Below are 92,669 nucleotides of genomic sequence, written 5' to 3'. Positions count from 1 at the left end.
CTGCCCTACCGGGCATCTCCCCCACGAGGGGGGAGATCGGCAGCTTTGGCCGCCGCGCTAAACTCTGTTCTCCTTTGCCAATTCCATCAGCAGCTCCATTGCCTCCTCGGCCCGCTCCGCCGGCACGAACAGGTGATCGTGGTAGAAGGCCGAGACCGGATTGACGCCCATGCCGGCGGTTGCCAGTCGCGTGGTGATGGCGGCGAGGAAGCCGACTGCTTCCAGCGATGAGTGGATGTTCAGCGTGATCATCCGGCAGCGGAACGAGGCGGCCAGCCCGGCGGCATGGGCCGCCGCCTCGGTCACGATCAGCGTCGTGCCCTCGCGCTCGCGGAATATCATGAGCGGTTCGAGGCCTTCCGGCTGGGGAATTCCAGGCGCCAGCGTGGCGAAGACATAGATGCCATCCAGCAATTCCGGCGTCATCGATGCCAGCAATGTCCTCAGATCGGTTTCGCCGGTCATTTGTTCCTCACCGGATGCATCCATAGCCGCGAGCGGTGAATGCCGATAGTCGCGATGTGAAGCTGGAGAGACAGCATCCCGGATGTCGCTTCTGCCTTCGCCAATAGCCAATTTCGCTGATCGGCAGGGATTTCGAGGTCGGCCTCGCCATCTGGAGCACAAAACCGAGGCATGACCGGCACGGCACCCTACCGCTTGTTCGAGCAGGCGGCGTCGCGATCTTTGTTCTCCTCGGGATCAAATTAGCCGTCTGAGAGTTAAGGACACGGCGGCGAGACGGCGATCCGCGTGTGAGAGGAACGAAAAGATGACGAAAATCTTGACCATTCTGGTGTTGGCGACGGCGCTCGGCGCATGTTCGCAGACGGAAAAAGGCGCTGCCGTGGGTGGCCTTGGCGGTGCCGCGGTCGGTGCCGCGGTTGCGGGCGATCCGGTGCAGGGCGCGGTTGTCGGCGGCGCGGTCGGTGCCGTGGCCGGCGCGCTGATCGGCCATGCCAGCGAAAGCGGCCAGTGCCGATACCGTGACCGCTATGGTCGGGTCTATGTCGACCGCTGCCCGAGCGGCTATTGATCGCCTCCGGGCTGAGATCAAAACGGCGGGCACAGGCCCGCCGTTTCGTTGATGCGATGAAGCAATATTTTACTCGGCGGTGGCGGCTTCCGCTTCGGCCGGAGCGGCGGCAGCGGCCGCGACGGCGGCAGCGGCGTCTTCCTGCGCCTTCTTCAGCAGGGCGGCGCGCTCCTGCGCCTTCTTGCCCGGCTCGGCCTTCTTCGGGTTGGAGCGGGCATCGCGCTTGGCGAGGCCGGCCTCGTCGAGGAAGCGCAGCACGCGGTCGGTCGGCTGGGCGCCATGCGACAGCCAATGCTTGACGCGGTCGGCGTCGACCTTGACGCGCTCGCCGTCCTTGGGCAGCAGCGGGTTCCACGAGCCGAGCGACTCGATGAACCGGCCGTCGCGTGGCGAACGGGCGTCGGCGACGACGACGTGGTAGTAAGGACGCTTCTTCGAGCCCGCACGGGCCAGTCTGATCTTCAGTGCCATTTCTTTTCTCCTAAAAGCTCTGATTTCGTTTGATTGGATTTCAACTGAGATTTCTCAGCCGGTTTTCGTCACGCCGTTGGCAGCGGATTTTTTGTCCCGCCGCTGCTCGAAGCGGCGATCTGTTCGTGGTGTCGGATCACTTCGCGGACGACGAAGTTGAGGAATTTCTCCGCGAAATCGGGGTCGAGATGTGCGTCATGCGCCAGCTGGCGAAGACGGGCGATCTGCTGCTGCTCGCGCGCCGGATCGGCCGGCGGCAAGCCATGCTCGGCCTTCAGCACGCCGACCGCCTTGGTACAGCGGAAGCGCTCGGCCAGCATGTGGATCAGGGCGGCATCGATGTTGTCGATCGAGGCGCGGTAGCCGGCCAGGATGGTGCGTGCGTCGGCCATGTCTTTTTCTTCGTTCATAGCGCCCTCACTTCTTCTTGCCGAGGCCGGGCAGCCCGCCGCCGCCGAGGCCCGGAAGCCCCGGAAGCTTCATGCCGCCGGGCAGGCCGGGCAGGCCACTACCGCCAGGAAGACCGCCGGGAAGGCCCTTCATGCCGCCAAGGCCCGCGGCCTGCGCCTGCTTCTGCAAGGCTTCAAGCTGCTTGGGGTCCATCTTGGAAAGGTCGGGCATGCCGCCCATCATCCCCCCGGGGCCGCCGGGCATCATGCCGCCAAGGCCCATCTTGGAAGCAAGGCCACCCATCATGCCGCGCATCAGGCCGCCGCCTTTGCCCTTGCCGCCCATCGCCTTCATCATGTCGGCCATGCCGCGATGCATCTTGAGGAGCTTGTTGATCTCGGCCGCATCGGTGCCGGAGCCGGCGGCAATGCGCTTCTTGCGCGAGTGCTTGAGCATATCGGGATTGGCGCGCTCGGCCTTGGTCATCGAGGAGATGATGGCGAGCTGGCGGCCGAACATCTTGTCGTCGAGGCCGGCGGCGGCCATCTGGTCCTTCATCTTGCCCATGCCCGGCATCATGCCCATGATGCCGCCCATGCCACCCATCTTCGACATCTGCTGAAGCTGCTGGGCGAGATCGTTCAGGTCGAACTTGCCCGACTGCATCTTTTTGGCCATCGCCGCCGCCTGCTCGGCGTCGATGTTCTCGGCGGCCTTCTCGACCAGGCTGACGATGTCGCCCATGCCGAGGATGCGGTCGGCGATGCGCTTGGGGTGGAATTCCTCCAGCCCGTCCATCTTTTCGCCGGTACCGATCAGCTTGATCGGCTTGCCGGTGACGGCGCGCATCGAAAGTGCGGCGCCGCCGCGGCCGTCGCCGTCCATGCGGGTCAGCACAAGGCCGGTGATGCCGACGCGTTCGTCGAAGCTTTTCGCCAGGTTGACGGCGTCCTGGCCGGTCAGCGAATCCGCGACCAGCAGGATCTCGTGCGGGCTCGACACCTTCTTGATGTCGGCCATCTCGACCATCAACGGCTCGTCTATATGGGTGCGGCCGGCGGTGTCGAGGATGACAACGTCATGGCCGCCGAGCTTGGCCGCCTGGACGGCGCGCTTGGCGATGTCGACGGGGTTCTGGCCGGCAATGACCGGCAGCGTCGCCACCTTGACCTGCTCGCCGAGCTGACGCAACTGCTCCTGCGCCGCGGGCCGCCGCGTGTCGAGCGAGGCCATCAGGACTTTCTTGTTCTGGCGCTCGGTCAGCCGCTTGGCGATCTTGGCCGAAGTGGTCGTCTTGCCGGAGCCCTGCAGGCCGACCATCATGACGACGACGGGCGCCGGCGCATTGAGGTCGATGGCCACGCCTTCGGCGCCCAGCATGTCGACCAGCTCGTCATGGACGATCTTGACGACCATCTGGCCGGGCTTGATCGACTTCAGCACGGCGGCGCCGACGGCCTTCTCGCGCACCTTGTCGGTGAAGGTGCGCACCACTTCGAGCGCCACGTCGGCCTCGAGCAGCGCACGGCGCACCTCGCGAAGTGCTGCCGAGACATCAGCCTCCGACAGCGCGCCGCGGCCGGTCAGGCCGTTCAGGATGGAGCCAAGACGCTCCTGCAGGGACTCAAACATTGGTCAACTCGCCGCGCGAGAGCGCCTTGGATTCATAGTAATCCCTGTCGGGCCGATGGCCCTCCACGCCTCTTGTGCGCTCCTGTAGCGATTCAAACATCGATCGTCCTTCAATCTCGGTTCGAGTTCGATCCGAGAGGTAATGCGTTCGCGCCAACTGTCCAAGCAAAAGCAAAGCCCAAAACCAAAAAGCACCCGGGGGCGCTCAGCGCTGCCGGATGTTGGCCTCCAGGATCTGTTTACAGCACTTGGCCTAAAGAGGCTTCGGCGTCCTGGTCGGCTTGCTCGGAGGGATACTCGTCGCGGAATTCGAGGGGTGTAGACAGGAAATCGGCCGAAGAGTCAAGACAAGGGCGAGTTGGCAAGGCGTGCGCGAGCCATCTGCCGGACGACCGCCCTGCGAAGTGGGTCAGCTTGCCGGCTCGGCTGTGATCTTCACCCCGAGCGCCTTCGTGACCCCCAGCAGCGTCGAAAGGCGCGGGTCACCGTCGGGCCTCAGTGCTTTGTAGAGAGCTTCACGAGTGACGCCTGCTTCCTTTGCAACGGCAGTCATGCCGCGCGCGCGGGCAACGATGCCGAGCGCGTTCGCTATATAGCTGGGGTTGCCGGACGCAAAGGCGTCGGCCAGCAGTTCGGCCTGACCTTCGGCGCTGCCAAGATGCTCGGCGGGATCAAAGGGAACGGTTTCGATTGCCATGATCATAACTCCTTGGCCATCTGGATGGCCATTTTTATGTCGCGACCTTGGCTGGACTTGTCGCCGCCGCAAAGCAGGATGATGACTTCGTTGCCCCGTCTGACGAAATAGAGCCGGTATCCCGGCCCAACATCCAGCCGAAGTTCGCCGATGCCATCGAAGTACTTCACGTCTCCCATGAGGCCGGACTGGATGCGGGCGACGCGGATCGCGATCTTCTCGACGGCCCGCTTGTCCCTCATGCCGGTGAGCCAATCACGAAAGTCGGTGGTTTGGCGGACCTCGATCACCCGTGAACTATAGTTCACATCTTTGATGCGTCAACCCGTATGTGAAAAAATAATTCACAGTCAAAACCGGTGGCACCCAGGCGGGCGTGCCTGGGTGGGTAAGTATCCGGATATCACTGCCAGCCGCTTCGGCGACGGCCGGCTGGCCTCAGCGCACCACGTACATGATGCGTCGCGTCTGCGGATCGACCAGCGTCGGCTGGCCGTTCACATAGACATAGCGGTAGTTATAGTCCGGGATTTCGCGCAGTTCGACGGTGTCGGGCAAGGTTGCCCCGGTCACTACCTCGCCATCCAGATAGACGGGGTCGAGACGGTGTGTACTGACATAGGTCCTGACTTCGGCCGGTGGCCGCGGGATGGCATCGACCGGCTCGCCGGCGACGATCGCTCCGGTATAATCGGTCGAGTAGTCGCCGATGTCTTCCGGCGGCGAGACGACGGCGACGCTGGAGCCGTGCGGGCGCTGCGTCAGCACCACCCGGCTGCCGCCGAAATCGGCCGTGACATAGTCGGAATAGACCCAGCCCTGGCCGCCGGCTTCGGCGATGGTGCACCATTTGCTGTTTTCGATGCAGCCATTGAGCGTTGCCGACTGGCCGGCGGCGAGCACGCCGATGACCGGATATTGCGGCCCGGGGCCGGCGCGAACGTTGAGATCGGTGACCGCCGAGACGGCGGTATCGGCAAGTGCTGAACCCGACATCACGGTCAACATCCCGGCGACCGCGGGAAACAATACGGATTTCATGATTTCTCTCCGTTTTCATGGTCCCTCGGCGGTGAAAACGGCGCAGCGGCGCATGCGTTCCGGCTAAAACGCCTGCATCAACTCACGATTTGTTCCCGGTTCTTTCGGCAAACCGGTCAGAAGGTCGTGAACGAAGGTGAGTTTCCGCGCCGTGACGTCCGAAATGACGAAGGGGTAGAGGTCAGGCAGGCCCATGCAGCGGTTGATCGAGTTGGAGGCTTCCGACAGCACCAGCCAGCGGGCAAGGATCTTGTCGAAGGGCTCGGGCGTGTTTGCGGGTTCCGAAGGTGCTGCCTGCAGTTCGCCGCCGGTGTCGCCTCGCGGCAGATCGTTGGCTTCCACTGTCTCGAGCCGGCCGAGCGGGAAGTTCAGCGCATGGACCATCTCCAGGGTGTCGGTGATGTGCAGATGGTGGGCCCAGGTTTCGGCCCAGTCCTCCCACGGATGCGAGGTGGCATAGGCCGAGATGTGGTTCTGCTGCCAGTCGGGAGGCGCGCCGTTGGCATAGTAGGTCTTCAGCGCCTGTTCGTAATCGGCGCGTTCATCGCCGAACAAAGCGCGGAAGGCGTCCAGCCTTTGCGGATCGTCGCGGATCAGGCGGTCCCAGTAATAATGGCCGAGCTCATGGCGGAAATGGCCGAGCAGCGTGCGATAATTCTCACCCATCTCGACGCGGCGCTTCTCGCGCTCGGCGGAATCGGCCTCCGCGACATTGAGCGTGATCAGGCCATTGTCGTGGCCGGTAAGGATCCGTTCGCCGCCGGGGCCGCCGCCGATCGGATCGGCGAGGAAGTCGAAGGCGAGGCCTATCTCGTCGGTGGGGGCCTGCTTGGGCGCGACCGGCAGGCCGAAGGCGAGCAGCGAATAGATGGCGCGCTTCTTGGCCGCCTCGACCCGGATCCAGCGGCGGCGATTGCCGTCGACCGAGAGATCGGGGATCAGCTGGTTCAGCACGCAGGCACGGCAAAAAGCCTGTCCGGGTTCGGTCATCCAGTTGCAGGCGCACTCGTCGGCGTTGGTGCACTGGAAGGCGCCGTCGGCGCCCGACAAGGCAAATCGGGCATGGGCGGGATCATAGAGCACGAGACTCCCGCAATTTAGGCACCGGGCGTTCTCGAAGTAGAGACGGTGGCCGCAATGCGGGCAGTCGAAAAGTTTCATGTCGGTCTCAATCGTCGGATCAGGGGAAGGACGTCGTTCAAACGCCGATCATCAGGCGTCGTTCCCGACCGTGACACCATTCAGCAACATGGTGGAAGGATCGGCGGGGTTTCGGCCGCGCCCGCCACAATAATCACTTGATCGTAGGCAAATTCCACGGCATTCGCCAGCATTGCAGTAGAGACGGTGACAAGAGCACGTCCGAGACAGCGACAAAGGGCGCGTCTGGGACAGTGACAAGAGCATGTTTCGCTGGCAAATTCGCGCGGGACGTGAATCAGGCAACCAGGAGAACAACATGGCATTTCTTGCCAAGGGTAGGATTTTAGCGGCCACCGTAGTGGCGGTACTTGCGCTGGCAACGGGCGCGCAGGCAGCATCCAGCTGCGGCAAGACCGGTGCCGGCTTCGAGGCCTGGAAACAGGATTTTGCCGCGGATGCCAAGGCCGAAGGTGTCGGCTCGAAGGGTCTGGCCGCCCTGGCCGGCGCCACCTACGCAACCAGGACGATCTCCGCCGACCGTGCAATCCACAAGGCTTTCAGCGGCTCGGTGGAAGCCTTCATGAAACGCCGTGGCGGGGCCGCGATCATTTCCAAGGGCCGTGCGCTGAAGAAGTCGAACGCCGCGCTGTTCAACCAGATCGAGCGGAACTACGGCGTGTCGCCGGGCGTGTTGCTCGCCATCTGGGGTATGGAAACCGGCTTCGGTGCCTCCATGGGCAACCAGAACACGGTCTCCGCCATTTTGACGCTGGCCTATGATTGCCGCCGCCCGGACTATTTCCACCCGCATGCCATTGCGGCCTTGAAGCTGGTCGATCGCGGAGCGCTGAGCGCCTCGTCGGTCGGCGCCATGCATGGCGAGGTCGGCCACACGCAGTTCCTGCCTGGAAATGTCCTGAAGTATGCGGTCGGCAGCGGGAACCTGCGTGACAAGGCCACGGCGCTGGCTTCCACCGCCAACTTCCTCAAAGGCCACGGCTGGCGTGCCGGCGCGGGCGCAAACGCGAATATGGGCGCGATTGCCGGCTGGAATTCCGCGAGCGTCTATCAACAGGCCATCGCCCAAATCGCCACGGCGATCGACGCCGACTGATAGAAATCTCTATTCGGCAAAAGCCCGGCCATGTGAACTGACCCCCGAAGGTTGTGTCCAACTTTCGGGGGTCAGTTCACATGTGCCGGGCTTTTTTGTTGATGGGAGCGGCAAACACGGCTTCAGCGTCTGGGGGCTACTTCACGTCGAGCGCATAGGAGCAGCCAGCCAGCGCCTTGCCGGGATGGGACTCGACGGTCGAGACGTTGAGCGTGATGCGCGTGGCAAGTCTCACGCCGCCGCTGTCCTCGGTGCTTTCGGCCACGACCTTCTCGCCCAGGAATTTGTCCGGGGTCGAGACCGCCGCCGGGACGTTGAGCTGGCGGGCGAGATCCGCTGCGGCGATGCCGTCAAGCACGGCCATCGGTCCGGTTGCGGTAAAGGCGATTGTCACCGTCTCGCGTCCGAAGACATGGACCGGAGCAGGCAATTGATACTGCCGCAGGAAGGGATTGCCCGATGCAACCTCTTTCCAGCCAAGCGTATCCGCCGCCCTACGCTCGCCGGCCAGCCACAGGGCAAAGCTGTTGTAGTTCGGCACGTCTGCCCGGCATTCGAGGAGTGCGGCGAGGTCGAGCGAGGCGGGATCATAGTCGCCGGCTTTGGCAACAGCCAAATTCGCCAGGATAGCCACCGCCGGCAGGAAACAGTTTCCAGGAATGGCCGAGCGCCTAGGCACATCACCCTCAATAATGCGCGTAGCCGCTCAACGGGCATTTTTGGGAGGCGGGAACCTGGAAGGTGCCGTCAATACCGCTGCAGTTACGGAATCTAGGGTTTTGCGGCGGCGGGGCAACCGTCCTTCGCTTGCCCTCGATGACCGTCGGGACTCCGGAATTCTGCGCGTAGCCGCTCGAAGGGCATTTTTGGGAGGCGGGAACCTGGAAGGCGCCGTCAATGCCGCTGCAGTTACGGAAGTTGGGTGACCGCGGCGCCTGGGCTTGCGCGGGCGCAGCCGCCTTTGCTTTGCCCTTGAGGACCATCCAGATTTCGGTCGGCTGGTCGAGCTGAAGCCTGTTTATGTCGGAATAGCTGATGCGGCCGCTGCGTATCCCATCGGCAATGCGCTGGCAAAACAGGGCGGGCATGCGCTCTTGCGAGACGCCCATGAACAAAGCCATGTCATGCTTGAACGTAAGGTCCCGTGTGCGAGCGGAGGCGACGCATTCGTTCATCTCCGCCTTCGGGTCACGCTTGGCGCCTGCCTGTGAGGACTGGCACACCGTCAAGACGACGATCAAGCCAAGCAGAAGAGAAATACTATTCTTCACTGTCAACCCCCCTAAACCCGCAAGTGAACTTAGATGATACCGCCAAAAGGTCAAACAGGAACCGAGTCCAGGCGGCTTGATTTTGTTTATATTAGAGGCGGCAAATAAAAACCCGACGTCTCCGTCGGGTTTCTTAGGCGTAGTTGGCAAAGCGCCAGGCCGTTGTCCGGATATCAGCCCTTGCGGTTGCGTGCGGCCAGCGTGCGCAGTCTGAGCGCATTGAGGCGGATGAAGCCGGCGGCGTCCTTCTGGTCGTAGGCGCCGCGGTCGTCCTCGAAGGTGACCAGCGCGTCGGAATAGAGCGTCTTCCTCGACTTGCGGCCGGTGACCATGACGTTGCCCTTGTAGAGCTTCAGCCGCACCGTGCCTTCGACGTCTTCCTGGCTCTTGTCGATCATCGCTTGCAGCATCAGGCGCTCGGGCGCGAACCAGAAGCCATTGTAGATGAGTTCGGCGTAGCGCGGCATGAACTCGTCCTTGAGGTGGGCAGCACCCCGGTCGAGCGTGATCGATTCGATGGCGCGGTGCGCGGCGATGAGAATGGCGCCGCCGGGCGTCTCATAGACGCCGCGCGATTTCATGCCGACGAAGCGGTTCTCGACCAGGTCGAGCCGGCCGATGCCGTTGTCGCGGCCGAGATCGTTGAGTGCCGCCAGCATGGTCGCCGGCGACAGCTTCTTGCCGTTGAGCGCGATCGGATCGCCCTTCAGGAACTCGATCTCGATCTCGGTGACCTTGTCGGGCGCATCCATCGGCGAAACGGTGCGCTGGTGGACGAATTCCGGCGGCTCCACCCAAGGGTCCTCCAGCACCTTGCCCTCGGAGGAGGAGTGCAAGAGGTTGGCGTCGACCGAGAACGGTGCCTCGCCCCTCTTGTCCTTGGCCACCGGGATCTGGTGCTGCTCGGCGAAATTGATCAGGTCGGTGCGCGACTTGAACGACCAGTCGCGCCACGGCGCGATGACCTTGATGTCGGGGTTCAGCGCGTAAGCCGAAAGCTCGAAGCGCACCTGGTCGTTGCCCTTGCCGGTGGCGCCATGCGCGATCGCATCGGCGCCGGTCTCCCTGGCGATCTCGACGAGATGCTTGGAGATCAGCGGACGCGCGATCGAGGTGCCGAGCAGGTAGGTGCCTTCATAGACGGTGTTGGCGCGGAACATCGGAAAGACGAAGTCGGACACGAATTCCTCGCGCACGTCGACGACGCGGATGTCCTTGATGCCCATCATCTCGGCTTTCTTGCGCGCCGGCTCCAGTTCGCCGCCCTGGCCGAGATCGGCGGTGAAGGTAACGACCTCCGCGCCGAGCTCGGTCTGCAGCCATTTCAGGATGATGGATGTGTCGAGGCCGCCGGAATAGGCGAGCACGACCTTCTTGACGTCTTTGGTCTTGGACATTTCTGCTCCGTCGATGGCGGACACTTGGGCGTCACGCATTGTCGGAGCGCCTTTTAGCAGGAACGGCAAAGCGAGCAAGCATGCGCGGCGCCAGACTGCTGATCCAGCGCGTGGCGGCTGACGTCTCTGAAACTCTTCGCGATGTGGAATGGATCGTCAGCCTGATCGATGCACGTGAGGAAGCTCCGAAGCGTCCGGCCACCTAAAAGAAAAGGCCCTTGCCGCTCGAGGGTGCCCGCCGGAGATGCACTAATTAGCCATCTGGCGCCGGCGCGACGCGTCTTGTATAGGCCCCAGGTTCTCCCGGAGCCTTCCATGTCCTTCATTCCAGACACCACCACGCTGATCCAGTTCGCCATCGCCACCGTGATCCTGGCGATCACGCCTGGGCCCGACATGACGCTGTTCGTCTCGCGCACGCTGAGCCAGGGGCGGGCCACCGGCTTTGCCTCGATGGCCGGCGCGCTGTGTGGCACGCTGGTCCACACCACGCTGGTGGTGGTCGGCATCTCGGCGCTGATCGTCGCCTCGCCGATGGCCTTCTTCGTGCTGAAGATCTTCGGCGCCGGCTATCTCGTCTTCCTGGCCTGGCAGGCGATCGCCAAGGGCTCGGCCTTCTCGCCGGAAAAGAAGACGGGCCCGCGGATCTCGCTGTTGCGCAGCTGGGCGGCGGGGCTCGGCGTCAACCTGCTCAATCCGAAGATCATCCTGTTCTTCATGACCTTCCTGCCGCAATTCGTCTCCGCGCACGACCCGAACGCGCCAGGAAAGCTGTTTTTCCTTGGGCTCATGTTCATCGTGCTGTCGGTCCCGGTGACGGCGCCGATGGTGCTGGCGGCGGAAAAGTTCTCGGCGGCGATGAAAGCCAGCCCGCGGGTCACGCGGGTGGTCGACTATCTCTTCGCCGGCGTGTTCTCCGCCTTCGCGCTCAAGATCCTGACGGCGCACGCGAAATAGGCTTTCCCGTTACCGCAAATTTACCGGCGCTGTTGCATTGTTGCAATTGTAGGCTCCGTTGCGCTCGCCTAAGAANTTCCCGTTACCGCAAATTTACCGGCGCTGTTGCATTGTTGCAATTGTAGGCTCCGTTGCGCTCGCCTAAGAACCGCTAGGGCACTTGGGGAAATCGATGAAAAGCATACTTTTGGCATCTGTCGCCTTGATTGGGCTGGTCTGCGAGGCCAGCGCGCAGGACGCGGCTTACAACTGGTCGGGGACTTATATCGGTGTCGAGGGCGGCTATGCCGGCTCTTCGGTCCGCTTCAGTGCCGACGCGGCCAGCTTCGACGACACTTACCACAAGGATGGTTATCTCGGCGGCATCTACGCCGGGCATGACTGGCAAAGCGGACAATTCGTCTATGGCGTAGTCGGTGATTTCGATTTCATCGGCATGCACGACACGGAATTCGGCCAGCTTGACCTTCTAGGCAAGGGCGAGACCTACACCTACGACGTCGACTGGGTTGCGACCGCGCGCGGCCGCGCCGGCTATGCGGTGACGGACGGTTTGCTGGCTTATGTGACCGGTGGCGTGGCGGCTGGGCATTTTCAGGCGACATCCTATTCAAACGTCTTCGTTCCGTTTCCTCCGTTTTCCTCGGCGTCGACCTCGGACTTCTCCGGCGTGAAGTTCGGTGGCGTGTTCGGTCTCGGCACCGAATATGCGCTGGCTGACAAGTGGTCGCTGAAGGCGGAATATCTCCACTACATATTCGACGAGATCGAGCCGGGGCCGGGCGGTACGGCCGGCGCGAGTTTCCGGCCGTCTCTCGACACGGTGAAATTCGGTATAGCGTATCGCTTCTAAGGGTAAGCTAGGCGGGAAGACCGGGTCCGGCGAAGAGTCGGGTCAATCCGGCCGCCTCGGCCATCTTTGTACGCTCTTCATACTCTTCGAGCGTCAGCGCATAGAGCATCTGGTCGATGCGTTTGCCGGTGCGGCCATCGATGCGGTGCGACCGCAAGGTGCCTTCGAGCCGCAAGCCGGATCGTTCGCAGACGGCGATGGCCGCTTGATTTCGCGCCAGTGGCTGGAATGTAACCTTCTCCAGCTTGCGCTCGCGAAAGAAATGCCGGAGCAATACGACGGACGCCTCGAATGCCATGTTGCGGCCGCGGTTGTCCGGATCGCCGATGATCAGATGGAGCGAGCCGAGGCGGTGCCTCAGGTCGACCTCCATCACGGCCAGGCCTAGCGGCACGTCATCGGGCCGTCGCAGGATCGCCATCAGGTTTCGCTTCAGATTGTCGAAGCTCGCGACATAGGCGCGGAAAGCGTCGAGACCCATGGCTTTCTCCGGCGCGTTCAGCCCTTCCATGACAGCCGGATCGGTCAGCCATTCCGCGATCTCAGGCGTGACCTCGGACGGCACGAGCGTTCGGATGCGAGCCTTGTCGCTCCACCTGTCGACAAAGACCGGCTTCAGTCGCTGTGCCGCAAGAGGTGTAACAAGCGGTGGGAGTGGCGACCTTGCGCCCTGCTGCGGCATTTTTGGCATGGCCTAGTCATGCGAAAGCAAGCGGTCGGGGTCAAGAGCGCCGATCGAGATCAGGCGCCTGAAAGCTTCGCGTGGCCGTTTGCCACCAGCTTCCAGCCCAGCGCCCGGCGGCGAGCCAGTAGAAGATGCCGCCGACCATGCCGCTGCCGATCACCGCCATGATGGCGCTGGTGCCGGTCACCGCGAAGGTGGTGTCACCGATGTGGTCGACAATGCCGAGGAACACGGCCGCGACAACGGCGCCCGCCAGCGCATAGAACAGCCAGTCGCGCCGGCCGAGGATTTCGGCAACCAGGACGACGACCGCCGCCGGCATGAAAGCGAAATAGGCGACGAACAGGGCGACGAAGGGAATCGAGAAATACAGCGAAGCCGTCGCCGCCGGATGCGCCTGTTCCGGCGTGTAGCCGAGCGATGCCAGGAACAGGACGTTGAGAAAAGCGCTCGCCGCCAGCGAGGCGACGGCATAGCCGAACAGGATGACGGCAAGGCGCACGATGTAGGTGACCAAGCGGCCCATCACGGATCTCGCTGCTTGAGCTGACCGGACCCACGCCCAGCCAGAAGCCAGTAGACCCAACCGGCAGCGGTGCCGGCGGTGGCCAGGAAACCGAGGAAGCCAGGATTGAAAACAAATCCTCCCGCCGAGCCCGGGACCAAAACACCAAAGGCGATGGACGTGATCGCACCCGTGGCCGCGAAGTAGAACCATCCCTGAAGCGATCGCCATTCGGCGAGAACGATGGCAGGACCGACGACCAGCAGCGCGCAGACCGCCACGGTCAACACGGCGAGCGGAAAGGACCCCAGCCAGTCGAAGGTGAAAACCAGGGACCAGTTGCCGTATTCGATCCCTTCCAGAAGCGTAATCAGCAGGACTGGCACCAGGATGGAGGTCAGCACGGCGGCGACATAACCGACCGCTATGATGGCGAAACGCTTGAGCCCGGCGACGAGACGGTTCACGCCTCGCCGTGCCCCGCGATCATCATGGCTTCCAGCGCCAGCCGGTCGACCTTGCGCATGCGCTCCGATTCCGACTTTAGCTGGCCGCAAGCGGCAAGGATGTCGCGGCCGCGCGGCGTGCGGATCGGCGAGGCATAGCCGGCATTGTTTATGTAGTCGGCGAATTTCTCGATCGTCTCCCAGTCCGAGCACTGGTAATTGGTGCCCGGCCATGGATTGAACGGGATCAGGTTGATCTTGGCAGGAATGCCCTTGAGCAGCTTGATCAGGCCCTTGGCGTCCTCGATGGAATCGTTGACGTCCTTCAGCATCACATATTCGAAGGTGATGCGCCTGGCGTTCGACAGGCCGGGATAGGCGCGGCAGGCGGCGATCAGTTCCTTCAGCGGATACTTCTTGTTGATCGGCACCAGGAGGTCGCGCAGATCGTCATTGGTGGCGTGCAGCGAGATCGCCAGCATGACGCCGATCTCCTCGCCGGTGCGGAAGATCTCGGGCACGACGCCGGAGGTCGACAGTGTGATGCGTCTTTTCGACAAGGAAAGCCCGTCGCCGTCGGAGGCGATCAGCAGCGCCTTCTTGACCGCGTCGAAATTGTAGAGCGGCTCGCCCATGCCCATCATGACGATGTTGGACACTTTGCGGCCCTCGGCCGGCACGATGGCGCCGTCGGGCGTATCGCGGTCGGGAAAATCGCCGAGCCGGTCGCGGGCGGTGAGCAATTGCGCCAGGATTTCCTCGGCAGTCAGGTTGCGGACAAGCTTCTGCGTACCGGTGTGGCAAAACGAGCAGGTCAGCGTGCACCCAACCTGCGAGGAGATGCAAAGCGTGCCACGGCCTTCCTCGGGGATGTAGACGGTCTCGATCTCGACCGGCCGGCCGGCGCCGCGCGGCGGGAAGCGGAACAGCCATTTGCGGGTGCCGTCGGCGGAAATCTGCTCCTCGACGATTTCGGGCCGCGCCACGGTGAAATGCTTGTCCAGTTCGGCGCGCAGGTCCTTGGAGATGTTGAACATGCCGGCGAAGTCGGAAACGCCGCGCACATACATCCAGTGCCAGAGCTGCTGGGCGCGCATTTTTGCCTGGCGTTCCGGCACGATGCCCGAAGCGACCAGCGCCTCGCCGAGCTCGGCCCGGGTGAGGCCGATCAGCGACGGTTTTTCGGCCGACGGGGCGCGGGCGCGCAACGCGTCACGGGCGCCTTCAGCGGTGAGGTCGAATGAAAGGGTCATGGTTTCACAGATATAAGCGGTTTGCGGCCAATGTTCAGACATCGGCCTGATATGAAGCGCGGCGCATAGCACAGGTTGAGGGCGGAGTCATGCCGGATGGCACACAACACCTTGGTGCCGGCGGCGTCTCGATCGTGAAGGTTCTGGTCGACGGACGAACCCATGGGGCTGAACCGAGCATTCACGGACCACCCGGTTTGACGCACGACAACGCCCGCTACGCCGGCTTTGCGGCCGCTTCCGGTGCGCTGGGACCGATCACATTGTCGTGTTGGCGTAACAATTCCCGTGCTGGCTTCGAAGTCTGAAAGGGGCAACCATGCCCTCGACAAATGGGAGTATGCACAATGAACTCGATCAAGATCGCCGTCCTTGCAGGGCTCGTCGGCCTTTTCGCCTCGCAGGCACTTGCCGAAGACGCGATGGGCAAAATGACCATGATGAAAGGCGGGGAGGTGACGGCGATCATGCCGGACGGGCACATGGGCACCATGATGCCGGATGCGAAGATGGGTGCCGAGATGATGAAGATGGCAAAGCCGATCAAGCATTGCATGATGATGATGACCGACGCCAAGGGCAAAGCCTACATGATCGATACGTCGACCAAGAAGGCCCAGGCCGAGTGTGAAAAAATGGCCATGTGAGGTCTGAATCCGTCGCGACTTCTCCCGTCGGCGCAGGCGCCGGCGGGAGCCCTGCTGGTGAGACGGCGACCTGATCCGGCGGGCTTGATCGGCGTCATGTGTGTGCTAGGGCTGAGCCTCCATCCGAGGACAGACATGGCCGGCCAATCGCGAAAATATCCCCTGTTGCGGCGCTCGCGCGCCATGTGGGGCTCGCGGCGCGTCTGGCAGCCGCGGCTGGTGTTCTGGGCCGGCGCCGTCGGCATCGGCGTGATCAGCGTCCTGTTCGCGGTGCTGGCCGACAGGGCGCAGGAATTATTCCATCTGATAACGGGCCGCGAGGACGGCTGGCGTTTCTATCTGCCGCTCATCCTCACGCCGCTGGGCTTCGTGCTGTGCGCCTGGCTGGCCCACAGCTTCTTCCCCGGTTCGCAAGGCAGCGGCATTCCGCAGGCGATCGCCGCCCGGCACCTGCGCGACGACGACGACCGCAGCCACATCCTCTCGCTCAAGCTGGTGGCGGGCAAGATCGCGCTCACCATCGTCGGCCTGTTCTGCGGCGCTTCGATCGGCCGCGAGGGGCCAACTGTGCAGGTCGGCGCCTCGCTGATGCTGCAGGCGGCACGCTGGGGCGGCATGGCGCAGGCGCGCGGCCTGATCCTGGCCGGCTCGGCGGCCGGCATCGCCGCCGCCTTCAACACGCCGCTGGCCGGCATCGTTTTCGCCATCGAGGAAATGGGGCGCACCTATGAGGCGCGCACCAATGGGCTGGTGCTGACGGCGGTGATCCTGGCCGGCATCGCCTCGCTCGGCCTGCTCGGCAACTACACCTATTTCGGCGTCTCGAAGGAGACGATCGCGTTTGCCGCCGACTGGCCGCTGGTGATCGCCTGCGGCGTCATCGGCGGNCTGCGGCGTCATCGGCGGCGGCTTCGGCGCGCTGTTCTCGCTGCTGGCGCTGAAGATAACGCGGCGGATCCGGCGCTGGCACACCGGGCAGCCCCTGCAGCGCGCCTTGCTGGTGGCCGCCGTCTGCGGGCTTGCCGTGGCGGCGATCGGCATCGCCTCGGGCGGGCTGACCTTCGGCACCGGCTATGTGCAGGCGCGCGGCGCCGTCGAGGGCACGCCGCTGCCCTGGTTCTTCTTCGCCGAAAAATTCCTGGCCGGGCTGCTGTCGATGGTCTCGGGCANCTCGGGCATTCCCGGAGGCATCTTCGCACCATCGCTGGCGGTCGGCGCCGGCATCGGCAGTTCGCTCGGCCTCGTCCTCGGCGCCAGCACCGGTGCGGCGGCGCTGCTCGGCATGGCCGGTTATTTCGCTGGCGTCGTGCAGGCGCCGATGACGGCTTTCGTGATCATCCTGGAGATGACCGGCAATCACGATAATGTCATCGCGCTGATGCTGGCCTCCATGCTGGGCTACGGCACGGCGCGCATGATCTCGCACGAGCCGCTCTATCACGCGCTGTCGCGCGTGTTCATCGCCGAGGCGATCCGGCGGCGGCGGGCGGAAGCCGCGCCGGCCCCGCAGGACTGAGCCGCGGGGTCCGAAAAAAACAAAAAAGGCCGGGCTTTGCGGCCCGGCCTTCGGTTCAAATATGGTTCGTGCCTATTTGCACTTGGCGATCGACGACAGCGCCGCCGAGATGCCCTTCAACGAGAAGACATAGGAGGTCGGGTTGCCGCGGCCGGACTTCGCCGAAACCTTCATGTCGGTGCCGGTCTTCATGGCGGCGATCAGGACTGGCTCCTCGGCAGCGTTCTCGACCCAGGCCGACTTGCCGCGCGTGAACATCGAGAAGGACTTCTTGTCGATGGTGACGGTGGCCTTGGAGCCTTCCTGGAAATTGTAGCCGGCGATGAACTGCGGCTCGTAGGAGACCTGTTGGCCAGGGCGCTGGCTGACGAAGAAGAACATGTCGCCATGATCGAGCGTCGGCGGCTGCTTGTCGGTCGGCACGGTCAGCACATAGCAGACCTTGCCGCCCGACGCCTGGTAGCTGTAGGTGCCCCAGGCATTGTGCTGGCCGATCTTGGTCGCCTGCTGCGCCAGCGCCGGCGCTGCAAAGGCCACCAAGGCCAGACCCGAGACTAGTGCAATCAATCCGCGCATCGTTTTTCCCGTATTCCAAATGGTGCGGAGGCGGGCCGCATGGCGTCCTGCCGTCGCTTCATTTTGATTTAATCTGGGTTACCAAACGGTGAACTTCTCTGAGAAAAGGACACTCACCCTAGGAAACCGCCGCCATTTTCGCGCCGCCGCCTTGTCAGCGGCTGGCGCGACGTCCCTTCGGCGACTTGGAGGCCACGAAAGCGGCAAGAGTTTGACTTTTTTGCCGGGCCTCCGAACGCCTGTATCCAGAGGCCTGGCGGACATCGGGACGCTCAGCCCTTGTCGGCGATGGCATCCCTGGCGGCCTGTCGATGCGCCGGCGTGATGTGGGCGCTGACGGCGGTGATCGCGGCGGTCAGCACGGCAATGTCGTCGGTGAAGCCGAGCCCGAAGATGAAGTCGGGGATCAGGTCGACCGGCAGCACGAAATAGCCGAGCGCCGCCACCAATATGCCCTTGGCGCGCAGCGGCGTGTTCTTGTCCATGGCGCAGTAATAGGCGGCGACGACGTCTTCCATGAACGGAATCTGCCGCGCTGCCTTCTTGGCCGTGCGCCAGAATTTCTCGCGCACTTCGCCCTCGCCCGCGAGCTTGTCGCCAAAGCCGAAGAAATCAAAACCGGATTCTTGCGCCATCAATCACTCCTCGCGGGCCTCATACGCATCCCAGCGCATGCTTCGCGAGCGAAAATGTGGTGAAAGCCGAACCCCGCTGCAAGATGCCGGTGCCGATTTGGCGATCCGCGCCCGGTTGCGGGCATGAAAAGGTAATGTTCAGCCGCCGGCAAAGCGGTTCATCTTCTTCGCCAACTCGATGTCGAGTGCCGTCAGGCCGCCGGCATCATGGGTGTTGAGCGTGACCTCGACCGTCTTGTAGACGTTCGACCATTCGGGGTGGTGGTCCATCTTTTCCGCGGCAAGCGCGACGCGGGTCATGAAGGCGAAGGCCTCGGAGAAATTCTTGAAGGTGAAGGTGCGGCTGATAGATCCTGCATCTGCGGCCAGCGCCCAACTATCGAGCCCGGTCAGCGCTGCTTCGGCGGCTTGCCTGTCCAGTTTCTCTCTCGCCATGTTCTTTTCCCATGCTATCTCGATTGAAGTCGTCACCATAATGCATGTCGCGGTTTTGGGATAACGACATGCGCAACGAAATTCCGGATCGATGAGCGCGAAGCCGATAAAATCCATTCTGTTCGTTTGCCTCGGCAATATCTGCCGTTCGCCACTGGCCGAGGGCGTGTTTCGCGCGGTCTGGGCGGAGCGCGGGCTTGGCCGGGACATCCTGCTCGATTCGGCCGCCACAAGCGGCTGGGAGGTCGGCTCCGCTCCCGATCCGCGCTCGATGGCGATTGCCGTGCATCACGGCATCGACATTTCCGCGCAGCGGGCACGCCGGATCACGTCGCAGGATTTTCACCGCTTCGACCTGATCCTGGGCATGGACCGGTCAAATGTTCGCGACCTGAAGGCGCTGGCGCCGGCGGTGATGCGCGAGCGCATACACCTGTTCCTGGACTTCGCGCAGGGAAAACCGCGCGACGTGCCGGATCCCTATTACGACGGTCAGCAGGCTTTCGCCGAGGTCTACCGCATGATCCGCGAGGCGTCGGAGGCGCTGGCGACCCGGCTGGCAGGGCGGGCGTCGGTGCTCGACAGCGGCCAGGCTTCCTCGACGATATAGGGTCCTCCGCCGACCGAATCGCGCGACGACATCAAGACGAAGCGGCCGATGCGGAACGGCAGGGTCGAGAAATTGCCGCGCGCCGACAGATATTGAGCAACGTCCAGCGGGCTCGAATTGCGCAGCCTTGCAAGGGTGACATGCGGCATGAATTTGCGCGGATCGGCGGGGATGCCGAGCCGCTGGCAGATGCGATCGATTTCCCCCTGAAGTGCCGCCAGATCGGGCGAAGCCGACACGCCGGCCCACACCGCATGCGGCTTTTTCTGGCCGAAAGCACCGACGCCGGTCAGGGTCAGCGAGAAGGACGGGCGGTGGACGCGGTCGAGCGCGTTGGCGATCTCGTCGGCGACATGGCCCTCGACATCGCCGATGAAACGCAGCGTCAGATGATAGTTTTCGACATCGATCCAGCGCGCCCCTGGCAGGCCACCCCTCAAAAGGGACAGCGAAAGGGCGGCATCACGCGGAATTTCGAGGGCGGTGAAAAGACGCGGCATGAAAAGCCTCCCTTCCTCGAATCGAAACTGTCACCCGTAGCGAATCATCGATAATCAAATGGAGCAAGTGGTTTGTTGGTCGCAGGTCCTTAACTAAGCTTCCGCAGCGGAAGTTGTTCCGGTTCGGTCCTTACGAAGCTTTCGGGGCAGCCGCGATGGCCTTCTCGACCGTCGGCAGGATGCGCTCGACCATCCGGTCGATGCCTTTGACGCTCGGATGCAAGCCATCCTCGAGCTGCATGCCGGGCTCTCCGGCGACGCCGTCGAGGAAGAATGGATAAAGGGTCGATGTCGTATTTCTTCGCAAGGCCCGGGAAAATGGCGTCGAAGGCGTTCTGATAGTCGGCGCCGAGATTGGGCGCGGCGCGCATGCCGGCCAGCAGCACCGCGATCTTGCGCTCCTTCAACTTGGCCAGCATCTCGTCGAGGTTCTTCCTGGTGATGTCGGGCGCGACGCCGCGCAGCATGTCGTTGGCGCCAAGTTCGAGGATGACCAGCCGCGTGCCGTCGGGCACCGACCAGTCGAGCCGCGCCAGGCCGCCGCTGGTGGTGTCGCCCGAAACGCCGGCATTGGCGACAGCCACATCATGGCCCTTGGCACGAAGGGCTGCCTGCAATTTGTCGGTAAACCCCTCGTCGGGTCCGAGGCCGAAACCCGCCATCAGGCTGTCACCGAAGCCGACGATCTTGAAAGGCTCGGCGCGCGCCGACGAAATGGCGCCGAAAATGGCGAGGAAAACGATCAGGCCTGCGGCAATGCGGCGTTTGAAAGACATGCGGCAGGCCCCATATGAGCAAACGAATTCTTTCGGCGACGGCTTCCGGCAAGCAGAGCCCTTCCTCCCATATAGGACGCTTTCATTTTGACAGAAGCCGTCATCGAGTTGAAAGACGTATCCCTGAGGCTCGGTGAAGGCGCTTCCTCCGTCCATGTGCTGAAGGGCATCAGCCTCGAAGTGGCGCGCGGCGAAGCGACCGGCATCGTCGGCCCGTCGGGCTCCGGCAAGTCGACCTTGCTGATGGTGCTGGCAGGCCTGGAGCGGATCGATTCGGGCACGGTACGGATCGCCGGCGAACTGCTCAACGGCAAAAGCGAGGACCAGATTGCTTCGTTTCGTGGCCGGAACATCGGCATCGTGTTTCAGTCTTTTCACCTCATTCCCAACATGACGGCGCTCGAAAATGTCGCCGTGCCGCTCGAGCTGGCGGGCCACGCCGATCCGTTTTCGGTGGCGGAGCGGGAACTGGCGGCGGTTGGCCTCAGCGACCGCGTCACCCATTATCCCGGCGAACTTTCGGGCGGCGAACAGCAGCGCGTGGCGATTGCCCGGGCCCTGGCGCCGTCGCCGCGCATCCTCATCGCCGACGAGCCGACCGGCAATCTCGACCAGGCGACGGGGCGGCAGGTCGCCGATCTCCTGTTCGCCAAGGCGGCCGAGCGCGGCATGACGCTGGTGCTGGTCACCCATGATCCGTCTCTTGCGGCGCGCTGCTCGCGCCAGGTCTCGATGCGCTCCGGCCTGATCGAGGACGCCCCCTTGCTCAAAGTGACGGCCTAGCCATGGCGGAAAAGGGGGCTGGCTGGTCGCGGACCTTTTCACTCGCCGTCCGCTTCTCGCTGCGCGAAATGCGCGGCGGCCTTTCCGGCTTCCTGATTTTCCTCGCCTGCATCGCGCTTGGCGTCGCGGCAATCGGCGGCGTCAATTCGGTGGCGCGCTCGATCAGTGCCGGCGTCGCCAGCCAAGGCCAGACGCTGCTTGGCGGCGACCTTCGCTTCCAGATCAACCAGCGTGACGCCAGCCCGGCCGAACGCGGCTTCCTCGACGGGCTGGGTGCGGTCTCGCGCACCGCCAGCATGCGTTCGATGGCGCGCCTGGCCGACGGGTCCGACCAGGCGCTGGTCGAGGCCAAGGCGGTCGACGACGCCTACCCTCTCTACGGCGCGCTGGAAACCGAGCCGGTGCTGACGGAACAGGAATTGTTCGGCAGGCAATTCGGCGTTTTCGGTGCGGCCGCGCCCGATCTCTTGTTCGAGCGGCTGCATGTCAAGCTCGGCGACCGGCTGAAGCTCGGCACCGCCACATTCGAACTGCGCGCCAGGCTGGTCACCGAGCCGGATGCCGTGTCCGACGGTTTCGGCTTCGCGCCGCGGCTGATGATCTCGACCGAGGCGCTTGCCGCCACCGGGCTGGTGCAGCCGGGCAGCCTGGTCGAGAACGCCTACAAGATCCGACTGCCGGCTGACGCCGACGAAGCGCGGCTGAAAGCCATCCAGGACCAGGCGGCAAAGGATTTTCCCGAGGCCGGCTGGTCGATCCGCACGCGCGGCAATGCCGCGCCGGCGCTGTCGGCCAACATCGAACGGTTCTCGCAGTTTCTGACGCTGGTCGGGCTGACGGCGCTGGTGGTCGGCGGCGTCGGCGTCGCCAATGCGGTGCGCGCCTATCTCGACGGCAAGCGTGGCGTCATCGCCACCTTCAAGAGCCTTGGCGCTTCCGGCGGCTTCGTCTTTACCGTCTACCTCGTGCAGATCCTGATCATCGCGGCCCTTGGCATCGTGCTCGGCCTTGTCATCGGGGCGCTGATGCCGTTCGCGGCAAGCGCTGCCCTGCAGTCCGTCATTCCGGTGCCGGCGCAAGGCGGTTATTATCCCGGCGCGCTCGGCATGGCCGCGCTGTTCGGGCTGCTGGTGACGCTGGCTTTCGCGCTGCTGCCGCTCGGCCGCGCCCGCGACGTGCCGGCGACCGCGCTGTTCCGGGAGATGGGGATGGAAGGCCGTGGCCGGCCGCGCCTCGTCTACGTCGCTTCGGCGCTTGGCATCGCGCTGTTCCTGGCGGCGTTGGCGATCCTGTTCTCGGGCGACCAGCGCATCGCCTCGATCTTTGTCGGGGCCACGATCTTCGCCTTCCTGGTGCTGCGCCTCGTCGGCTCGCTGGTGCAGTGGGCGGCGAGGAAGAGCCCGCGTGTGCGCTCCGTGGCGCTCCGGCTTGCCGTCGGCAACATCCACCGGCCCGGCGCCTTGACTCCCTCGGTGGTGCTTTCGCTGGGGCTCGGGCTGACGCTATTGGTGACGCTGGCGCTGATCGACGGCAATCTGCGGCGGCAGATATCCGGCAACCTGCCCGAGCGGGCGCCGAACTTCTTCTTCGTCGACATCCAGGGCAGCGATGTCGATGCGTTCTCCGCCCTGATCGGCAAGGAAGCGCCGCTGGGCACGCTGGCCAAGGTGCCGATGCTGCGTGGCCGAGTGATGGCGCTGAACGGCGTCGACGTCGACAAGGTCAAGGTGCCGGCCGAAGGCGCCTGGGTGCTGAAAGGCGATCGCGGCCTGACCTATGATGCGAAACAGCCTGAAAACGCGACGCTGACCGAGGGCAAATGGTGGCCGGACAATTATTCCGGCGAGCCGCTGGTCTCGTTTTCGGCGCAGGAGGGCAAGGAAATCGGGCTGAAGCTCGGCGACACCGTCACCGTCAATGTCCTCGGCCGCAACGTCACGGCCAGGATAGCCAGTTTCCGCCAGGTCGAATGGGAGACGATGGGCATCAATTTCGTCATGGTGTTCTCGCCCAACACATTCACTGGCGCCCCGCATGGGTGGATGGCGACGCTGACCGAAAAGAGCGCCACGACGGCCGACGATGCGCGCATCCTCAATGCCGTCACCCGCGCCTTCCCGGCGGTGACGACGGTGCGCGTCAAGGATGCGCTCGATGTCGTCAACCGGCTGGTCGGCCAGCTCGGCACGGCGATCAGGGCCGCAGCCGGGGTGGCGCTGATCGCCTCGGTGCTGGTGCTGGCCGGCGCGCTTGCCGCCGGCAACCGGGCGCGCATCCATGACGCGGTGGTGCTGAAGACGCTTGGCGCGACCAGGAGAACGCTGATAACGGCATTCTCGCTGGAGTACATGCTGATCGGATTGGCCACGGCACTCTTCGCGCTGGCGGCCGGCGGGATCGCGGCCTGGTACATCGTCGCCCGCATCATGACCCTGCCATCGCATTTCATGCCGGAAGTGGCGGTCGCAACCATCGTCTTCGCGCTGGTGATCACGGTCGGCATCGGTCTTGCCGGCACCTGGCGGGTGCTCGGCCACAAGGCGGCACCGGTGCTGCGCAACCTGTAAATTCAGGGCCGGAACGGCCATCCCAGGTTAAATCTTGGTAAGAATGCCGGCCAGAAAGCCCGGGAATCGGCATTTCGGCCTCTCACGAACCGTTACATCCGGTTACGGTCTTGTTCTTGACGCGAATAACCATCATATTTCGCCACAGGCATGCTGGAGCCCCGCCAGCGGCGCCTGGGTCCGGATGGACCTGACACCGGACGGGGCAGAAGCAATAGAGGATTCCAATGGCTGAACCCATTCGCAATTATCAGACGCGCGCCGTGCCCGGCGCCGGCGTCGATATCGATCAGGGCCTGCGCGCCTACATGGTCAAGGTCTACAATCTGATGGGGCTTGGCCTCCTCATCACCGGCCTTGCCGCTGTCGGCACGATCATGCTGGCCACCACCACCGATCCGGCCTCGGCTGTCGCAACGCTGCCGAGCGGTGAAATGCTGACCTCCTTCGGCTACGCAATCTTCGGCTCGCCGCTACGCTGGGTGGTGATTCTAGCCCCGCTGGCCGCGGTGATGTTCCTGTCGTTCCGCGTCCAGTCGATGAGCGTTTCGGCGGCGCAGACGACGTTCTGGGTCTATGCCGGCCTCGTCGGCCTATCGCTGTCGTCGATCTTCCTGGTCTACACCACGGCAAGCATCGCGCAGACCTTCTTTGCCACCGCCGCCGGCTTCGGCGCGCTGTCGCTCTATGGCTACACGACCAAGCGCGACCTGACGGCGATGGGCTCGTTCCTGATCATGGGCGTGTTCGGCCTGATCATCGCGATGGTGATCAACATCTTCCTGCAGTCGTCGGCGCTGTCCTTCGCCGTCTCGGCGATCGGCGTGCTGATTTTCGCCGGCCTCACCGCCTATGACACGCAGAAGATCAAGGAGATGTATTTCGAGGGTGATGCTTCCGATGTCGCCGGCCGCAAGGCCATCATGGGCGCGTTGAGGCTCTATCTCGACTTCATCAATCTGTTCATGTTCCTGCTGCAGTTCATGGGCGACCGCCGCTAAGGCACGCATCATGGTCTGACTGGACCATCGGGTTTGGAAGGGCGGCCCAACAGCCGCCCTTTTCTTTTGCGCCGGTCTTTGCTGTTATCGAAGGCAAATGAAAGGCTTGCATAAAGAATGAGCAATATTGCGATCCGGCCGGCGACCTCGGCCGACCTCGACACCATCACAGAAATCTATGCCGATGCGGTGAAGAACGGCACGGCGAGCTACGAACTGGAGCCGCCCAGTCGCACCGAAATGGGCAAGCGATTCGACACGCTGACGGCCGGCGGCTTCCCCTATCTGGTGGCGGAGAAGGATGGCGCCGTGCTCGGCTATGCCTATGCCGGCGCCTTCCGCCCGCGCCCGGCCTATCGCTTCGTCGTCGAGGATTCGGTCTATGTCGCGCCTGACGCCAAGGGCCAGGGTGTCGGCCTCAGACTGATGCAAAGCCTGATCGCGGCGGTGGAGGCGGCGGGCTTCCGCCAGATCGTCGCGGTGATCGGCGACGGCCATCCCGACAGCGCCTCGGTCAAGCTGCATGAAAGGCTCGGCTTCCGCCATTCAGGCCGCCTCGAGGGCTCCGGCTACAAGCACGGCCGCTGGCTGGACACGGTGTTCATGCAACTGACGCTGAATGGCGGCGCATCGCTCCCGCCCGCCGCTGATTCGTTGCCGGAGCGGAGGTTTCGCGAGGGCAGGGGGAATTGAGGAATTGGAGAACTGAGGAATTGGGGAACTGGAGAACTGGAGAACTGGAGAACTGGAGAACAAAAGAAGGTGGCAGTTACATCAGTCGCCGAATCCGTTTCTCCTCAGTTCCTCAGTTCCTCAGTTCCCCCTCAGGCGTCAACAACCTTCAGCTTGCTGTCGAAGACGCCAAGCACGCGGCCGAGTTCCTGGCCGCGCTTGAGGATGCGGCCGCCGGCGGCGATGACGGCGAAGGCGCCCTGCTTGCGCGCCAGTTTCGGGTCCTTGACGATCTGGAAAAGCGGCACTTCGCTGGCGCGGCGGAAGACGGAAAACACTGCTCGGTCCGTGAGATGGTCGATGGCGTAGTCGCGCCATTCGTTGGCGGCGACCATCCGTCCGTACAGCCTCAGGATCTGGTCGAGCTCGCGCCGCTCGAAGCGCACCGGCTGGTCGAGGCGCTCGCGTCGGGCCTCGTGCAGCGGGATCAATATTGCGGATGCGTCCCCATCCCCCATCCCGCCGCTGTCATCAGTCATGCCTCGATCCTTCGAAAATGAATCTTTGCCAACCAAAGTTGGCCCCTTCGCCATCGAATTGCAAGAGCCGGCGAAGCAGCGCCAGCGACGCGCCGTTTCGGTCACGTCCAGTCACATTTGCGAACCGCATGTTGGAATTGGTGATGCTCTGCCACATTTCTGCCTTTTTTTATCCGCGCTCGTGCCCCAATCTCCGACGAATTTACCGGCGTTGCCTGAGACGGTTCGGTCCGGCACCGGCTCGTAAACCCCAAGCCCCCCGCCCACGGGTCTGCGTCGGATCGAACCAACCTCGGTTTTTCCTTGGAAAAACCGGGTGCGACGATCCCAAAACCTAAATGACCGACGTCAGAAGCAAGCTGACGTCGGTTTTTTCATGCCCGTATCGCCGCGACGGCGGATTTCCCTCACCGAGAGCCTGTTTGCGAACCCGCGTCATGATTGGCGCGACCGCTGCCTCGAATCCTGTCACGCTCACCTGAACCATTCGAGAGCATCCCCATGCAAGCCAAGCACAATGGCGACGTGTCGTTCTGGTATGCAGATATAGGCGGCGTGCCGGCTTATCGCCCTGCGCTGCCCGGCGACATCGAGGCCGATATCTGCATCGTCGGCGCCGGCTACACCGGATTGTGGACGGCCTATTACCTGAAGAAGGCTCAGCCTTCGCTGCGCATCGCCATCGTCGAGAAGGAGTTCGCCGGTTTCGGCGCCTCGGGCCGCAATGGCGGCTGGCTATCGGGCGGCTTCAGCTGGTCGCGCGAGAAATATGCGGCATCCTCGTCGCGGGGCGCTGTCATCGACATGCAGCGCGCCATGTTCGGCACCGTCGACGAAGTGATCTCGGTGACGCAAGCCGAGGGCATCGATGCCGATATCCGCCGCGTCGACAACATCACCGTGGCCACCAACACCGCGCAGCTGCAGCGCGCCAGGGCGGAATACGATGAACTCCTGCGCTGGGACATGCCACCGGAGAGGCTGGCCTTCCTCGACCCCGGGGAGGCGCGCGAGCGCATCGCCATCGACAAGGTGCTGGGCGGCTTCGTCGTCCGCAACGTCGCCCGCGTGCAGCCGGCCAAGCTGGTGCAAGGCCTGGCGGCGGCGGTCGTGCGATCAGGCGTTCCGATCTATGAGCAGACGCAGGTTCTGGCGATCGAAAAAGGCAAGGTGACCACCGATCGGGGCATCGTGCGCGCCGAAAAGATCGTGCGTGCCACCGAAGGGTTCACGGCCGGCATTCCCGGCCTCAAGCGCCTCTGGCTGCCGTTGAATAGCGCCATCGTGGTGACCGAGCCGCTGCCGCAGAAGCTGTGGGACACGATCGGCTGGAGCGGCTACGAGGTGCTGGGCGATGCCGCGCACACCTATTGCTATGCGCAGCGAACGCGGGAAGGCCGGATCGCCATGGGCGGCCGTGGCGTGCCCTACCGTTTCGGCTCGCGCACGGATGTGCGCGGCCAGACCCAGCGGGCGACCATCGACCAGCTGCACGAGATCCTGACCAGGCTGTTGCCGCAGACCAAGGGCGTGCGCCTCGACCACGCCTGGTGCGGTACGCTCGGCGTGCCGCGCGACTGGTGCACCACCTCGGGCTTCGATCGCGAGACCGGCATCGGCTGGGCCGGCGGCTATGTCGGGCTCGGCGTTTCCAGCTCGAACCTGTCGGGCCGCACCTTGCGCGACCTCGTGCTCGGCCACGACACCGAACTGACCCGGCTGCCCTGGGTCAACCGCACGGTCAAGAAATGGGAGCCGGAACCGCTGCGCTGGCTCGGCGTCCACTCCATGTACCAGCTCTATCGCATCGCCGACCGGCGCGAGGCAAACGGTCTCGGCCGAACGTCCCGCCTCGCGGCCTTCGCCGATCGGCTGACCGGGCATTGAAGTCTTTTCAAGGCTTGTGGATGAAGGCGGCGCCGAGAATGGGTCCGGGCATGCCGTCCTTGCCGGCCGATTGCAAGAGCACGGCGCAGCCGCCCTTCTTGACGATCTCGCTTATCGGCAATTCATAGCGCTGCGCCTTGCCGTGCCACATGCCGGCGGTCTGGATGCCGGTAACCGCGTTCCAATAGGTCATTTTGCGGCCGGAGTTCTCGCCCTGGGCGATCTTGATCGTCTGCGGCGGCTCGAAATAGACGATGACGACATGGGCATCGCTGGGGCCGGTGCCGGCATCGCCGGCATCGATGATCACNCACGGTCGCTGGTCCGGCTGACCTTGATGGCGACGCGCATGCCTTCGCCGGATCTTGCCATTCGGGCGAGCGCGCCATCGACCTCGGTGCGATTGGCGCCGTTGACATGGATGCGGCCATTGAGCACCGCCTGCGGCGTATAGACGGAGCGGCTGCCGAAGGCGCGCATGTAGTCGTACTGCCGCTCGGTGTTCTCCTTGCGGCTCAGCGTGTCCTTCCAGCCGAGATAGTCCCAATAGTCGACGTGATAGGCGAGCGCGACAATGTCGTCCTTGGTGGCGAGTTCGGCGAAGAAGGCATCGGCCGGGGGACAGGAACTGCAGCCCTGGCTGGTGAACAGCTCGACCACGCCGAGCGGCTTGTCGGCCTGGGGTTCCGCATGCATTTTCTCGGATTCGCTGGCATGGCCAGCACCGGCAACCGCCGAGAAGGCCAGCGCAAGGGCTGCCAGCCACAGGGATCTTCGCGAGGCCATGACCATTCCAATTCCCGCCGGTGATGCCGGCTTTGTTCTGATTTGCCGAAATATGTGGCAGAAGCCGAAGTCAACGGGAAGTCACGTTGCGGTGAAATTTTGCCATTGCAGCCGCAGGTAAGGTCGCAATAGGAGTGGGCACTGCATTTCACTACGCGGTTCGATTCGGGCTGGGATCATCACCATGTGGCAAACTCTCCTGACCCCTGTCGATCTCTATTGCGAGCGGACCGGTTCTGGACTTTGGGCCGAGCCGACGAATGCTTTGACCAACCTCGCCTTCATCGCGGCGGGATTATGGGGTGTGCTCGAAGTGCGGCGGCACAAAACCGGCACCTTCGCGCAAGTGCTGGCCTGGTGGGTGGTGGCGATCGGCATCGGCTCGACGATCTTCCATATCTTTGCCACACGGGGCACGATCTGGGCCGATATCCTGCCGATAGCAAGCTTTACCCTGGCCTACACGCTGTTCAACCTGCGCCGTTTCCTCGGTATGGAATGGGGCAAGGCGATCGCTGTCTTCGTCGTCTTCTACGCGGTTGCCGGGCTGATCACCTTCGCCGTACCGGACTGGCTGCGCCAGGCATCGAACGGCACGACGGGCTATCTGCCGCCGTTCCTGGCGCTCGCCTTCTTCGGCGTCTGGGTGACGGTGAGCGGCAACCGCGCCGGCTGGTACAATCTGGCCGGTTCGGCGATCTTCGTGGTGTCCGTCATCTGCCGCATGATCGACCCGATGGTCTGCGGCAGCTTTCCGCTCGGCACGCATTTCCTGTGGCACATCTTCAACGGGCTGATGCTGGGTGTGCTGCTGGCGGCGGCAGCGCGGTATGGGGCGCCGAAGCAAGGGCAGCAGGCAGTAGGCAGTAGGCAGTAGGCAGTAGGCAGTAGGCAGTAGGCAGTAGGCAGTAGGCAGTAGGTGTTCTATTCCCTACTGCCTAAGCCCTACTCCCTTGCCGCTACGCGGCCAGATCGCGCAGCACGTATTGCAGGATGCCGCCGTTCTTGAAGTAGTCGAGCTCGTCCAGCGTATCGATGCGGCAGATGATCGGCACGTTCTTCACCGTGCCGTCGCCGTAGGTGACCTTGGCGTTCATCGTCTGGCGCGGCTTGATGGTGCTCAGGCCGTCGATCTCGACCACCTCGTCGCCCTTGAGGTTGAGCGAGGCCCATGAGGTGCCTTCCTCGAAAACAAAGGGGATGACGCCCATGCCGACCAGGTTCGAGCGGTGGATGCGCTCGAAGGACTGGGCGATGACGGCGCGGACGCCAAGCAGGTTCGTTCCCTTGGCCGCCCAGTCGCGCGAGGAGCCGTTGCCGTATTCGACGCCGGCGAAGATGACCAGCGGCACGCCTTCCTTCTTGTATTCCATCGCTGCGTCGTAGATCGATTCCTCTTCCTTCGACGGGTAGTGGATGGTGTAGCCGCCCTCGCGGCCGTTCTCGCCCAGCATGTGGTTGCGGATGCGGATGTTGGCGAAGGTGCCGCGCATCATCACTTCATGATTGCCGCGCCGTGTGCCGTACTGGTTGAAGTCGGCGACGCCGACGCCGTGGTCGGTGAGGTATTTGCCGGCAGGCGACGCCGCCTTGATCGAGCCCGCCGGCGAGATGTGGTCTGTGGTGATCTTGTCGCCGAACAGGCCGAGCACGCGGGCGCCCTTGATGTCGCCGATCTTGCCGAAACCAGCGGTCATGCCGGCGAAATAGGGCGGGTTCTGCACATAAGTCGAGTTGTCGTCCCAGGCATAGGTCTGGCCTTCCGGCGCCTTGACGTTCTGCCAGTATTCGTCGCCCTTGAAGACGTCGGCATATTTGCGGGCGAACAGCTCGCGGGTGACGTTCTTCTCGATGAACTCCTGGATCTCGGTCGAGCTCGGCCAGATGTCCTTGAGGTAGACCGGATTGCCATTCTTGTCCTCGCCGAGCGGCTCGGTGGTCAGGTCCCTGGTGACAGTGCCGGCCAGCGCATGGGCGACGACCAGCGGCGGTGACGCCAGGTAGTTCGCCTGCACGTCGGGCGAGACGCGGCCTTCGAAATTGCGGTTGCCGGAGAGCACCGCGGCTGCAATCAAGCCCTTATCGTTGATGGTCTTGGAGATCGGCGCCGGCAGCGGGCCGGAATTGCCGATGCAGGTGGTGCAGCCGAAGCCGACAAGATTGAAGCCGATCTGGTCGAGCTCCTTCTGCAGGCCGGATTTCTCCAGATACTCGGCGACCACCTGGCTGCCGGGCGCCAGCGAGGTCTTCACCCACGGCTTCTGCTTGAGGCCGAGACGGTTGGCGTTGCGCGCCAAAAGACCGGCGCCGATCAGCACGCTCGGATTCGAGGTGTTGGTGCACGACGTGATGGCGGCGATGACGACGTCGCCATGGCCGAGATCATGGTCGGTGCCTTCGACGGCATAGCGCTTGGAGATTTCGGCGGCCTTCTTGTATTCGGTCTCCATCGCCTTGGCGAAGCCGGCTGGAATGCCTTCAAGCGCGACGCGGCCTTCGGGGCGCTTGGGGCCGGCCATCGACGGCACGACGCTGCTCAACTCGAGTTCGAGCAGGTCGGTGAAGACCGGGTCGGCCGAGCCGGCCTCGCGCCACATGCCTTGCGCTTTGGAATAGGCTTCCACCAGCGCGATGCGGCTTTCCTCGCGACCGGACATTGTCAGATAGCGGATGGTTTCCGAATCGACCGGGAAGAAGCCGCAGGTGGCGCCATATTCGGGCGCCATGTTGCCGATGGTGGCGCGGTCGGCCAGCGTCATGTTGGACAGGCCCGGGCCGAAGAACTCGACGAACTTGCCGACGACGCCCTTCTTGCGCAGCATCTGGGTGACGGTGAGCACCAGGTCGGTGGCGGTGACGCCTTCCTTGAGCTTGCCGGTGAGGCGGAAGCCGATGACTTCGGGCAGCAGCATGGAGACCGGCTGGCCAAGCATGGCCGCCTCGGCCTCGATGCCGCCGACGCCCCAGCCGAGCACGCCAAGGCCGTTGATCATGGTGGTGTGCGAATCGGTGCCGACGCAGGTGTCCGGGTAAGCGGTGGTTTCGCCGTCCTCGGTGTTGGTCCACACCACCTGGCCGAGATATTCGAGATTGACCTGGTGGCAGATGCCGGTGCCGGGCGGCACGACGCGGAAGTTGCGGAACGCCTGCTGGCCCCATTTCAGAAACTTGTAGCGCTCCTCGTTGCGCTCGTATTCGAGCTCGACATTCCTGGCGAAAGCCAGCGGCGTGCCGAATTCGTCGACGATGACGGAATGGTCGATGACGAGGTCGACGGGCACCAGCGGGTTGATCTTCTGCGGGTCGCCGCCGAGCGAGGCCATGGCGTCGCGCATGGCGGCCAGATCCACCACGGCGGGAACGCCGGTGAAATCCTGCATCAGCACCCGGGCCGGGCGGTAGGCAATCTCGACGCCGGCCGTGCCCTTGTCGGTCAGCCAGCCGGCGACCGCCTGGATACTGTCCTTGGTGACCGAACGGCCGTCCTCGTTGCGCAGCAGATTTTCGAGCAGCACCTTCATCGAATAGGGCAGCTGGGCGATGCCGGTGAGGCCGTTCTTCTCGGCCTCGACGAGGTCGAAATAGACATACTCGGCGCCGCCCGCGGTCAGGGTGCGGCGGCAGTTGAAGCTATCGAGGGATTTTGACACGTGCGATCCGTCCTTGTCTGTTCAGCCTGAAAGGGAACGGACGCCGATGGCATGCAATCACGCGCAAAGGTGCGGGTACGGCCATTTCCGCTGTCCGTTCCCAAGCAACCCGAGCCGTTCAAGGCGGCGCGTGCGCTGGTTCGGCGCAAATTCTGTTCCCGCGCCGACCGCTGGCACGGATGCACCGCATATAGAGAATTTTCTGGAATAGTTCTAGACAGTTGCGGAGCAAATTTGTGCGATGCGGCAGCGCTCGCGAAACATTGATTTCAGGGCAGGCGAGGGATGCGGCTGATCGCCGAAAATCTGGGCGGCGAACGCGGCGGCGAGACGGTGTTTTCCGGCGTCGGTTTTGCGCTCGACCAAGGCCAGGCGCTGGTCGTCACCGGGCCGAACGGATCGGGCAAATCGACCTTGCTCAGGATCGTCGCCGGGCTGTTGCCGGTGGCCGAAGGCCGGTTGCTGCTCGAAGGCGGCGGCGAGGCCTTTCCGTCCATTGCCTCGGCCTGTCATTACCTTGGCCACCAGAACGCGATGAAGCCGGCGCTGAGCGTGGCGGAAAACCTGCGCTTCTGGCGCGATTTCAACGGTGGCGGAGACGTCAGCGTCGACGAGGCGCTGGAGACCGTCGGGCTCGGCGGCATCGGCCATCTGCCGTTCGGCTATCTCTCGACAGGACAGAGGCGGCGCGCCGCGATCGCCAAGCTTCTGGTCAGCCAGCGGCCGCTGTGGCTGCTCGATGAGCCGACGGCGGGGCTGGACAAGGCTTCGGAGACGCGGTTTGCGGGGCTGATGACGAAGCATTGTGCTGGGGGCGGGTTGATTGTCGCGGCGACGCATCTGCCGTTGGGATTGGATGGGGCGAAGACATTGGTGATGGGGGAAACGGATTGATGATGGTGCGAGGCACCCCCCTCTGTCCTGCCGGCCATCTCCCCCGCAAGGGGGGAGATCGGAAGTTGTCTCGGCCTTCGCCAATCTTCAACGTTCAAAGGCTGGGGAGCCGCATGAACTGCCAATCTCCCCCCTTGCGGGGGAGATGGCCGGCAGGTCAGAGGGGGGTGCCTGGGCGCCGGCATCTCACATCATGCTAGCCCTCTTCGCCCGCGACATCCGCCTCAACATCCGCGCCGGCGGCGGCGCTTTGACCGGCGTCATCTTCTTCCTGGCCGTCATCGCCACAATTCCCTTCGGCGTTGGACCGGACTTGAAGCTGCTTTCCCGCATCGGCCCGGCGATATTGTGGATAGGCGCGCTGCTGTCCTGCCTGCTCGGGCTCGACCGGCTGTTCCAGGCCGATCGCGAGGATGGCTCGCTCGATCTCCTGGTGCTCGGCAACGACCGGCACATGCTGGCGCTGACGGTGCTGGTGAAATGCCTGGCGCATTGGGCTGGCAGCGTGCTGCCGCTGGTGGTCGCGGCTCCCTTGCTCGGCCTGTTCATGAACATGGAGCCGCTGGCGATAGGCGCCACGGCGCTGACGCTGCTGGTTGGCACGCCGGCGATCACCTTCATCGGTGCCGCCGGGGCGGCGGTTGCGGTGGCGCTGCCGCGCGGCGGGCTCTTGATCTCTGTGCTGGTGCTGCCGCTGACCATACCGGTGCTGATCTTCGGTGTTTCGGCGAGCTATGGCGCCACCGCCAATCCCGATCCGTTTTTGCAACCCTTCCTCATTCTTGCCGCGCTGACACTGTTTCTTGCTGTGCTGGGACCAGTGTCGGCGGCGCTGGCCTTGCGCCACGGTACGGATTGATGCGGCAGTACAAGCCTGCAGAAGACCATGGGCCTGAGGACTGCGGCGCGGCGTCCGATTGCGAAGCTGCCGATGCGCGGCTAAGGGAAAGCATGATCGAACGACGGTTGAATGGAGACGCTGGAATGGAGCGGACCGCATGAGTGCGCATGCGCTCTATGTCGCCGCGGCCTATGCCATCACCGCGTTGGTTCTGGCCGGGCTGATCGGCTGGATCCTGCTCGACCAGCGGGCGCGCAGGCGCGAGCTCGCCGAACTCGAAGCAGCCGGCGTGAAGCGCCGTTCCGACAAGGGGACGGCAAAGCCGTGAGTAGCGAAACCGAAACACCGTCACGCAGCCGGCGCCTGTTCGTGCTCTTGCCGCTGCTGGTCTTCCTCGGCCTGGCAGGACTGTTCCTGTCGCAGCTATTGTCGGGGCGCGATATTTCGGAAGTGCCGTCGGCGCTGATCGGCCTGCCGGCGCCGCAGACCAACCTGCCGGCGCTGGAAGGGTCAAACCTGCCGGGGCTCAATTCCAAAACCTTCGTCGGCAAGGTGACGCTGGTCAACGTCTTTGCGTCGTGGTGCGCGCCATGTCGCGAAGAGCACCCGGTGCTTCTGGCGCTGTCGCAGGACAAGCGGTTCGTGATGGCGGCGCTGAACTACAAGGACCGGCCGGAGAACGCCCGACGGTTCCTCGGCGATCTCGGCAATCCGTTCCAGGCCATCGGTGTCGACGAAGCCGGCCGTGCGGCGATCGACTGGGGTGTCTATGGCGTGCCGGAAACCTTCGTCATCGGCAAGGACGGCAAGATCGCCTACAAGCATGTCGGCCCGCTGACGGCGGAGACGGCTAGGGATTTGTTACTGCCACAGATCGACAAGGCATTGGCGGCGCATTGATATTCAGGTGATGCCGGCCTGCAAACGGCGGCTTCCTGCGCTTCCGGTGCTCACGTACGAAAAGTACGCTCCGCTCCGGTTCTCAGAATCCACCGTTTTCGTCTCGGCCTGACCTGAATCTCAACGCGCCGGGGTGGCGCAAGGTCAAGAACTCAGCCGTAGATCTGCTTGTGGATCTGGTAGAGCATTTCCGAGCGATCGGCGCGCATGTCGGCGAGGTCGCGGCTGGAAAAGCTGTCGATTTCGGCGACGAGGCGGTTGTAGTGCTTGCGCTTGGCGATGCTGGTGCGAGCGCGGGTCATGAGATCGTTGAAGATCATAGCAAGGGTCCTTCTGTGCCGCATTCTGGCGGCGGGTTCTTCCTCCCTTGGCAGTACGGAACATGACATAGTATTGGTGCGTTGCAAAAAGAAGATGTTGCAATGCACCATTGCGCGCAGTGCATAGCCGGTTAATCGGGTCCTAAAGCGCGTTCGGGTCGGCGGCGTATGCCGAGCCAAGTCGACCGGCTGCTTCCTCTCCGTTTTGTCATACAAATTGCAGGCGTCCCGTCTTGCCATATCGATCGCGGACTGGCTTGATCCGGCGTCACGTGATGCCGGGAGGAAATGCATGGCGGCCGCAGACTATTACGAAATTCTCGATCCGCGCTTCGCGCGCCTGTTCAACGGCAACGCGCAGGTGGAAAAGCTGTTCACCGGATGCCGCTGGGCGGAAGGACCGGCCTGGTTCGCCGCCGGCCGCTATGTCGTCTGGTCCGACATTCCGAACAACCGCATGCTGCGCTACGATGAGACGGACGGCAGCGTCAGCGTGTTCCGGCAGCCATCGGGCAATTCGAACGGCAACACCGTCGATCGGCAGGGCCGGCTGGTGACGTGCGAGCACTCCGGCCGCCGCGTCAGCCGTACCGAGCATGACGGCTCGATCACCCCGATTGCCGCCAAATGGAAGGGCAAGCGGCTGAACTCGCCCAACGACGCGGTAGTGAAGTCCGACGGTTCGATCTGGTTCACCGATCCGACCTACGGCATCGACACCGACTATGAGGGCGACAAGGCCGAGAGCGAGATCGGTGCCTGCCACGTCTACCGGGTCGATCCCGATACCGGCGAGATCGAGGCGGTGATCACAGATATGGTGAGACCCAACGGGCTCGCCTTTTCGCTGGACGAGAGCCTGCTCTATGTCGTCGACACCGGCCGCACGCATGGCGCCGAGAACCCGGCGCATATGCGGGTCTTCAATGTCGGCAAGCACGGCAAGAAGGTGTCGGGCGGCAAGGTCTTCGCCGACTGCACGGCCGGCCTGTTCGACGGTTTCCGGCTCGACGCGGACGGGCGCATCTGGACCAGCGCCGCCGACGGCATCCATTGCTACGATCCGGACGGCACGCTGATCGGTAAGGTCAAGGTGCCGGAGGTGACCGCCAATTGCGTGTTCGGCGGCAACAAGCTGAACTGCCTGTACATCGCCGGCACCACCTCGCTCTACATGGTGCGGCTGATGGTGAACGGAGCCAAGACCTATTGAGGCTGCCTCAGACTTTTCTCTGGCGGGCCTTGATGGCGTTTCTGCGCATAACAGCGGCGCCTGGAGCGCCGAGGCCGCCAGAATCGCCGGCATACGGTTCGCCAGAGCGAATTTCGAAACCGCCTGCAGGCGGCACCATGCACAATTCAAGGGGAGGACGTCATGCCATTCGTCAACATCCGCATCGTCAAGGAAGTGATCGCCGCCGATCCGGCAGGCAAGAAGGCTGACATCGCCAAAAAAGTCACGGCCGCCATCATGGACGCCACCGGGCTCGGCAATGACGATGTCTGGGTGGTCTTCGAAGAGGTCAACGCCCGCGACTGGTATGTCGGCAAGACCGATGTGGAGACGTTGAGAGGGAAGAAGTAGGCGCCTCTCTCTTCCTTCTCCCCCTGCGGGAGAAGGTGGCCTCGCGAAGCGAGGTCGGATGAGGGGTGTTCCAGCTTGGCGATACGTCAACAATCGCCAGGTTTGAACCAGAAAAACCAACGCCTCACTCCGCTGGAACACCCCTCATCCGTCTCGGCGCTGCGCGCCGATCCACCTTCTCCCACAAGGGGGAGAAGGCAAAGGCGCCGCCGCTCAGCGCGTGCGGATGAACTCGGCGAAAGCCGAAAGCGCGTCGCGCATCGCCAGCACATTCGCCGGCTCAGCCAAAATAGCCTCTACCTCCTGCGGCTTCTTCCCCAGCAGCGCAATCTCCAGCACCGCGTCCTCATAAAGCGCGAACGACATGGTGCGCATGATTTCGGCCAAAGCGGCACGGGCGAACAGCGAGCGCGGCGAGGCGTGCATCAGCATGGCCGGCTTGGCGACGGCCGCGTCGCGCGAGACCAGCCAGTCGAGCGCGTTCTTCAGCCCGCCCGGTACGCCATGGGCATATTCGGGACAGGAGACGATAATGCCGTCGGCACTGGTGACGGCGTCGATCAGCTCGGAGGCCGCGTGCGGTGTCCGCTCGCCTTCATCGTCGGGGTTGAAGATCGGCAAGCGGCCAAGCCCGTCATAGACGGTGACGCGGCATCCGGCCGGCGCGTTGCGCGCCAATGCTTCGACCAAGGCCGAATTGGTGGAGGTGGCCCGCAGGCTGCCGGAGACGGCGAGGATGTTCAGCACAGTCGGTGAGGCCAGTTCGGACGAATCGGGTCCGGAAAAGCCTACCACATGGTCTGCTTGTATTCGTCGTCCAGCCAGCGGTCGGTCGCCTCGGCCGAATCGGCCAGCGCCAGCTGGTCGCGCAGGATCTGGCCGAGTGTCGGCAGCGTCGCGCGGTCGTACCAGGTCTCCGGCTTCCACAGGTCGGAGCGCATGAAGGCCTTGGCGCAATGCATGTAGGTGGCCTTGACGGTGACGACGATGACGCTTTGCGGCTCCTTGCCGTCGACGGAAAGGCGCTCGCGCAAGCCCGCGTCGACGGTGATGCGGGCATCGCCATTGACGCGCAGCGTCTCATTCATGCCGGGGATGAGGAAAAGCAGCCCGACCGAGGGATTGCGCAGGATGTTTTCCAGCGTGTCCAGCCGGTTGTTGCCGGGCCGGTCTGGAATGGCGATGGTCCTGTCGTCGAGAACGACGGCGAAGCCCGGTTTGTCGCCCTTCGGCGTTACGTCGGAATTGCCTTCGCCATCGGAGGAGCCGATCAGCACGAACGGGCTCTTGCCGATGAAGGAACGGCAATGGCCGTCGAGCGCCTTCAATTCCTTGCGAATCGAACCATCGGTCGGCCGCGGCGTCTTATAGATCGTCCGCAGTTCCTCGCGCGTGGAGACGAATTCCATGACCCTCTCTCCCATTTGGTTCTTGAGGCAATTCACTAGGGAAGGCGTTACGCGCTTTTCCTGGAATTGTTCTACTTGCCGGCCTTTTCTTCCCCGCCGGCCTTCTGTTCTCCACTTGCCTTGTCGTCCAGCGAATGGCGCAGGATCAGCGGCATTTGGCTGAAGGTGAACAGAAGCGTGATCGGCATGATGCCCCAGACCTTGAAGGTAACCCAGGTATCGGTGGAAAAATTGCGCCAGACCACTTCGTTGACGATGGCCAGGAACAGGAAGAACAGGCCCCAGCGGAAAGTGAGCTTGCGCCAGCCTTCGGCGTCGAGCTTGAAGGCGGACTCGAAGACATAGCCGAGCAGCGACCGGCCGAAGAACAGGCCGCCGAGCAGCACGCCGCCGAACAGCGTGTTGACGATGGTCGGCTTCATCTTGATGAAGATATCGTCCTGCAGATAGAGCGTCAGCGCGCCGAAGATGAAGACGACGACGCCGGACACCAACGGCATGATCGGCAAGCTGCGAATAAGCAGCCATGACACGACCAGCGCGATGGCCGTGGCGGCCATGAAGAGGCCGGTGGCGACGAAGATCGGGCCGCCGAACTCGGCCAGCACCGGGAATTTCTCCACCAGCCATGGGCCGCGCGCATTGGCAAAGAAGAAGACCAGCAAGGGCCCAAGCTCCAGCACCAGCTTGAGCAGCGGATTGACGCCTTCCTTCTTCTCTTTCTGCGGGTCGGACGGGTCGCGTTCGAGAATGGGTGGGTTCATGATCTTCCTTCTTACGCACGATCCCGTTCAAAAATTTTCGGGATCATGCCGCTACGCAACTCCAGCGATCGCCCTGGCGAATTCGCTTGCCGAGAAAGGTTCGAGGTCGTCGACCTGTTCGCCGACGCCGATGAAATAGACCGGCAATTTGTGCTTCGCCGCGATCGCCACCAGAATACCGCCGCGCGCCGTGCCGTCCAGCTTGGTCATCACCAGGCCGTTGACGCCGGCGACATTGCGAAAGATCTCGACCTGGTTGAGCGCGTTCTGGCCGGTGGTGGCGTCGACGGTTTGCAGCACGGTGTGCGGCGCTTCCGGATCGAGCTTGCCGAGCACGCGGACGATCTTTTCCAGTTCCGCCATCAGCTCGGTCTTGTTCTGCAGGCGGCCCGCGGTGTCGATGATCAGCACGTCGGAGCCGGCTTCCTTCGCCCGCTCGAAAGCATCGTAGGCGAGGCCGGCGGCATCGGCGCCGAGCTTGGAGGCGATGACCGGCGAGTTCGTGCGCTCGCCCCAGATCTTGAGTTGTTCGATCGCGGCAGCGCGGAAAGTGTCGCCGGCGGCGAGCATCACCGACAGGCCGCCATCGGTCAGCTTGGCAGCGAGCTTGCCGATGGTCGTGGTCTTGCCAGTGCCGTTGACGCCGACCACCAGGATGACATGCGGCTTGTGCGAGAGGTCGAGCTCCAGCGGCCTGGCGACGTGGGTCAGCACCTTCTCCACCTCGGCCGCCATGATGGCGCGCACCTCGGTGTCGGAGACGTCCTTGCCGTAGCGGCTGGAGGCCAGCGCATCGGTGACGCGCAAGGCCGTCTCCATGCCGAGGTCGGCGCGGATCAGCACGTCTTCGAGATCCTGCAGCGTCTCCTCGTCCAGCTTGCGCTTGGTGAAGACGCCGGCGATGTTGCCGGTGAGCTCGCGCGAGGAGCGGGCAAGCCCGTCGCGCATGCGCTGGAACCAGGAGCGCCTCGACGCCGGCTCCGGCGCCTTCACCGGTTCGGCCTTCTGCTCGACCTTCTTGGTGACGGTCACTTTACCCGGGGCGGGTTTGGGCTCCGGTGGTGGCTGGACGGGCTGCGCCTCGACCGGTGCAGATATAGCGTCGGGCGGCGTGCGCTTTACCTCCCCCTCGATGGGGGAGGTCCCGAGCGCAGCTCGGGGGTGGGGGTGACTGGCTCCGGCGTCGGCGCTGTCACCCCCCCCCCCCCCCCCCCCCCGCCCCCCCCCCCCNACCTCCCCCTCGATGGGGGAGGTCCCGAGCGCAGCTCGGGGGTGGGGGTGACTGGCTCCGGCGTCGGCGCTGTCACCCCACCCCGCCGCTTCGCGTCGACCCTCCCCATCGAGGGGAGGGTGGGGCGTTGGCGCTTCTTGCGTTTCCCCGTCCCTATACGGGGAGAAGGTGCCGGCAGGCGGATGAGGGGCGGCGCTGGCCTTTGAAGTCGGCTGTGCGGAAGGCGCGGCCGGCGGCACCTCGACAGGTGCGGGCTGTTCGGCTGGAACCTCGACAGGCGGGACCGGCACCTCGACGGGCGCTGGCTCCGGCGGTCCCTCCGGGCGCGACGGAACAATTTCCGGCTCGGCCGGCGCGGGAGCAGGAACTTCTTGCGGCTGAGGCTCGGGAACGGGCTCCGGAGCCGCCGGGGGTACCGGAATTTCCTCTGGCGCCGGTGGCTCCGGGGTCTCTGGCGCGGGTGCCGGCTCCTCGTCCGGCTCGGGCTCGGGCAGCGGTTCCGGTTCGGATGGGACCGTCGGCTCGGGCGAGGGCGGGATGGTGGGCGCCGGCTCGGGTGCTGGTTCTTCGGGTGCCGGTTGAGGCGCAGGCTTTACCTCCCCCTCGATGGGGGAGGTCCCGAGCGCAGCTCGGGGGTGGGGGTGACTAGCGCCAGCGTCGGCGCTATCACCCCGCCCCGCCGCTTCGCGTCGACCCTCCCCGTCGAGGGGAGGGTGGGGCGTCGGCGCCAGTTCCGATTCCGGCGCAACTGCCGGCGCAGGCACGCTCTCTGCCTCGGGCAGCGGCTCGTCGCGCTTCAGGAACTCCGGTACGGCCTGTTCGGCCGCCGGCTTCAGCGCGTCCAGCGCATCCCATTTGATCGGCGGGAGGGGCGCGGTCTCGTCGATCCGTTCCTCGACAATTTCTTTCTTGCCGAACGAAAATATCTTCTTGAAAAAACCAGCCATGCTTTGCGTTTCTCAGGCGGCGCAAGCGGCAAGCGGGGCCGCGATCAGCCGGGTGCCATCGTGGCCAGTAATTGTCGCTTCGACGATCTCGCCCGGGCTGCCGGCGCCGAGTGCGGCAAGCGTGAAGCCTTCGGTGCGGCCAAGCCCGTCATGCTCGATCAAGATCGACTGGCGTGTGCCGGGAAGTGACGAGAGGTGACGGCGATAGGCGGCTTCGCCGGCCGCGCGCAGCCGGGCGGCGCGCTGCTTGACCACCTCGCGGCGCAGCTGCGGCATGCGTGCGGCGGGCGTGCCTTCGCGCGGGCTGAACGGAAAGACGTGGAGATGGGTCAGGCCGCATTCGGCGACGATATCTATCGAGTTCTCGAACATGTCGTCGGTCTCGGTGGGGAAGCCGGCGATGATGTCGGCGCCGAAGACGATTGCAGGGCGCAGCTTGCGCACATCCTCGCAGAAGCGGATCGACTGGTCGCGCAGATGGCGGCGCTTCATGCGCTTCAGGATCATGTCGTCGCCCGATTGCAGCGACAGATGCAGGTGCGGCATCAGCCTGGGCTCGGTGGCGATGGCGTCGAGCAGGTCGTCGTCGGCCTCGATGGAATCGATCGACGACAGCCGCAGGCGCTTCACGTCCGGCACCTGCCTGAGGATCGTCTTCACAAGCTTGCCGAGCTTGGGCGCACCCGGCAGGTCGGCGCCGAAAGACGTCATGTCGACGCCGGTCAGCACGATCTCGGCATAACCGTTGCCGGCGAGACGCTTGACCTGCTCGACCACGGCGCCCATCGGCACCGAGCGCGAATTGCCGCGGCCGTAAGGGATGATGCAGAAGGTGCAGCGATGGTCGCAGCCATTCTGCACCTGGACGAAGGCACGCGCCCGGCCCTCGATGGCGTCGACCATGTGGCCGGCGGTCTCGCGCACCGAAAAAATGTCGTTGACGCGGGCCTTCTCGGTGTCGTTGACGCCAAAATCCGGCAGCGCGCGATAGGCGTTTGCCTTCAGCTTCTCCTCATTGCCAAGCACGAGATCGACCTCGTCCATGGCGGCGAATTTTTCGGGCTCGGTTTGCGCAGCGCAGCCGGTGACGATGATGCGCGCCTGCGGGTTGTCGCGGCGCGCCTTGCGGATCGCCTGCCTGGCCTGGCGCACGGCCTCGCCGGTGACGGCGCAGGTGTTGAAGATCACGGCACCGCCGGCCAGCGCGCCGAGACCCGCGGTTTCGGCCTCGCGCCGCATCACTTCGGATTCATAGGTATTCAGCCGGCAGCCGAAGGTCACCACGTCGATGCCATTGGAACGGGGGCCATTGGAACGGGGGGCCTCGGAGAGGGAGCCCTCGAAGACAGGGCTCTTCGACAGGGCCGACATCAGGCCGCGCTTTCGGTGTCGCGGGCCCAGGCGCCAGTCGAGGGATCGAAGCTGCCGGAAAATTCCCATTCGGCGGCACCGGTCAGGATGACATGGTCGTCGTCGCGCCATTCGACATGCAGCGTGCCGCCGCCGGGGGTCAGCAGGCTGACGCTGCGCCCGGTCCGCCTGGTGCGGGCCGCTGCCACCACGGCGGCGCAGGAGGCGGAGCCGCAGGCCTTGGTCAGGCCGGCGCCGCGTTCCCAGGTGCGGATGATCATGCTTTCGGGCGAGGTGACCTGCGCGATGGTGATGTTGGCGCGTTCGGGGAAGATCGGGTGGTTCTCAAGCAGCGGGCCGAAACGGTCGAGCTCGTAGGACCAGACGTCGCGGTCGACCCAGAAGATGGCGTGCGGGTTGCCCATCGAGACGGCCGAGGGGGAATGCAGCACCGGTGCGTCGATCGGGCCGATCTGCAATTCGATCATGCGGGTGTCGCGGAATTCTTCGGCCAGCGGAATGTCCTGCCAGCCGAAACGCGGCATGCCCATGTCGACCGAGATCGAGCCGTCGGCATGTTCACTGGCGTTGAGGATGCCGGCGACGGTCTCGAAGGTGAAGCTCTTCTGGCCGGTCTCGGCGGCGAGTGCCTGGACGACGCAGCGCATGCCGTTGCCGCAAGCCTGTGCACCGGTGCCGTCGGAATTCAATATGTCGATGAAAAAGGCGGTGCCCGGCGTCCTCGCATCGTGGATCGCCATGATCTGGTCGAAGCCGGTCGCGACATCCGCGTTGAGTGCGATCGCCGCGGCCGCCGTCACCCGATCGGCGCGACCGCGCATGTCGGCGACGATGATCTCGTTGCCGATGCCGTTCATCTTGGCGAAAGGGGTCGTGCTTGCCATCGCTCCGAAAAGTTCCGTGTCCGTTTGGCGCTATATGGCGGAAACGGGCGGGAATTACCAGTGCGCAGCCGCTTTACGTCACGGCGAAGACCCCAAACAAGATCAGCAGGAAGATGATGAGCACGATACCGATAAGGATGCGCGCGCCAGTGGCTGCGGCCCCGGCCAACGCCGGCATGCCGAGCAGGCTGGCGGCGGCGGCGATGATCAGGAGAATGATGATCCATCTGAGCATGGAAATGCCTCTCGAGCCGACAGATTTTGTAACTGCATGAAAACGCTGCTGTCGTGCTTGGGTTCCGTCGCTCGCGAGGGAATGTAAGCGGCGAAACCTAGCCGGCGATCTCAATGTCGGTGCTGAACGGCCCCGTCTTGCTCGAATTCTCGTCGTGCATGAGGAAGTCGCAGCGGTATTTGCCGGGCGGCAAGCCATCGAGGGACAAGTCCAGCTTGAAGAACAGCTCGCGGTTGCGCGAGCGCGAGGCGACCTGGACGCGGCTGATCTTCTCCATTTTGCCGAGTTCCTCGCCGGATGCGGAGACCACGGTCAGGTCGACCGAAAGCGAGATCTGCTTGTTGCCGAGCCCGTCGGAGCCGTAACCGTAGCCGACCGGCTCCATGTAGAGCACGATCTTCTCGCCGGGTTTGTAGATGTGGTTCGCGCGCTCGGTGTAGATGCCGAAACCCGCCGCCGTGTCGACGTGCTTGACGTTGAGTACCGCGAGCGGCATCGCTTCCCACAGTGCGTCCTCGGCACCACGGAACTTTTCCAGCGCGCCGGCGGAATCACCGGACTGGAGCAGCTTTTCGGCTTCGGCGGCACGGTCGCTGATTTCACCGGCAAAGGCCGTCGAGGTGGAGATTGCGGCGGCGACGAGGGCTGCCAGGACTGTTTTCATGAGACGCGACTCCGTTCCTCGAAACATCACGACATCATGGTGGGCGAAAACCGCCGTGAGGTAAACGCCAATCCTGGCGGGTGCCAAGGATTGACTTCAGGGCACGACCCAGACTTCGCCGGGCCGCAAGGCGCGAAAGCGCTCCGGCGGCAGCTGCTCGGCCGCAAGCGCCTCGGCCAGCCTCCGGACCGGCTCGTCGATCGGCTCATCGGTGAGCTGAAAGGTGCCCCAGTGGCAGCCGGCGGCGAAAGTCGCATTGCACAGTTTCATGCCTTGCACCGCTTCCTCCGGGTTCTGGTGCTGGGGTGCCATGAACCAGCGCGGCTCGTAGGCGCCGATCGGCAGGATGGCGAAGCGGAAGCCGCCATGCTTGTCAGCCATCAGCTGGTAGTTGATGCCATCGTGGAAGCCGGTATCGCCGGCGAAGTAGGTCTTGCCGCCCGGTGTCTCGACAACGAAGCCGGCCCACAGCGCCATGCGTCGGTCGCGGGTGCCGCGTGCCGACCAGTGATGCGCCGGCTCGATATGGACGACAACGCCATTGCCGATGTCGACCCTGTCGCCCCAGTCATGCGCCGCCAGCCGCATGCCGGGAACCGCCTGGCCAATCAGCATGTCATTGCCGAGCGGAGTGATCAGCAGCGGGTCATGGCCGGCTCTCAACTGCCTGAGCGTGGCGAGATCGAGATGGTCGTAATGATTGTGGCTGACCAGCACGAGGTCGATGGGCGGCAAATCGGCAAAGGCGATGCCCGGCGGGTTGACGCGCTTCGGTCCGGCAAAGGAAAACGGCGATGCGCGTTGCGACCAGACCGGATCAGTGAGGATGTTCAGCCCAGCGGTCTGGACCAGCAGCGTGGCGTGGCCGATCATGGTCACCGCGAGGTCGGCACCTTCGACCTTCGCTGCCGGCCTTGCCTGCGGAAAAGGGCTCGGATCGGCCGCGGGCCACTTCGCGCGTTGGCCGTTGAACTGCCATTTGAGCGCGTCGGCGAAACGCCCGGGCGGCTGGCCGCCAGGATTGAAGAAGAGGGTTCCATCGAAATGGTCGCTGGGCGGGCCGCTGTAATAGCGGTTGGCGTTTTTCTTCCTCGCGGCCAACGTCTGCGCTCCAGCGGATTTCGGCCCCTAGACATAGGATCTGCGCCGATTCGTGCAAGCAGCCGTCACGAGAATGACAGGGATGGACGCTTCTCCATTTGTGATCGTCGAGGCCGAACGGCGACGCTGCGGTCCATGTCATAGCGACAAATTTGCAACAAATCTTGCTGCAAACCCTATTTTAACCATATCGGGTTGAAATTTCGCCACCTTCTCCATCTTGGTGGAGGTGAGATTGCGCGGACGGCATCCCCCCAGCCGGATCCGACGGAGGTTGTAATGAATTTTTCGAAAAGCGGTCTGGTGGCCGTATCGTTTGCAGCGCTTTTTGCGGGCGGCTGCTCGACCTCACGCTTCTCGTCGATGGACGACCAGCAGCCGGCGCCGCTGCAGCCGGCTCCGGCTGGCCAGGTGACCTCGAACCAGCTGCCGCCGCCGGCCGCGCCCGGCACCACCGACCCAGCGCAATTCCCGACAGCGCCGGCGAACACGCAGGTCGCGTCCTTGCCGCCGGATGGCACAGCGCCGGCAGGGGCCGCGGACCTCAGCGCGGCCAGCGTCGCCGGCGTATGGAACGTCAGCGTTGCCGGCCAGAGCTGCAAGGTGGCGACGCCGCAGACCAAGTTCGGCGCCGGCTTCCGCGCCGGGCCGCTGCATTGCCCGGCGCCGATCGACGGCATCAAGTCCTGGAATGTCGCCGGCAAGCAGTTGACGCTCTATGACGAGAATGGCGGTTCGCTGGCGCGGCTCTATTCCTCGGGCGGCTCCAAATTCGACGGTCAGACTTCCAGCGGCCAGGCGATTTCGCTTACAAGGTAGGCTATATATGCCGATATTCAGGTGATGCCGGCCTGCGAACGGCAGTTTTCTGCGCTTCCGGTGCTCACGTACTTTAAGTACGCTCCGCTCCGGTTCTCGAAAGCCACCATTCTCGGCTCGGCCTGACCTGAATCTCAACACACCTCGTCCCTGAGGATTCTTGCTCTGTACAAACGACGTGACCGATGCATCTGCGTGACGGCCTCCAGACCCATGCGACCGTCAGGCAGCGCTACGACCATCTGGTGGAGACCGGCGCGATCGAACGCGATCCGGCGCAGGAACGGATCGCCGCGGCACTCGACTGGCTGACATCGGAGATCTCGGCAAAACGGTTGGCGCACAAATCGAGTGCGCTGGGCTGGCTGTTCGCCCGCAAGCGCGAGACCAGGGACGTCGTCAAGGGCCTCTATATCCATGGCGGCGTCGGCCGCGGCAAGACCATGCTGATGGACATGTTCTTCGAGCTGCTGCCGGTCCGGCGCAAGCGCCGGGTCCATTTCAACGACTTCATGGCCGACGTGCAGGACCGGATCCAGAAGCACCGGCAGGCGCGCAAGAATGGCGAGGTCAGGGAAGACGACCCGATCCCGCCGGTGGCCAAGGCGCTGGCCGAGCAGGCCTGGGTGTTGTGCTTCGACGAGTTCTCGGTCACCGACATCGCCGACGCGATGATCCTGTCGCGGCTGTTCTCGGCATTGTTCGCCAGCGGCGTGGTGCTGGTCGCCACTTCGAACGTGGCGCCGGAGAACCTTTATAGCGACGGGCTGAACCGCCAGCTGTTCCTGCCGTTCATCGCCATACTGGAACGGCACGCCCAGGTGCTGTCGCTCGACAGTGACAAGGACTACCGGCTGGAAAAGCTCGCCCGCACGCCGGTCTATGTCACGCCGGCGGACGCTGCCGCCGACCATGTGCTCGACGAGGCCTGGCAAACGATGACGCGCGGCACGCCGACGGCCGCGACGTCGCTGACGCTGAAGGGCCGGCAAGTGATCGTGCCGGCCGCCGCCGGCGACGCGGCGCGTTTTTCCTTCGCCGATCTCTGCGAAAAGCCGCTTGGCGCTCGCGATTTCCTGGCCATTGCCGGGCGCTTCTCGACCGTCTTCATCGACCATGTGCCGGTGCTGGGCGAAGGCAAACGCAACGAGGCCAAGCGCTTCATCCTGCTGATCGACACGCTCTACGACCATCACACGCGGCTGGTGGTGAGCGCCGACGCTCCGCCGCAAGAGCTTTATGTGGCCAAGCGCGGCGTCGAGGTGTTCGAATTCGAACGCACGGCCTCACGCCTGATCGAGATGCAGAGCCGGGACTGGCTGGAGAATTGGGCGGAGCGGCGGAAGGCGAAAGCGGCGCCGGAGGCGTCGCAGGCGCAGGCCTAAGGTTCACAAGGTTGAGATCCTTCGCGCCCCCGCTGTCCCGCCAGCTTCCAAGACTCGAACACATCCTCGGCGACCCGCATCACAAGGGCGTCATCGCCGGCTTCAAGCCTTACGATCTCCATCTTCATTGTGTAGATACCTCCAAGTCGGCTTACAAACTTTGACGTTTACGTAAACCCCAAACCATCTAACCGATTGAAAATGCTCACACCAAAATAATCGTTTGAATTTACCACCCACCGGGGCTATTGGGTGCGGCGAAATCTCGCGGTTTCCCGCAGCATTCCGGCCTCTTCCTCGGCACCGTCATCAAAGTCGTCAAAGACTTGGGCGCAGTCACAGACAAAGGGAAAACATCCTCACATGGCACGCAACAAGATAGCGCTCATCGGCTCGGGCATGATCGGCGGCACGCTCGCCCACATGATCGGCCTCAAGGATCTCGGCGACGTGGTGCTGTTCGATATCGCCGAGGGCATCCCGCAGGGCAAGGGCCTCGATATCGCGCAATCATCGCCGGTCGATGGTTTCGATTCCCGGCTGACCGGCGTCAACGACTATGCCGGCATCGAGGGCGCCGACGTCTGCATCGTCACCGCCGGCGTGCCGCGCAAGCCGGGCATGAGCCGCGACGACCTGCTTGGCATCAACCTCAAGGTCATGGAACAGGTCGGCGCCGGCCTGAAGAAATACGCGCCGAAGGCTTTCGTTATCTGCATCACCAATCCGCTCGATGCCATGGTGTGGGCGCTGCAGAAGTTCTCCGGGCTGCCCAAGACCCATGTCGTCGGCATGGCCGGCGTGCTCGATAGTTCGCGCTTCCGCTACTTCCTGGCCGAGGAATTCAAGGTCTCGGTCGAGGACGTCACCGCCTTCGTGCTCGGCGGCCACGGCGATTCCATGGTGCCGATGATCCGTTATTCGACGGTATCGGGCATTCCGCTGCCCGATCTCATCAAGATGGGCTGGACCTCGAAGGAGAAGCTCGACCAGATCGTGCAACGCACCCGCGACGGCGGCGCCGAGATCGTCGGCCTGCTCAAGACCGGCTCGGCCTACTACGCCCCAGCCGCCTCGGCGATCTCGATGGCCGAAGCCTATCTCAAGGACAAGAAGCGCGTGCTGCCATGCGCGGCGCACCTTTCCGGCCAGTATGGCGTCAAGGGCACCTATGTCGGCGTTCCCGTGGTCATCGGCGCAGGCGGTGTCGAGCGCATCATCGAGATCGACCTCAACAAGGCCGAGCAGAAGATGTTCGACGCTTCGGTGGCGACGGTGCAGGGCCTGACCGAGGCCTGCGTCAAGATCGCGCCGCAACTCGCCTCTAAGTGAACCCCAGCTGCCGATCTGGAGACAATCCATATGAACATCCATGAATATCAGGGCAAGGCGCTGCTGAAGAGCTTTGGCGCGCCGGTGGCCGAAGGGGTGCCGGTGTTCAAGGCCGGTGAGGCGGAAGCCGCGGCACAAGCGCTTCCCGGCCCGCTCTATGTGGTGAAGAGCCAGATCCATGCCGGCGGACGCGGCAAGGGAAAGTTCAAGGAACTTGGCCCCGATGCCAAGGGCGGCGTGCGTCTGGCGAAGTCGGTGGCCGATGTCGTCGCCAACGCCAACGAGATGCTCGGCCACACGCTGGTCACCAAGCAGACCGGGCCTGCCGGCAAGCAGGTCAACCGCCTCTACATCGAGGACGGCGCCGACATCGACCGTGAACTCTATCTGTCTGTTCTGGTCGACCGTTCGGTCGGCCGCGTCGCCTTCGTCGTCTCGACCGAGGGCGGCATGGACATCGAGGCGGTCGCGCATGATACGCCGGAAAAGATCATCACCGTCGCCATCGATCCGGAAAAGGGTGTGACCGCAGCCGATCTGAAGGCGCTCAACACGGCGCTCAAGCTTGACGGCGACGCTGCCAACGATGGCAACACGCTGTTCCCGATCCTCTACAAGGCGTTCGTCGAGAAGGATATGAGCCTGCTCGAGGTCAACCCGCTGATCGTCATGAAGAACGGCCGGCTGCGCGTGCTCGACGCCAAGGTGTCGTTCGACAACAACGCGCTGTTCCGCCACCCCGACGTGATGGAACTGCGCGACACCACCGAAGAGGACGAGAAGGAAATCGAGGCGTCCAAATACGACCTCGCCTATGTCGCGCTCGACGGCAACATCGGCTGCATGGTCAACGGCGCCGGCCTTGCCATGGCAACGATGGACATCATCAAGCTCTACGGCGCCGAGCCCGCCAACTTCCTCGATGTCGGCGGCGGTGCGTCGAAGGAGAAGGTGACGGCGGCGTTCAAGATCATCACCAAGGATCCGGCGGTCAAAGGCATCCTGATCAACATCTTCGGCGGCATCATGAAGTGCGACATCATTGCCGAGGGCGTCATCGCCGCAGTCAAGGAAGTCGGCCTGAAGGTGCCGCTGGTGGTGCGTCTGGAAGGCACCAATGCCGAGCTCGGCAAGAAGATCATCAACGACAGCGGCTTGAACGTGGTGTCGGCGGACGATCTCGACGACGCGGCCAAGAAGATCGTGGCGGCGGTGAAGGGCTGAGCCGGTGCCTCCGCGCAAGATAAACCTGGTCGAGGCGGCGGATCAGAAGATCACCAGGGTCTTCGATCCGCATATCGCCGGCGACGTCAATGACAGCCAGGCGAAGGTCGCCAAGTTCGGTGAGGCCTTCGACTGGCATGCGCATGACAATGAGGACGAAGCCTTCCTGGTGCTGCGCGGCCGTATCGCCATCGATTTCCGCGATGGTCCGGTCGAGCTTGGCGAGGGCGATTTCATCGTCGTGCCGCGTGGCGTCGAGCACCGGCCGCGCTCGCTGACCGCCGAGCCAGTGGTGCTGATGTTCGAGCCGGCGACGACGCTCAACACCGGCAATGCCAAGAGCGATCTTACCGTCACCGAGCTGAAGCGGCTCTGAGCCATGAACGCGTCCCCCTTCTCCTCGCTCTCGGCCGATCACCAGCGCCTGCAGGCGCTGGTCGGCGCGTGGCGCGGCGAGGAAGAGGTGTCGGGCACGCAATGGACCGATGCCGGCACGGCAACTTCCGAAGTGCTGGCGGAGGCACAGTTCGGCGGCCTGTTCGTGGTGCAACGCTATCGCCAGCGCCGCGACGGCACGGTTTCGTTCGGCGCGCACAATGTGTTCGGCTTCGACCAGCAAAGCGGCGCGGTGACCATGCACCAGTTCGATTCGATGGGTTTCGTGCCGGCCTCGCCGGCCACGGGCACGTGGGACGGCAGCGAGCTGGTTCTGGAACGGTCGTCGCCGCGCGGCGCGGCGCGCGTGACATATATTTTTGACGATGCCGACACCTACCGCATGCGACTGCATTTCAAACCTGCCGGCAGCGATAGCTGGCAAGACATGGTGAGCGGCGTCTACCGGCGCGTCTCGCCTTCCTCGATCAACGGTTTTTAGAAAAGGGCTCATATGTCCATTCTCGTCGACAAGAACACCAAGGTGCTGGTGCAGGGCCTGACCGGCAAGACCGGCACGTTCCACACCGAACAGGCGCTGGCCTATCATGGCACCAAGATGGTGGGCGGCATCCATCCCAAGAAGGGCGGCGAGACCTGGACCGGGTCGAAGGGCGAGAACCTGCCGATCTTCGCCACCGTCGCCGAAGGCAAGGCAAAGACCGGCGCCAACGCGTCCGTCGTCTACGTGCCGCCGGCGGGTGCCGCCGAAGCCATCCTGGAAGCGATCGAGGCCGAGATCCCGCTGATCATCTGCATCACCGAAGGCATTCCAGTGATGGACATGATCAAGGTCAAGGCGCGGCTCGACCGCTCGGCCTCGCGGCTGATCGGGCCGAACTGCCCGGGCGTGCTCACCCCCAACGAATGCAAGATCGGCATCATGCCCGGCAACATCTTCCGCAAGGGCTCGGTCGGCGTTGTTTCGCGCTCGGGAACACTTACCTATGAGGCAGTGTTCCAGACCACCAATGTCGGCCTGGGCCAGACCACCGCCGTCGGCATTGGCGGCGACCCCGTCAAGGGCACCGAGTTCATCGACGTGCTCGAGATGTTCCTCGCCGACGACGAGACCAAGTCGATCATCATGATCGGCGAGATCGGCGGTTCGGCCGAGGAAGACGCCGCGCAGTTCCTCAAGGACGAAGCCAAGCGTGGCCGCAAGAAGCCGATGGCCGGCTTCATCGCCGGGCGCACGGCGCCGGCCGGCCGCACCATGGGCCACGCGGGCGCGGTCATCTCCGGCGGCAAGGGCGGCGCGGAAGACAAGATCGCGGCGATGGAATCGGCCGGCATCAAGGTATCGCCGTCGCCGGCACGGCTGGGCACGACGCTGGTCGAGGCGATCAAGGGTTAAGGCAGTAAGGGAGTAGGGCAGTAGGGGAATAGGAAGAACGGGACGAGCGCGGCTGCTTTCCCTACTGCCTTACTCCCCTACTGCCCTACTCCCCTCCAAAAACAGGAGACGGAGCCGGGCTCCGCAGACAAAAAATGGCACGACAAGATCAGGCCAACGACAAGTTTTCGCTCACCTCTTTCCTCTATGGCGGCAACGCGGACTATATCGACGCGCTGTACGCCGCCTATGAGGACGATCCCGCCTCGGTCAATCCCGAGTGGCAGGAGTTCTTCGCCGGGCTGAAAGACGATGCCGGCGATGTGCGCAGGAACGCCAAGGGCGCTTCCTGGGCAAAGCCCTCCTGGCCGCTGCAGGCCAACGGCGAACTGGTTTCGGCGCTCGACGGCAATTGGGGCATCGTCGAGAAGACGATCGAAAAGAAGGTCAAGGACAAGGCGGTCACCAACGGTGTGGTCCTGTCCGACGCCGACGTGCACCAGGCGACGCGCGATTCGGTGCGCGCCATCATGATGATCCGCGCCTACCGCATGCGCGGCCATCTGCATGCCAATCTCGACCCGCTCGGCATCGCCAAGCCGCTCGAGGACTACAATGAATTGTCGCCCGAGAATTACGGCTTCACCGAAGCCGACTACGACCGGCCGATCTTCCTCGACAACGTGCTCGGCCTCGAATTCGGCTCTATCCGGCAAATGCTGGAGATCCTGACTCGCACCTATTGCTCGACGCTCGGCGTCGAGTTCATGCACATCTCCGATCCCGAGGAAAAGGCCTGGATCCAGGCTCGTATCGAAGGGGCCGACAAGGAAATCTCCTTCACCGCCACGGGCAAGAAGGCGATCCTCTCGAAGCTGGTGGAGGCGGAAGGCTTCGAGCAGTTCATCGACGTCAAGTACAAGGGCACCAAGCGTTTCGGCCTCGACGGCAGTGAAGCGTTGATTCCGGCGCTGGAGCAGATCGTCAAGCGCGGCGGCCAGCTCGGCATGAAGGAAATCGTACTCGGCATGGCCCATCGCGGCCGGCTGAACGTGCTCAGTCAGGTGATGGCCAAGCCGCACCGCGCCATTTTCCACGAGTTCAAGGGTGGCTCCGCCGCGCCTGACGAGGTCGAGGGCTCGGGCGACGTCAAGTACCATCTCGGCGCCTCGTCGGACCGCGAGTTCGACGGCAACAAGGTGCATCTGTCGCTGACCGCCAACCCCTCGCATCTGGAGATCGTCGATCCGGTGGTGATGGGCAAGGCGCGCGCCAAGCAGGACTCTCTGTTCGGTCGCGGCCGCGAGGAGATCGTGCCGCTGGAGGAGCGCGCCAAGGTGCTGCCGCTGCTGCTGCATGGCGACGCCGCCTTCGCCGGCCAGGGCGTGATCGCCGAAATCCTCGGCCTGTCGGGCCTGCGCGGCCACCGCGTCGCCGGCACGCTGCATTTCATCATCAACAACCAGATCGGCTTCACCACCAATCCGCGCTTCTCGCGCTCGTCGCCCTATCCGTCCGACGTCGCCAAGATGATCGAGGCGCCGATCTTCCACGTCAACGGCGACGATCCGGAAGCCGTGGTGCACGCCACCAAGGTGGCGATCGAATTCCGCATGAAGTTCCACAAGCCCGTTGTGGTCGACATGTTCTGCTACCGCCGCTTCGGCCACAATGAGGGCGACGAGCCGGCTTTCACCCAGCCGATCATGTACCGCAACATCCGCACCCATAAGACGACGGTGCAGATCTATGGCGAACGGCTGATCGCCGAGGGCCATATCAGCCAGGCCGAACTCGACCAGATGAAGGCCGACTGGCGCGCGCACCTGGAGCAGGAATGGGAAGTCGGCCAGCACTACAAGCCCAACAAGGCCGACTGGCTCGACGGCGCCTGGTCGGGCCTGCGCACGGCCGACAACCAGGACGAACAAAGGCGCGGCAAGACCGCCGTGCCGGTCAAGACGCTGAAGGAGATCGGCAAGAAGCTGACCGAGGTGCCGAAGGGTTTCGAGGCGCACAAGACGATCATCCGCTTCCTCGAGAATCGCCGCGAGGCGATCGAATCGGGCGAAGGCATCGACTGGTCGACGGCCGAGGCGCTGGCCTTCGGCGCCATCCTGCTCGACGGCAACCCGATCCGCCTCTCGGGGCAGGATTCCGAACGCGGCACCTTCTCGCAGCGCCATTCCGTGCTCTACGACCAGCGCGACGAGACCCGCTACATCCCGCTCAACAATCTGTCGGCGGCGCAGGCCGGCTACGAAGTCATCAACTCGATGCTGTCGGAAGAGGCGGTGCTTGGTTTCGAATATGGCTACAGCCTGGCCGAGCCGAAGGCGCTGACGCTGTGGGAAGCGCAGTTCGGCGACTTCGCCAACGGCGCCCAGGTGGTGTTCGACCAGTTCATCTCCTCGGGCGAGCGCAAGTGGCTCAGAATGTCGGGCCTCGTCTGCCTGTTGCCGCACGGCTATGAAGGCCAGGGCCCGGAGCACTCCTCGGCCCGCCTTGAACGCTTCCTGCAGCTTTGCGCCGAAGACAACATGCAAGTGGCCAATTGCACCACGCCGGCCAACTACTTCCACATCCTGCGCCGGCAGCTGAAGCGGGACTTCCGCAAGCCGCTGATCCTGATGACGCCGAAGTCGCTGCTGCGCCACAAGCGGGCGGTGTCGACGCTGCCGGAAATCTCGGGCGAAAGCTCGTTCCACCGGCTGCTGTGGGACGACGCCCAGCTCTTGCCCAACCAGCCGATCAAGCTCACCAAGGATTCCAAGATCCGCCGCGTCGTGCTGTGCACGGGCAAGGTCTACTACGATCTCTACGAGGAGCGCGAGAAGCGCGGCATCAACGACATCTACCTGCTGCGCGTCGAACAGCTCTATCCATTCCCGGCCAAGGCGCTGATCACCGAATTGTCGCGTTTCCGCAACGCCGAGATGGTGTGGTGCCAGGAGGAGCCCAAGAACATGGGCGCCTGGTCGTTCATCGACCCCTATCTGGAATGGGTGCTGGCACATATCGACGCCAAGCATCAGCGGGTGCGCTACACCGGCCGGCCGGCGTCCGCGTCGCCGGCGACCGGGCTGATGTCCAAGCATCTTGCCCAGCTCGCCGCCCTGCTCGAAGACGCGCTTGGTGAATAGAGAAGATCTGGGCGAACAACAAAACCGAAAGAACGGACAGGCACAATGGCTACCGAAATCCGCGTTCCCACTCTCGGCGAATCCGTCACCGAGGCGACCATCGGCAAATGGTTCAAGAAGGTCGGCGATGCCATTGCCGTCGACGAGCCGCTGGTCGAGCTCGAAACCGACAAGGTGACGGTGGAGGTTCCGGCCGCCGCCGCAGGCACGCTGGGTGAGATCACCGCCAAGGAAGGCGAGACGGTTGGCGTCGGCGCCTTGCTGGGGATGATTTCGGCGGGCGGCGCGGCCGCTGCCCCGCCGAACAAGCAGGAGGCCAAGCCGCAAGCGGTGGCGCAGGCGTCGAGCCCCGACGCGGCGCATACCACCAAGCAGGCCGCCGCCGAGACCGCCAGGATCGCCGGCGATGCCGGCCCGGTCGAGCCACGCACCATGCCGCCGGCGCCGGCCGCCGCCAAACTGATCGCCGAGAACAATCTGTCGGTCGATCAGCTTTCCGGCTCGGGCAAGCGCGGCCAGGTGCTGAAGGGCGACGTGCTCGACGCTATCTCGAAGGGCGCGCCGTCGCAGCCGGCCGAGACGCCGAAGGCGGCACCAGCACCGGTTGCCGTACGTGCGCCATCCTCCGGCGACGACGCCTCGCGCGAAGAGCGCGTCCGCATGACCAAGCTGCGCCAGACCATCGCGCGCCGGCTCAAGGAAGCGCAATCGACCGCCGCGATGCTGACCACCTTCAACGAGGTCGATATGTCGGCGGTGATGGCGCTACGCACCAAGTACAAGGACGTGTTCGAGAAGAAGCACGGCGTGAAGCTCGGCTTCATGGGCTTCTTCACCAAGGCCGTCACCCACGCGCTGAAGGAAATTCCCTCGGTCAACGCCGAGATCGACGGCACCGACATCATCTTCAAGAACTACGCCCATATCGGCGTCGCGGTCGGCACGGAGAAGGGCCTGGTCGTGCCGGTCGTGCGCGATGCCGACCAGATGTCGATCGCCGAGATCGAGAAGGACATCGGCCGGCTGGGCATCGCCGCGCGCGACGGCAAGCTGTCGGTGGCGGACATGCAGGGCGGCACGTTCACCATCTCCAATGGCGGCGTCTACGGGTCGCTGATGTCGACGCCGATCCTCAACGCGCCGCAGTCCGGCATTCTGGGCATGCACAAGATCCAGGACCGGCCGGTGGTGGTCGGTGGCCAGATCGTGATCCGGCCGATGATGTATTTGGCGCTGAGCTACGACCACCGCATCGTCGACGGCAAGGAAGCGGTGACCTTCCTGGTGCGCGTCAAGGAAAGCCTGGAGGATCCGGAACGGCTGGTGCTGGATTTGTGATCGGAGCTGATCCGCAATGAGCGGCTGGCCGGATACACTACGCCGATGGTTTCGGCGTGGACGCGTCTGGTTTTTCTACGATCGGCCTCTGGTCGCTTCGCCCGCCGATTGGGACGCCTCCGAGGTCAGCAGCAATCTCGGCGTCTTCGCCCTAAGCGAAGCCGAGATGGCGGAGCGGAAGATCACCGCCACCACAATCGGTGAGCTTGAGCTGCCGACCGGCGAAATCGTCGCCTGCGATCCGCTGATCACCGGACTAGGACGGCCTGCGTTCAGCCGCAAGGTGAAGCCAGGACGCTATCCAGTCATGCTGCTTCAGGCGCAGGGCCGCATTGCCGCGGCAGTCTTGCGATTTGGTACCGGCTTGCCGGTGAGCTGGGAATTGGCCACCTTCGCTCGCGATCGCCCACCGGTTTATGAGTCGGAATTTCTTGAATTTATCGTGGATGACGCTGTCGCGTCGTTCATGGACAAGTCGCTCCTGACGTTGATGACCGACCAGGAAGAACTTGACGACTATCTTGCTGATGTTGCGTGGTCTCTCGACAGGTTTGGCATGGATAGTCCGATGGAAGGAAACCCGCTCAACGTCGCTATGTTCGATACTGGTTTCGGTGACGGCGGGTATAAGTCCTTCTGGGGATTGGACGCCACTGGCGAACCACTGGTCTTGATGACCGATTTCGAGGTGCTGGAGAACGCCGACGGCCGAGAAGGTGATCGGGCTAGCTGATGACAAACGTCGCTTCGCCCATGATCGGATTTATCGCTGGGTCGATAGTTTCTCTCGTAGCGGCTTCCGTTGCTCATGCTGCCTGCCCCATCGAACTCGCCGTCTATGGCGATGCTCAAAGCGGCAGCGAAATAGACTTCACGCCGACCGTCACCTCTGCCACCGTCACCAACACATTCCGCATGATCCTCGACAACAATGTGGTGCTGAACGGAATCGTCATGTGGAACGAAGGCGTGGCGCGGCCGAATGGCGCGCTGATGTACAAATGCCCGGAGGGCGATGTCACCGGTGATGAACTTGCCGCCTGCACGCTTTGGCACGGCGTCATCTACACGTCGGACGACAAGGGCGGCATTGGCCTGCTGCCGGCCGAGGGTGTCGAAGCGCCGAAAACGCTGATCCTGCCCGATCTTGGCCCAGCGCTGCGCCAGTCCAGCGCCTATGGTGGCGGCGGGTTTTCGAAAGTGCCGTGGGATGTGTTTGCCTTGAAGGGATGCCAGGAATGAGTGAGGCGCAAAAGGTGCTGCTGGTCACCGGCGGCAGCCGTGGCATCGGCGCCGCGATCTGCCGGCTCGGGTCCAAGGCCGGTTACCGCGTCGCGGTCAATTACGCCACGAACCGGAATGCCGCCGACGCGCTCGTTGCCCAGATCAGGGCCGCCGGCGGAGAAGCGTTTCCGGTCAAGGGCAATGTCGGCGTGGAGTCCGATGTGGTGGCCATGTTCGGTGCCGTCGACCGCGCCTATGGCCGGCTCGATGCCTTCGTCAACAATGCCGGCATCGTCGATCTCAAGGCGCGGGTCGACGAGATGTATGTCGCGCGGCTGGAACGCATGATGCGCGTCAATGTCGTCGGTGCGTTCCTGTGCGCCCGCGAGGCGGTGAAGCGCATGTCGACCCGCTATGGCGGTTCGGGCGGCGCCATCGTCAACATCTCGTCGGCGGCCGCGACTTTGGGCTCGCCCGGCGAATATGTCGACTATGCCGCCTCCAAGGGTGCCGTCGACACGCTGACCATCGGGCTCGCCCGCGAGGTGGCGCTGGAAGGCATCCGCGTCAATGCGGTGCGGCCGGGCATCATCGACACCGAAATCCACGCCTCCGGCGGACAGCCGGACCGGGTGGAACGGTTCCGCGATATGCTGCCGATGAAAAGAGCCGGCACGGCGGATGAAGTCGCGGGCGCGGTCCTCTATCTCTTGTCCGACGCCGCGTCCTATACGACGGGCGCGATCCTGAATGTCAGCGGCGGCCGTTGAGCGCCAAGCAAAGGGAAATTAACATGGCTTATGACGTCGTTATCATCGGATCGGGACCGGGCGGCTATGTCTGCGCCATCAAGGCGGCACAGCTTGGGCTGAAGGTCGCGGTGGTCGAGAAGAACGCGACCTTCGGCGGCACCTGCCTCAACATCGGCTGCATCCCGTCCAAGGCGCTGCTCCATGCCTCCGAAATGTTCGCAGAGGCCGGCCATTCCTTCGATACGCTGGGCGTCGAGATACCGGCGCCGAAGCTCAACCTGAAGAAGATGATGGCGCACAAGGACACGACGGTCGCGTCCAACGTCAACGGCGTCGCCTTCCTGTTCAAGAAGAACAAGATCGATAGTTTCCGCGGCACCGGCAAGGTGGTCGCGGCCGGCAAGGTCTCGGTGACCGGCGAGGACGGCAAGGTCGAGGAGATCGAGACCACGAACATCGTCATCGCCACCGGTTCGGACGTCGCCGGCATTCCCGGCGTCAAGGTCGATTTCGACGAGAAGGTCATCGTGTCGTCGACCGGCGCGCTGTCGCTGGCGAAGGTTCCCGACCATCTGGTAGTGGTCGGCGGCGGCGTCATCGGGCTCGAACTCGGCTCGGTCTGGGCGCGGCTCGGCGCCAAGGTCACCGTGGTTGAGTTCCTCGACACCATCCTGGGCGGCATGGACGGCGAGATCTCCAAACAGTTCCAGCGCCTGCTCTCCAAGCAAGGCTTCGAGTTCAAGCTCGGCGCCAAGGTCACCGGCGTCGCCAAGGCAAAGAAGGGCGTCAGCGTCACCTTCGAGCCGGTCAAGGGCGGCGCTGCCGAGACGATCGATGCCGACGTGGTGCTGATCGCCACGGGCCGCCGCGCCTATTCCGACACGCTCGGCCTGAAGGAAGCGGGTGTCGAGGCCGACGAGCGCGGCCGGGTCAAGACCGACGGTCATCTCAGGACCAATGTGCCCGGCATCTACGCCATCGGCGACGTCATCGCCGGGCCGATGCTGGCGCACAAGGCCGAGGACGAGGGCGTGGCGGTGGCCGAGACCATTGCCGGGCAGGCCGGCCATGTGAACTACGACGTCATCCCGAGCGTCGTCTACACCAGCCCGGAAATCGCCTCGGTCGGCAAGACCGAGGAAGAGCTGAAGAAGGCCGGCATCGACTACAAGGCCGGCAAATTCCCGTTCACCGCCAATGGCCGGGCGCGTGCGATGCTGCATACCGACGGCTTCGTCAAGATCCTTGCCGACAAGACGAGCGACCGCGTGCTCGGCGTTCATATCGTCGGCTTCGGCGCCGGTGAGATGATCCACGAGGCGGCGGTGCTGATGGAGTTCGGCGGCTCGTCGGAAGACCTCGCTCGCACCTGCCACGCGCATCCGACGATGTCGGAAGCGGTCAAGGAAGCGGCGCTGGCCACGTTCTTCAAGCCGATCCACATTTAAAGGCGACCAACGCGCGGGAGTAGCTTGGCGTCAAAGTCTCCAACGGCCCAAAAACAGAACGGCCCGCCTTTCGGCGGGCCGTTTGTATTCGATTTCGAGCCGATTACTGAGCCGGTGCTGGCGCAGGGGCGGGCGCTGGAGCCGGCGCGGGTGCCGGGGCTGGTGCTGGTGCTGGTGCTGGTGCCGGAGCGGGCGCAGGCGCTGGTGCTGGTGCCGGAGCGGGCGCAGGCGCTGGTTCGGCTGGCTTCATCGGTTCAGCCGGCGCGGGCGCCGGGGCCGGTGTGCTGGCCGCTGGCGATTCGGCGGGTGCCGGGTGTTCGCCACTTCTTCCGAAAACATAATAAGCGACAATCGCCAGGATAACCACGACCAGCGCAATCAGCCAGGGACTGCCACCGCTGCCGCCACTCGGCCTGGGAGTGTCGTTTGATGGATTCGCCATAAAAGTGTCCTCCGTGGATGAAAATGATCAATCAACAGCCATCAACGCGCAACCGTTGAATGGGTTTCACGCTAGCGGAGCAAACCGCCGGAAACGCGGCGCCTGTGAACCTCCGCTGCCGTCCGACTCAATTGACGGCGGTGACAGTATAGCCGGCTTTGCGGAAATCCTCGACCAGTCGCTCAGGACTGGAAGATGGCGCCTCCCGCCAGCTTGATTTCGAGCACTGGTGCCTCGCCGGACGGCGGCGTTTCGCCACGCAGCGAGCCAAGCCAACGGATGCTATCGTTGGTTGTTAGGGATTGCCGGCATGACGATCACTGCACAGACTTTTCCCGATCCCGAAGGCGCTCTTGCCGGCGCTCAGTTCGCCGACCGATACGTGCTGACAACCGATGGTCTTGCCCTGACCGCCATTGGCGCGGCCGAACGCGTCCTGGGGCGGACACCGCGATGGGTCGGCCGGCTTACGCGGCTACGCAACCTCGCCGCGAGGCCATTTGGGCTGAAAACGGGGGCAGCACCCGACGCACCGCCGGAAACCAGGATCGGCATATTTCCGCTCATCAGCCAGGCACATGGCAGGGTCGTCCTTGGCCTGGACGACCGGCATCTGGATTTCCGCATCCTGGTGGAGGTGAACGACCTCGGCGCGGGCCGGCAGGAGGTGGCGGCGTCGACGATCGTGAAGACGCACAATCTGTTTGGGCGGACGTATCTCGCCATCATCATGCCGTTCCACCGCATGATCGTTCCGGCGATGCTGGCTCAGGTCTTGATCAAATAGGGCTTAAAGCCCCACGGCAGTGACGGTATAGCCAGCTTTGCGGAAATCCTCGACCAGTCCCTGCGGACCGGGGAGATGCAGGGCGCCGACCGCCATGAAGGCATTGCCCTTGGCGAGGATCGGGCCGGCGTGATCGACCATCACCTTGTTGCGGCTGGTGATCATGGTTTCCTCGAAGGCGGCATAGCCTGAGGCGTCGTTCTGCTCTTCCGGCATGGCGGCGCGGAACAGCGGCCAGAACATGCCGGTGTCGCCACGCTGGTAGAGCACGATCATGGTTTCGTTGATGTCGTTGACCTTGTCGCCCAGCTTCAGCGTGTCGACCAGGCCTTTCATGTGAAAGGCGAGCGGCAAGGAAGCCATGGCGCGCAATTGGCTCTCGGCCGTTTCCAATCCCTCCACCGGCTTGCCGGCAGCCTTGGCGCTTTCGGCCAGCTTGACGTCGAGCACCGGCGCGCCGCCGGACTGGCGGGCGAGCTCGCAAGCCGGAAGCGCCATCATGGCCGACAGCATCCACGGCTTCATCTTGGCGACGGTGGCCGGCGGGATGCCGCGTGCGTCGAGTGCGGCGTTCATGGCGGCCGCTTCGTCCGGCTTCAGCAGGGACGACAGCGTCGTGGAGTCCGTGAACATCATCAGNTCAGGTCCGGCTCCTTCAGCATCGCCGTCATCATCTTCTGCTTGTCGAGCACGTCGGTGGTTTCGATGATGATGGTGCCGGCGGCGTCAAAAGCCTTCTGCGCGGCCGTCGGCAGCGTGGTGACGCGCGGATCGGTCATGTGCATGGTGCCGAACAGGAAGGATGGTTGTTCGCCCGGTTTCTCGAGCTTCCACAGCAGGCCCTTGCCGTTCGGCGTGGCTGCGGCTTCGGCCTCGATCTTCTGGTAGGCGGCCGGGTCGGTCTTCTGCAAGGCCGATACCATGTCGGCGCCGGTGCAAGTCGGGATCTCGGCATGCGCCCTGCCAGCCGCGAACAGCAGGACGGCGAGGAACGACAGGAAAAACAGGATGTTGAGCGCGACGAGCAGTTTCAGCGAGACGTGCGCTGCGCGGTCGGCGATGGCAATGACGCGTTTCATGACACCGTTGGTAAGCGCAAAAAGCGGCAAAACGGTTAACTGGCACTGCAAAATTGAAGGGTTCACGCCCTAGGGTGCGCCGATTCGTAAATTTCCAGCAGCCTCGTCGTGTCGACGCCGGTGTAGATCTGCGTCGTCGACAGGCTGGCGTGGCCGAGCAGTTCCTGGATGGTGCGCAAATCGCCGCCGCGGCCGAGCAGGTGCGTGGCGAAGGAATGGCGCAGCGCGTGCGGCGTCGCGGTGTCCGGCAGGTTGAGCGCCGAGCGCAGCTTGGCCATGTCGCGCTGGATGATGGCCGGGTTGAGCGGGCCGCCGCGCGCACCGCGAAACAACAGCTCCTTCGGGTCGAGGTGATAGGGGCAGAGCCGGCGGTATTCGGCGATTGCCCTGAGCGCCACCGGCAGCACCGGCACCAGCCGTGTCTTGCCGCCCTTGCCGGTAACACGCAGCACGGTGTCGGCTTCCGACGCGAGGTCGGCACCGGCGAGGCCAAGTGCTTCGGAAATGCGCAGGCCGGAGCCATAGAGCAGCGTCAGCACGGCGGCGTTGCGGGCGGCGATCCAAGGTTCTTCGGCAAGTTGGCCTTCCACCGACACCACATGTTTGGCATCGCTTGCCGTCAGCGGCTTGGGCAGGGATTTGGGCTGGCGGGGCGCGCGCAAGGCTGCCGCCCCGGCGGCGTTGGCGAGGCCACGCCGTTCGAGGAACCGCAGCAGCGAGCGAATGCCGGCGAGACCACGGCCGAGCGTGCGGGCGCCGGCGCCGGCATTGCGGCGGGCGGCGAGAAAGCCGCGCAGGTCGGCCGGGCGCAGATTGGCAATGTCGGAAATGCCGGGCGATCCGCCGCAATGGCCGGTGAGGAAATGCAGGAACTGGCGGGGGNGGGTGTCGCGCTCATAGGCTTCCACCGTCTCGGGTGACAGCCGACGTTCTCGCGCGAGCATCTTCAGCCAGCCTTCGCGTGCTGCCTGCAGATCGGGTTTTGCCGGGATGAGGAATTCCTGCATGGTGTCGTTCCGGTTCGCTGCCATTTTCGGGCACCCGGGTTAGGAAGCGGTGAAGAGGCCGTCATTGAAATCGCAGCCCTGTGGGGCTAGGAGACAGTCGATCGGTGGCAAATCCAAACCTTGGTGATTGGCTCCTGAACCGCCTTGCGTACTGGTCACCGTAACGGAATGGATCCTCGGGTCTGCGCAGTCGCTTCGCGCCTGCTCCGCCCGTGGATGACGAAAGTAAAGCGCCATGAGCAAGCCGCAAAACCCCGTCCAGATGGCCGTGATCGGCGCCGCCCATGGCATCAAGGGCGAACTCAGGGTGAAGACCTTCACCGGCGAGCCGATGGCGCTGGCCGACTATGGGCCGCTCTATTCCCGGGACGGCCGTGCCTTCCAGATCATCGACATCCGACCCGCCAACACGGTCGTCGTGGTGCGTTTCAAGGGTGTCACCGACCGCAATACCGCCGAGGCGCTTGCGGGCACCGAACTGTTCGTCGACCGTTCGATGCTGCCCGACGACGGCGAGGAGGACGAATTCTACCATGCCGACCTGATCGGGTTGGAGGTCCGCGACGATACGGGTGCGGCGCTCGGCAAGGTGGTCGCGGTGCACAATTTCGGCGGCGGCGACATTCTCGATGTGACGCTGGGCGGGCGCAAGGGCGTGCTGATCCCGTTCACGCAGGCCGCCGTGCCGCAGGTGTCGATCGCCGAGGGTTTTGTCCGCATCGACCCGGCTGCGGCCGGGCTTGTCGAGGACGAGGATGGCGAGGCGCCGCGTGAAGAGGATTTCGACCCGAAGGGCCGGCCGCGCGGGCCGCGCGATGCCGGGGGCAACCGGTGACGTTCAAGGCCTCGGTACTGACGCTTTATCCCGAGATGTTCCCGGGCGCGCTCGGCCTGTCGCTGGCCGGGCGGGCGCTCGAGGCCGGCACCTGGTCGCTGGAAGCAATCCAGATCCGCGACTTCGCCACCGACAGGCACCGCACCGTCGACGACACGCCGGCCGGCGGCGGCGCCGGCATGGTGATGCGCGCCGATGTCCTGGCCAGGGCGATCGACCACGCCTCTCCTGAAAGCGATTTGCGTCCGCGCCTGCTGATGAGCCCACGCGGAAAGCCGTTGACGCAGGCGCGCGTGCGCGAATTCGCCGCCGGGCCGGGAGCCGTCATCCTTTGCGGCCGCTTCGAGGGCGTCGACCAGCGAGTGATCGACGCGCGGGAATTGGAGGAAGTCTCGATCGGCGATTTCATCCTCTCAGGCGGCGAGCCTGCAGCACTTGTGCTGCTCGACGCGGTGGTGCGGCTGTTGCCCGGGGTCATGGGCAATGCGGTGTCGGGCGAAGAAGAGAGTTTTGAAAACGGCCTGCTCGAACACCCGCATTACACGCGGCCGCAGGAATTCGAGGGTCGGGAGATCCCCGAAGTGCTGATTTCGGGCAATCACAAGAAGATCGCCGCCTGGCGGCGGGCGGAGTCCCAGAAACTGACGAAAGAACGCCGGCCGGATCTGTTCGGCGATCAGCCTTTGCTGAAATAGTAGAAGGCTAGGAACAGGCCGACCGCGATGACGAAGCCGCGCACCACGTTCTGCGGCACGCGCTTGGCGATCCACACGCCGGCATAGCCGCCGAGCGCACCGCCGGGGATCATGACGATCGCCTGCGGCCAGGCGACGACGCCGCCCGAGACGAAGACGACGATGGCGACCGCGGCGATGACCACGGCCAGCATGTTCTTCAGCGCGTTCAGCCGGTGGTAGTCGCCGGCCTGTGTCAGGCCGAGCGTCGCCAGCATCATCACGCCCATGCCGGCGCCGAAGAAGCCGCCATAAATGGCGGTGGCGAACTGCGCCAGCGAACCGGCAAGTGAGCCGACGGCCGCCTCATGCCCTGGTTTCGGTGCCGGCTTCAGCCAAGGCCCGGCGGCGAAAAGCGCCGTCGCCGCCAGCAGCAGCCACGGCACCATGGCGCGGAAGGACGGGTTGGACAGCGCCAGGAGGATGAAGGCGCCGGCCAGTGCGCCGGCCGCCGAGATCAGGCATAGCAGCAGGGCGCCGCGCCAGAAATGCTTGATGTCGGTCCAATAGGCGAGCGTCGAAGTGATGTAGCCCGGAAATTGCGTGACCGAGGAGGTCGCGTTGGCGACGATCGGCGGCACGCCGACCAATGTCATGGCGCCGAAGGTGATGAAGGTGCCGCCGCCGGCGACCGCGTTGGCGGCGCCTGACAGGAAGCCCGCCAGGAAAAGCAGGGTGGCGTCGAGAACAGACATGGAATGCCGCCGTGGAAACTGTGTTATGTCAGGCTTAGAAAGCCCCGGTGACCAGCGCAACCCGGCACGAACGGTATTACAATGGGGCCATGCCGGCAAAAAAGTCTCTGGCGCGGGCGTGACAAAGTGCTGAAATAGCTGTATGTGCGCGCCGAACCGGAAGAAAAATCTGCCGGACCCGTCAACAATGACGGTGTAGTCGCCCCTGTCCGATGTCTGAAGATGAATGTCTTCTCGACAAAGGGCATAGCCGAGCGGTCATTGGAACTGCAAGGCGAGTGTCGGACGCTCTGACTGTCGGAAGAACAAGAAGTGGATTATTGAGATGGATCTCATCCGTCAGCTCGAGGCCGAACAGGCCGCCAAGATCGAAGCCAAGCGCAAGCTTCCCGAGTTCCAGCCCGGCGACACCGTACGCGTCCAGGTCCGCGTGACCGAAGGCACCCGCACCCGCGTCCAGGCTTATGAGGGCGTCGTCATCGCCCGCGCAGGTTCCGGCTTCCAGGAAAATTTCACCGTCCGCAAGATCTCCTACGGCGAAGGCGTCGAGCGCGTGTTCCCGGTCTACTCGCCGATGGTCGAAGGCGTCGAGATCGTGCGTCGCGGCAAGGTGCGTCGCGCCAAGCTCTATTACCTGCGCGACCGTCGCGGCAAGTCGGCCCGTATTTCGGAAAACACCGGCGTGCGCGCCCGCAAGCTCAACGATGAAGAGCGCGATGCGCTGAACGCCGAGAAGGCCCGCATCGAGGCCGAGAAGGTCGCCGCCGCCCAGGCGCTGGCCGCCGAGACGGCTGCCAAGGAAGCCGCCGAGAAGAAGGCAGCCGCCGAGGCCGAAGCAGCAGCCAAGGCCGCCGCGGAAGCGACCCCGGCCGAATAAGGGTTTCGGAAAGTACATTCGAAAAGGCGGCTTCGGCCGCCTTTTTTCGTTTCACCAGACCGTGAACGCTTTCGGCCCCGGAAATCGGACGCGGGGCGTTGACGGCATATTATCTTGTGTACTAAACAATAGCGCACAAGATAATTGGAGATTTGATATGGCACTCTATACGACACAGGCTCACGTCACCGGCGGCCGCGCCGGCCATGGCGAGACCAGCGACGGCCTTCTCAAGGTCGATCTGGCAATGCCCAAGGAGCTCGGCGGGCCGGGTGGCGCCACCAATCCCGAACAGCTTTTCGCCGTCGGCTACGCCGCCTGTTTCGAAAGCGCCGTCCGCTTCATCGCGCGCAAGCAGAAGCTGCCGCTCGAGGATGCCGCGATAACCTCTACCGTCAGCCTTCTTCCCAATGGCGAGGGCTTCAAGCTCGGCGTCGCGCTCGCGGTGGAGACGAAAGGCCTTGATCAGGCGGCGGCGGAAGCGCTTGTATCGGAGGCGCATAATGTTTGCCCCTATTCGAATGCCATCAAGGGCAACATCGACGTAGCGCTTTCGGTAAAGGCGGCATGACGGGAAAGACCACAAGGAGCGCGAGCGACGTCCCGGCGGAGGCAGTCGGGACGTTTCCCGTGCCGCGGCTCGACCAGCAGCTCTGCTTCGCGCTCTATTCGGCGAGCGGGCTGATGACCAAGGTCTATCGGCCGCTGCTCGAGCCGCTCGGTCTGACCTATCCGCAATATCTGGTGATGCTGGCGCTGTGGGAGCGCACGCCAAGCACGGTTGGCGAGCTGGGCGTGGCTCTGGGCCTGGATTCCGCCACGCTGACGCCGCTGATCAAGCGGATGGAAGCTGGCGGTCTCGTCACTCGCCGGCGCGATGCCGCCGACGAGCGCCGCGTGCTGGTGGAACCGACGGCCAAGGGCCAGGCGTTGCGCGCGCGCATGAAGGACGTGTCCGCTGCATTGGCTTGCGCCGTGCCGCTGGAGCCGGGCGACTTGAAAGCCTTGCACGCGACACTCACCCGCCTCGTTTCAAGCATGCGCAGCGCCATCGCCGATGACCGGCCGGCGGACGCGGAAGCGTTGACCCCTGACTCGGTGTAACCGATCACCCCGAAATTCCCGGCCCGAAATTCATCGATTGAGGGCATCGGAATCCCTTTTCGCCTGCACTGACGCAGCGGACCGTCTTGCGTGGCGCTTGCGGCAAGCTAAAGTCGGCGCGGATTTTCCTGCAAGCCCGGCCGACGTCCGGGCGCTTTCAATTTTCGGGAGTGTGTCATGACCAAATCGAAACTGCTGCTGGCCGGCCTGCTTGCCCTCATCCTGACACCCGTTGCCGCCTTCGCGCAGGCGCTGCCCGATCTCGGCGGCAAGAAGGTAGTGGTGGTGACCGAGAACGCCTATCCGCCGCTGCAATTCATCGATGCCAAGACCGGCAAGCAGATCGGCTGGGAGTATGACGCGATGGACGAAATCGCCAAGCGGCTCAATTTCAAGGTCGAGTACCAGAACACCTCCTGGGACGCGATGATCCAGGCGGTTTCCGACAACCAGTACAGCATCGGCATGACCGGCATCACCATCAAGGACGACCGCAAGGCGAAGGTCGATTTCTCCGACCCCTACATGCGCTCGGAACAGTTCATGCTGGTGCGTGGCGATGAAAGCCGCTTCACCGATGCCAAGACCTTCGGCGCCTTCAAGGACGGGCTGATCGGCGCGCAGGCCGGCACCACGCCCTTCTACACCGCCGTCTACAGCGTGCTCGATGGCAACGAGCAGAACCCGCGCATCAAACTGTTCGAGACCTTCGGCGCCACGGTGCAGGCGTTGAAGTCCGGCGACGTCGACGTGGTGCTGACCGACGGCACCGCAGGCAAGGGCTATGTCGATGCTTCCGAGGGCAAGCTGAAGCTGATCGGCGGCCCGCTCGGCACCGAGGATTTCGGCTTCATCTTCCCGAAGGGGTCCGACCTGGTGAAGCCGGTCAACGCAGCGATCGCGGCGCTGAAGGCGGATGGGACCTTCGATGCGCTCAACAAGAAGTGGTTTCTTGACTACAAGATGGGGCAGTGATTTCCCGCTGACTTTGCGCTTGAACGCCCCCCTCTGCCCTGCCGGGCATCTCCCCCTCAAGGGGGGAGATCGGATGTCTTTTCCGATTTCGCTAATCAGCAATGTTGTAAGAAGAGTACCGCCGACGAGGCTGCCAATCTCCCCCCTTGAGGGGGAGATGTCCGGCAGGACAGAGGGGGGCGCCTTGGCACCTGACCTTCGCGATATCTGCCTTGTCAGCATTGCCTGATGGCACCTCTGTCCTCCTCCAAACCCGACTTCCCCTGGTGGCTTGCGGTTGCCGCCGTCCTGGCCCTGGCGGCCGCCTTGTTCATCGCCACCAGCAACCTTTATGCCCAGGTCTTCGCCACGGTCGCCAAGGGCATCGGCGTCACCGTCTTCGTCACCGTTGTCGCCTTTGCGCTGGCGTCGGCCATTGGTCTCGGCATTGCGCTGATGGGATTGTCGGGCTCGCGCTGGCTGCGCCAGATCGCCCGCTTCTACGTCGAAATCATCCGCGGGGTGCCGATCCTGGTGCTTTTGTTCTGGATCGCCTTCGCCGGCGCGCCGGCCTTCGTCGCGGCCTGGAACGCGCTGACCGCGCCGCTGCAGAATGCCGGCCTGTTCGGCGAGCTTCTGGTGCGCGACGTGTCGCTTTTGTGGCGCGCAGTCATGGCGCTGACCATCGGCTACTCGGCTTTTATCTCGGAGGTTTTCCGCGCCGGTATCCAGGCTGTCGAAAAAGGCCAGATCGAGGCGGCGAAGGCGCTCGGGCTGAGCCGCGCGCAACGCTTCCGGCTGATCGTGTTCCCGCAGGCAATCCGCACCATCCTGCCGCCGCTGGGCAATGATTTCGTCGCCCTGGTCAAGGATTCCTCACTGGTCTCGGTGCTCGGCGTCGCCGATATCACCCAGATGGGCAAGGTCTATGCCGCCGGCTCCTTTCGCTTCTTCGAGACCTATTCGATAACAGCCTACATCTATCTCATCCTGACCGTCGGCCTGTCGCTGGCGCTCAGGGCGCTGGAGCGGCGGCTGCGTCGCCAGCACGAGGAATAGTTTTTGGACAAGGACGGCGTTACGATCATCCCGACATATCTGGTTGGGAGGTTTCATGATCGTCGACAAGGCCAATGCCGCGCTGGATTCCGTCTACGGCGCCGACACGCCGGAAGCGCTTGAAGAGGCCTACGCCGCATGGGCCGCGACCTATGACAGCGAAACCGCCTCGCTCGGTTATTTGCTCCCGTTCCTGATCACCGCCTGGGTGGCGCGGCATGTGCCAGCGGGTGAAGGCCCGCTGCTCGACGCCGGCTGCGGCACCGGCTTGTCGGGGCCGTCGTTGAAGGCGCTGGGCTACGGCGACATTGCCGGGCTCGATCTCTCGGACGACATGCTGAAGATCGCCGGCAGCCGCAACGCCTATGGCGAGCTGAAGCAGGCGATGCTTGGCGGGCCGTTGCCATGGCCGGACGGGTATTTCCGCGCCTTCTTCTCGACCGGCGTCTTCACCATCAGCCACGCGCCGGCCTCGGGCCTGCACGAGCTGGTGCGTATCACCAGAAAGGGCGGCCACGCCATCTTCACCGTGCGCGACCAGGTGTTCGAAAACGGCGGTTTTCAGGCGGCGTTCGATGAGCTGGAGCGGACAAGGAAATGGCGGCCGGTCGAGCAAAGCCCGTGGTTTCGCTGTTACGCGATCGCTGAGCCGGATGCGCTGGTGAAGACGTTTGTGTTCGAGGTGCTGTGAGCTGCGAGTTCTTCCTTCCCCCCTTGTGGGGGAAGGTGGCCTCGCGAAGCGAGGTCGGATGAGGGGTGTTCCAGCNCCTTCCCCCCTTGTGGGGGAAGGTGGCCTCGCGAAGCGAGGTCGGATGAGGGGTGTTCCAGCTTGGCAAAGACGGAGATCCTTCGCGCACCCCTCAACCGTCTCGGCGCTGCGCGCCGATCCACCGCCCGGGGCGAGTCACGGGCCTCGCCCGCCCTTCGGGCCCCACAAGGGGAGAAGGGAAAGCCGCGCCGCGCCACGCCGCAATTGCCGAAAAGCCAAAACATTGATATGAGCCACGCCATGGAAGAGCTTTTTGGCGATCCGGCCTACAAAGGGTTCGTGCTGCAGGACAGAAAACGCCTGCCGTCGCGCTTTTCCGCGCGCGTCAGCGGCGCGCTGACCAGCCGACTTAGCTAGGCCGACCTGCCCAGGTCGTTGCGCCGGACCCGACCTGCCGGCATCTGCTCCTTTCCATTCTCATATCGACGGATTTACGCACATGAGCGCACCGCGCACCCTCTACGACAAGATATTCGACGACCATGTCGTCGACCGCCAGGACGACGGCACCTGCCTGCTCTACATCGATCGCCACCTAGTCCACGAAGTGACGAGCCCGCAGGCCTTCGAAGGCCTGCGCCTGAGCGGCCGAAAGGTCCGTCATCCGGAAAAGACGCTGGCCGTGGTCGATCACAATGTCTCGACCTCGCCCGAGCGCAAGTTCGGCATCAAGAACGAGGAAAGCCGCATCCAGGTCGAGGCGCTGGCCAAGAACGCCAGGGATTTCGGCGTCGAATATTATTCCGAGAACGATATCCGCCAGGGCATCGTTCACATCATCGGTCCCGAGCAGGGCTTTACCTTGCCCGGCATGACCATCGTCTGCGGTGACAGCCACACCTCGACGCACGGTGCTTTTGGCGCATTGGCGCACGGCATCGGCACCTCCGAGGTCGAGCATGTGCTGGCGACGCAGACGCTGATCCAGCGCAAGGCCAAGAACATGCTGGTGCGTGTCGACGGCGTGCTGCCGGAAGGCGTCACCGCCAAGGACATCATCCTGGCCATCATCGGCGAGATCGGCACCGCCGGCGGCACCGGCTATGTCATCGAATATGCCGGCGAGGCGATCCGCTCGCTGTCGATGGAAGGCCGCATGACGATCTGCAACATGTCGATCGAAGGCGGCGCGCGCGCCGGCCTGATCGCCGCCGACGAGACGACCTTCGCCTATGTCAAGGACAAGCCCCGCGCGCCGAAGGGCGCGGCCTGGGATGCGGCACTCGGATACTGGAAGACGCTGCAGTCCGACGAAGGCGCGCATTTCGACAAGGTGATCGTGCTCGACGCGGCCAAGCTGCCGCCGATCGTCTCCTGGGGTTCGTCGCCCGAGGATGTCGTCTCGGTGCAAGGTATCGTGCCGAACCCGGCCGACATCACCGATGAGAACAAGCGCACCTCCAAGCAGCGCGCGCTCGACTATATGGGCCTGACGCCGGGGACGAAGATCACCGACATCGCGCTCGACCGCGTCTTCATCGGCTCCTGCACCAATGGCCGTATCGAGGATCTGCGCGCCGTCGCCAAGGTGGTCGAAGGCAAAACGGTCAGTGCGCATGTCGATGCGATGATCGTGCCGGGCTCCGGCCTGGTCAAGGAACAGGCGGAAGCCGAGGGTCTCGACAAGATCTTCCTCGCCGCCGGCTTCGACTGGCGCGAGCCGGGCTGCTCGATGTGCCTGGCCATGAACGACGACCGGCTGAAGCCGCATGAGCGCTGCGCCTCGACCTCGAACCGCAATTTCGAGGGCCGGCAGGGCTTCAAGGGCCGCACCCACCTAGTCTCGCCGGCGATGGCGGCGGCGGCGGCGATCGCCGGCCACTTCGTCGACATCCGCGACTGGAAATAATCCCAACTTCAACAGAACCCGAGCCAAATGGGCTCGGGTTCAAGGCTTTCCGTCGCGGCGGACGAGCTCGTGGAACTCCTCCCGGCGTCCCGGCTGGTCGGCAGCGACCACAAGCGCCAACTGCTGCTCTTCGAAGAGCCTGAACCATTCGTCCCATTCGACGAGTTCATAGCCTCCGGCATTGATCGGCCGTTCCGGCTGGTCTTGATCCTGGTAGGCATGCTGGCCAAAGACCAGCCTCAACATGGGCTGTGTTCCCGCTTCGGGCGATATGTCGACGATCGCGGGAAAACCGGCTCGTCCGGCAGCCCACGAGCGGATTGCTTCGTGGTCGGTCAGTGTAATCATGTCGGCCATGGGCTGCTCCCGATTGTGACCTCAGAACGCTGGCCGCGGGTTGGGGTTCCCTGACAATATGTCGAGACATGGCTCGGCTTAACCGCTTGTTTGGGCTTGCGCTCTAAGCTCTTCCCCGACGTCAGCGAGGGGAAGTCACCGTCTTTTGGACACCGGTCTGTTGATAGCGCTGCTCAATCCGACGATCGCGCTAGCCCTCGGCGCGGCGTTCCTCGTGCTATGGGCCTATCAGCGCCATCGTCCCTATCTGGCGGTGCTGGCGCTCAGTTACTGCGTCTCGGCGCCGGGCTTTCTGTTCCAGTATTTCACCTTGCCCATCGGCATGGCGCTGACCAAGCTGGTGTCCAACATCTGCTTCGCCATTGCCGGCTGCTGCCTGTCCAGCGCCATTGTCGCCCGCTACGGCCGCAAGGTGCCTTATGTCGGGATCGGAGTTCTGGCGCTTGGCGGGCTGGTGTCCTTCTGTTGGTTCCTGTTCGTGGCGCCGGATCTCACCTGGCGTATCCTGGCGATGAATTTCGCCTTCGGAGGCATCAGTCTGCTGGTCGCCGCCGAACTCAGGCCGGTGCGCAACCACGGCCCGACGGAAAAAATCCTGTTCGTGTTGTCGCTGCTGTCAGGCCTCAATTTCTTCGTCCGCACCCTCGTCGTGGTCATCGCGCACGGCCCGTTTGCCAGCTATGACGGGTTCTATGGTTCGTCCTACTGGACGACCGCGCTGCTGTCGCACGCGCTTTTGTCGCTGCTGATCGCGCTCTGCCTGTTCACCGCCGCCGCACTCGACGTGATGAAGGCGCTGAAGACCGAGACGTTTACCGATCCGCTGTCGGGCCTGCTCAACCGCCGCGGTTTCGAGGAGCGCGCCGCGATGCTGCTGGAGACTTGCGCCAGGGCAAAATTCCCGGTGGCCCTGGTGCTGGCCGATCTCGACCACTTCAAGGCGCTCAACGATGTGCATGGCCATGCGGCGGGCGACCGCGTGATCGCCGACTTCGCCGCCAAGCTTCGGGCGGCGGCCGGGACGAGGGGTGCCGCGGGGCGTATCGGCGGCGAGGAATTCGCCGTGCTCCTGCCGCTCAGCGATCTCGCGTCGGCGCGATTGTTCGCCGAGGCCGTGCGCACGCTTTATTCGGCCGGCAGCGTCGACGGGCTTCCTCCGGGCACCAAGGTCACCGCCAGTTTCGGCGTGGCGGCGCGCAGCGGCGGCGAGGCGCTGGAGCCCCTGATGCGCCGCGCGGACGAGGCGCTCTACAAGGCCAAGAAGAACGGCCGCGACAGTGTGCGCCTGTCCTACGAGCGACCGGAAGCGGTGTTCGTGGCGGAGCCGCTCAAGGTGAGCTGATCACGCGCGCCCGGCCTCGCGTTAACGTCTTTTTCGCCCGTCGATGCTTAGGTGGGGCTCGGGGTTTAAAGAAGATGAGCGGCGCCAACTTCATCCTGTTGATCAACGTATCGGTTGCCGGCCTGCTGGCGGCAGCCTTCATGGCGGTCGCGTTGCATGATGCCGGCCGCGCGCCGGCGCGCTGGTTTGCCTTCGGCTACCTGCTGGGCGTGGTCTATTCGGCCATCGAATTCAGCATTCCCGCCTTCAGCGATGCGCGGCTCCCGGTGGTCGCAGCCTTCGCGGTCTTCCTTGCCGCCACCATCGCCTTCAATGGCGGGCTGGCCCGCAAATACGGCGTGGCGCCGCCATGGTCGCCGATGCTGTTCTTCCTGTTCGCCGCCACTGTCGCCGTCTATTTCGTGCAGGACCTGCCGCGCCAATCGCTGGTCCGCATGATGGCCTACCAGCTTCCCTATGCCGTCATGCAGTTCGTCGGGCTGGCCATCGTCTGGTCGTCAAGACAAAGGCGTGGCCGGCTCGATCTCATATTGATGGGGGTGCTCGCGGCCAGTGGCCTGCAGTTCGCCTCCAAGCCGTTCATCGCCCATGCGCTCGGCGGCTGGGGTGCCAATCCGCAGGCCTACCTGCAAAGCAGCTACGCGTTGGTGTCGCAGTCGCTCGGCACCGTCTTCGCTCTGGCGCTTGCGCTGCTGACGCTGGCGATACTCGCTCGCGATGTGCTGGCCGAAGTGATCTCGAAGTCGGAGATGGATATGCTGTCGGGGTTGCTCAATCGCGGGGGCTTCACGCGCCAGGCCGAGCTGGCGGTGCTCGGCGCCGTGCGGCAAGGCGTGCCGGTCGCGCTGGTGATCGCCGATCTGGATCATTTCAAGAGCATAAACGACGGTTTCGGCCATGCGTCCGGCGACCGGGTGATCGAGACCTTCGCCGGCCTCCTCCGAGAGGCCGCCGCCGGCCACCACGCCGCGGGCCGGATCGGTGGCGAGGAGTTCGCCATCATCCTGACGGGAACCAACCTTGCCGGCGCCCGGCTGTTCGCCGAGGGCACGCGCAGCGCGTTCGGCACACTGCCCATCGACGGGCTGCCGGCCGACAATCGCTGCACGGCGAGCTTCGGGGTTGCCGAACTTCATCCGGGCGAAACCATTGCCGATCTCATGCGGCGCGCCGACGAGGCGCTTTATCTGGCGAAGAATGCCGGACGCGACTGCGTGCGTGTCTCAGCCGGGCCGGGAGGCGAGTGGCCAGCTAATGCAATGGTCGTGAGTTCCAGATCAGGGTGACGTTTGGTTGGACCGTCATCCTGATCCAGCTCTTTTCTTGGAGCATGATCTCTTCCGAAAACCGGTTCCACTTTTCGGAATCATGCTTTAGCGGCAGGGGCTGAGTTCGGGCATCTCGCCTTCGGAAAGTCCGTACATGTAGCTTCTGCCCTTGACGAAGACCGGCGGCCGGTAGCAATCGCTGCCGCCCGATATCTCATCGGCTTCGTCCTGGTAGATCACCTTGGGCTGGCCGGCGCTGGTGTAGTCGGACAGTCGCTTGGCGAGCTTGCCTTCGCCAACGATGATGCGCTTGTAGCCGGCTGAGCTGTCGATGACGAGATTGCCGAGGGAATCGGCGTAGACGCGATCCTGGTGGCGAGCCCCCGCAAGTGCGGGTGTCGTCAGGCCGGCGACCGAGGCGGCCACGATGAGCGCCGCGAGGCGCGATCTGCCAGAGTTGGAACGCATGACGTCCTCCTGATGGTTAGAGGCCCCTGATGGTAGAGGCCAAAGCGCGTCGCGACGCGCCTTACTCCTTGTTTGGATGCATGCCGTTGTCCCAAAACCGCTGACGCGTTCTTGGACGACATGCATTGGCTCCTCGAATCAGAAATTAACCTTTTCTTAACCTTTGTTAAGAGGCCGGCGCGTTTGCCGGCGATGTCTCGTCAAACATGGTTAATTTCCGACTTGAGGGAAAACCCCGTGGCCATCATTCGGCCATGCTTGGCCGCACCATCGCCGCCAGCCATCGGGTCGATCTTGATCTTGGCAAAGCATAGCGGCTAGCTTGCCGCAGGGGAGGACACCATATGGCGTTGCGCCGGTCGGTTTGGGTGTCCTTTCTCCCGTTGCTCGCCATCGTTGCCGCCTGTGTGCCGCAGGACAATGCGCCGATGGCGGCCAACACCGTCTCGCCCGCGCCGGCTCAGCAATCCATGGCAGCCGTGGCGCCTCCGACATCGCCAACCAAGATCACCACCGACCTTACCGCGCCGCGATCCGCAGTGGGTACGGCAACCTATGGATGCGGCAATGGCAGCGCGATCACCATTCAGAATCTCGGCTCGTCGTTGCGTGTGATCGGGCCGGACGGCGCGACCGAAGAATTCGTGGCGTCGCCCGCCAACCAGTCCAGCCGCTATCAGGAAGCCGCCACGCATAACGCAATCGTGATCGACGGGCGCGAGGCGCTGGTGATGAAGAGGGGCTCGACGCCGCGGACCTGCAGGCGATAGACCGCACAGCTAACGAGTTGCGTATGCTGCACTGCAGCGACATTGACCGCGGCGCGGGCTACCAGCCCCTAATCGATTGAAGCCCGAGCCTGCCTTTTTGTCAGACTAAATGACGTTTCCAAAACGATTTTCTGGCTTTGACGCGGTGCAAAAAGAGCATTAGAAACCCGCTGTCCGAAGTCATACATAAGGGCGGCAAATGCCGCTTTCCATCGCGGCTCCGGACGTCGAACTGGGGGAGCCATGAGCAGATCACCAGCCACCCGCGCCAATGCCAGACGTGAACGGCCACTGTCGCCGCATCTGACGGTCTACCGGCCGCCGATCACCATGATGATGTCGATCATCCATCGCATCACCGGCGGTGCGCTCTATTTCGGCACGCTGCTGGTCGCGATCTGGCTGATGGCGGCGGCAAGCTCGCAAGGCGCCTTCGACTGGGTCAACTGGGCCTTCGGCACCTGGCTCGGCCGGCTCATCCTGTTCGGCTACACCTGGGCGCTGATGCACCACATGCTGGGCGGTGTGCGCCACCTTGTCTGGGACACCGGCGCCGGTCTCGAAAAGCACACGGCGTCGAAGATCGCCTGGGCGACGCTGGCCGGCTCGATCCTGCTCACATTACTGATCTGGGTCGCCGGCTACATGGCGCGGGGAGCCTGATCATGAGCACTGGCAAAACCGACATGCGCACGCCGCTGGCCAGGGTCCGCGGCCTGGGTTCCGCCCGCGAAGGCACCGGGCATTTCTGGCGCCAGCGGCTGACGGCAATCGCCAACATTCCGCTGATCCTGTTTTTCACCGGCTTCCTGATTGCGCTCAACGGCGCCAGCTATGCTGAGGTGCGCGCAGCGCTCGCCAATCCGCTGGTGGCCCTGGTGATGGCACTGGTGCTCATTTCTCCCCTTTATCACATGCGTATCGGCATGCAGGTGATCATCGAGGATTACGTGCATGCCGAAGGCATGAAGCTGGCGCTCATCGCGCTCAATACTTTTTTCACGGTAGTGGTCGGCGTCGCCTCGATCTTCGCCCTGCTCAAGCTGGCATTCGGAGGCTGATTTGGCCAAGGACGCGAAATCGGCCAATACGGCAGGCTACACTTTCGTCGACCACAAATTCGATGTGGTGGTCGTCGGCGCCGGAGGGGCTGGCCTGCGCGCCACGCTCGGCATGGCCGAACAGGGCCTGCGCACGGCGTGCATCACCAAGGTGTTCCCGACCCGCTCGCACACGGTGGCCGCGCAAGGCGGCATTGCCGCTTCGCTCGCCAATATGGGCCCGGACAACTGGCAATGGCATCTCTTCGATACCGTCAAGGGGTCGGACTGGCTGGGCGACATCGACGCGCAGGAGTACATGGTCCAGCAGGCGCCCGCCGCCGTCTACGAGCTCGAGCACTACGGTGTGCCGTTCTCGCGCACCGAAGAGGGCAAGATCTATCAGCGGCCGTTCGGCGGCATGATGATGAATTTCGGCGAAGGCCCGCCCGTGCAACGCACCTGTGCCGCCGCCGACCGAACCGGCCATGCCATGCTGCACACGCTCTATGGCCAGTCGCTGAAGCACAACGCGCAGTTCTTCATCGAGTATTTCGCGCTCGACCTGATCATGGAGCCGGACGGCACCTGCACCGGCGTCGTCGCCTGGAATCTCGACGACGGCACCATCCACCGGTTCTCGGCCAAGATGGTGGTGCTGGCGACCGGCGGCTATGGCCGCGCCTATTTCTCGGCGACGTCGGCACACACATGCACCGGCGACGGCGGCGGCATGGCAGCCAGGGCCGGCTTCCCGCTGCAGGACATGGAGTTCGTGCAGTTCCACCCGACCGGAATCTATGGTGCCGGCTGCCTGATCACCGAAGGCGCGCGCGGCGAGGGCGGCTATCTCGTCAATTCCGAAGGCGAGCGCTTCATGGAGCGCTACGCGCCGTCGGCCAAGGACCTTGCCTCGCGCGATGTGGTGTCGCGCTGCATGACGCTGGAAATCCGCGAGGGCCGCGGCGTCGGCCCGAAGAAGGACCACATCTTCCTGCATCTCGACCATCTCGACCCGGCCGTCCTGCATGAGCGGCTGCCCGGCATTTCGGAATCGGCCAAGATCTTCGCCGGCGTCGATCTGACCAAGGAGCCGATCCCCGTGCTGCCGACGGTGCACTACAATATGGGTGGCGTGCCGACCAATTATTGGGGCGAAGTGCTGAGCCCGACGGCGGAGAACCCGGACCGGGTGTCGCCCGGGCTGATGGTTGTCGGCGAGGCGGGCTGCGCCTCGGTGCACGGCGCCAACCGGCTGGGCTCGAACTCGCTGATCGATCTGGTCGTGTTCGGCCGCGCGGCGGCGATCCGGGCTGGCCAGGTCATCGACCGCAATTCAGCTATCCCTTCGCCCAACGAAGCCTCTGTAGAAAAGATCATGGATCGCTTCGACCGGCTGCGCCACGCCAATGGCTCGACGCCGACGGCGGTGCTGCGGGAGAAGATGCAGAAGGCGATGCAGGAGGACGCGGCGGTGTTCCGCACCCAGGAATCGCTGGACAATGGCTGCAAGCGCGTCTCGCAGATCTGGGGCGAGCTCAAGGACATAAAAGTGTCCGACCGCTCGATGATCTGGAACTCCGACCTGGTCGAGACGCTTGAGCTGGAAAATTTGATGGCCAATGCCATCACCACGGTCTATGGCGCCGCGGCGCGCAAGGAGAGCCGTGGCGCACACGCCCGCGAGGACTTTTCGGCGCGCGACGACGTGACCTGGCGCAAGCATACGCTGGCCCGGCTCAACGAAGCCGGCGAGGTGACGCTCAGCTATCGCCCGGTGCACACCGAATTGCAGCGCAAGGAAGCCGACGGCGGTATCAACCCGGCCAAGATCGCGCCAAAGGCCAGGGTGTATTGACCATGGCGCTGGTGGCAGCGGGATATTCCGGCACGCCCCTTCCGGCCAAGCTCGGCCTGAAGGACGGTATGACCGCCGCCTTCATCGCGCTGCCTGCGGAACTCGATGCATTGGCCAGCGCCGTCGATTTTGCCGAGGTCGACCGGCTTGCCGAATGGTCCGACATTTCAGGCAGCCATCAAAGATACGACGCCGTCCATGCCTTCACCCGACAGCGCGCCGAGATCGAGGATCGCCTGGGCGATGTCGAAGCGGCGATCAAGCGCGACGGCATGGTCTGGGTGTCCTGGCCGAAAAAGGCGTCGAAGGTGCCGACCGACGTCACCGAAGGCGTTGTCCGCACTGAAGCGCTGAAGCTCGACCTTGTCGATGTGAAGGTCGCCGCCGTCAATGAAATCTGGTCCGGGCTGAAGCTCGTCATCCGAAAGGACCTGAGGTAAATGGTCGAACTGACGCTCCCCAAGAACTCGAAGATCCAGCAGGGCAAGACCTGGCCGAAGCCGGAGGGCGCCACCAATCTGCGGGAATACCGCATCTACCGCTGGTCGCCCGACGATGATGAGAATCCGCGCATCGACACCTATTTCGTCGACATGGACGATTGCGGGCCGATGGTGCTCGACGCGCTGCTGTGGATCAAGAACAAGATCGACCCGACGCTGGCCTTGCGTCGCTCCTGCCGCGAAGGCATTTGCGGCTCCTGCGCCATGAACATCGACGGCTCCAACACGCTGGCCTGCACCAAGGGCTGCGACGACATTTCCGGCGCCGTGAAAGTCTACCCGCTGCCGCACATGCAGGTGGTGAAGGATCTGGTGCCCGACCTCACCAATTTCTACGCCCAGCACGCCTCCATCGAGCCGTGGCTGAAGACGGTGTCGCCGGAGCCGGCCAAGGAATGGCTGCAGAGCCATGAGGACCGCGAGAAGCTCGACGGGCTCTACGAATGCATATTGTGCGCCTGTTGCTCGACCTCGTGCCCGAGCTACTGGTGGAACGGCGACCGCTATCTCGGCCCCGCAACCCTGCTGCAGGCCTATCGCTGGCTGATCGACAGCCGCGACGAAGCCAAGGGCGAGCGCCTCGACAATCTCGAGGACCCGTTCCGTCTCTACCGCTGCCACACCATCATGAACTGCGCCCAGACCTGTCCCAAGGGGCTGAACCCGGCCAAGGCAATCGCCGAGATCAAGAAGATGATGGTGGAGAGACGGGTTTAGGCGGGTTCGCTCGCGGCAATCTCAAACACGGCGATCCTTCGCGCCCCCCTCTGTCCTGCCGGACATCTCCCCCACGGGTGGGGAGATTGGCTGTCACTACGGCTTTCGCCAATCTTCAAGGTTGAAGGATGATGTGCTGTCGGCGAAGCTGCCGATCTCCCCCCAAGTGGGGGAGATGTCCGGCAGGACAGAGGGGGGCGCTGTCCCGCCGGCCTCAAAAAGGATACTCATCCAATGAGCGAAGACCTTCCCATCCTTTCCCCCGTCGAAGCCCGCGTGCTTGGCTGCCTGATCGAGAAGAAGGAGCTGACGCCGGATGTCTACCCGCTGACGCTCAATGCAGCACTCGCCGCCGCCAACCAGAAGACGGCGCGCGAACCTGTCATGGCGCTGGAGCAGACAGAGGTGCACCGGGCATTGAAGCTGCTCGAGCAGAAGGGGCTGGTGCGGCAGATGTTCGGCTCTCGCGTGGAGCGCTATGAGCATCAGATGGCGCAGCGCTTCTCGCTGACCACGCCGCAGACCGCCTTGCTCGGCCTGCTCCTGTTGCGCGGGCCGCAAACGGCGCATGAACTCCTGGCGCGCGCCGAGCGCATGGCGCGGTTTTCGTCGATCGAGGCGCTGCGGGGTGAACTCGATATGCTGATCGGCCGTCGCCCGCCGCTGATCCAGGAAATCCCGCGCGGGCCAGGCCAACGCGAGGACCGCTACGTGCATCTCCTCGCCGGCCCGGTGGACATTGCTGCCCTTTCGGCGCAGCGGAGCGCGCCAGCCATGCCTGCCTCCGACCTGGAGGCGAGATTGGAGGCGCTGGAGCAGGAAGTCGCCGCACTACGCGCCCGGCTTGACGCGCTGGGCGGTTGAGGGTTCGCCGCTCAGGGCGCCGGCGCCCATAACGAAAACGCCGGCTCTCAGGCCGGCGTTCGTCACTTCAGGTCGGCCTGCTCAGCCGAGCCGGGCGTCGAGCGATACGTTGATGGCGCCGAGCGCCTTCGAGACTGGGCATTCGGCCTTGGCTTTCTCGGCCAATTCCCCAAATTTTGCCGCATCGATGCCCGGCACCTTGCCGACCAGCGTGATGGCGCTGCCGGTGATGCCGGTGCCGGGAACCAACGTCACCACGGCCTTGGCGTCGAGTTCGGCGGCGGGCGTGCCGTTCTCGGCCAGGAAGTGCGAAAGCTGCATGGCGTAGCAGCCGGCGTGAGCCGCCGCGATCAGCTCTTCCGGATTGGTGCCGGATTTACCGCTCTCGTCCTCGAAGCGCGCCTTGAACGAATAGGGCGTGCCCTTGAGCGTCCCGCTCTGCGTGTCGAGCGTGCCCTGGCCCTCTTTCAGATTGCCTTTCCAGACGGCGTTTGCAGTGCGGTCCATGAAGTCCTCCTTGGTTGCGGTGGCCGGTTGTCTTGGCTGGTTGTCTGGGTGAGCCCGGCGTCAGGCCAACTATAGCGCGCGCGGACACGAAGGCCACTGTGCTCTTTGGACATTGCGCGGTGTTGGGCTGCGACGCTTTCGAACTTTTTGAAAAAAGTGCGTGCAAAAATGTCGACTTCCATCCGGCCCGACCGTCCTGCGGGCGGCCACGGGGTTGTGGCCGGATGGAGGTTCACATGGATAATCTGTTTTTCGCGCTGTGGAACAACCCGGGCCGCAAGGCTCAGCGGCGGCAAGACTTCTGGCTGGATCCGCCGGCGTCCGGTTTCGGCAGGCTGCTGGCGGCTGTCGCCATCATCGCGGTCGCGGCGTGCTTTCTCGACCACGCGGCGGCGGTCGACGGCAAGGCTGACATGCTTGTCGCGGCATCCTATGATTCATCGCAGCACGGGAGTTCGAAATGAAATATGTCTGCCTGGTCTATGGTGAGGAGAAAGACCTCTACGCGCTGACCCCGGAGGGGATGGCCAAGCTCGATGCCGATTCGCTGGCCTATGACAGGTCCTTGGATCAAGCGGGCAAGCTGATCATCGCGCAGGCGCTGCAATCGGTGAGGACGTCGAAGTCGGTGCGACGGCGCGAGGGCAAGCGCCTGATCACCGACGGCCCTTTCGCCGAAACCAAGGAGCAGCTGCTCGGTTTCGTCATGATCGAAGCCGACAGTCTCGAGCAGGCGCTGGACATCGCCGGCGACATTCCGCTGGCTGAACTGGGCACCATCGAGGTGCGCGCGATCTACAATGTGCCGGGATCATAGGCAGGATTGTTTGCCTGCGGCCCAACGGAATAGGTGCTGGCGGAGCGGCCGAGATTTCTTCGCCGTTGAAGCAAGCTGAGAGTTCTCCTATCGTCGCGGGATCTTGGGGGAATCCGACATGCCTTTCCTGATTGCTGTTCTTGGCGTGCTCGGAGCGGCCGCGCTCTGGTGGTACCGGATGAAGGCCATGAACGAGGCCGCGCGTGACGTTGCCGATGTGATCGGCCGGGTCCAGGGCTCCGTGCGTCGCAAGAAACTGCGCAAGCAGGCGGCCCTGTCGCCGCTGACGGCGATCGACGACCCGGTGGTGGCGGCGGCAACGCTCATCACCGCGATCGTCTCCGAGAATGGGCCGGTGCTGCCGCAGCGCGAGGCCGTCATCCGGTCGGTGATCTCGGAAATCGCCGACAAGAAGAAGACCGACGAGGCGGTGATCTACGCCAAATGGGCGGCCGCGCAGATCGATGACACGACCATCGTCATCGACAAACTGGCGCCGTTCCTGCGCGAGCGTCTCGACGTGTCGGAACGCAACGATCTCCTGCAGATGGTCAACCGCGCCGCCCAGGGCGGCGAGAAGCGCCTCGAGATCGCCGACCAACGCATTTTGCGGCTGCGGCAGAAGCTCGGTTTCGAGGTCAACTAGGCTTGACCGCACACCCTGGTGTGTCCGCCCGTGAGACGGTCAGATCGCTTCGCCCTTCAACAGGCGCGGCGTGCCGGCGGACAGTCCCGACGCCTGGCGGATGAAGAAATCCTTCAGGCGCGGCATGCGTTCGACGAGGCCGAGGCCGATGTCGCGGACGGTGCGCAGCGGGGCGATGTCGTTGGAAAACAGCCGGTTCAGCACGTCCGTCGTGATGCCCATCTGCACCGTGTCGAAACGGCGCCATTGCTGGTAGCGCTCGAGCACGTCGAGCGCGCCGATGTCCTGGCCGAGCCGGTCCGCCTCGACGATCACCTCGGCAAGGGCGGCCACATCCTTGAAGCCGAGATTGAGGCCCTGTCCGGCGATCGGGTGGATGCCATGGGCGGCGTCGCCGGCGAGCGCGATGCGCGGGGCGACGAAGGCACGCGCGATGGTCAGGCCGAGCGGCCAGGCGCGCGGCTTGTCGGCGACGCGGATTTCGCCGAGCTTCAGGCCGAAGCGCAGTTCGAGTTCGTGCTCGAAGACGAGATCGTCGCCTTCGACGAGCGCCTTGGCATCCTCCGCGCGTTCGACCCAGACGATCGACGAGCGGTTGGTGCCGTCCTCGTCGGGTTTCAGCGGCAAGGTGGCGAAGGGGCCGGCCGGTAAAAAGTGCTCTTCGGCGCGGCCATTGTGCGGACGTTCATGCGCCACGGTGCAGACGATGCCCGACTGGCCATAGTCCCACTTCACGGTCTTGATGCCGGCCATGTCGCGCAGCTTCGAATTGACACCGTCGGCGGCAACCAAAAGCCGCGCCGTCAGTGCGGCACCGTCGGCCAGATGCACCGTGATGCCGGCACTATTGGTTTCGAAGCCTTGGACGGCAACGCCTTCGATGATGTCGATGCCGAGCTTTTCGGCCCTGACCCGCAAGGCGCCGTTCAGCGCCCGGTTGGCGACCATATGCGCGAAGGGCTCGCCCGGCGCCACTTCGCCGCCGAAGGTCAGGAAGACCGGGCGCACCGGGTCGGCGCTGCGCGAATCGGTGATGATCATCTCGGTGATCGCCTGCGCCCGCGGCGCGATCTCGGCCCAGACGCCGAGCTGGTCGAGCATGCGGCAGGCGGCCGCGGCGATCGCCGAGGCGCGGCCATCCCTTTGCCAGGCGCCGGCGGGCGCGGCATCGACCAGCGCCACGGCAAGGCCCGGGCGGGCCTGCTTCAGCGAGACGGCGGTGGCCAGGCCGACATAGCCGGCGCCGGCGACGAGGACATCGAGCCCGGATCTGGTCTTGGCGTCCGCCTTGCGTTCCATAGTCTTGGCTCCTTGCGCGTCGACCGGGGCTTGCGCCCTTGACGGCTCGTTCTTCCTGTCGGAAACCGCCATAGCAATTTTGCGGCGAGGTCACAAAACATGACGGCGGCCATGGACGAGCTTCTCGGCATTCTCGACCTCGAGAGGCTGGAACACAATCTGTATCGTGGTCGCAGCCCCCAGGTGGAGTGGCAGCGCGTGTTCGGCGGCCAGACCATCGCCCAGGCCCTGGTGGCGGCGCAGCGTACGGTGGAGCCGGACCGCTTCGTGCATTCGCTGCACGGCTATTTCATGCGGCCTGGCGACATCAAGGTGCCGATCATCTACGAGGTCGACCGCATTCGCGACGGCGGCTCCTTCACCACCCGCCGCGTGCTGGCGATCCAGCACGGACAGGCGATCTTTTCGCTGGAAGCCTCGTTCCAGGTCGACGAGAAGGGGCTCGAACACCAATTCGCGCTGCCCGACGACGTGCCGCCGCCGGAAGGTCTGCAGACGCAGCGTCAGCTGCTCGAAAAAGCCGAGCGCGTGCCGGACGCGGTGCGCCGCTTCTGGGCGCGCGAGCGGCCGCTGGAGCTCAGGCCGGTCAATCTCCAGCACTATGAAAGCCGCGACAAGCTGCCGCCCCGCCAGAATGTCTGGATCCGCCTTGCCGGGCCGGTTCCCGACGACCGCGCGCTGCAATCGGTGTTGCTCGCCTATCTCTCCGATATGACGCTGCTCGACACCTCTACCTTCGCGCATGGGCGCGGCCTGTTCGATCCCGATATCCAGGCGGCGAGCCTCGACCATTCCATGTGGTTCCACCGGCCGCACGCGCTCGACGGCTGGCTGCTCTATGCGCAGGACAGCCCGTCGAGCTCGGGATCGCGCGGCTTCAGCCGCGGTACGCTCTATGCACGCGACGGCACGCTGATCGCCTCGATGGCCCAGGAAGGCTTGATCCGGCTCAAGCGTTGAGCAATGCGAGTCTTGTTTGAGCAGGATCTCTGGACAAACGAAAACCGTTTGTCCGCGAAAACCGGCTCCGTGTTTCGGTCCCATGCACAAAGCCGGCGAAATAGGCAATTTCGAAAAATTGCACATTTTTTGTGCATACGCTTTGGCGTGCCTGCGTGCACGAGGCGGCCGACAGCCTCTCAATCCTTTTGTTTACAACGGGTTAATGTTCTGCCTCCGCAATTGGCATGAAGCTTGAATCCTTGTTGGCACTCTCCGGCTCTTTGGGATCGGTGAAGTCGTGCAAACGCGGGTCACCGCAACAGCAAAGGGTGAAACCTTATGAAAATCGTGATGGCAATCATCAAGCCGTTCAAGCTCGACGAGGTACGCGAAGCGCTGACCGCCGTCGGCATCCAGGGCCTGACCGTCACCGAAGTCAAAGGCTACGGGCGTCAGAAGGGGCATACGGAAATCTATCGCGGGGCGGAATACGCGGTCAGTTTCCTGCCGAAGATCAAGATCGAGGTCGCGGTCAGTGGCGACATGGTCGACAAGGCCGTCGAAGCCATCACGGCGGCCGCCAAGACCGGCCAGATCGGCGACGGCAAGATCTTCGTTTTCGGCATCGATCAGGCGGTTCGCATCCGCACCGGCGAAACAGACACCGACGCGCTCTGAGCGGCGAACACGTATTCCAATGGAGAGTTCAATGAATATTTCTTCTACCTTGAAGACGACGGGACGCGCCGCCCTTTTGGGCTCGCTCGCTCTCGCAGCGTTGGGCAGCGTCGCCGCCTTCGCGCAGGAAGCGGCTCCGGCCGCCGCGGCCGCCGCGCCAACGCCAGTGCTCGACACCGGCAACACCGCCTGGATGCTGACCTCGACGGCGCTGGTGCTGATGATGACCATCCCCGGCCTGGCGCTGTTCTACGGCGGCATGGTGCGCAAGAAGAACGTGCTTGCCACCATCATGCAGAGCTTTGCCATCACCTGCCTGGTGACGGTGCTGTGGTTCATGTTCGGCTATTCGCTGGCCTTCTCCGACGGCGGCGGCATGAACAGCTATATCGGCGGCGCCTCGAAATTCTTCCACCACGGCATCACGACCTCGTCGTTGTGGCTGCCGGGGGTCGCGAACATTCCCGAGTTCGTCTTCTCGATGTTCCAGATGACCTTTGCCATCATCACCCCGGCGCTGATTGCCGGCGCCTTCGCCGAACGGTTCAAATTCTCGGCACTGCTGATCTTCATGGCGCTCTGGCTGCTCATCGTCTACGTGCCGATCGCGCATTGGGTCTGGGGCGGCGGCTTCCTCGGCTCAGCTGGCGTGCTCGACTTCGCCGGCGGCACGGTCGTCCACATCAATGCCGGTGTCGCGGGCTTGGTCTGCGCGCTGGTCCTGGGCAAGCGCGAAGGCTACGGCACCACCAACATGGCGCCGCACAACCTGGTCTATTCGGTGATCGGCGCCTCACTGCTGTGGGTTGGCTGGTTCGGCTTCAACGCCGGTTCGGAACTGGCGGCTGACGGCCTTGCCGGTGCGGCCATGCTCAACACCCAGGTCGCCACCGCCGCGGCGGCGCTGGCCTGGATGTTCGCCGAATGGATCGTCGCCAAGAAGCCTTCGGTGCTCGGCATCATCTCGGGTGCCGTCGCTGGCCTCGTCGCGGTGACGCCGGCTTCCGGCTTCGTCAACCCGACCGGCGCCTTCATCGTCGGCATCCTTGCCGGCGTCATCTGCTACATCTCGGCGGTCAAGGTGAAGCACATGTTCGGCTATGACGACTCGCTGGACGCCTTCGGCGTGCACGGCGTCGGCGGCGTGGTCGGCGCCCTGCTCACCGGCGTGCTGGCCGATCCTGCGATCAACAGCCTGTCGTCGGGTGCTTCGCTCGGCAAGCAGATCTACGGCGTCGCGGTCACCATCGTATGGACGGCCGTCGCCACCTTCGTGATCCTCTACGTCGTCAAGGCTCTGGTTGGGCTGCGTCCGACGACCCAGGAAGAGGTCGAGGGTCTCGACATCTCCCAGCATGGCGAAGTTGTGCCGTAAGGCCGGCTTGGCCAACGGGGCCGGCGGATCCTCCTCCCGCCGGTCCCCCTGCCTGTTCCACGCAATCGCGGGCGGCAACGCACTTGCACCCTGCAATTGCCTCGAAAAAAATCCCGTCGTGACACTCCCGAAAGGAGTTCACGCCTTGAGGCCCGGATCGCATCCGGGCCTCCTTTTTTGGTGCAGGCATTCTGCCGCTGCCGGATTCAAGCAATCACGTTCGCGTGAACAAGCTTTTCGAGGAAACATCGACCGCCCAGGCCCCGAACTGTGGGGACGAATGGCCGTTCCGACGATCGCTTTTAAACACGGGGAAGGAATTTTCTCATGAACTTCAAGAATATCTGCCTCGGGGCACTCGCGCTTTGCATGGTCAGTGGCGTGGCACTTGCCGGTGCTCTCGACGAACCGGACAACATGGCGCCGTTCTTCACCGATTCCAGCATGAAAACCATGAAGCCGATGGAAGAATTCAAGGCCGCCTTCATGGCCATGCCGAAGGAGAAGCAGGACGCCATGATGAAGGAATGCCAGGACGCGGCGATGAGCAAGGCGCATGCCGAGTTCTGCGCCAATGTGAAGGCGCTTGGCGGGGCCAACAAGTAACGCGCTGTCCGATCCCAAAACGAATGGATGGCGAGCCAACGCGCCCGCCATTTTCATGCGGCTGGGTTGGCCGGAAGATTTTCATGCGATGGGAGTGGCTCCACCGGCCTTATAGTTAATGCAGCCTTAACCTTCCCACGGCTAGTCTGGCCTCCGAATCTGCCGGAGTGCGTCATGTGCTTTGGCCAGGCAATCACTGACGGGGAAGAGCATGCGTTCAGGGGCTTCAGCACCGCTCGCGATGGCCGATACGGGGCACGGCATCCAGGCTTTCGCGCGACGCCAGGTCGGCCGGCTTGTCGGCGTCGGCCTGTTCCTGACTGTTGCCTTCGGGATCGCCAGCCTCGCCACCTGGAACGTTGCCGATCCAAGCTTCTCGCACGCGACGAACAACATCGTCACCAACGCCATGGGCTATGCCGGCGCGGTGTTCTCCGACCTTGCCATGCAGTTTTTCGGCCTCGCCGCGGTTGCCGCGCTGGTTCCGGCGGTGATCTGGGGCTACCTCCTGTTTTCGGCGCGCGGCGTCGACAGGCTGCCCAAGCGCGGCCTGTACTGGTTCGGTTTCGCGCTGCTCTGCGCCGCGATCGCCGGCTGCATCGTCCCGCCCAAGACCTGGCCGCTGCCGACCGGCCTCGGCGGCGTGTTCGGCGACATGGTGCTCAAGATTCCCGGTGTCCTCATCGGCGGCTATCCGACCGGGCTGATCGCCAGCGTGCTTGCCGTGCTTTTGGCCGCGCCGGCGCTCTGGCTGTTCGCCTACGGCGCGGCGCTGACCGGACGCAAGAACGGCTTCGCCGTCATGGAAGAGCCGGCCGCCGCTGACCCGCGCGAGGACGAGCTTTTGTTCGACAATGACGAGGATGAGGGCGACGAGGGCATATTGGCGCTCGGTGCGATCACCCATTGGTGGCTCTCGTTGCGTGCATGGATGCACCGCCGCGCCGTGCGCCGCCAGCGCGAGCGGGACGAGTACGAGCCGGAGATGGAGCCGCGCGCCAGCGCCTGGCGCCGTGCCGCCGAACGGGTCGAATCGGCCGAGTTCGCCGAATCGCGCATGAGCCAGGACGGCCGCGCCCGCGTCGAGCCTGAATTCTTCGCCGCCATGGTCAATGACCGCAGCGTTTCCGTCGATCCCGACGATGACGACATCTTCGACCGCGATATGGATTTCGACGACGAGCCCGTCGCCCCGCGCCGCGCCGCGTCCACGGCCAAGGTGCAGCAGTTCCGTTCCGATGCCGCCACCCGCGTCGAGGCGCCGGCGCCTCGCCCGGCCCCGGGCGCCCGCGTCCAGCGCGAGGCGCAGACATCGATGATCGGCTCGGACACGTTCGAGATGCCGTCGCTGCATTTCCTGTCCGAACCGAAGAACGTCGCGCGAGACCCAAGCCTCTCCAAGGACGCGCTAGAACAGAATGCGCGCCTGCTCGAAGGCGTTCTGGAAGATTTCGGCGTCAAGGGCGAGATCATCGCCGTCCGCCCGGGTCCCGTCGTGACGCTCTACGAGCTCGAACCGGCGCCGGGCATCAAATCGTCACGCGTCATCGGCCTTTCCGACGACATCGCCCGCTCGATGAGCGCGATCGCCTGCCGCGTCGCGGTGGTGCCGGGGCGCAACGCCATCGGCATTGAGCTGCCGAACGCCAAGCGCGAGACGGTGTATCTGCGCGAGATCATGGCCAGCCGCGACTTCGAGACCACCAAGGCCAAGCTGGCGCTGGCGCTGGGCAAGACCATCAATGGCGAGGCGGTCATCGTCGACATCGCCAAGATGCCGCACGTGCTGGTCGCCGGCACCACCGGCTCAGGCAAGTCGGTCGCCATCAACACCATGATCCTGTCGCTGCTCTACCGGCTGACGCCGCAGGAATGCCGGCTGATCATGATCGACCCGAAGATGCTGGAACTCTCCGTCTATGACGGCATCCCGCATCTGCTGACGCCCGTCGTCACCGATCCGAAGAAGGCCGTCGTGGCGCTGAAATGGACCGTGCGCGAGATGGAGGACCGCTACCGCAAGATGTCCAAGGTCGGCGTGCGCAACATCGACGGTTTCAACGCACGCGTCCAACAGGCCGAGAAGAAGGGCGAGAAGATTTCGCGCACGGTGCAGACCGGCTTCGACCGCCAGACGGGCGAGGCGATCTACGAGACCGAGAATCTCGATCTCGAGCCGATGCCCTACATCGTCGTCATCATCGACGAAATGGCCGACCTGATGATGGTCGCCGGCAAGGACATCGAAGGTGCGGTGCAGCGCCTGGCGCAGATGGCGCGTGCCGCCGGCATCCACGTCATCATGGCGACGCAGCGTCCGTCGGTCGACGTCATCACCGGCACCATCAAGGCCAACTTCCCGACCCGCATCTCCTTCCAGGTGACGTCGAAGATCGACAGCCGCACCATCCTGGGCGAGCAGGGCGCCGAACAGCTGCTCGGCATGGGCGACATGCTTTACATGGCCGGCGGCGGCCGCATCCAGCGCGTGCACGGCCCCTTCGTCGCCGACGAGGAGGTGGAAAAGATCGTCGCGCATCTGAAGCTGCAGGGCGTGCCGGAATATCTCGACGCCATCACCGAAGATGATGACGAGGATGACGACGAACCGTCCGGCAAGGGCGGATCGGGCGGCGGTGGCGGCGGCAATTTCGAGGATTCCGACGACCCCTACGACCAAGCGGTCGCCGTGGTGCTGCGCGATGGCAAGGCGTCGACCAGCTATATCCAGCGCCGTCTCGGCATCGGCTACAACCGCGCCGCCTCGATCATCGAGAAGATGGAAAAGGAAGGCATTGTCGGACCGGCCAACCACGCGGGAAAACGCGAAATCCTGGTGCCGACCGAAGACGACAAATTCTGACAAAGGGGCGTGCGCGGCAACTTTGAACTTTCTGGCGCGTTCATGGCACGAAGCAGCGTTCGCCCGGTCAAACTTAAGCCCAACTGGGGGTCCACCACAGCCACCAAATCAGGAATCAGACGAGAGTGACCGATATGAAAAACGATCTTTCAGTGCTCAGCGATCTTGCCCCGACGCGCCGCCAACTGCTCGGCCTTGGCCTTGCCTTCGCGGGTGCTGCGGCCATCAATTTGATGCCCGGGTTCCAGCTGCTGGCCTCGGCGCAGGCGGCCGTGCCCGCTGCCGCGCAGAAGATCGCCGACCATTTTTCCGCGGTCAAATCGATGAGTGGCGAATTCGTCCAGTTCGGCCCCAAGGGCGAGCAGACCGGCGGCAAGTTCTTCCTGGAACGGCCGGGCAAGATCCGCTTCAACTATGACGGCTCGTCGAATTTCAAGGTGATTTCCGACGGCAAGTCGGTGGTCATCCTCAACAAGAAAATGAACACGTCCGATCTCTATCCGCTGTCGAAAACGCCGCTGAAACTCTTGCTCGACGACCGCATCGATCTCTCCGGCGACCGCGTCAAAAGCGTCAAGCAAGAGGATGATCTCACCACTATCCAGCTTTCCGACAAGTCGGTGTTCGGCAATGCGCGCATCACCATGATGTTCGATCCGAAGACCTATGATTTGCGCCAGTGGACGATCACCGACGCGCAGGGCAAGGACACCACGGTGATGATCTTCAACACCAAGGAAGGCGTCAGCTTCGCCCCGGACACCTTTGCCATCGACTATACGGCGAACCGCGAGCTCAACACGAAGACGCGCTAGATTCTCTTCGGGCGTCGGCGCTGCTCCTCACCTGCCTGCCGGAGGGCAATGAGGGGCGGCGCTGAGATTGGCGGTTAGCACCCGCTTGTTTTTATATCGCGCGGCTGGCAGTAGTTCGGGAACCAACTTCATAGGGCACAATGTCCTGTCCGGCCGTCCTAGAGCTGGCGGGGCTTGCTCTGCCCCGGACTGGATTCCCGCGCATGCCCTTTTCCATCGCCACCTGGAACATCAACTCCGTGCGCCTGCGGATGCCGATCGTCGAGCGCTTGCTGGTCGAGCAGGCGCCGGATGTGCTGTGCCTGCAGGAAACCAAGGTTCCCGACGAGCTGTTTCCGGAAAAGGCGTTCCGCAAGCTCGGCTACGAGCACATCGCCTTCCACGGCCAGAAGGGCTACCACGGCGTGGCGACGGTGGCGCGGCGGCCGATCGCGGTGGTCGAGAAGCGCCGTTTTTGCGAGATCGAGGACAGCCGGCACCTTTCGGTGACGGTGCGGGCCGGCGGCAAGACGATCCTGGTGCACAATTTCTACGTGCCGGCGGGCGGCGACGAACCAAACCCCGAGATCAACAAGAAATTCAAGCACAAGCTCGATTTCGTCGCCGAGATGAACGCCATCCGCGCCGAGCACGACGAGGTGTCGGCTTCGGTCCTGGTCGGCGACCTCAACATCGCGCCGCTCGAACATG

Annotated in this window: 100 protein-coding genes and 4 pseudogenes (1 of these 104 running past the window's edge); 64 read left to right on the top strand and 40 right to left on the bottom strand. The window is 64.0% G+C overall.

Going from position 1 to position 92,669, the window contains the following annotated elements; translation table 11 throughout:
- Positions 1–57: 57 nt before the first annotated feature.
- Positions 58–465 (bottom strand): ACT domain-containing protein, encoded by a 408-nt coding sequence (locus X741_RS147390; protein ID WP_023778934.1) that lies wholly within the window; start codon positions 463–465, stop codon positions 58–60.
- A gap of 307 nt (positions 466–772) precedes the next feature.
- Here X741_RS147390 and X741_RS147395 point away from each other — a divergent pair, with 307 nt between their 5' ends.
- On the top strand, positions 773–1,036 hold the full coding sequence (locus X741_RS147395) for a YMGG-like glycine zipper-containing protein (RefSeq protein ID WP_023768381.1): 264 nt from the start codon (positions 773–775) through the stop codon (positions 1,034–1,036).
- Between the two features lie 69 nt (positions 1,037–1,105).
- Here the strand turns inward: X741_RS147395 and rpsP are convergent, their stop codons facing one another.
- The 7 genes from rpsP to X741_RS147430 all read right to left on the bottom strand — a co-directional run bounded on the left by rpsP (position 1,106) and on the right by X741_RS147430 (position 6,428).
- Positions 1,106–1,507: a 30S ribosomal protein S16 gene (gene rpsP, locus X741_RS147400; RefSeq protein ID WP_010912392.1), complete on the bottom strand. Its 402-nt coding sequence runs from the start codon at positions 1,505–1,507 to the stop codon at positions 1,106–1,108.
- 68 nt (positions 1,508–1,575) lie between these two features.
- Complete coding sequence (locus tag X741_RS147405; protein WP_023768383.1) at positions 1,576–1,917, bottom strand: chorismate mutase; 342 nt, start codon at positions 1,915–1,917, stop codon at positions 1,576–1,578.
- 7 nt (positions 1,918–1,924) lie between these two features.
- Positions 1,925–3,529 carry a signal recognition particle protein gene (gene ffh / locus X741_RS147410; protein ID WP_023768384.1) on the bottom strand — a complete coding sequence of 535 codons (1,605 nt, stop codon included), beginning with the start codon at positions 3,527–3,529 and terminating at the stop codon, positions 1,925–1,927.
- Between the two features lie 409 nt (positions 3,530–3,938).
- On the bottom strand, positions 3,939–4,226 hold the full coding sequence (locus tag X741_RS147415) for an addiction module antidote protein (protein ID WP_023778933.1): 288 nt from the start codon (positions 4,224–4,226) through the stop codon (positions 3,939–3,941).
- Positions 4,227–4,228: 2 nt separating this feature from the next.
- The gene (locus X741_RS147420; RefSeq protein ID WP_023778932.1) at positions 4,229–4,516 is read right to left on the bottom strand and encodes a type II toxin-antitoxin system RelE/ParE family toxin; all 288 of its coding nucleotides are present in this window, start codon (positions 4,514–4,516) and stop codon (positions 4,229–4,231) included.
- A 148-nt stretch (positions 4,517–4,664) separates the two neighbouring features.
- Positions 4,665–5,267, bottom strand: a complete 603-nt coding sequence (locus X741_RS147425; RefSeq protein ID WP_023768387.1) for a DUF1236 domain-containing protein — start codon at positions 5,265–5,267, stop codon at positions 4,665–4,667.
- Between the two features lie 63 nt (positions 5,268–5,330).
- Complete coding sequence (locus X741_RS147430; RefSeq protein ID WP_023778931.1) at positions 5,331–6,428, bottom strand: putative zinc-binding metallopeptidase; 1,098 nt, start codon at positions 6,426–6,428, stop codon at positions 5,331–5,333.
- Between the two features lie 298 nt (positions 6,429–6,726).
- Here X741_RS147430 and X741_RS147435 point away from each other — a divergent pair, with 298 nt between their 5' ends.
- The gene (locus X741_RS147435; RefSeq protein ID WP_023778930.1) at positions 6,727–7,524 is read left to right on the top strand and encodes a lytic transglycosylase domain-containing protein; all 798 of its coding nucleotides are present in this window, start codon (positions 6,727–6,729) and stop codon (positions 7,522–7,524) included.
- Between the two features lie 136 nt (positions 7,525–7,660).
- Here X741_RS147435 and X741_RS147440 read toward each other — a convergent pair whose 3' ends face one another.
- The 3 genes from X741_RS147440 to X741_RS147445 all read right to left on the bottom strand — a co-directional run bounded on the left by X741_RS147440 (position 7,661) and on the right by X741_RS147445 (position 10,192).
- Entirely contained in the window at positions 7,661–8,140 is a 480-nt protein-coding gene (locus X741_RS147440) for a hypothetical protein (protein WP_348625690.1), read from the bottom strand.
- 70 nt (positions 8,141–8,210) lie between these two features.
- The gene (locus X741_RS0135355) at positions 8,211–8,795 is read right to left on the bottom strand and encodes a hypothetical protein (RefSeq protein WP_023778928.1); all 585 of its coding nucleotides are present in this window, start codon (positions 8,793–8,795) and stop codon (positions 8,211–8,213) included.
- Positions 8,796–8,968: 173 nt separating this feature from the next.
- On the bottom strand, positions 8,969–10,192 hold the full coding sequence (locus X741_RS147445) for an argininosuccinate synthase (RefSeq protein ID WP_023778927.1): 1,224 nt from the start codon (positions 10,190–10,192) through the stop codon (positions 8,969–8,971).
- A gap of 80 nt (positions 10,193–10,272) precedes the next feature.
- Between X741_RS147445 and X741_RS1000000171515 the strand changes: the two genes are divergently transcribed.
- The 3 genes from X741_RS1000000171515 (at position 10,273) to X741_RS1000000167615 (ending at position 12,002) form a co-directional block, all read left to right on the top strand.
- Positions 10,273–10,398 carry a hypothetical protein gene (locus tag X741_RS1000000171515; RefSeq protein ID WP_023778926.1) on the top strand — a complete coding sequence of 42 codons (126 nt, stop codon included), beginning with the start codon at positions 10,273–10,275 and terminating at the stop codon, positions 10,396–10,398.
- A 109-nt stretch (positions 10,399–10,507) separates the two neighbouring features.
- Positions 10,508–11,149, top strand: a complete 642-nt coding sequence (locus tag X741_RS147450) for a LysE family translocator (protein ID WP_023778925.1) — start codon at positions 10,508–10,510, stop codon at positions 11,147–11,149.
- A gap of 172 nt (positions 11,150–11,321) precedes the next feature.
- Entirely contained in the window at positions 11,322–12,002 is a 681-nt protein-coding gene (locus tag X741_RS1000000167615) for an outer membrane protein (RefSeq protein ID WP_051410479.1), read from the top strand.
- A gap of 7 nt (positions 12,003–12,009) precedes the next feature.
- On the opposite strand, the gene X741_RS147455 is transcribed toward X741_RS1000000167615, so the two are convergent.
- The 4 genes from X741_RS147455 to rlmN all read right to left on the bottom strand — a co-directional run bounded on the left by X741_RS147455 (position 12,010) and on the right by rlmN (position 14,891).
- Complete coding sequence (locus X741_RS147455; protein ID WP_031250227.1) at positions 12,010–12,567, bottom strand: GNAT family protein; 558 nt, start codon at positions 12,565–12,567, stop codon at positions 12,010–12,012.
- 157 nt (positions 12,568–12,724) lie between these two features.
- On the bottom strand, positions 12,725–13,213 hold the full coding sequence (locus tag X741_RS147460) for a hypothetical protein (RefSeq protein WP_023778922.1): 489 nt from the start codon (positions 13,211–13,213) through the stop codon (positions 12,725–12,727).
- Entirely contained in the window at positions 13,213–13,659 is a 447-nt protein-coding gene (locus tag X741_RS147465) for a hypothetical protein (RefSeq protein ID WP_023768399.1), read from the bottom strand. Before X741_RS147465 ends, X741_RS147460 begins: the two co-directional genes overlap by 1 nt.
- Positions 13,656–14,891, bottom strand: coding sequence for a 23S rRNA (adenine(2503)-C(2))-methyltransferase RlmN (rlmN, locus tag X741_RS147470; protein ID WP_023778921.1), 1,236 nt, complete (start codon positions 14,889–14,891; stop codon positions 13,656–13,658). Before rlmN ends, X741_RS147465 begins: the two co-directional genes overlap by 4 nt.
- Before the next feature lie 347 nt (positions 14,892–15,238).
- Between rlmN and X741_RS147475 the strand changes: the two genes are divergently transcribed.
- Together X741_RS147475 and X741_RS01000000166955 are read left to right on the top strand one after the other, a co-directional pair.
- Complete coding sequence (locus tag X741_RS147475) at positions 15,239–15,538, top strand: hypothetical protein (protein WP_023768401.1); 300 nt, start codon at positions 15,239–15,241, stop codon at positions 15,536–15,538.
- Between the two features lie 135 nt (positions 15,539–15,673).
- Positions 15,674–17,054: pseudogene (locus X741_RS01000000166955) on the top strand (chloride channel protein).
- A 72-nt stretch (positions 17,055–17,126) separates the two neighbouring features.
- On the opposite strand, the gene X741_RS147480 reads toward X741_RS01000000166955, so the two are convergent.
- The 3 genes from X741_RS147480 to X741_RS147490 all read right to left on the bottom strand — a co-directional run bounded on the left by X741_RS147480 (position 17,127) and on the right by X741_RS147490 (position 18,700).
- Complete coding sequence (locus X741_RS147480) at positions 17,127–17,630, bottom strand: invasion associated locus B family protein (protein ID WP_023778920.1); 504 nt, start codon at positions 17,628–17,630, stop codon at positions 17,127–17,129.
- 272 nt (positions 17,631–17,902) lie between these two features.
- Positions 17,903–18,265 (bottom strand): YkvA family protein, encoded by a 363-nt coding sequence (locus X741_RS147485; RefSeq protein WP_023778919.1) that lies wholly within the window; start codon positions 18,263–18,265, stop codon positions 17,903–17,905.
- Between the two features lie 138 nt (positions 18,266–18,403).
- Positions 18,404–18,700 (bottom strand): 4a-hydroxytetrahydrobiopterin dehydratase, encoded by a 297-nt coding sequence (locus tag X741_RS147490; RefSeq protein ID WP_023778918.1) that lies wholly within the window; start codon positions 18,698–18,700, stop codon positions 18,404–18,406.
- 91 nt (positions 18,701–18,791) lie between these two features.
- Between X741_RS147490 and X741_RS1000000168775 the strand changes: the two genes are divergently transcribed.
- On the top strand, positions 18,792–19,310 hold the full coding sequence (locus X741_RS1000000168775; RefSeq protein ID WP_084018731.1) for a low molecular weight protein-tyrosine-phosphatase: 519 nt from the start codon (positions 18,792–18,794) through the stop codon (positions 19,308–19,310).
- Here X741_RS1000000168775 and thpR read toward each other — a convergent pair.
- The gene (gene thpR / locus X741_RS147495) at positions 19,214–19,810 is read right to left on the bottom strand and encodes an RNA 2',3'-cyclic phosphodiesterase (RefSeq protein ID WP_013892219.1); all 597 of its coding nucleotides are present in this window, start codon (positions 19,808–19,810) and stop codon (positions 19,214–19,216) included. The two genes, X741_RS1000000168775 and thpR, sit on opposite strands and share 97 nt — an antisense overlap.
- A gap of 130 nt (positions 19,811–19,940) precedes the next feature.
- Positions 19,941–20,586 (bottom strand): annotated as a pseudogene (locus X741_RS01000000166950) (arylesterase).
- An 87-nt stretch (positions 20,587–20,673) separates the two neighbouring features.
- Between X741_RS01000000166950 and X741_RS147500 the strand changes: the two are divergent.
- The 4 genes from X741_RS147500 (at position 20,674) to X741_RS147515 (ending at position 25,630) form a co-directional block, all read left to right on the top strand.
- Positions 20,674–21,369 carry an ABC transporter ATP-binding protein gene (locus tag X741_RS147500; RefSeq protein ID WP_023768408.1) on the top strand — a complete coding sequence of 232 codons (696 nt, stop codon included), beginning with the start codon at positions 20,674–20,676 and terminating at the stop codon, positions 21,367–21,369.
- A 2-nt stretch (positions 21,370–21,371) separates the two neighbouring features.
- A complete protein-coding gene (locus X741_RS147505) occupies positions 21,372–23,936 on the top strand; it encodes an ABC transporter permease (RefSeq protein ID WP_023778917.1) in 2,565 nt (854 codons plus the stop codon).
- A 227-nt stretch (positions 23,937–24,163) separates the two neighbouring features.
- A complete protein-coding gene (locus X741_RS147510) occupies positions 24,164–24,937 on the top strand; it encodes a Bax inhibitor-1/YccA family protein (RefSeq protein ID WP_023768411.1) in 774 nt (257 codons plus the stop codon).
- A gap of 117 nt (positions 24,938–25,054) precedes the next feature.
- Entirely contained in the window at positions 25,055–25,630 is a 576-nt protein-coding gene (locus tag X741_RS147515) for a GNAT family N-acetyltransferase (protein ID WP_023778916.1), read from the top strand.
- 131 nt (positions 25,631–25,761) lie between these two features.
- Here X741_RS147515 and X741_RS147520 read toward each other — a convergent pair whose 3' ends face one another.
- Positions 25,762–26,148 (bottom strand): DUF2794 domain-containing protein, encoded by a 387-nt coding sequence (locus tag X741_RS147520; protein WP_023778915.1) that lies wholly within the window; start codon positions 26,146–26,148, stop codon positions 25,762–25,764.
- A gap of 501 nt (positions 26,149–26,649) precedes the next feature.
- Here X741_RS147520 and X741_RS147525 point away from each other — a divergent pair.
- Positions 26,650–28,035, top strand: coding sequence for an FAD-binding oxidoreductase (locus tag X741_RS147525; protein ID WP_023778912.1), 1,386 nt, complete (start codon positions 26,650–26,652; stop codon positions 28,033–28,035).
- 7 nt (positions 28,036–28,042) lie between these two features.
- On the opposite strand, the pseudogene X741_RS01000000166945 reads toward X741_RS147525, so the two are convergent.
- Positions 28,043–28,827 (bottom strand): annotated as a pseudogene (locus tag X741_RS01000000166945) (thioredoxin family protein).
- Between the two features lie 178 nt (positions 28,828–29,005).
- On the opposite strand from X741_RS01000000166945, the gene X741_RS147530 reads away from it, so the two are divergent.
- Positions 29,006–29,698, top strand: coding sequence for a ceramidase domain-containing protein (locus X741_RS147530; protein ID WP_023778911.1), 693 nt, complete (start codon positions 29,006–29,008; stop codon positions 29,696–29,698).
- Positions 29,699–29,780: 82 nt separating this feature from the next.
- On the opposite strand, the gene acnA is transcribed toward X741_RS147530, so the two are convergent.
- Positions 29,781–32,471 (bottom strand): aconitate hydratase AcnA, encoded by a 2,691-nt coding sequence (gene acnA / locus X741_RS147535; protein ID WP_023778910.1) that lies wholly within the window; start codon positions 32,469–32,471, stop codon positions 29,781–29,783.
- 285 nt (positions 32,472–32,756) lie between these two features.
- Here acnA and ccmA point away from each other — a divergent pair, with 285 nt between their 5' ends.
- From ccmA to X741_RS147555, 4 genes are all read left to right on the top strand, one after another.
- Complete coding sequence (ccmA, locus tag X741_RS147540; protein WP_023778909.1) at positions 32,757–33,365, top strand: heme ABC exporter ATP-binding protein CcmA; 609 nt, start codon at positions 32,757–32,759, stop codon at positions 33,363–33,365.
- Between the two features lie 193 nt (positions 33,366–33,558).
- Entirely contained in the window at positions 33,559–34,224 is a 666-nt protein-coding gene (ccmB, locus tag X741_RS147545) for a heme exporter protein CcmB (protein ID WP_023768421.1), read from the top strand.
- A gap of 139 nt (positions 34,225–34,363) precedes the next feature.
- Entirely contained in the window at positions 34,364–34,534 is a 171-nt protein-coding gene (gene ccmD, locus X741_RS147550) for a heme exporter protein CcmD (protein WP_023778908.1), read from the top strand.
- A complete protein-coding gene (locus X741_RS147555; RefSeq protein WP_023778907.1) occupies positions 34,531–35,106 on the top strand; it encodes a DsbE family thiol:disulfide interchange protein in 576 nt (191 codons plus the stop codon). Before ccmD ends, X741_RS147555 begins: the two co-directional genes overlap by 4 nt.
- A 152-nt stretch (positions 35,107–35,258) precedes the next feature.
- Here the strand turns inward: X741_RS147555 and X741_RS1000000168765 are convergent, their stop codons facing one another.
- The gene (locus X741_RS1000000168765) at positions 35,259–35,426 is read right to left on the bottom strand and encodes a hypothetical protein (RefSeq protein ID WP_013892234.1); all 168 of its coding nucleotides are present in this window, start codon (positions 35,424–35,426) and stop codon (positions 35,259–35,261) included.
- Between the two features lie 292 nt (positions 35,427–35,718).
- Here X741_RS1000000168765 and X741_RS147560 point away from each other — a divergent pair, with 292 nt between their 5' ends.
- Positions 35,719–36,639, top strand: a complete 921-nt coding sequence (locus X741_RS147560) for an SMP-30/gluconolactonase/LRE family protein (protein ID WP_023778906.1) — start codon at positions 35,719–35,721, stop codon at positions 36,637–36,639.
- Positions 36,640–36,801: 162 nt separating this feature from the next.
- Complete coding sequence (locus tag X741_RS147565) at positions 36,802–37,011, top strand: 4-oxalocrotonate tautomerase family protein (protein WP_023758919.1); 210 nt, start codon at positions 36,802–36,804, stop codon at positions 37,009–37,011.
- Between the two features lie 213 nt (positions 37,012–37,224).
- Here X741_RS147565 and X741_RS147570 read toward each other — a convergent pair whose 3' ends face one another.
- From X741_RS147570 to X741_RS147605, 9 genes are all read right to left on the bottom strand, one after another.
- Entirely contained in the window at positions 37,225–37,758 is a 534-nt protein-coding gene (locus tag X741_RS147570) for an NADPH-dependent FMN reductase (RefSeq protein WP_023778905.1), read from the bottom strand.
- A 41-nt stretch (positions 37,759–37,799) separates the two neighbouring features.
- The gene (locus X741_RS147575) at positions 37,800–38,420 is read right to left on the bottom strand and encodes a pyridoxamine 5'-phosphate oxidase family protein (protein WP_023778904.1); all 621 of its coding nucleotides are present in this window, start codon (positions 38,418–38,420) and stop codon (positions 37,800–37,802) included.
- A 71-nt stretch (positions 38,421–38,491) separates the two neighbouring features.
- A complete protein-coding gene (locus X741_RS147580) occupies positions 38,492–39,184 on the bottom strand; it encodes a septation protein A (protein WP_023778903.1) in 693 nt (230 codons plus the stop codon).
- A 51-nt stretch (positions 39,185–39,235) separates the two neighbouring features.
- Positions 39,236–41,023, bottom strand: coding sequence for a signal recognition particle-docking protein FtsY (gene ftsY, locus X741_RS0135330; protein WP_348625691.1), 1,788 nt, complete (start codon positions 41,021–41,023; stop codon positions 39,236–39,238).
- Positions 41,024–41,374: 351 nt separating this feature from the next.
- Positions 41,375–42,736, bottom strand: a complete 1,362-nt coding sequence (gene mtaB / locus X741_RS147585; protein ID WP_198023980.1) for a tRNA (N(6)-L-threonylcarbamoyladenosine(37)-C(2))-methylthiotransferase MtaB — start codon at positions 42,734–42,736, stop codon at positions 41,375–41,377.
- A complete protein-coding gene (gene dapF, locus X741_RS147590) occupies positions 42,733–43,617 on the bottom strand; it encodes a diaminopimelate epimerase (protein WP_023778900.1) in 885 nt (294 codons plus the stop codon). Before dapF ends, mtaB begins: the two co-directional genes overlap by 4 nt.
- A gap of 73 nt (positions 43,618–43,690) precedes the next feature.
- Positions 43,691–43,852: a DUF1328 family protein gene (locus X741_RS1000000168760; RefSeq protein WP_013892243.1), complete on the bottom strand. Its 162-nt coding sequence runs from the start codon at positions 43,850–43,852 to the stop codon at positions 43,691–43,693.
- Between the two features lie 97 nt (positions 43,853–43,949).
- Complete coding sequence (locus tag X741_RS147600) at positions 43,950–44,516, bottom strand: hypothetical protein (protein ID WP_023778899.1); 567 nt, start codon at positions 44,514–44,516, stop codon at positions 43,950–43,952.
- A gap of 96 nt (positions 44,517–44,612) precedes the next feature.
- Positions 44,613–45,617: an MBL fold metallo-hydrolase gene (locus X741_RS147605; RefSeq protein ID WP_023778898.1), complete on the bottom strand. Its 1,005-nt coding sequence runs from the start codon at positions 45,615–45,617 to the stop codon at positions 44,613–44,615.
- A gap of 279 nt (positions 45,618–45,896) precedes the next feature.
- Here X741_RS147605 and X741_RS147610 point away from each other — a divergent pair, with 279 nt between their 5' ends.
- The 15 genes from X741_RS147610 (at position 45,897) to X741_RS147675 (ending at position 61,282) form a co-directional block, all read left to right on the top strand.
- Positions 45,897–46,436, top strand: coding sequence for a protease inhibitor Inh/omp19 family protein (locus X741_RS147610; protein WP_023778897.1), 540 nt, complete (start codon positions 45,897–45,899; stop codon positions 46,434–46,436).
- Between the two features lie 185 nt (positions 46,437–46,621).
- The gene (zapE, locus tag X741_RS147615; RefSeq protein WP_023778896.1) at positions 46,622–47,821 is read left to right on the top strand and encodes a cell division protein ZapE; all 1,200 of its coding nucleotides are present in this window, start codon (positions 46,622–46,624) and stop codon (positions 47,819–47,821) included.
- Positions 47,822–48,184: 363 nt separating this feature from the next.
- A complete protein-coding gene (gene mdh / locus X741_RS147620; protein WP_013892250.1) occupies positions 48,185–49,153 on the top strand; it encodes a malate dehydrogenase in 969 nt (322 codons plus the stop codon).
- Positions 49,154–49,183: 30 nt separating this feature from the next.
- A complete protein-coding gene (gene sucC / locus X741_RS147625) occupies positions 49,184–50,377 on the top strand; it encodes an ADP-forming succinate--CoA ligase subunit beta (RefSeq protein ID WP_023778894.1) in 1,194 nt (397 codons plus the stop codon).
- 4 nt (positions 50,378–50,381) lie between these two features.
- Positions 50,382–50,753, top strand: coding sequence for a cupin domain-containing protein (locus tag X741_RS147630; RefSeq protein ID WP_023778893.1), 372 nt, complete (start codon positions 50,382–50,384; stop codon positions 50,751–50,753).
- 3 nt (positions 50,754–50,756) lie between these two features.
- Positions 50,757–51,254 (top strand): DUF1579 family protein, encoded by a 498-nt coding sequence (locus tag X741_RS147635; RefSeq protein ID WP_023778892.1) that lies wholly within the window; start codon positions 50,757–50,759, stop codon positions 51,252–51,254.
- 12 nt (positions 51,255–51,266) lie between these two features.
- Positions 51,267–52,169: a succinate--CoA ligase subunit alpha gene (gene sucD, locus X741_RS147640; RefSeq protein ID WP_023768441.1), complete on the top strand. Its 903-nt coding sequence runs from the start codon at positions 51,267–51,269 to the stop codon at positions 52,167–52,169.
- 134 nt (positions 52,170–52,303) lie between these two features.
- Positions 52,304–55,291, top strand: coding sequence for a 2-oxoglutarate dehydrogenase E1 component (locus tag X741_RS147645; protein ID WP_023778891.1), 2,988 nt, complete (start codon positions 52,304–52,306; stop codon positions 55,289–55,291).
- 45 nt (positions 55,292–55,336) lie between these two features.
- The gene (gene odhB, locus X741_RS147650; RefSeq protein WP_023778890.1) at positions 55,337–56,629 is read left to right on the top strand and encodes a 2-oxoglutarate dehydrogenase complex dihydrolipoyllysine-residue succinyltransferase; all 1,293 of its coding nucleotides are present in this window, start codon (positions 55,337–55,339) and stop codon (positions 56,627–56,629) included.
- A 16-nt stretch (positions 56,630–56,645) separates the two neighbouring features.
- A complete protein-coding gene (locus X741_RS147655; RefSeq protein WP_023778889.1) occupies positions 56,646–57,362 on the top strand; it encodes a DUF4241 domain-containing protein in 717 nt (238 codons plus the stop codon).
- The gene (locus X741_RS147660; protein WP_023778888.1) at positions 57,362–57,871 is read left to right on the top strand and encodes a hypothetical protein; all 510 of its coding nucleotides are present in this window, start codon (positions 57,362–57,364) and stop codon (positions 57,869–57,871) included. The genes X741_RS147655 and X741_RS147660 overlap by 1 nt, the downstream gene beginning before the upstream one ends.
- On the top strand, positions 57,868–58,623 hold the full coding sequence (locus X741_RS147665; protein ID WP_013892259.1) for an SDR family oxidoreductase: 756 nt from the start codon (positions 57,868–57,870) through the stop codon (positions 58,621–58,623). The genes X741_RS147660 and X741_RS147665 overlap by 4 nt, the downstream gene beginning before the upstream one ends.
- 23 nt (positions 58,624–58,646) lie before the next feature.
- Entirely contained in the window at positions 58,647–60,053 is a 1,407-nt protein-coding gene (gene lpdA, locus X741_RS147670; protein ID WP_023778887.1) for a dihydrolipoyl dehydrogenase, read from the top strand.
- A 24-nt stretch (positions 60,054–60,077) separates the two neighbouring features.
- Entirely contained in the window at positions 60,078–60,416 is a 339-nt protein-coding gene (locus X741_RS1000000169920; RefSeq protein WP_023778886.1) for a hypothetical protein, read from the top strand.
- Positions 60,417–60,805: 389 nt separating this feature from the next.
- Complete coding sequence (locus tag X741_RS147675) at positions 60,806–61,282, top strand: DUF2867 domain-containing protein (RefSeq protein WP_023778885.1); 477 nt, start codon at positions 60,806–60,808, stop codon at positions 61,280–61,282.
- Positions 61,283–61,285: 3 nt separating this feature from the next.
- Here the strand turns inward: X741_RS147675 and X741_RS01000000166935 are convergent.
- Positions 61,286–62,361, bottom strand: a pseudogene (locus tag X741_RS01000000166935) (TraB/GumN family protein).
- A gap of 62 nt (positions 62,362–62,423) precedes the next feature.
- Positions 62,424–63,368 (bottom strand): tyrosine recombinase XerC, encoded by a 945-nt coding sequence (locus X741_RS147680; protein WP_023778884.1) that lies wholly within the window; start codon positions 63,366–63,368, stop codon positions 62,424–62,426.
- Positions 63,369–63,603: 235 nt separating this feature from the next.
- Here X741_RS147680 and rimM point away from each other — a divergent pair, with 235 nt between their 5' ends.
- Together rimM and trmD are read left to right on the top strand one after the other, a co-directional pair.
- Positions 63,604–64,203: a ribosome maturation factor RimM gene (rimM, locus tag X741_RS147685; RefSeq protein ID WP_023778883.1), complete on the top strand. Its 600-nt coding sequence runs from the start codon at positions 63,604–63,606 to the stop codon at positions 64,201–64,203.
- Complete coding sequence (trmD, locus tag X741_RS147690; protein WP_023778882.1) at positions 64,200–64,898, top strand: tRNA (guanosine(37)-N1)-methyltransferase TrmD; 699 nt, start codon at positions 64,200–64,202, stop codon at positions 64,896–64,898. The genes rimM and trmD overlap by 4 nt, the downstream gene beginning before the upstream one ends.
- Here the strand turns inward: trmD and X741_RS147695 are convergent.
- Positions 64,880–65,632 (bottom strand): sulfite exporter TauE/SafE family protein, encoded by a 753-nt coding sequence (locus tag X741_RS147695; RefSeq protein ID WP_013892266.1) that lies wholly within the window; start codon positions 65,630–65,632, stop codon positions 64,880–64,882. The two genes, trmD and X741_RS147695, sit on opposite strands and share 19 nt — an antisense overlap.
- Positions 65,633–65,957: 325 nt before the next feature.
- Here X741_RS147695 and rplS point away from each other — a divergent pair, with 325 nt between their 5' ends.
- From rplS to leuC, 8 genes are all read left to right on the top strand, one after another.
- Complete coding sequence (gene rplS / locus X741_RS147700; protein WP_013892267.1) at positions 65,958–66,509, top strand: 50S ribosomal protein L19; 552 nt, start codon at positions 65,958–65,960, stop codon at positions 66,507–66,509.
- Between the two features lie 157 nt (positions 66,510–66,666).
- Positions 66,667–67,080, top strand: a complete 414-nt coding sequence (locus X741_RS147705; protein ID WP_023778881.1) for an organic hydroperoxide resistance protein — start codon at positions 66,667–66,669, stop codon at positions 67,078–67,080.
- Complete coding sequence (locus tag X741_RS147710) at positions 67,077–67,613, top strand: MarR family winged helix-turn-helix transcriptional regulator (RefSeq protein WP_023778880.1); 537 nt, start codon at positions 67,077–67,079, stop codon at positions 67,611–67,613. The genes X741_RS147705 and X741_RS147710 overlap by 4 nt, the downstream gene beginning before the upstream one ends.
- Before the next feature lie 177 nt (positions 67,614–67,790).
- Positions 67,791–68,588: a transporter substrate-binding domain-containing protein gene (locus tag X741_RS147715; protein WP_023778879.1), complete on the top strand. Its 798-nt coding sequence runs from the start codon at positions 67,791–67,793 to the stop codon at positions 68,586–68,588.
- A gap of 228 nt (positions 68,589–68,816) precedes the next feature.
- Positions 68,817–69,626: an amino acid ABC transporter permease gene (locus X741_RS147720; protein WP_023778878.1), complete on the top strand. Its 810-nt coding sequence runs from the start codon at positions 68,817–68,819 to the stop codon at positions 69,624–69,626.
- A 55-nt stretch (positions 69,627–69,681) separates the two neighbouring features.
- A complete protein-coding gene (locus tag X741_RS147725; protein ID WP_013892272.1) occupies positions 69,682–70,317 on the top strand; it encodes a class I SAM-dependent methyltransferase in 636 nt (211 codons plus the stop codon).
- 138 nt (positions 70,318–70,455) lie between these two features.
- Positions 70,456–70,752 carry a hypothetical protein gene (locus tag X741_RS1000000170455; protein ID WP_198023982.1) on the top strand — a complete coding sequence of 99 codons (297 nt, stop codon included), beginning with the start codon at positions 70,456–70,458 and terminating at the stop codon, positions 70,750–70,752.
- 82 nt (positions 70,753–70,834) lie between these two features.
- Entirely contained in the window at positions 70,835–72,244 is a 1,410-nt protein-coding gene (leuC, locus tag X741_RS147730; RefSeq protein ID WP_023778877.1) for a 3-isopropylmalate dehydratase large subunit, read from the top strand.
- A gap of 39 nt (positions 72,245–72,283) precedes the next feature.
- On the opposite strand, the gene X741_RS147735 is transcribed toward leuC, so the two are convergent.
- Entirely contained in the window at positions 72,284–72,601 is a 318-nt protein-coding gene (locus tag X741_RS147735; RefSeq protein WP_023765910.1) for a hypothetical protein, read from the bottom strand.
- 145 nt (positions 72,602–72,746) lie between these two features.
- Between X741_RS147735 and X741_RS147740 the strand changes: the two genes are divergently transcribed.
- Complete coding sequence (locus X741_RS147740) at positions 72,747–73,943, top strand: GGDEF domain-containing protein (protein WP_023778876.1); 1,197 nt, start codon at positions 72,747–72,749, stop codon at positions 73,941–73,943.
- Between the two features lie 74 nt (positions 73,944–74,017).
- The gene (locus X741_RS147745; protein ID WP_023778875.1) at positions 74,018–75,229 is read left to right on the top strand and encodes a GGDEF domain-containing protein; all 1,212 of its coding nucleotides are present in this window, start codon (positions 74,018–74,020) and stop codon (positions 75,227–75,229) included.
- An 87-nt stretch (positions 75,230–75,316) separates the two neighbouring features.
- On the opposite strand, the gene X741_RS147750 is transcribed toward X741_RS147745, so the two are convergent.
- Entirely contained in the window at positions 75,317–75,679 is a 363-nt protein-coding gene (locus X741_RS147750; protein WP_023778874.1) for a hypothetical protein, read from the bottom strand.
- A gap of 344 nt (positions 75,680–76,023) precedes the next feature.
- Between X741_RS147750 and X741_RS147755 the strand changes: the two genes are divergently transcribed.
- The 7 genes from X741_RS147755 to X741_RS147785 all read left to right on the top strand — a co-directional run bounded on the left by X741_RS147755 (position 76,024) and on the right by X741_RS147785 (position 81,431).
- Positions 76,024–76,449 (top strand): hypothetical protein, encoded by a 426-nt coding sequence (locus X741_RS147755; protein ID WP_023778873.1) that lies wholly within the window; start codon positions 76,024–76,026, stop codon positions 76,447–76,449.
- Positions 76,450–76,692: 243 nt separating this feature from the next.
- A complete protein-coding gene (gene sdhC / locus X741_RS147760; protein ID WP_023765915.1) occupies positions 76,693–77,112 on the top strand; it encodes a succinate dehydrogenase, cytochrome b556 subunit in 420 nt (139 codons plus the stop codon).
- A 2-nt stretch (positions 77,113–77,114) separates the two neighbouring features.
- Positions 77,115–77,510 (top strand): succinate dehydrogenase, hydrophobic membrane anchor protein, encoded by a 396-nt coding sequence (gene sdhD / locus X741_RS147765; RefSeq protein WP_023765916.1) that lies wholly within the window; start codon positions 77,115–77,117, stop codon positions 77,508–77,510.
- Position 77,511: 1 nt separating this feature from the next.
- A complete protein-coding gene (gene sdhA / locus X741_RS147770) occupies positions 77,512–79,347 on the top strand; it encodes a succinate dehydrogenase flavoprotein subunit (RefSeq protein WP_023778872.1) in 1,836 nt (611 codons plus the stop codon).
- 2 nt (positions 79,348–79,349) lie between these two features.
- A complete protein-coding gene (locus X741_RS147775) occupies positions 79,350–79,787 on the top strand; it encodes a DUF3052 family protein (RefSeq protein ID WP_023778871.1) in 438 nt (145 codons plus the stop codon).
- Complete coding sequence (locus tag X741_RS147780; RefSeq protein ID WP_023765919.1) at positions 79,788–80,567, top strand: succinate dehydrogenase iron-sulfur subunit; 780 nt, start codon at positions 79,788–79,790, stop codon at positions 80,565–80,567.
- A 234-nt stretch (positions 80,568–80,801) separates the two neighbouring features.
- Positions 80,802–81,431: a DUF480 domain-containing protein gene (locus tag X741_RS147785; protein ID WP_023778870.1), complete on the top strand. Its 630-nt coding sequence runs from the start codon at positions 80,802–80,804 to the stop codon at positions 81,429–81,431.
- Between the two features lie 81 nt (positions 81,432–81,512).
- On the opposite strand, the gene X741_RS147790 is transcribed toward X741_RS147785, so the two are convergent.
- Positions 81,513–81,938, bottom strand: coding sequence for an OsmC family protein (locus tag X741_RS147790; RefSeq protein WP_013892286.1), 426 nt, complete (start codon positions 81,936–81,938; stop codon positions 81,513–81,515).
- A 236-nt stretch (positions 81,939–82,174) separates the two neighbouring features.
- Between X741_RS147790 and X741_RS147795 the strand changes: the two genes are divergently transcribed.
- From X741_RS147795 to X741_RS147805, 3 genes are all read left to right on the top strand, one after another.
- Positions 82,175–82,402: a hypothetical protein gene (locus X741_RS147795; RefSeq protein ID WP_023778869.1), complete on the top strand. Its 228-nt coding sequence runs from the start codon at positions 82,175–82,177 to the stop codon at positions 82,400–82,402.
- Positions 82,399–82,755 (top strand): YciI family protein, encoded by a 357-nt coding sequence (locus X741_RS147800; protein ID WP_023778868.1) that lies wholly within the window; start codon positions 82,399–82,401, stop codon positions 82,753–82,755. Before X741_RS147795 ends, X741_RS147800 begins: the two co-directional genes overlap by 4 nt.
- A 118-nt stretch (positions 82,756–82,873) precedes the next feature.
- Positions 82,874–83,401: a hypothetical protein gene (locus X741_RS147805; protein ID WP_023778867.1), complete on the top strand. Its 528-nt coding sequence runs from the start codon at positions 82,874–82,876 to the stop codon at positions 83,399–83,401.
- A gap of 39 nt (positions 83,402–83,440) precedes the next feature.
- On the opposite strand, the gene X741_RS147810 is transcribed toward X741_RS147805, so the two are convergent.
- Positions 83,441–84,700 (bottom strand): ubiquinone biosynthesis hydroxylase, encoded by a 1,260-nt coding sequence (locus X741_RS147810; RefSeq protein ID WP_023778866.1) that lies wholly within the window; start codon positions 84,698–84,700, stop codon positions 83,441–83,443.
- A gap of 99 nt (positions 84,701–84,799) precedes the next feature.
- Between X741_RS147810 and tesB the strand changes: the two genes are divergently transcribed.
- The 7 genes from tesB to X741_RS147845 all read left to right on the top strand — a co-directional run.
- Positions 84,800–85,660, top strand: a complete 861-nt coding sequence (gene tesB / locus X741_RS147815) for an acyl-CoA thioesterase II (protein ID WP_023765925.1) — start codon at positions 84,800–84,802, stop codon at positions 85,658–85,660.
- Positions 85,661–85,981: 321 nt separating this feature from the next.
- Positions 85,982–86,320, top strand: coding sequence for a P-II family nitrogen regulator (locus X741_RS147820; protein ID WP_023765926.1), 339 nt, complete (start codon positions 85,982–85,984; stop codon positions 86,318–86,320).
- Between the two features lie 31 nt (positions 86,321–86,351).
- Positions 86,352–87,695: an ammonium transporter gene (locus X741_RS147825; protein WP_023765927.1), complete on the top strand. Its 1,344-nt coding sequence runs from the start codon at positions 86,352–86,354 to the stop codon at positions 87,693–87,695.
- Between the two features lie 327 nt (positions 87,696–88,022).
- A complete protein-coding gene (locus X741_RS147830) occupies positions 88,023–88,301 on the top strand; it encodes a hypothetical protein (protein WP_023778865.1) in 279 nt (92 codons plus the stop codon).
- 211 nt (positions 88,302–88,512) lie between these two features.
- Entirely contained in the window at positions 88,513–91,164 is a 2,652-nt protein-coding gene (locus X741_RS147835; RefSeq protein WP_023778864.1) for a DNA translocase FtsK, read from the top strand.
- Positions 91,165–91,298: 134 nt separating this feature from the next.
- On the top strand, positions 91,299–91,979 hold the full coding sequence (locus X741_RS147840; protein ID WP_023778863.1) for an outer membrane lipoprotein carrier protein LolA: 681 nt from the start codon (positions 91,299–91,301) through the stop codon (positions 91,977–91,979).
- Positions 91,980–92,182: 203 nt separating this feature from the next.
- Positions 92,183–92,669 carry the 5' portion of an exodeoxyribonuclease III gene (locus X741_RS147845; RefSeq protein ID WP_023778862.1) on the top strand. The gene runs 320 nt beyond the window's last position, so only the first 487 of its 807 coding nucleotides appear in the window; its start codon is at positions 92,183–92,185; its stop codon lies off the right edge, out of view.

It is taken from the genome of Mesorhizobium sp. LNHC221B00 (assembly GCF_000502935.1).
GTDB lineage: Bacteria > Pseudomonadota > Alphaproteobacteria > Rhizobiales > Rhizobiaceae > Mesorhizobium > Mesorhizobium opportunistum.
This window is presented reverse-complemented; position numbering and strand designations above follow the sequence as displayed.

Bases quoted from the DNA above. Each gene is read 5' to 3' on its own strand.
- X741_RS147390 (WP_023778934.1), bottom strand. From the start codon at position 465: ATGACCGGCGAAACCGATCTGAGGACATTGCTGGCATCGATGACGCCG.
- X741_RS147395 (WP_023768381.1), top strand. From the start codon at position 773: ATGACGAAAATCTTGACCATTCTGGTGTTGGCGACGGCGCTCGGCGCA.
- rpsP (WP_010912392.1), bottom strand. From the start codon at position 1,507: ATGGCACTGAAGATCAGACTGGCCCGTGCGGGCTCGAAGAAGCGTCCT.
- X741_RS147405 (WP_023768383.1), bottom strand. From the start codon at position 1,917: ATGAACGAAGAAAAAGACATGGCCGACGCACGCACCATCCTGGCCGGC.
- ffh (WP_023768384.1), bottom strand. From the start codon at position 3,529: ATGTTTGAGTCCCTGCAGGAGCGTCTTGGCTCCATCCTGAACGGCCTG.
- X741_RS147415 (WP_023778933.1), bottom strand. From the start codon at position 4,226: ATGGCAATCGAAACCGTTCCCTTTGATCCCGCCGAGCATCTTGGCAGC.
- X741_RS147425 (WP_023768387.1), bottom strand. From the start codon at position 5,267: ATGAAATCCGTATTGTTTCCCGCGGTCGCCGGGATGTTGACCGTGATG.
- X741_RS147430 (WP_023778931.1), bottom strand. From the start codon at position 6,428: ATGAAACTTTTCGACTGCCCGCATTGCGGCCACCGTCTCTACTTCGAG.
- X741_RS147435 (WP_023778930.1), top strand. From the start codon at position 6,727: ATGGCATTTCTTGCCAAGGGTAGGATTTTAGCGGCCACCGTAGTGGCG.
- X741_RS147445 (WP_023778927.1), bottom strand. From the start codon at position 10,192: ATGTCCAAGACCAAAGACGTCAAGAAGGTCGTGCTCGCCTATTCCGGC.
- X741_RS1000000171515 (WP_023778926.1), top strand. From the start codon at position 10,273: ATGCGCGGCGCCAGACTGCTGATCCAGCGCGTGGCGGCTGACGTCTCT.
- X741_RS147450 (WP_023778925.1), top strand. From the start codon at position 10,508: ATGTCCTTCATTCCAGACACCACCACGCTGATCCAGTTCGCCATCGCC.
- X741_RS1000000167615 (WP_051410479.1), top strand. From the start codon at position 11,322: ATGAAAAGCATACTTTTGGCATCTGTCGCCTTGATTGGGCTGGTCTGC.
- X741_RS147460 (WP_023778922.1), bottom strand. From the start codon at position 13,213: ATGGGCCGCTTGGTCACCTACATCGTGCGCCTTGCCGTCATCCTGTTC.
- rlmN (WP_023778921.1), bottom strand. From the start codon at position 14,891: ATGACCCTTTCATTCGACCTCACCGCTGAAGGCGCCCGTGACGCGTTG.
- X741_RS147475 (WP_023768401.1), top strand. From the start codon at position 15,239: ATGAACTCGATCAAGATCGCCGTCCTTGCAGGGCTCGTCGGCCTTTTC.
- X741_RS147480 (WP_023778920.1), bottom strand. From the start codon at position 17,630: ATGCGCGGATTGATTGCACTAGTCTCGGGTCTGGCCTTGGTGGCCTTT.
- X741_RS147485 (WP_023778919.1), bottom strand. From the start codon at position 18,265: ATGGCGCAAGAATCCGGTTTTGATTTCTTCGGCTTTGGCGACAAGCTC.
- X741_RS147490 (WP_023778918.1), bottom strand. From the start codon at position 18,700: ATGGCGAGAGAGAAACTGGACAGGCAAGCCGCCGAAGCAGCGCTGACC.
- X741_RS1000000168775 (WP_084018731.1), top strand. From the start codon at position 18,792: ATGAGCGCGAAGCCGATAAAATCCATTCTGTTCGTTTGCCTCGGCAAT.
- thpR (WP_013892219.1), bottom strand. From the start codon at position 19,810: ATGCCGCGTCTTTTCACCGCCCTCGAAATTCCGCGTGATGCCGCCCTT.
- X741_RS147505 (WP_023778917.1), top strand. From the start codon at position 21,372: ATGGCGGAAAAGGGGGCTGGCTGGTCGCGGACCTTTTCACTCGCCGTC.
- X741_RS147510 (WP_023768411.1), top strand. From the start codon at position 24,164: ATGGCTGAACCCATTCGCAATTATCAGACGCGCGCCGTGCCCGGCGCC.
- X741_RS147515 (WP_023778916.1), top strand. From the start codon at position 25,055: ATGAGCAATATTGCGATCCGGCCGGCGACCTCGGCCGACCTCGACACC.
- X741_RS147520 (WP_023778915.1), bottom strand. From the start codon at position 26,148: ATGACTGATGACAGCGGCGGGATGGGGGATGGGGACGCATCCGCAATA.
- X741_RS147525 (WP_023778912.1), top strand. From the start codon at position 26,650: ATGCAAGCCAAGCACAATGGCGACGTGTCGTTCTGGTATGCAGATATA.
- X741_RS147530 (WP_023778911.1), top strand. From the start codon at position 29,006: ATGTGGCAAACTCTCCTGACCCCTGTCGATCTCTATTGCGAGCGGACC.
- ccmA (WP_023778909.1), top strand. From the start codon at position 32,757: ATGCGGCTGATCGCCGAAAATCTGGGCGGCGAACGCGGCGGCGAGACG.
- ccmB (WP_023768421.1), top strand. From the start codon at position 33,559: ATGCTAGCCCTCTTCGCCCGCGACATCCGCCTCAACATCCGCGCCGGC.
- ccmD (WP_023778908.1), top strand. From the start codon at position 34,364: ATGAGTGCGCATGCGCTCTATGTCGCCGCGGCCTATGCCATCACCGCG.
- X741_RS1000000168765 (WP_013892234.1), bottom strand. From the start codon at position 35,426: ATGATCTTCAACGATCTCATGACCCGCGCTCGCACCAGCATCGCCAAG.
- X741_RS147560 (WP_023778906.1), top strand. From the start codon at position 35,719: ATGGCGGCCGCAGACTATTACGAAATTCTCGATCCGCGCTTCGCGCGC.
- X741_RS147565 (WP_023758919.1), top strand. From the start codon at position 36,802: ATGCCATTCGTCAACATCCGCATCGTCAAGGAAGTGATCGCCGCCGAT.
- X741_RS147575 (WP_023778904.1), bottom strand. From the start codon at position 38,420: ATGGAATTCGTCTCCACGCGCGAGGAACTGCGGACGATCTATAAGACG.
- X741_RS147580 (WP_023778903.1), bottom strand. From the start codon at position 39,184: ATGAACCCACCCATTCTCGAACGCGACCCGTCCGACCCGCAGAAAGAG.
- dapF (WP_023778900.1), bottom strand. From the start codon at position 43,617: ATGGCAAGCACGACCCCTTTCGCCAAGATGAACGGCATCGGCAACGAG.
- X741_RS1000000168760 (WP_013892243.1), bottom strand. From the start codon at position 43,852: ATGCTCAGATGGATCATCATTCTCCTGATCATCGCCGCCGCCGCCAGC.
- X741_RS147600 (WP_023778899.1), bottom strand. From the start codon at position 44,516: ATGAAAACAGTCCTGGCAGCCCTCGTCGCCGCCGCAATCTCCACCTCG.
- X741_RS147610 (WP_023778897.1), top strand. From the start codon at position 45,897: ATGAATTTTTCGAAAAGCGGTCTGGTGGCCGTATCGTTTGCAGCGCTT.
- zapE (WP_023778896.1), top strand. From the start codon at position 46,622: ATGCATCTGCGTGACGGCCTCCAGACCCATGCGACCGTCAGGCAGCGC.
- mdh (WP_013892250.1), top strand. From the start codon at position 48,185: ATGGCACGCAACAAGATAGCGCTCATCGGCTCGGGCATGATCGGCGGC.
- sucC (WP_023778894.1), top strand. From the start codon at position 49,184: ATGAACATCCATGAATATCAGGGCAAGGCGCTGCTGAAGAGCTTTGGC.
- X741_RS147635 (WP_023778892.1), top strand. From the start codon at position 50,757: ATGAACGCGTCCCCCTTCTCCTCGCTCTCGGCCGATCACCAGCGCCTG.
- sucD (WP_023768441.1), top strand. From the start codon at position 51,267: ATGTCCATTCTCGTCGACAAGAACACCAAGGTGCTGGTGCAGGGCCTG.
- X741_RS147645 (WP_023778891.1), top strand. From the start codon at position 52,304: ATGGCACGACAAGATCAGGCCAACGACAAGTTTTCGCTCACCTCTTTC.
- odhB (WP_023778890.1), top strand. From the start codon at position 55,337: ATGGCTACCGAAATCCGCGTTCCCACTCTCGGCGAATCCGTCACCGAG.
- X741_RS147655 (WP_023778889.1), top strand. From the start codon at position 56,646: ATGAGCGGCTGGCCGGATACACTACGCCGATGGTTTCGGCGTGGACGC.
- X741_RS147660 (WP_023778888.1), top strand. From the start codon at position 57,362: ATGACAAACGTCGCTTCGCCCATGATCGGATTTATCGCTGGGTCGATA.
- X741_RS147665 (WP_013892259.1), top strand. From the start codon at position 57,868: ATGAGTGAGGCGCAAAAGGTGCTGCTGGTCACCGGCGGCAGCCGTGGC.
- lpdA (WP_023778887.1), top strand. From the start codon at position 58,647: ATGGCTTATGACGTCGTTATCATCGGATCGGGACCGGGCGGCTATGTC.
- X741_RS147675 (WP_023778885.1), top strand. From the start codon at position 60,806: ATGACGATCACTGCACAGACTTTTCCCGATCCCGAAGGCGCTCTTGCC.
- rimM (WP_023778883.1), top strand. From the start codon at position 63,604: ATGAGCAAGCCGCAAAACCCCGTCCAGATGGCCGTGATCGGCGCCGCC.
- X741_RS147695 (WP_013892266.1), bottom strand. From the start codon at position 65,632: ATGTCTGTTCTCGACGCCACCCTGCTTTTCCTGGCGGGCTTCCTGTCA.
- rplS (WP_013892267.1), top strand. From the start codon at position 65,958: ATGGATCTCATCCGTCAGCTCGAGGCCGAACAGGCCGCCAAGATCGAA.
- X741_RS147705 (WP_023778881.1), top strand. From the start codon at position 66,667: ATGGCACTCTATACGACACAGGCTCACGTCACCGGCGGCCGCGCCGGC.
- X741_RS147710 (WP_023778880.1), top strand. From the start codon at position 67,077: ATGACGGGAAAGACCACAAGGAGCGCGAGCGACGTCCCGGCGGAGGCA.
- X741_RS147715 (WP_023778879.1), top strand. From the start codon at position 67,791: ATGACCAAATCGAAACTGCTGCTGGCCGGCCTGCTTGCCCTCATCCTG.
- X741_RS147720 (WP_023778878.1), top strand. From the start codon at position 68,817: ATGGCACCTCTGTCCTCCTCCAAACCCGACTTCCCCTGGTGGCTTGCG.
- X741_RS147725 (WP_013892272.1), top strand. From the start codon at position 69,682: ATGATCGTCGACAAGGCCAATGCCGCGCTGGATTCCGTCTACGGCGCC.
- leuC (WP_023778877.1), top strand. From the start codon at position 70,835: ATGAGCGCACCGCGCACCCTCTACGACAAGATATTCGACGACCATGTC.
- X741_RS147735 (WP_023765910.1), bottom strand. From the start codon at position 72,601: ATGGCCGACATGATTACACTGACCGACCACGAAGCAATCCGCTCGTGG.
- X741_RS147745 (WP_023778875.1), top strand. From the start codon at position 74,018: ATGAGCGGCGCCAACTTCATCCTGTTGATCAACGTATCGGTTGCCGGC.
- X741_RS147750 (WP_023778874.1), bottom strand. From the start codon at position 75,679: ATGCGTTCCAACTCTGGCAGATCGCGCCTCGCGGCGCTCATCGTGGCC.
- X741_RS147755 (WP_023778873.1), top strand. From the start codon at position 76,024: ATGGCGTTGCGCCGGTCGGTTTGGGTGTCCTTTCTCCCGTTGCTCGCC.
- sdhC (WP_023765915.1), top strand. From the start codon at position 76,693: ATGAGCAGATCACCAGCCACCCGCGCCAATGCCAGACGTGAACGGCCA.
- sdhD (WP_023765916.1), top strand. From the start codon at position 77,115: ATGAGCACTGGCAAAACCGACATGCGCACGCCGCTGGCCAGGGTCCGC.
- X741_RS147775 (WP_023778871.1), top strand. From the start codon at position 79,350: ATGGCGCTGGTGGCAGCGGGATATTCCGGCACGCCCCTTCCGGCCAAG.
- X741_RS147780 (WP_023765919.1), top strand. From the start codon at position 79,788: ATGGTCGAACTGACGCTCCCCAAGAACTCGAAGATCCAGCAGGGCAAG.
- X741_RS147785 (WP_023778870.1), top strand. From the start codon at position 80,802: ATGAGCGAAGACCTTCCCATCCTTTCCCCCGTCGAAGCCCGCGTGCTT.
- X741_RS147790 (WP_013892286.1), bottom strand. From the start codon at position 81,938: ATGGACCGCACTGCAAACGCCGTCTGGAAAGGCAATCTGAAAGAGGGC.
- X741_RS147795 (WP_023778869.1), top strand. From the start codon at position 82,175: ATGGATAATCTGTTTTTCGCGCTGTGGAACAACCCGGGCCGCAAGGCT.
- X741_RS147800 (WP_023778868.1), top strand. From the start codon at position 82,399: ATGAAATATGTCTGCCTGGTCTATGGTGAGGAGAAAGACCTCTACGCG.
- X741_RS147805 (WP_023778867.1), top strand. From the start codon at position 82,874: ATGCCTTTCCTGATTGCTGTTCTTGGCGTGCTCGGAGCGGCCGCGCTC.
- X741_RS147810 (WP_023778866.1), bottom strand. From the start codon at position 84,700: ATGGAACGCAAGGCGGACGCCAAGACCAGATCCGGGCTCGATGTCCTC.
- tesB (WP_023765925.1), top strand. From the start codon at position 84,800: ATGACGGCGGCCATGGACGAGCTTCTCGGCATTCTCGACCTCGAGAGG.
- X741_RS147820 (WP_023765926.1), top strand. From the start codon at position 85,982: ATGAAAATCGTGATGGCAATCATCAAGCCGTTCAAGCTCGACGAGGTA.
- X741_RS147825 (WP_023765927.1), top strand. From the start codon at position 86,352: ATGAATATTTCTTCTACCTTGAAGACGACGGGACGCGCCGCCCTTTTG.
- X741_RS147830 (WP_023778865.1), top strand. From the start codon at position 88,023: ATGAACTTCAAGAATATCTGCCTCGGGGCACTCGCGCTTTGCATGGTC.
- X741_RS147835 (WP_023778864.1), top strand. From the start codon at position 88,513: ATGCGTTCAGGGGCTTCAGCACCGCTCGCGATGGCCGATACGGGGCAC.
- X741_RS147840 (WP_023778863.1), top strand. From the start codon at position 91,299: ATGAAAAACGATCTTTCAGTGCTCAGCGATCTTGCCCCGACGCGCCGC.